Annotated in this window: 110 protein-coding genes, 1 tRNA gene and 1 pseudogene (1 of these 112 cut by a window edge); 53 read left to right on the top strand and 59 right to left on the bottom strand. The window is 66.9% G+C overall.

What is annotated here, in order from left to right:
• Positions 1 to 55: the beginning of a hypothetical protein gene (locus BMZ21_RS18365; protein ID WP_091837410.1), read on the bottom strand. The gene continues 410 nt to the left of window position 1, outside the view; only the first 55 of its 465 coding nucleotides appear in the window; it begins with the start codon at positions 53 to 55; its stop codon lies off the left edge, out of view.
• Between the two features lie 220 nt (positions 56 to 275).
• Between BMZ21_RS18365 and BMZ21_RS18360 the strand changes: the two genes are divergently transcribed.
• From BMZ21_RS18360 to ccoS, 9 genes are all read left to right on the top strand, one after another.
• Entirely contained in the window at positions 276 to 932 is a 657-nt protein-coding gene (locus tag BMZ21_RS18360; protein WP_091837407.1) for a helix-turn-helix domain-containing protein, read from the top strand.
• A gap of 157 nt (positions 933 to 1089) precedes the next feature.
• On the top strand, positions 1090 to 2727 hold the full coding sequence (gene ccoN, locus BMZ21_RS18355) for a cytochrome-c oxidase, cbb3-type subunit I (protein ID WP_091837405.1): 1638 nt from the start codon (positions 1090 to 1092) through the stop codon (positions 2725 to 2727).
• Between the two features lie 9 nt (positions 2728 to 2736).
• A complete protein-coding gene (gene ccoO, locus BMZ21_RS18350) occupies positions 2737 to 3501 on the top strand; it encodes a cytochrome-c oxidase, cbb3-type subunit II (RefSeq protein WP_091837403.1) in 765 nt (254 codons plus the stop codon).
• An 8-nt stretch (positions 3502 to 3509) separates the two neighbouring features.
• Positions 3510 to 3665 (top strand): cbb3-type cytochrome c oxidase subunit 3, encoded by a 156-nt coding sequence (locus BMZ21_RS18345; protein WP_091837401.1) that lies wholly within the window; start codon positions 3510 to 3512, stop codon positions 3663 to 3665.
• Positions 3666 to 3668: 3 nt separating this feature from the next.
• A complete protein-coding gene (gene ccoP / locus BMZ21_RS18340; protein ID WP_091837398.1) occupies positions 3669 to 4553 on the top strand; it encodes a cytochrome-c oxidase, cbb3-type subunit III in 885 nt (294 codons plus the stop codon).
• Position 4554: 1 nt separating this feature from the next.
• Positions 4555 to 6009 carry a cytochrome c oxidase accessory protein CcoG gene (gene ccoG, locus BMZ21_RS18335; protein ID WP_244543900.1) on the top strand — a complete coding sequence of 485 codons (1455 nt, stop codon included), beginning with the start codon at positions 4555 to 4557 and terminating at the stop codon, positions 6007 to 6009.
• Entirely contained in the window at positions 6006 to 6548 is a 543-nt protein-coding gene (locus tag BMZ21_RS18330) for a FixH family protein (protein WP_091837394.1), read from the top strand. The genes ccoG and BMZ21_RS18330 overlap by 4 nt, the downstream gene beginning before the upstream one ends.
• Position 6549: 1 nt before the next feature.
• Positions 6550 to 8739, top strand: coding sequence for a heavy metal translocating P-type ATPase (locus tag BMZ21_RS18325; protein WP_091837391.1), 2190 nt, complete (start codon positions 6550 to 6552; stop codon positions 8737 to 8739).
• Positions 8736 to 8930 carry a cbb3-type cytochrome oxidase assembly protein CcoS gene (ccoS, locus tag BMZ21_RS18320; protein ID WP_091837389.1) on the top strand — a complete coding sequence of 65 codons (195 nt, stop codon included), beginning with the start codon at positions 8736 to 8738 and terminating at the stop codon, positions 8928 to 8930. The genes BMZ21_RS18325 and ccoS overlap by 4 nt, the downstream gene beginning before the upstream one ends.
• Here the strand turns inward: ccoS and BMZ21_RS18315 are convergent.
• From BMZ21_RS18315 to katG, 3 genes are all read right to left on the bottom strand, one after another.
• Entirely contained in the window at positions 8899 to 9243 is a 345-nt protein-coding gene (locus BMZ21_RS18315; RefSeq protein ID WP_091837386.1) for a hypothetical protein, read from the bottom strand. The genes ccoS and BMZ21_RS18315 overlap by 32 nt on opposite strands.
• A gap of 127 nt (positions 9244 to 9370) precedes the next feature.
• Positions 9371 to 9616 carry a hypothetical protein gene (locus BMZ21_RS29970; protein ID WP_100961654.1) on the bottom strand — a complete coding sequence of 82 codons (246 nt, stop codon included), beginning with the start codon at positions 9614 to 9616 and terminating at the stop codon, positions 9371 to 9373.
• A gap of 293 nt (positions 9617 to 9909) precedes the next feature.
• Positions 9910 to 12174 carry a catalase/peroxidase HPI gene (gene katG / locus BMZ21_RS18310; protein WP_091837384.1) on the bottom strand — a complete coding sequence of 755 codons (2265 nt, stop codon included), beginning with the start codon at positions 12172 to 12174 and terminating at the stop codon, positions 9910 to 9912.
• Positions 12175 to 12273: 99 nt separating this feature from the next.
• Between katG and BMZ21_RS18305 the strand changes: the two genes are divergently transcribed.
• The gene (locus tag BMZ21_RS18305) at positions 12274 to 13209 is read left to right on the top strand and encodes a hydrogen peroxide-inducible genes activator (RefSeq protein WP_091837381.1); all 936 of its coding nucleotides are present in this window, start codon (positions 12274 to 12276) and stop codon (positions 13207 to 13209) included.
• Between the two features lie 40 nt (positions 13210 to 13249).
• On the opposite strand, the gene BMZ21_RS18300 is transcribed toward BMZ21_RS18305, so the two are convergent.
• From BMZ21_RS18300 to mnmA, 4 genes are all read right to left on the bottom strand, one after another.
• Positions 13250 to 14197, bottom strand: a complete 948-nt coding sequence (locus BMZ21_RS18300; RefSeq protein ID WP_091837379.1) for a lipid kinase — start codon at positions 14195 to 14197, stop codon at positions 13250 to 13252.
• 122 nt (positions 14198 to 14319) lie between these two features.
• Positions 14320 to 14396, bottom strand: a tRNA-Met gene (locus BMZ21_RS18295).
• Positions 14397 to 14486: 90 nt separating this feature from the next.
• Complete coding sequence (locus BMZ21_RS18290) at positions 14487 to 15116, bottom strand: class I SAM-dependent methyltransferase (RefSeq protein WP_091837377.1); 630 nt, start codon at positions 15114 to 15116, stop codon at positions 14487 to 14489.
• Complete coding sequence (gene mnmA, locus BMZ21_RS18285) at positions 15113 to 16297, bottom strand: tRNA 2-thiouridine(34) synthase MnmA (protein ID WP_091838282.1); 1185 nt, start codon at positions 16295 to 16297, stop codon at positions 15113 to 15115. The genes BMZ21_RS18290 and mnmA overlap by 4 nt, the downstream gene beginning before the upstream one ends.
• 250 nt (positions 16298 to 16547) lie before the next feature.
• Between mnmA and BMZ21_RS18280 the strand changes: the two genes are divergently transcribed.
• From BMZ21_RS18280 to flbD, 8 genes are all read left to right on the top strand, one after another.
• The gene (locus tag BMZ21_RS18280; RefSeq protein WP_091837374.1) at positions 16548 to 18209 is read left to right on the top strand and encodes a flagellar hook-length control protein FliK; all 1662 of its coding nucleotides are present in this window, start codon (positions 16548 to 16550) and stop codon (positions 18207 to 18209) included.
• Between the two features lie 14 nt (positions 18210 to 18223).
• Positions 18224 to 18901 carry a flagellar hook assembly protein FlgD gene (locus BMZ21_RS18275; protein WP_091837372.1) on the top strand — a complete coding sequence of 226 codons (678 nt, stop codon included), beginning with the start codon at positions 18224 to 18226 and terminating at the stop codon, positions 18899 to 18901.
• 111 nt (positions 18902 to 19012) lie between these two features.
• On the top strand, positions 19013 to 19288 hold the full coding sequence (gene sciP, locus BMZ21_RS18270) for a CtrA inhibitor SciP (RefSeq protein WP_038359348.1): 276 nt from the start codon (positions 19013 to 19015) through the stop codon (positions 19286 to 19288).
• A gap of 200 nt (positions 19289 to 19488) precedes the next feature.
• Positions 19489 to 21174: a flagellar basal-body MS-ring/collar protein FliF gene (gene fliF, locus BMZ21_RS18265; RefSeq protein WP_091837370.1), complete on the top strand. Its 1686-nt coding sequence runs from the start codon at positions 19489 to 19491 to the stop codon at positions 21172 to 21174.
• Positions 21175 to 21245: 71 nt separating this feature from the next.
• Entirely contained in the window at positions 21246 to 22274 is a 1029-nt protein-coding gene (gene fliG / locus BMZ21_RS18260; protein ID WP_244543925.1) for a flagellar motor switch protein FliG, read from the top strand.
• A gap of 1 nt (position 22275) precedes the next feature.
• Entirely contained in the window at positions 22276 to 22860 is a 585-nt protein-coding gene (locus BMZ21_RS18255; RefSeq protein WP_091837365.1) for a FliH/SctL family protein, read from the top strand.
• Positions 22861 to 22866: 6 nt separating this feature from the next.
• The gene (gene fliN / locus BMZ21_RS18250) at positions 22867 to 23223 is read left to right on the top strand and encodes a flagellar motor switch protein FliN (RefSeq protein WP_091837363.1); all 357 of its coding nucleotides are present in this window, start codon (positions 22867 to 22869) and stop codon (positions 23221 to 23223) included.
• 44 nt (positions 23224 to 23267) lie between these two features.
• A complete protein-coding gene (flbD, locus tag BMZ21_RS18245; protein WP_091837360.1) occupies positions 23268 to 24632 on the top strand; it encodes a sigma-54-dependent transcriptional regulator FlbD in 1365 nt (454 codons plus the stop codon).
• Positions 24633 to 24687: 55 nt separating this feature from the next.
• Here flbD and BMZ21_RS18240 read toward each other — a convergent pair whose 3' ends face one another.
• From BMZ21_RS18240 to BMZ21_RS18230, 3 genes are all read right to left on the bottom strand, one after another.
• Positions 24688 to 24972, bottom strand: coding sequence for a hypothetical protein (locus BMZ21_RS18240; protein WP_199777416.1), 285 nt, complete (start codon positions 24970 to 24972; stop codon positions 24688 to 24690).
• A gap of 186 nt (positions 24973 to 25158) precedes the next feature.
• On the bottom strand, positions 25159 to 26592 hold the full coding sequence (locus tag BMZ21_RS18235; RefSeq protein WP_244543899.1) for an MFS transporter: 1434 nt from the start codon (positions 26590 to 26592) through the stop codon (positions 25159 to 25161).
• 85 nt (positions 26593 to 26677) lie between these two features.
• Positions 26678 to 26986, bottom strand: a complete 309-nt coding sequence (locus BMZ21_RS18230) for a hypothetical protein (RefSeq protein WP_143079733.1) — start codon at positions 26984 to 26986, stop codon at positions 26678 to 26680.
• Between the two features lie 228 nt (positions 26987 to 27214).
• Here BMZ21_RS18230 and flhA point away from each other — a divergent pair, with 228 nt between their 5' ends.
• The gene (gene flhA / locus BMZ21_RS18225; protein ID WP_091837350.1) at positions 27215 to 29338 is read left to right on the top strand and encodes a flagellar biosynthesis protein FlhA; all 2124 of its coding nucleotides are present in this window, start codon (positions 27215 to 27217) and stop codon (positions 29336 to 29338) included.
• Between the two features lie 6 nt (positions 29339 to 29344).
• Here flhA and BMZ21_RS18220 read toward each other — a convergent pair whose 3' ends face one another.
• Positions 29345 to 30040 (bottom strand): helix-turn-helix domain-containing protein, encoded by a 696-nt coding sequence (locus BMZ21_RS18220; RefSeq protein WP_342029038.1) that lies wholly within the window; start codon positions 30038 to 30040, stop codon positions 29345 to 29347.
• Here BMZ21_RS18220 and BMZ21_RS18215 point away from each other — a divergent pair.
• The gene (locus BMZ21_RS18215) at positions 30039 to 30926 is read left to right on the top strand and encodes a DMT family transporter (protein WP_091837347.1); all 888 of its coding nucleotides are present in this window, start codon (positions 30039 to 30041) and stop codon (positions 30924 to 30926) included. The two genes, BMZ21_RS18220 and BMZ21_RS18215, sit on opposite strands and share 2 nt — an antisense overlap.
• Before the next feature lie 4 nt (positions 30927 to 30930).
• On the opposite strand, the gene BMZ21_RS18210 is transcribed toward BMZ21_RS18215, so the two are convergent.
• From BMZ21_RS18210 to BMZ21_RS18200, 3 genes are all read right to left on the bottom strand, one after another.
• Positions 30931 to 32025 (bottom strand): lysylphosphatidylglycerol synthase transmembrane domain-containing protein, encoded by a 1095-nt coding sequence (locus BMZ21_RS18210; protein ID WP_091837345.1) that lies wholly within the window; start codon positions 32023 to 32025, stop codon positions 30931 to 30933.
• Between the two features lie 281 nt (positions 32026 to 32306).
• A complete protein-coding gene (gene copM, locus BMZ21_RS18205; protein ID WP_091838279.1) occupies positions 32307 to 32690 on the bottom strand; it encodes a CopM family metallochaperone in 384 nt (127 codons plus the stop codon).
• 103 nt (positions 32691 to 32793) lie between these two features.
• Positions 32794 to 33411: a TetR/AcrR family transcriptional regulator gene (locus BMZ21_RS18200; protein WP_091837343.1), complete on the bottom strand. Its 618-nt coding sequence runs from the start codon at positions 33409 to 33411 to the stop codon at positions 32794 to 32796.
• Between the two features lie 108 nt (positions 33412 to 33519).
• On the opposite strand from BMZ21_RS18200, the gene BMZ21_RS18195 reads away from it, so the two are divergent.
• From BMZ21_RS18195 to BMZ21_RS18155, 9 genes are all read left to right on the top strand, one after another.
• Entirely contained in the window at positions 33520 to 34212 is a 693-nt protein-coding gene (locus BMZ21_RS18195; RefSeq protein WP_091837340.1) for a PspA/IM30 family protein, read from the top strand.
• Between the two features lie 38 nt (positions 34213 to 34250).
• Entirely contained in the window at positions 34251 to 34529 is a 279-nt protein-coding gene (locus BMZ21_RS18190; RefSeq protein ID WP_091837337.1) for a YiaA/YiaB family inner membrane protein, read from the top strand.
• A gap of 213 nt (positions 34530 to 34742) precedes the next feature.
• Positions 34743 to 38150: an acyl-[ACP]--phospholipid O-acyltransferase gene (locus tag BMZ21_RS18185; protein ID WP_091837335.1), complete on the top strand. Its 3408-nt coding sequence runs from the start codon at positions 34743 to 34745 to the stop codon at positions 38148 to 38150.
• Positions 38150 to 39112 carry a hypothetical protein gene (locus BMZ21_RS18180; protein ID WP_091837332.1) on the top strand — a complete coding sequence of 321 codons (963 nt, stop codon included), beginning with the start codon at positions 38150 to 38152 and terminating at the stop codon, positions 39110 to 39112. The genes BMZ21_RS18185 and BMZ21_RS18180 overlap by 1 nt, the downstream gene beginning before the upstream one ends.
• Positions 39109 to 39990 (top strand): ThiF family adenylyltransferase, encoded by an 882-nt coding sequence (locus BMZ21_RS18175; RefSeq protein WP_091837330.1) that lies wholly within the window; start codon positions 39109 to 39111, stop codon positions 39988 to 39990. Before BMZ21_RS18180 ends, BMZ21_RS18175 begins: the two co-directional genes overlap by 4 nt.
• Positions 39987 to 41207 (top strand): hypothetical protein, encoded by a 1221-nt coding sequence (locus BMZ21_RS18170; RefSeq protein ID WP_091837327.1) that lies wholly within the window; start codon positions 39987 to 39989, stop codon positions 41205 to 41207. Before BMZ21_RS18175 ends, BMZ21_RS18170 begins: the two co-directional genes overlap by 4 nt.
• The gene (locus BMZ21_RS18165) at positions 41204 to 42334 is read left to right on the top strand and encodes a GNAT family N-acetyltransferase (RefSeq protein WP_091837325.1); all 1131 of its coding nucleotides are present in this window, start codon (positions 41204 to 41206) and stop codon (positions 42332 to 42334) included. Before BMZ21_RS18170 ends, BMZ21_RS18165 begins: the two co-directional genes overlap by 4 nt.
• 145 nt (positions 42335 to 42479) lie before the next feature.
• Entirely contained in the window at positions 42480 to 43472 is a 993-nt protein-coding gene (locus BMZ21_RS18160) for a hypothetical protein (protein WP_244543898.1), read from the top strand.
• A 76-nt stretch (positions 43473 to 43548) separates the two neighbouring features.
• Complete coding sequence (locus tag BMZ21_RS18155; RefSeq protein ID WP_342029037.1) at positions 43549 to 44445, top strand: polyphosphate kinase 2 family protein; 897 nt, start codon at positions 43549 to 43551, stop codon at positions 44443 to 44445.
• Positions 44446 to 44451: 6 nt separating this feature from the next.
• Here the strand turns inward: BMZ21_RS18155 and BMZ21_RS18150 are convergent, their stop codons facing one another.
• Positions 44452 to 45147: a TetR/AcrR family transcriptional regulator gene (locus BMZ21_RS18150; RefSeq protein ID WP_091837320.1), complete on the bottom strand. Its 696-nt coding sequence runs from the start codon at positions 45145 to 45147 to the stop codon at positions 44452 to 44454.
• A gap of 154 nt (positions 45148 to 45301) precedes the next feature.
• Between BMZ21_RS18150 and BMZ21_RS18145 the strand changes: the two genes are divergently transcribed.
• Positions 45302 to 46357 carry a Gfo/Idh/MocA family protein gene (locus tag BMZ21_RS18145; protein ID WP_091837318.1) on the top strand — a complete coding sequence of 352 codons (1056 nt, stop codon included), beginning with the start codon at positions 45302 to 45304 and terminating at the stop codon, positions 46355 to 46357.
• A gap of 18 nt (positions 46358 to 46375) precedes the next feature.
• On the opposite strand, the gene BMZ21_RS18140 is transcribed toward BMZ21_RS18145, so the two are convergent.
• Together BMZ21_RS18140 and BMZ21_RS18135 are read right to left on the bottom strand one after the other, a co-directional pair.
• Positions 46376 to 47122: an IclR family transcriptional regulator gene (locus BMZ21_RS18140; protein WP_208862316.1), complete on the bottom strand. Its 747-nt coding sequence runs from the start codon at positions 47120 to 47122 to the stop codon at positions 46376 to 46378.
• 103 nt (positions 47123 to 47225) lie between these two features.
• Complete coding sequence (locus BMZ21_RS18135; RefSeq protein ID WP_091837312.1) at positions 47226 to 48041, bottom strand: sugar phosphate isomerase/epimerase family protein; 816 nt, start codon at positions 48039 to 48041, stop codon at positions 47226 to 47228.
• Between the two features lie 79 nt (positions 48042 to 48120).
• Here BMZ21_RS18135 and BMZ21_RS18130 point away from each other — a divergent pair, with 79 nt between their 5' ends.
• Complete coding sequence (locus BMZ21_RS18130; protein WP_091837310.1) at positions 48121 to 48750, top strand: nuclear transport factor 2 family protein; 630 nt, start codon at positions 48121 to 48123, stop codon at positions 48748 to 48750.
• Between the two features lie 143 nt (positions 48751 to 48893).
• The gene (locus BMZ21_RS18125) at positions 48894 to 49769 is read left to right on the top strand and encodes a dioxygenase family protein (protein ID WP_091837308.1); all 876 of its coding nucleotides are present in this window, start codon (positions 48894 to 48896) and stop codon (positions 49767 to 49769) included.
• Positions 49770 to 49798: 29 nt separating this feature from the next.
• Here the strand turns inward: BMZ21_RS18125 and BMZ21_RS18120 are convergent, their stop codons facing one another.
• A complete protein-coding gene (locus BMZ21_RS18120; protein WP_143079732.1) occupies positions 49799 to 50011 on the bottom strand; it encodes a hypothetical protein in 213 nt (70 codons plus the stop codon).
• A gap of 305 nt (positions 50012 to 50316) precedes the next feature.
• Here BMZ21_RS18120 and BMZ21_RS18115 point away from each other — a divergent pair, with 305 nt between their 5' ends.
• Positions 50317 to 50979: an FMN-dependent NADH-azoreductase gene (locus BMZ21_RS18115; RefSeq protein ID WP_091837304.1), complete on the top strand. Its 663-nt coding sequence runs from the start codon at positions 50317 to 50319 to the stop codon at positions 50977 to 50979.
• A gap of 19 nt (positions 50980 to 50998) precedes the next feature.
• On the top strand, positions 50999 to 51886 hold the full coding sequence (locus BMZ21_RS18110; protein WP_091837301.1) for a polysaccharide deacetylase family protein: 888 nt from the start codon (positions 50999 to 51001) through the stop codon (positions 51884 to 51886).
• On the opposite strand, the gene BMZ21_RS18105 is transcribed toward BMZ21_RS18110, so the two are convergent.
• Entirely contained in the window at positions 51864 to 52796 is a 933-nt protein-coding gene (locus BMZ21_RS18105) for a LysR substrate-binding domain-containing protein (RefSeq protein ID WP_091837298.1), read from the bottom strand. The genes BMZ21_RS18110 and BMZ21_RS18105 overlap by 23 nt on opposite strands.
• Before the next feature lie 13 nt (positions 52797 to 52809).
• A complete protein-coding gene (locus BMZ21_RS18100; protein ID WP_091837296.1) occupies positions 52810 to 53424 on the bottom strand; it encodes a DUF1989 domain-containing protein in 615 nt (204 codons plus the stop codon).
• A 110-nt stretch (positions 53425 to 53534) separates the two neighbouring features.
• Here BMZ21_RS18100 and BMZ21_RS18095 point away from each other — a divergent pair, with 110 nt between their 5' ends.
• Complete coding sequence (locus BMZ21_RS18095) at positions 53535 to 54410, top strand: LysR substrate-binding domain-containing protein (protein WP_091837293.1); 876 nt, start codon at positions 53535 to 53537, stop codon at positions 54408 to 54410.
• 17 nt (positions 54411 to 54427) lie between these two features.
• On the opposite strand, the gene BMZ21_RS18090 is transcribed toward BMZ21_RS18095, so the two are convergent.
• Genes BMZ21_RS18090 through BMZ21_RS18055 form a run of 8 tightly spaced genes read right to left on the bottom strand, consistent with a single transcriptional unit; the run spans position 54428 to position 62114 of the window.
• A complete protein-coding gene (locus BMZ21_RS18090; protein ID WP_091837290.1) occupies positions 54428 to 55120 on the bottom strand; it encodes an RraA family protein in 693 nt (230 codons plus the stop codon).
• Between the two features lie 14 nt (positions 55121 to 55134).
• Positions 55135 to 55920 (bottom strand): SDR family oxidoreductase, encoded by a 786-nt coding sequence (locus tag BMZ21_RS18085; protein WP_091837288.1) that lies wholly within the window; start codon positions 55918 to 55920, stop codon positions 55135 to 55137.
• 22 nt (positions 55921 to 55942) lie between these two features.
• Positions 55943 to 56776 (bottom strand): aspartate dehydrogenase, encoded by an 834-nt coding sequence (locus BMZ21_RS18080; protein ID WP_091837286.1) that lies wholly within the window; start codon positions 56774 to 56776, stop codon positions 55943 to 55945.
• 21 nt (positions 56777 to 56797) lie between these two features.
• Entirely contained in the window at positions 56798 to 57685 is an 888-nt protein-coding gene (locus BMZ21_RS18075; RefSeq protein WP_091837283.1) for a polysaccharide deacetylase family protein, read from the bottom strand.
• A gap of 13 nt (positions 57686 to 57698) precedes the next feature.
• Complete coding sequence (locus tag BMZ21_RS18070; RefSeq protein ID WP_244543897.1) at positions 57699 to 58655, bottom strand: substrate-binding domain-containing protein; 957 nt, start codon at positions 58653 to 58655, stop codon at positions 57699 to 57701.
• Positions 58652 to 59617: an ABC transporter permease gene (locus BMZ21_RS18065; protein ID WP_091837281.1), complete on the bottom strand. Its 966-nt coding sequence runs from the start codon at positions 59615 to 59617 to the stop codon at positions 58652 to 58654. Before BMZ21_RS18065 ends, BMZ21_RS18070 begins: the two co-directional genes overlap by 4 nt.
• Positions 59614 to 60615: an ABC transporter permease gene (locus tag BMZ21_RS18060; protein ID WP_091837279.1), complete on the bottom strand. Its 1002-nt coding sequence runs from the start codon at positions 60613 to 60615 to the stop codon at positions 59614 to 59616. Before BMZ21_RS18060 ends, BMZ21_RS18065 begins: the two co-directional genes overlap by 4 nt.
• Positions 60612 to 62114, bottom strand: a complete 1503-nt coding sequence (locus tag BMZ21_RS18055; protein WP_091837274.1) for a sugar ABC transporter ATP-binding protein — start codon at positions 62112 to 62114, stop codon at positions 60612 to 60614. The genes BMZ21_RS18060 and BMZ21_RS18055 overlap by 4 nt, the downstream gene beginning before the upstream one ends.
• Positions 62115 to 62252: 138 nt before the next feature.
• Here BMZ21_RS18055 and BMZ21_RS18050 point away from each other — a divergent pair, with 138 nt between their 5' ends.
• Complete coding sequence (locus BMZ21_RS18050) at positions 62253 to 63227, top strand: LysR substrate-binding domain-containing protein (RefSeq protein WP_091837272.1); 975 nt, start codon at positions 62253 to 62255, stop codon at positions 63225 to 63227.
• Between the two features lie 249 nt (positions 63228 to 63476).
• Here BMZ21_RS18050 and BMZ21_RS18045 read toward each other — a convergent pair whose 3' ends face one another.
• Positions 63477 to 65237 (bottom strand): ShlB/FhaC/HecB family hemolysin secretion/activation protein, encoded by a 1761-nt coding sequence (locus BMZ21_RS18045; RefSeq protein WP_091837270.1) that lies wholly within the window; start codon positions 65235 to 65237, stop codon positions 63477 to 63479.
• A gap of 188 nt (positions 65238 to 65425) precedes the next feature.
• On the opposite strand from BMZ21_RS18045, the gene BMZ21_RS18040 reads away from it, so the two are divergent.
• The 4 genes from BMZ21_RS18040 to BMZ21_RS18025 all read left to right on the top strand — a co-directional run bounded on the left by BMZ21_RS18040 (position 65426) and on the right by BMZ21_RS18025 (position 72666).
• Entirely contained in the window at positions 65426 to 66973 is a 1548-nt protein-coding gene (locus tag BMZ21_RS18040; RefSeq protein ID WP_091837268.1) for a FecR domain-containing protein, read from the top strand.
• Between the two features lie 79 nt (positions 66974 to 67052).
• On the top strand, positions 67053 to 69743 hold the full coding sequence (locus BMZ21_RS18035) for an EAL domain-containing protein (protein ID WP_091837265.1): 2691 nt from the start codon (positions 67053 to 67055) through the stop codon (positions 69741 to 69743).
• Between the two features lie 227 nt (positions 69744 to 69970).
• On the top strand, positions 69971 to 71218 hold the full coding sequence (locus BMZ21_RS18030; protein ID WP_091837262.1) for a putative DNA modification/repair radical SAM protein: 1248 nt from the start codon (positions 69971 to 69973) through the stop codon (positions 71216 to 71218).
• Positions 71218 to 72666 (top strand): UdgX family uracil-DNA binding protein, encoded by a 1449-nt coding sequence (locus BMZ21_RS18025; RefSeq protein ID WP_091837260.1) that lies wholly within the window; start codon positions 71218 to 71220, stop codon positions 72664 to 72666. The genes BMZ21_RS18030 and BMZ21_RS18025 overlap by 1 nt, the downstream gene beginning before the upstream one ends.
• Positions 72667 to 72703: 37 nt before the next feature.
• On the opposite strand, the gene BMZ21_RS18020 is transcribed toward BMZ21_RS18025, so the two are convergent.
• From BMZ21_RS18020 to BMZ21_RS18005, 4 genes are read right to left on the bottom strand one after another with little or no spacing between them, the layout of a single operon-like run.
• Complete coding sequence (locus BMZ21_RS18020) at positions 72704 to 73915, bottom strand: CaiB/BaiF CoA transferase family protein (RefSeq protein WP_091837257.1); 1212 nt, start codon at positions 73913 to 73915, stop codon at positions 72704 to 72706.
• A gap of 1 nt (position 73916) precedes the next feature.
• On the bottom strand, positions 73917 to 74390 hold the full coding sequence (locus BMZ21_RS18015) for a MaoC family dehydratase (protein WP_091837254.1): 474 nt from the start codon (positions 74388 to 74390) through the stop codon (positions 73917 to 73919).
• 8 nt (positions 74391 to 74398) lie between these two features.
• Positions 74399 to 74767 carry a VOC family protein gene (locus BMZ21_RS18010; protein ID WP_091837252.1) on the bottom strand — a complete coding sequence of 123 codons (369 nt, stop codon included), beginning with the start codon at positions 74765 to 74767 and terminating at the stop codon, positions 74399 to 74401.
• Positions 74764 to 75711 carry a ketopantoate reductase family protein gene (locus BMZ21_RS18005; protein ID WP_091837249.1) on the bottom strand — a complete coding sequence of 316 codons (948 nt, stop codon included), beginning with the start codon at positions 75709 to 75711 and terminating at the stop codon, positions 74764 to 74766. The genes BMZ21_RS18010 and BMZ21_RS18005 overlap by 4 nt, the downstream gene beginning before the upstream one ends.
• A 96-nt stretch (positions 75712 to 75807) precedes the next feature.
• Here BMZ21_RS18005 and BMZ21_RS18000 point away from each other — a divergent pair, with 96 nt between their 5' ends.
• The 7 genes from BMZ21_RS18000 (at position 75808) to BMZ21_RS17970 (ending at position 82217) form a co-directional block, all read left to right on the top strand.
• Positions 75808 to 76728, top strand: coding sequence for a LysR family transcriptional regulator (locus tag BMZ21_RS18000; protein WP_091837247.1), 921 nt, complete (start codon positions 75808 to 75810; stop codon positions 76726 to 76728).
• A 146-nt stretch (positions 76729 to 76874) separates the two neighbouring features.
• Complete coding sequence (locus BMZ21_RS17995; RefSeq protein WP_244543924.1) at positions 76875 to 78011, top strand: ABC transporter substrate-binding protein; 1137 nt, start codon at positions 76875 to 76877, stop codon at positions 78009 to 78011.
• A gap of 57 nt (positions 78012 to 78068) precedes the next feature.
• Positions 78069 to 78944 carry a branched-chain amino acid ABC transporter permease gene (locus tag BMZ21_RS17990; protein ID WP_091837242.1) on the top strand — a complete coding sequence of 292 codons (876 nt, stop codon included), beginning with the start codon at positions 78069 to 78071 and terminating at the stop codon, positions 78942 to 78944.
• Positions 78941 to 79954: a branched-chain amino acid ABC transporter permease gene (locus BMZ21_RS17985; RefSeq protein ID WP_091837240.1), complete on the top strand. Its 1014-nt coding sequence runs from the start codon at positions 78941 to 78943 to the stop codon at positions 79952 to 79954. The genes BMZ21_RS17990 and BMZ21_RS17985 overlap by 4 nt, the downstream gene beginning before the upstream one ends.
• Positions 79951 to 80694, top strand: a complete 744-nt coding sequence (locus BMZ21_RS17980; RefSeq protein ID WP_091837237.1) for an ABC transporter ATP-binding protein — start codon at positions 79951 to 79953, stop codon at positions 80692 to 80694. Before BMZ21_RS17985 ends, BMZ21_RS17980 begins: the two co-directional genes overlap by 4 nt.
• Before the next feature lie 7 nt (positions 80695 to 80701).
• Positions 80702 to 81433 carry an ABC transporter ATP-binding protein gene (locus BMZ21_RS17975; protein WP_091837235.1) on the top strand — a complete coding sequence of 244 codons (732 nt, stop codon included), beginning with the start codon at positions 80702 to 80704 and terminating at the stop codon, positions 81431 to 81433.
• Positions 81426 to 82217: an enoyl-CoA hydratase-related protein gene (locus BMZ21_RS17970; RefSeq protein ID WP_091837233.1), complete on the top strand. Its 792-nt coding sequence runs from the start codon at positions 81426 to 81428 to the stop codon at positions 82215 to 82217. Before BMZ21_RS17975 ends, BMZ21_RS17970 begins: the two co-directional genes overlap by 8 nt.
• A gap of 24 nt (positions 82218 to 82241) precedes the next feature.
• Here BMZ21_RS17970 and BMZ21_RS17965 read toward each other — a convergent pair whose 3' ends face one another.
• From BMZ21_RS17965 to BMZ21_RS17930, 8 genes are all read right to left on the bottom strand, one after another.
• Positions 82242 to 83276: a Gfo/Idh/MocA family protein gene (locus BMZ21_RS17965; protein WP_091838273.1), complete on the bottom strand. Its 1035-nt coding sequence runs from the start codon at positions 83274 to 83276 to the stop codon at positions 82242 to 82244.
• 11 nt (positions 83277 to 83287) lie between these two features.
• Entirely contained in the window at positions 83288 to 83737 is a 450-nt protein-coding gene (gene aroQ, locus BMZ21_RS17960) for a type II 3-dehydroquinate dehydratase (RefSeq protein ID WP_091837231.1), read from the bottom strand.
• 24 nt (positions 83738 to 83761) lie between these two features.
• Positions 83762 to 84493 carry an amino acid ABC transporter ATP-binding protein gene (locus BMZ21_RS17955; protein ID WP_091838270.1) on the bottom strand — a complete coding sequence of 244 codons (732 nt, stop codon included), beginning with the start codon at positions 84491 to 84493 and terminating at the stop codon, positions 83762 to 83764.
• Positions 84494 to 84564: 71 nt separating this feature from the next.
• Complete coding sequence (locus tag BMZ21_RS17950; protein WP_199777430.1) at positions 84565 to 85392, bottom strand: transporter substrate-binding domain-containing protein; 828 nt, start codon at positions 85390 to 85392, stop codon at positions 84565 to 84567.
• A 56-nt stretch (positions 85393 to 85448) separates the two neighbouring features.
• Complete coding sequence (locus BMZ21_RS17945; RefSeq protein WP_091837227.1) at positions 85449 to 86090, bottom strand: amino acid ABC transporter permease; 642 nt, start codon at positions 86088 to 86090, stop codon at positions 85449 to 85451.
• 7 nt (positions 86091 to 86097) lie between these two features.
• A complete protein-coding gene (locus BMZ21_RS17940) occupies positions 86098 to 86766 on the bottom strand; it encodes an amino acid ABC transporter permease (RefSeq protein WP_091837225.1) in 669 nt (222 codons plus the stop codon).
• Between the two features lie 75 nt (positions 86767 to 86841).
• Complete coding sequence (locus BMZ21_RS17935) at positions 86842 to 87609, bottom strand: sugar phosphate isomerase/epimerase family protein (protein ID WP_091838268.1); 768 nt, start codon at positions 87607 to 87609, stop codon at positions 86842 to 86844.
• 47 nt (positions 87610 to 87656) lie between these two features.
• Positions 87657 to 88334 (bottom strand): GntR family transcriptional regulator, encoded by a 678-nt coding sequence (locus BMZ21_RS17930; RefSeq protein ID WP_244543896.1) that lies wholly within the window; start codon positions 88332 to 88334, stop codon positions 87657 to 87659.
• A gap of 325 nt (positions 88335 to 88659) precedes the next feature.
• On the opposite strand from BMZ21_RS17930, the gene BMZ21_RS17925 reads away from it, so the two are divergent.
• The 3 genes from BMZ21_RS17925 to hpaI are packed head-to-tail and all read left to right on the top strand — an operon-like array spanning position 88660 to position 91148.
• Positions 88660 to 89553 carry a dioxygenase family protein gene (locus tag BMZ21_RS17925; protein ID WP_091837221.1) on the top strand — a complete coding sequence of 298 codons (894 nt, stop codon included), beginning with the start codon at positions 88660 to 88662 and terminating at the stop codon, positions 89551 to 89553.
• A gap of 35 nt (positions 89554 to 89588) precedes the next feature.
• Positions 89589 to 90371: a 2-oxo-hept-4-ene-1,7-dioate hydratase gene (gene hpaH / locus BMZ21_RS17920; protein WP_091837219.1), complete on the top strand. Its 783-nt coding sequence runs from the start codon at positions 89589 to 89591 to the stop codon at positions 90369 to 90371.
• A 9-nt stretch (positions 90372 to 90380) separates the two neighbouring features.
• On the top strand, positions 90381 to 91148 hold the full coding sequence (gene hpaI / locus BMZ21_RS17915; RefSeq protein WP_091837216.1) for a 4-hydroxy-2-oxoheptanedioate aldolase: 768 nt from the start codon (positions 90381 to 90383) through the stop codon (positions 91146 to 91148).
• Positions 91149 to 91268: 120 nt separating this feature from the next.
• Here hpaI and BMZ21_RS17910 read toward each other — a convergent pair whose 3' ends face one another.
• The 11 genes and pseudogenes from BMZ21_RS17910 to BMZ21_RS17860 all read right to left on the bottom strand — a co-directional run bounded on the left by BMZ21_RS17910 (position 91269) and on the right by BMZ21_RS17860 (position 102301).
• Positions 91269 to 93059, bottom strand: a complete 1791-nt coding sequence (locus BMZ21_RS17910) for a thiamine pyrophosphate-binding protein (protein ID WP_091837214.1) — start codon at positions 93057 to 93059, stop codon at positions 91269 to 91271.
• A 157-nt stretch (positions 93060 to 93216) separates the two neighbouring features.
• Entirely contained in the window at positions 93217 to 93801 is a 585-nt protein-coding gene (locus BMZ21_RS17905; protein ID WP_091837212.1) for a hypothetical protein, read from the bottom strand.
• 2 nt (positions 93802 to 93803) lie between these two features.
• Positions 93804 to 94403, bottom strand: coding sequence for a glutathione S-transferase N-terminal domain-containing protein (locus tag BMZ21_RS17900; RefSeq protein ID WP_091837210.1), 600 nt, complete (start codon positions 94401 to 94403; stop codon positions 93804 to 93806).
• 7 nt (positions 94404 to 94410) lie between these two features.
• Positions 94411 to 95181 carry a creatininase family protein gene (locus BMZ21_RS17895; protein WP_091837207.1) on the bottom strand — a complete coding sequence of 257 codons (771 nt, stop codon included), beginning with the start codon at positions 95179 to 95181 and terminating at the stop codon, positions 94411 to 94413.
• Positions 95182 to 95191: 10 nt separating this feature from the next.
• Positions 95192 to 96247: an ABC transporter substrate-binding protein gene (locus BMZ21_RS17890; RefSeq protein WP_158673385.1), complete on the bottom strand. Its 1056-nt coding sequence runs from the start codon at positions 96245 to 96247 to the stop codon at positions 95192 to 95194.
• Positions 96248 to 96322: 75 nt separating this feature from the next.
• Complete coding sequence (locus BMZ21_RS17885; RefSeq protein ID WP_091838266.1) at positions 96323 to 97393, bottom strand: ABC transporter ATP-binding protein; 1071 nt, start codon at positions 97391 to 97393, stop codon at positions 96323 to 96325.
• Positions 97394 to 97415: 22 nt separating this feature from the next.
• Complete coding sequence (locus BMZ21_RS17880; RefSeq protein ID WP_091837202.1) at positions 97416 to 98210, bottom strand: ABC transporter permease; 795 nt, start codon at positions 98208 to 98210, stop codon at positions 97416 to 97418.
• Positions 98210 to 99064 carry an ABC transporter permease gene (locus tag BMZ21_RS17875; RefSeq protein WP_208862315.1) on the bottom strand — a complete coding sequence of 285 codons (855 nt, stop codon included), beginning with the start codon at positions 99062 to 99064 and terminating at the stop codon, positions 98210 to 98212. Before BMZ21_RS17875 ends, BMZ21_RS17880 begins: the two co-directional genes overlap by 1 nt.
• Before the next feature lie 104 nt (positions 99065 to 99168).
• Positions 99169 to 100218, bottom strand: a complete 1050-nt coding sequence (locus BMZ21_RS17870) for an ABC transporter substrate-binding protein (protein WP_091837199.1) — start codon at positions 100216 to 100218, stop codon at positions 99169 to 99171.
• A gap of 147 nt (positions 100219 to 100365) precedes the next feature.
• Positions 100366 to 101692, bottom strand: a pseudogene (locus BMZ21_RS17865) (amidase).
• A gap of 105 nt (positions 101693 to 101797) precedes the next feature.
• Positions 101798 to 102301: an Lrp/AsnC family transcriptional regulator gene (locus BMZ21_RS17860; protein WP_091837196.1), complete on the bottom strand. Its 504-nt coding sequence runs from the start codon at positions 102299 to 102301 to the stop codon at positions 101798 to 101800.
• A 133-nt stretch (positions 102302 to 102434) separates the two neighbouring features.
• Here BMZ21_RS17860 and BMZ21_RS17855 point away from each other — a divergent pair, with 133 nt between their 5' ends.
• Genes BMZ21_RS17855 through BMZ21_RS17845 form a run of 3 tightly spaced genes read left to right on the top strand, consistent with a single transcriptional unit; the run spans position 102435 to position 105898 of the window.
• A complete protein-coding gene (locus BMZ21_RS17855; protein WP_091837193.1) occupies positions 102435 to 103631 on the top strand; it encodes a M14 family metallopeptidase in 1197 nt (398 codons plus the stop codon).
• A 4-nt stretch (positions 103632 to 103635) separates the two neighbouring features.
• The gene (locus tag BMZ21_RS17850) at positions 103636 to 104844 is read left to right on the top strand and encodes an aminotransferase-like domain-containing protein (RefSeq protein WP_091837191.1); all 1209 of its coding nucleotides are present in this window, start codon (positions 103636 to 103638) and stop codon (positions 104842 to 104844) included.
• Between the two features lie 4 nt (positions 104845 to 104848).
• Positions 104849 to 105898: a threonine aldolase family protein gene (locus BMZ21_RS17845; RefSeq protein WP_091837189.1), complete on the top strand. Its 1050-nt coding sequence runs from the start codon at positions 104849 to 104851 to the stop codon at positions 105896 to 105898.
• Positions 105899 to 105927: 29 nt separating this feature from the next.
• Here BMZ21_RS17845 and BMZ21_RS17840 read toward each other — a convergent pair whose 3' ends face one another.
• The 6 genes from BMZ21_RS17840 to BMZ21_RS17815 all read right to left on the bottom strand — a co-directional run.
• Positions 105928 to 106983 (bottom strand): threonine aldolase family protein, encoded by a 1056-nt coding sequence (locus tag BMZ21_RS17840; RefSeq protein ID WP_091837187.1) that lies wholly within the window; start codon positions 106981 to 106983, stop codon positions 105928 to 105930.
• The gene (gene dapB, locus BMZ21_RS17835; protein ID WP_091837184.1) at positions 106980 to 107771 is read right to left on the bottom strand and encodes a 4-hydroxy-tetrahydrodipicolinate reductase; all 792 of its coding nucleotides are present in this window, start codon (positions 107769 to 107771) and stop codon (positions 106980 to 106982) included. The genes BMZ21_RS17840 and dapB overlap by 4 nt, the downstream gene beginning before the upstream one ends.
• Positions 107772 to 107781: 10 nt before the next feature.
• Positions 107782 to 109101 carry an NAD(P)/FAD-dependent oxidoreductase gene (locus tag BMZ21_RS17830; protein ID WP_091837182.1) on the bottom strand — a complete coding sequence of 440 codons (1320 nt, stop codon included), beginning with the start codon at positions 109099 to 109101 and terminating at the stop codon, positions 107782 to 107784.
• On the bottom strand, positions 109098 to 110021 hold the full coding sequence (locus tag BMZ21_RS17825) for a 2-hydroxyacid dehydrogenase (protein WP_091837179.1): 924 nt from the start codon (positions 110019 to 110021) through the stop codon (positions 109098 to 109100). The genes BMZ21_RS17830 and BMZ21_RS17825 overlap by 4 nt, the downstream gene beginning before the upstream one ends.
• Positions 110022 to 110062: 41 nt before the next feature.
• Positions 110063 to 110833 carry an SDR family NAD(P)-dependent oxidoreductase gene (locus BMZ21_RS17820; protein WP_091837177.1) on the bottom strand — a complete coding sequence of 257 codons (771 nt, stop codon included), beginning with the start codon at positions 110831 to 110833 and terminating at the stop codon, positions 110063 to 110065.
• A 378-nt stretch (positions 110834 to 111211) separates the two neighbouring features.
• On the bottom strand, positions 111212 to 111631 hold a 420-nt coding region (locus BMZ21_RS17815), incomplete at its 5' end, for an alpha/beta fold hydrolase (RefSeq protein ID WP_143079731.1).

Here is a 111631-nt window from a genome sequence, read left to right as displayed (position 1 = left end):
CCGTGTCGGCGCTATCAGGCTGGATGCGCGCGACTTCGAAGATGTCATCGCCCATCACGTGCGGCTCTCCCGAGTTTCCAGGCAGCAACCTCGTTGCGCAGGGCCTGTTGCCGCATTGATCTGGATCAAATCCGAAGCCCTGCGGCGGCGCGCGCGCTTTGTCGGCTTTCGCGCATGCGGTAAGCTCCGCGCATGAGCAGGAAGGTGCGATCGTGAACTGTCAGCCCTCGGCGTGCAGCGCCGCCGCCCATGGCGAGAGCGGATGCCGCAATTGCATGGTCCGCCTGGTCAGCGTCTGCGCCTCGCTGACGGATGACGAGCTCGCCTTGCTGGAGCAGCTGGCGATGCCGACGCATTTTGCCTCCGGCGACACGCTGTTCTCGCAAGGGGCCGACGCGCACTGTGTCTACAACGTCACGGGCGGCGTCGTCCGGCTCTACAAGCTTTTGTCCGACGGCCGCCGTCAGGTCGTCGGCTTCGCGCTGCCGGGTGATTTCCTCGGACTTGCCATGCGCGACGCCTATGGCTTCTCCGCCGATGCGATCGGCGACGTCGCGGTCTGCTCCTTCTCGCGCGGCGCCTATACGGCGCTGGTCGACGCCAAGCCGCATCTGCTCAAGCGTCTGCACGAGTTCGCGACGCATGAGCTGACGCTCGCCCATGAGCAGATGATGCTGCTCGGCCGCCGTACCGCAGAGGAGAAGCTGATCTGCTTCCTGCTCGGCATGCAGCAGCGCTGGGCAAGGCTCGGCAAGCCCTCGGTGACGGTGCCGCTGCCGATGACGCGGCAGGACATCGCCGATTTTCTCGGCCTGACGATCGAGACGGTCAGCCGCACCTTCACCCGCCTGGCCAAGGAGAAGACGATCCTGATCGTGCCCGGCGGCGTGCGCGTGATGAACCCCGAACGGATGCTCGCCGTCGCGGCGTGAGCTGCGCCTTCGCGCCGCAGTCCGTCCCGTCCTGCCCTTGACCTGGATCAAAGCCCCCCGCCCAGCCGGCCGCTAAGCCTCACGCGGAGGGCGCATCCCAGCGCCCGCGACGAAGCGGGAGTCAGCGGTGACGGCGACGACGAGCCCTGTCCGGGCAATGACGGTCGGCGAGATGATCGGGATGCTGATCGCGGGCGCCAGCGTGCTGCCGCTGATCCTGATCGCCGCACTGACCGAAAACTCCGGCTACGCCTTCCACGCCATGCTCGGTGCGGCTGCGGCCGCGGCCAGCATGATCTTGATCGGCAATCGCTGCTTCGACGGCTCGCCGGCGATCGCGCCCCAGGAGATCGACGGCAAGCCCAACTACAATATGGGGCCGGTCAAGTTCGCGACCGTCGCGGCGATGGTCTGGGGCATCGCCGGATTTGCCATCGGGCTGATCATCGCGCTGCAGCTTGCCTTCCCGGTGCTGAATTTCGACCTGCCCTGGACCAATTTCGGCCGGCTGCGGCCGCTGCACACCTCGGCGGTGATCTTCGCCTTCGGCGGCAACGTCCTGATCGGCACCTCGTTCTATGTCGTCCAGCGCACCTGCCGGGCCCGGCTCGCGGGCGATCTCTCGCCCTGGTTCGTCGTGCTCGGCTACAACCTCTTCATCGTCATCGCCGGCACCGGCTACCTGCTCGGGATCACCCAGGGCAAGGAATACGGCGAGCCGGAATGGTATGCCGATCTCTGGCTGACCCTGGTCTGGGTCGCCTATCTCCTGGTCTTCCTGTTCACGCTGAAGAAGCGCACCGAGCCACACATCTATGTGGCGAACTGGTTCTATCTCGGCTTCATCGTGACCATCGCGGTCCTGCATATCGGCAACAATGTCGCGGTTCCGGTCTCGATCCTGTCGCCGAAATCCTACGGGCTGTGGTCGGGCGTGCAGGATGCGATGTTCCAGTGGTGGTACGGCCACAACGCGGTCGGCTTCTTCCTGACCGCCGGCTTTCTCGCGATCATGTATTATTTCGTGCCCAAGCGGGCCGAGCGGCCGATCTATAGCTACCGGCTCTCGATCATCCACTTCTGGGCCCTGATCTTCATCTACATCTGGGCCGGCCCGCACCATCTCCACTACACCGCGCTGCCCGACTGGGCGCAGACGCTCGGCATGACCTTCTCGATCATGCTGTGGATGCCCTCCTGGGGCGGCATGATCAACGGCATCATGACCCTGTCTGGCGCCTGGGACCGGCTGCGCACCGATCCCGTGCTGCGGATGATGGTGGTCTCGCTCGCCTTCTACGGCATGTCGACCTTCGAGGGGCCGCTGATGTCGATCAAGGCGGTGAACGGGCTCTCGCACTATACCGACTGGACCATCGGCCACGTCCATTCCGGCGCGCTCGGCTGGGTCGCCTACATCTCCTTCGGCGCGATCTACTGCCTCGTGCCCTGGCTGTGGAACCGCAAGGGGCTCTACTCGCTCAGGCTGGTGAGCTGGCACTTCTGGGTCTCGACCCTCGGCATCGTCTTCTACATCACGGCAATGTGGGTCTCCGGGATCCTGCAGGGCCTGATGTGGCGGGCCTACACCTCGCTCGGCTTCCTCGAATATTCGTTCATCGAGACCGTCGCGGCCATGCACCCGTTCTACGTGATCCGGGCGCTGGGCGGCGCGCTCTTCCTGAGCGGCGCACTGATCATGGCCTTCAATCTCTGGATGACCGTGCGCTCGGAGGAAGCCTCCGAGATGCCGGAAGCCTTGGCGCTGCCGCCGCGCCAGCTCGCCACCGCCTGAGGAGTCGTCATGACGAGCATCGACCACAAGGCGCCGCGGCGTTCGCTCTGGGCCAAGCACAAGATCTTCGAGACGAATTCGATCATCCTGGTCATCGGCGTCCTGCTGGTGATCTCGATCGGCGGACTCGTCGAGATCGCGCCGCTCTTCTACCTCCGCAACACGATCGAGACGGTGCAGGGCGTGCGGCCCTATACGCCGCTCGAACTCGCCGGCCGCGGCATCTATGTGCGCGAGGGCTGCTACAACTGCCACAGCCAGATGATCCGGCCGCTGCGCGACGAGGTCGAGCGCTACGGGCATTATTCGCTCGCGGCCGAGAGCCTATACGACAAGCCGTTCCAATGGGGCTCGAAGCGGACCGGGCCGGACCTCGCCCGCGTCGGCGGCAAGTATTCCGACGAATGGCAACGGGCGCATCTTTCGGAGCCGCGCGCGATCGTGCCGCAGTCGATCATGCCGGGCTATCCCTTCCTGGAGAAGACCGAGCTGAACGTCGGAGACATCGCCGACGAATTGCGCGCCAATCGCGCCGGCGGCGTGCCCTATAGCGACGAGATGATCGCACAGGCGCAGAACGACCTGAAGGCGCAGGCGACGCCCGACCATCCCGGCCAGGCCGATCTGGAGAAGCGCTATCCCAAGGCGCAGTCGCGCGATTTCGACGGCAATCCGCAGCGCATTACCGAAGCCGACGCCCTGATCGCCTATCTGCAGGCGCTCGGCACGATGGTCGACTTCAAGCTCTACGACGACAAAGCCAACATCCGCTGAGCCAACCCATGCAAACCACCTATCACTGGCTCGCCGGCTTCGCCCAATCCGCCGGGCTCCTCTACTTCGTCGCCGTCTTTCTCGGGGTCTGTGTCTACGCCTTCTGGCCGAAGAACCGCGCCCGTTTCGAAGAAGCCGCGCTCAACCCGCTGCGCGAGGACTGACCGATGGACCAGAAGCACGAGGATCCGCATGTCGATGCCGCCACAGGCATGCCGACGACCGGCCATGAATGGGACGGCATCCGCGAGCTCAACACGCCGCTGCCGCGCTGGTGGCTCGGCATCTTCTACGCCACCATCGTCTGGTCCATCGGCTACTGGATCGTCTATCCGGCCTGGCCGCTTTTGACCGACACGACCAAAGGCGTGATCGGCTACGCCAGCCGTATCGACATCGGCGCGGACATGGCCAGGCTCAAGGCGCAGCGCGCGGCGCAGGCCGCCGGCATGACGGACGCCACGCCTGCGCAGATCAAGGCCGATCCGACACTGTTCCAGATCGCGATGGCGCAGGGCAAGGCCGCCTTCGGCGACAATTGCGCGGCGTGCCATGGTGTCGGCGGCGCCGGCGCCAGGGGCTATCCCAACCTCAACGACGACGACTGGCTCTGGGGCGGCTCGCTCCCGGCGATCCAGCAGACGATTCGCCATGGCATTCGCGTTGCCGGCGACAACGACACCCGCGTCAGCCAGATGCCCGCCTTCGGGCGCGACGGCGTGCTGAAGCGCGAGGAGATTCTTGCCGTCGCCAGCCATGTCCGCGAGCTTGCCGGCCTGTCGACCGAGCCGAAGGCGGACCTCAAGCTCGGGCGCAAGGTCTTCGCCGACAATTGCGCTGCCTGCCATGGCGCTACGGGCAAAGGCAATCAGGAGCTGGGTGCGCCCAACCTCACCGACGCGATCAGCCTCTACGGCATGGACATGGCCTCGCTGACCGAGACCATCGCCAACAGCCGAAACGGGGTGATGCCGGCCTGGGCCGGACGTCTCGACGAGACCACGATCAAGGCGCTGACCGTCTATGTCCACTCGCTGGGGGGAGGGCAGTAGCGTGAGCACCGCCGAGGCCGACCAGGACGACATTCCGCTCTTTGCGGCGTCGCGGAAGGTCTATCCGCAGAGCGTGGCGGGCCCGTTCCGGCGCGCGAAGTGGCTGATCCTCTTCCTGTGCCTGGGCATCTACTACCTGCTGCCCTTCCTGCGCTGGGATCGCGGCCCGTATCTCCCCAACCAGGCGGTCCTGGCCGACATCGCCAACAACCGCTTCTACTTCTTCTTCATCGAGATCTGGCCGCAGGAGGTCTACTATTTCACCGGCCTCCTGATCCTGGCCGCCTTCGTCCTCTTCCTGATGAATGCGGTCGCCGGACGGGTCTGGTGCGGCTATCTCTGCCCGCAGACGGTCTGGACGGACCTCTTCCTTTCGGTGGAGCGCTTTTTCGAGGGCGACCGGCGCGAGCGCATGCGCCGCGACGCCGAGCCCTGGGGCTTCGACACACTCTGGCGCAAGGGCGCCAAGCACGCGGTCTGGTTGGTCATCGCCTGGTGGACCGGCGGCGCCTGGGTGCTCTACTTCGCGGATGCGCCGACTTTGGTGCGCGAGCTTGCGACCTTCACCGCGCCGCTTTCGGCCTATGTCTGGATCGCGATCCTGACCTTCACCACCTACACGCTCGCCGGGATCATGCGCGAGCAGGTCTGCAAGTATATGTGCCCGTGGCCGCGCATCCAGGCGGCCCTGACCGACGACGAAGCGCTCAACGTCACCTATCGCTACGACCGCGGCGAGCCGCGTGTCTCGGTGAAGCAGGCGGCAAGGCTCAGGGCGCAGGGCGCGCCTGCCGGCGACTGCGTCGATTGCTTCCAATGCGTCGCGGTCTGCCCGACCGGGATCGACATTCGCGACGGCGCCCAGGTCGACTGCATCCAGTGCGGCCTGTGCATCGACGCCTGCGACACCGTGATGACCAAGATCGGCCGACCGACCCGGCTGATCGCCTATGATACCGACGGCAATGTCCAGCGCCGCCTGGCCGGGCTTGCCGCGATTTACCGACCGGTGCGCCTGCGCACCCTGATCTATCTGGCGCTGATCGCGATCGTCGGCGGTGCCATGCTCTGGCAGCTTGCGACCCGCAGCACCGCCGGCATCTCGGTGCTGCATGAGCGCACGCCGCTGTTCGTCACCCTGAGCGACGGGGCGATCCGCAACGCCTATGCGGTGCGCCTGCTCAACAAGCGTCCGGAGCATCGGCCCTTCGCCCTGACCGTCTCCGGCCTGCCCGGCGTCAGGATCGAGGCGGTCGGAGCCTCGCCGAGTGCCGATCTTCGGCCAGTCGTCACCGTCGATCCCGATTCCTCGCGCGAGGTGCGCGTGCTCGTCACCGTCCCGGCCGGCGTGCCGCTCGCGGCCTCGCAGGTGATCACCATCACCGCTTCCGATCTCTTTGCCGGCGAGACGGTGCGAGCCGACGACCATTTCATGGCGCCGGAGACCCATCGATGAGCTGCTGCGGAGTCATCATCATGCCCTATGAGAATCCGGCTCCGGCTGCACCGCGCCAACCTTTCCAGCTGACCGGCGGCATGGTCGCTGCCATGCTGATCCTGTTCTTCGGCGTTATCGTCTCGGTCAATGCGACCATCCTGACGATGGCGCTGCGGACCATGCCGGGCGTCGAGACCCGCAGCGCCTATGAGGCGAGCCAGCGCTTCAACGAGGAGATCGCCCGCCAGCACGAGCGCGATGCGCGCGGCTGGTCCGCCTCCACGACGCTGGCCCGGCAGGCCGACGGCGCGACGCTCGCCGTCACCCTGGCCGATCGCAGCGGCGGGCCGCTCGCCGGGCTCGCCACCAGCGCTCGTCTGCGTCACCCAGCGACCTCAGCTCGCGACCATGACCTTTCGCTGAGCGAGAGCCGGCCGGGGCGCTACGAGGCCCGCTTCGAGACGATCGAGGCCGGCTCCTGGATCCTCGAGCTACAGGTCAGGCGCGGCGAGGAGGTCGTCTTCGTCTCGCGCAGCCGCGTCACTCTGGAGCGCTGAGATGGCGGCGCAGGACCTCTCCGTCTTCGTGCGCCATCGCGACGATGGTATCGCCAGCATGGAGCTGGCGGTCGACGGGATACGCTGCGCCGGCTGCATGCAGGCGATCGAGGGCGGGCTCGCCCGCGAGCCCGCCATTTTGGGCGCACGCGTCAACCTGGCGCTGAAGCGCGTCTCGGTTGAATGGCGCGAGGCGCTGCTGCGTCCGGAGGCGGTGGTCGAGAAGCTCGCCGCGCTCGGCTTCAAGGCCTATCCCTTCACGCCGGAGCGCCAGGAGGCGGGAGCCGCGAGCGAGGAGCGCTATCTCCTACGCGCGCTCGGCGTCGCCGGCTTCGCCTCGATGAACATCATGCTGCTCTCGGTCGCGGTCTGGTCTGGCAATGCGGGCGATATCGACCCGACGACGCGCGACTTCTTCCACTGGCTCTCCGCCCTGATCGCGCTACCGACCGCGGCCTATGCCGGCCGGCCCTTTTTCGAGAGCGCGCTGAGGGCGCTGAAGGCCGGCGCCGTCAACATGGACGTGCCGATCACCATCGGCGTCGTCCTCGCGCTGGTCATGTCGGTCGCCGAGACCTGGAACCATGGCCGCCACGCCTATTTCGACGGCGTGGTGATGCTACTCTTCTTCCTTTTGATCGGGCGTTATCTCGACCAATTGATGCGGCGGCGCACCCGCGATCTCGCCGGAAATCTCGCCGCGCTCAAGGCCGAGACCGCGACGAGGCTCGCCGCCGACGGCAGCACGACGGTGATGCCGATCGCCGCGATCGCACCGGGCGATCTCGTGCTGGTGCGGCCGGGCGAGCGGGTCTCCGTAGACGGCATCGTCGAGACCGGCTGGTCCGAACTCGACCAGAGCCTCGTCACCGGCGAGACCGCACCGGTCGCCATCGGGCAGGGCGAGCGCGTCCATGCCGGCACGCTGAACCTCACCGGCACTCTGACCGTGCGGGTCAAGGCGGCCGGGCAGGGCACTCTGCTCGACGAGATCGACCGGCTGATGGAGCAGGCGGTCGGCAACCGCTCGCGCTATGTCCGCCTCTCCGACCGCGCCGCGCGGCTCTATGCCCCGGTGGTGCACACGCTGGCGGCCTCGACCTTCCTCGGCTGGCTGGCCTTCGGCCTGTCCTGGCCGGAAGCGCTGATGATCGCCGTCACCGTGCTGATCATCACCTGCCCCTGCGCGCTCGGCCTTGCCATCCCGGCCGTGCAGGTCGTCGCGGCCTCCGCCCTGTTCAGGCGCAAGATCATGCTGAAGCAGGGCGATGCGCTGGAGCGCCTGGCCGAGGCCGATATCGCCGTCTTCGACAAGACCGGCACGCTGACCCTGCCGGAGCCGGAGATCCTCAATCCCGAGGCGCTGCCGGCCGAGCGGCGAGCCGAGATCGGCGCGCTCGCGGCGGCGAGCGGGCATCCGCTGGCGCAGGCACTCGCAAGGGCGCTCGGTGTTTCGCGTGCGGCGGAGGATGTGCACGAGGAAAAGGGGCAAGGTCTTTGCGTGGGGCAGGGCGGCAATGAGCGGCGTCTCGGCAGCGTCGCCTTCTGCGGCGCGCAGGCAGAGGCGGCCATGGTCGCGGCGCTGCATCCCGGCGCCTCGCTGATCGCCTATCGCCGTGGCACCTTCCGCACCGTGCTGGCGCTCGGGCAGGCGCTGCGCCCGCAGGCGCGCGAGACCATCGCGGCTCTGCGCAAGGCCGGGCTTCAGGTCGCGATCCTCTCCGGCGACCGCTTCGAGGCGGTGGCGCCGATCGCCGCCGAACTCTGCGTCACCGAGCTGCATGCCGGCTTGCTGCCGGGCGACAAGCTCGCTTTGCTCGAAAAGATGGCGGCTGATGGCCATAAGGTGCTGATGGTCGGCGACGGGCTCAACGACGCGCCGGCGCTGGCGGGCGCGCATGTCTCGCTCTCGCCGGTCAGCGCCACGCATCTGGCGCAGGCGGCCGCCGCCATCGTCTTCCTCGGCGAGAGCCTGGCGCCGGTCGCTGCGGCGCTGGGAATCGCCCGCAAGGCGCGCGGGTTGATGCTGCAGAACCTCTGGTTCGCCGTGCTCTACAATGCGGTCGCGGTGCCGATTGCCATCGCCGGGCTGGCGACGCCGCTGGTCGCCGCCGTCGCCATGTCCGGCTCCTCGCTGGTGGTGACGCTGAATGCGTTGCGCGCCCGTGCAGCGGGGGAGGCGCAGTCATGAACATCATCGTGATTCTGTTCCCGCTGGCGCTCGGCCTCGGGCTTCTAGGCCTCGGTGCCTTCTTCTGGTGCATGCGCAGCGGCCAGTACGCCGATCTCGACGGCGCGGCCTGGCGGGTGCTGCAGGATGACGATGCGCAGGCAGGGCCGCGAGGTGGTGTCAGCGGCAGCGCCGGAAACGCTTCGGGCTGAAATCGAAGCCGCGCTGGCGGATGAAGGAGAGCGTGTCGCCATCGACACGGACGGTGAAGAAGACCCGCATGGGCCGGCCTTCGCCATGACATTCCCCGGCGATTTCGTAGACGTCCCGCCGGCGCTCGGCGCGCAGCGTTCGGCAACTCGCCTCGAATGTCGAGAAGTCAAGCTCCTTGGCGTCGAGGCCGATCACCGTGTCGTCGGCGCTGCAGCCCGGCGCGCCCCAGCGCCCGATCCATTCGGTCGCCTGCGCCGGCAGTACGGTGATCGCAAATCCGGCGAAGGCGGCAATCCCTGCGATATGGTTCATGCTCGCGACTCCTATCATGACCCATGGTCATGATAGGGCGGATGCCGCCGCCGCGACATAGACCCTGCCCTGGTGCGGTTGGGTCACACGGGGGAGCGCCCCGGCCCTTATGGCCGGGGCGATGTCGTCAGTAATAGACGGTCCGGCAAACGCGCACGCGACGGCCGTAGCGGTTGCGTCGGACCGAGCAGACCGTCCGGCGACGGCGCGGACGGCGCCAGTACTGGCTGAACTCGGCGGGAGCCGCGTCGAGCCGGGCCGCGTTCTCCGGTGCAAGCGAGGCGGCGGCGACCGGCGCGCTCGCTAGGCTCACACCCGCGGCGCTCGCGGCGAGTCCACCACACAGCGTGGCGATGAATGAACGTCGGTTCATGGTTTCTCTCCTTGGTGTCGCCCTTCGTAGAGCTGACCACAGGAAACATGAACGAATTGTGAAGCTATGGCTCGCTCGCTATAACAGGCGACTGCGCTGTATTCGGTGATGAAGAGCGAGCTTATCGATACTGGCAGGCGTCTGGGTCGATCTACTGTTTCGAGAGATCTTATGAATTCTGTTCTTGAATCTCTTCTCCACTTACATTGAGGAACGTGCCGCGCACTTTGCGGGCGCGGCCACCTTTTTGCGCCCGGCGTGGCGATCACGCCGGGCGGCCGGTTTCCTCGGCGTCAGGCGACGTCGAAACGGTCGAGGTTCATCACCTTGGTCCAGGCGGCGACGAAGTCCTTGACGAACTTCTCCTTGGCGTCGGCGCTGGCATAGACCTCGGCGAGGGCGCGCAGGATCGAGTTCGAGCCGAAGACGAGATCGGCGCGGGTGCCGGTCCATTTGACGGCGCCGGTCTTGCGATCGGTGCCCTCGAACACGTCCTTGGCCTCGGAGGTCGCCTGCCACTGCGTGCCCATGTCGAGCAGGTTGACGAAGAAGTCGTTCGTCAGCACGCCCGGCCGCTCGGTCAGGATGCCGTGCTTGGAACCGTCCGCGTTGATGTCGATGGCGCGCAGGCCGCCGATCAGCACGGTCAGCTCGGGGGCGGTCAGCGTCAGCAGCTGGGCCCGGTCGATCAGCGCCGCCTCGGCCGGTACCCTGACGCCCGGCTTCCGGTAGTTGCGGAAGCCGTCCAGCGCCGGCTCCATCACCGCGAAGGAGTGGACGTCGGTCTGCTCCTGCCTGGCGTCGGTGCGGCCCGGGGTGAACGGCACGCTCACGTCATGGCCGGCGGCCTTGGCCGCCTGCTCGACGCCGACATTGCCGGCCAGCACGATCAGGTCCGCCAGCGAGACCTTCTGGTCGCCGTCAGCTTCCTTGTTGAACTGGCGGCGGATGCCGTCGAGAACATCGATCACCCTGGCGAGCTGGGCCGGGCGGTTGACCTCCCAGTCCTTCTGGGGGGCGAGGCGGACGCGCGCACCATTGGCGCCGCCGCGCTTGTCGCCGCCACGGAAGGTCGCGGCCGAGGCCCAGGCGGTGCCGACCAGCTCGGAGACGGTAAGGCCCGACGCCTTGATCTTGTCCTTGAGCGCGGTGACGTCGGCCTCGCTGACAAGCGGGTGGTCGGCCGCCGGCACCACGTCCTGCCAGATCAACTCTTCCTTCGGCACTTCCGGGCCGAGATAGCGCGAGCGCGGGCCGAGATCGCGATGGGTCAGCTTGAACCAGGCGCGGGCGAAGGCCTCGGCGAAGGCCTGCGGATTCTCGAGGAAGCGGCGCGAGATCTTCTCATAGGCCGGGTCGACCCGCAGCGAGATGTCGGTCGTCAGCATGGTCGGCTTGCGCTTCTTCGAGCGGTCATGCGCGTCCGGAATGATCGCCTCGGCGTTCTTGGCGACCCATTGATGCGCGCCGGCCGGCGACTTCTCCAGCTCCCATTCGAAGCCGAAGAGGTTCTCGAAGAAGAAGTTGCTCCACTGTGCCGGCGTCTGGGTCCAGGTGACCTCGAGACCGCTGGTGATGGTGTCGCCGCCCTTGCCGGAGCCGAAGCCGTTGTGCCAGCCGAGGCCCTGCGCTTCGAGGCCGTTGGCCTCGGGATCGACGCCGACATTGTCGGTGGGGCCGGCGCCGTGGGTCTTGCCGAAGGTGTGGCCGCCGGCGATCAGCGCGACGGTCTCCTCGTCGTCCATCGCCATGCGGGCGAAGGTGTCGCGGATGTCCCTGGCGGCGAGCAGCGGGTCGGGATTGCCGTCGGGCCCTTCGGGATTGACGTAGATCAGGCCCATCTGTGTCGCGGCGAGCGGGCTTTCGAGATTGCGCGAATGCACTTTGCCGTCGGCGTCGTCATCGGCGACGAGGACGGCCTCGCCGGCAGGCTTCTCGACGCCTTCCGAACCATGGGCGTAGCGCAGGTCGCCGCCGAGCCAGGTGGTCTCGCGGCCCCAGTAGACATCCTGGTCCGGCTCCCAGGTGTCGGCGCGGCCGGCAGCGAAGCCAAAGGTGCGGAAGCCCATCGTCTCCAGCGCGACATTGCCGGTCAGGATCATCAGGTCGGCCCAGGAGATCGCCTGGCCGTATTTCTGCTTGATCGGCCAGAGCAGGCGGCGCGCCTTGTCGAGGCTGACATTGTCCGGCCAGCTGTTGAGCGGCGCGAAGCGCTGCTGGCCGCGACCACCGCCGCCACGCCCGTCGGCGAGGCGATAGGTGCCGGCGCTATGCCAGGCCATGCGGATGAACAGCGGGCCGTAATGGCCGAAATCGGCGGGCCACCAATCCTGCGAGTCGGTCATCAGCTTGCGCAGGTCGTTCTTCAGCGCTGCGTAGTCGAGCTTGGCGAAAGCTTCGCGATAGTCGAAGGCCTGGCCGAGCGGATCCGACTTGGCCGAATGCTGGCTCAGCAGCTCGACGGGCAGCCGGTTCGGCCACCAGTCGCGGTTCTGCCGGGCGCCCCCGCCATGGGCGACGGGGCATTTTCCCGTGCTGTCCTCAGTCTTCGCGTTCATGTCTCTCTCCGAAGCTCGGCTGGGTTCCGGGGTGGGTCTTAGCAGGGCCATTTCATTATTTTAATTCCGATTTTCTGATCGCGACGATAAGCTGGGATTATGACAAACCTGACCTTCAAGCAGCTGCGCTATTTCGAGGCGCTGGCGCGGCACGGCCATTTCGGCCGCGCGGCCGAGGCCTGCGCGATCTCGCAGCCGGCCTTGTCACAGCAGATCAAGGCGTTGGAGGAGGAACTGGGCGGCGGGCTGTTCGAACGCGACAGGCGCCAGGTCCGGCTGACGCGCTTCGGCGAGGAGATCGCGGCGCGGGCCAGGGACGTGCTGCGCTCGCTCGACGAGCTCGAAGGCTATGCGCACACCTCGCGAGACGGGCAAGTCACGCGCCTGCGCATCGGCGTGATCCCGACGGTTGCGCCCTATCTACTGCCCGGCCTGATCAGCGATCTCACCCGCCTGCATGGCGAGCTCGACCTCAATGTGCGCGAGACGCTGACGCCGAAGCTGGTGCAGGAGCTGAGCGAGGGGCGGCTGGACATGGCGATCGTCGCCCTGCCGGTGTCGGAGCCGTCGCTGACCGAGGTCGCGCTGTTCACCGAGCGCTTCGTCTTGGTGCGGCCGCGTTCGGACGAGGGCAAGCCGGCCCCGGACCGCGAGGCGCTGCGCGAGATGCGGCTGCTGCTGCTGGAGGAGGGGCATTGCTTCCGCGACCAGGCGCTGTCGTTCTGCAGCACCAAGCCGCGGACGGTGCAGTCGCGCGACCTGCTCGACGCCAGCTCCCTCTCGACGCTGGTGCAGATGGTCGATGCCGGGCTCGGCGTCACGCTGATCCCGGAAATGGCGGTGGCGGTCGAGACGCGCTCGGCCTGCGTCGCGATCACGCATTTCAGGGCGCCGGAGCCGTCCAGGACGATCGGCATGGTCTGGCGCAAGACCAGCCCGCTGGCGAAGCAGCTGTCGCAGATCGCGGAGGTGGTGCGGCAATCGGCCGGCGCGCTGCGGCAAGCCGATGGGACACGCGCCACAGAGGCTGGCTGACGCCGGCCTCGATCGTGGCCATGCCTGTTTTACCGTGGGGTCAGCGGTGATACAGCGCCGGCCGAGCGATGTCCGAACGCTCATGCGCGCCTGGCGCAAAGATCGAAACGGCCTTCGGATGAACTTTGAAACGCGCTGGCGTGGCGGTGACGATTTCGCCATCGGTGTTCACCGGCATCGGCTTCCTCGTCTCGATATCGAACTCGACGCATTTCGCCGTGCGGACCTCGCGCCATGCACCGTGAGTTCCCGACCGGAACGAACGCAGCATCAGCGCCAGTTTCCAGAGATTCGTCATCTCCAGGCTGTAGAGATCGAGATGCCCGTCATCGATCTCGGCATTCTCCTCGACCACGTTGCCGCCGCCATAGTGCCGGCCGTTGCCCACGGCGATCTGGTAGGTCTCGACGTCGGTCGTCTGCCCCTTCTCCGTGATCTTGGCCTTGAAACGCGATGCGCCTGTCATGACCTTCATGGCGGCCACGGCGTAGCCCAGTCTCCCGAACCGCTTCTTCAGCACCGGGTCGAGGCTTTGCGCCAGCTCGCTGCTCAACCCGATGCTGGCGACGTTGAAGAAGGCGTAGCCGTTGACCGTACCGACGTCGACCTGGCGTATCTCGCCGCGAGCGATGATGTCTGCCGCGCCGACGAGATCCATCGGTATGTCGAGCGTGCGCGCCAGGTCATTTGCCGTTCCCATCGGGATGATGCCGAGCGGCAGGCCGCTTTCCATCGCTGCGAGCGCAGCCGACGACACGGAGCCGTCGCCGCCGCAAACGATGACGAGATCCGCCCTGTGGCGCAGGCGCACGATGTCGCGCGCGATTTCCGGTAGGGCTTCGAAGGTTTCGACGGTGACGTCGAGCCCGCCATCCTTCAGGCGATCGAGAAGGGGGTCGATCGACTCCTGGCCGCGGCGCGCCTTTGGATTGCGCAGCAGCAGGGCCCGTTTCGGTCGGCTCGTGAGATTGTCTGATATCGGGGACATCCCGACGCAGTTGGGGACGGCAACCTCGATTTCAACCGGGCAGAGTGTCGAGCTGGTGCACTCGTCGAACGAACCTGATCGGAGGCGACCACTTCCCGACCAGAAAGCCTCGGGGGGCAAGATGGTAGCGGGAGAGGGACTCGAACCCCCGACACGCGGATTATGATTCCGCTGCTCTAACCAGCTGAGCTACCCCGCCCCGATGGCGACGCGCCGTGAACGGCGGTCAATCGCGACGGCGCGGATATAGGGGGCGGGGGGCGCCGGCGTCAAGCCTTGATGACGTGGCTCAGCTCAGCTTCCTCAGCCGGACCACCTTGAAATAGCCCTGGCCGACATGGACGGTCTCGTAGCGGCCGGTTCGCGCGGCCCAGTCGGTCAGGCGCGAGACCTTGAAATCGCTGCTCCAGCCGATCGCTCTGGCCAATGGCGCGACCGCCTTCCAGAACGGGGCGGCGAAGCCGCCATCATCGACGAGGCGGCTTGAGATGACGATCTCGCCGCCCGGGCGCAGCACCCGGTCCATCTCGCCGAGGGCCTGCTCGGGATCGGGGACGAGGGTGATGACGAACTGCGCGGTGACTGCGTCGAAGGAGTTGTCGGCGAAGCCGAGCCGGCAGGCGTCCATCACCATCAGGCCGCGGACATGAGCGAGATTCTGGCTCAGCACCTTGGCGCGGGCGACGCGCAGCATGTCGAGCGAGAGGTCGGCGCCGACAACCTGCCTGTCGGGCTCGAAATAGGGCAGGGTGAGGCCCGTGCCGACGCCGATCTCGAGGATGTCGCGGCCGCTGGCGCAGGCCGCCGCAACCGCCTCGCGCTGGGCGCGGGCAAGCAGGCCCTGATAGATCCGGTCGTAGAATTTCGCCCAGACCGCATAGACACGCCTTTGCGCGTCGAGACCGTTCGTCGTCGTCATGAGATGGCGTAGGCGGGCTCGGGCTGCGGCGCCGGGCGGGGCGCCCGGTTGGCCATGATGACGCCGCCGCCGAGCACGCGGGCTCCGCTGCCGGCATGGTCGTAGATCACGCAGGCCTGGCCGGGCGAGACGCCCTCCTCGCCCTGCGCCAGGAGGACATGCACGCCCTTGTCGTCGGCAAGCAGGCGGGCCTCTCGCGGCGCGCGGGTCGAGCGGACGCGGACCGCGACCTCGATGCCCTCGGGCGGCAGGTCGGCGAGCGCGATGTCGCCGATCCAGTTGAGGTCACGCAGGTCGACGCGGCTGACGCTGAGCGCCTCGCGCGGGCCGACGATGACGCGGGCGTTCTCGGCGTCGAGCGCGACGACATAGAGCGGTTCGGCGCCGCTGATGCCGAGGCCCTTGCGCTGGCCGACGGTGTAGCGGAGCACACCCTCGTGCTCGCCGAGCACGCGCCCGTCGAGATGGACGATGGCGCCGGGACGGGCGGCGCCCGGCTTCAGCCGCTCGATCACCTCGGCATAGCGGCCGTTCGGAACGAAGCAGATGTCCTGGCTGTCGGGCTTGTCGGCGATGGCGAGGCCGAACTCGGCGGCGAGCGCCCGGGTCTGGACCTTGTCGAGGCCGCCGAGCGGGAAGCGCAACAGGTCGAGCTGCTCCTGCGTCGTGGCATAGAGGAAATAGCTCTGGTCCCGGCTCTCGTCGGCGGCACGGAAGAGGCCGCGATGGCCGGTGCCGAGATCGCGGCTGGCGACATAATGGCCGGTGGCGAGCGCATCGGCCCCGAGCTCGCGGGCGAGGCCGAGCAGGTCGCGGAACTTCACGGTGCGATTGCACTCGACGCAAGGGATCGGCGTCTCGCCGGCGAGATAGCTCTCGGCAAAGCGCTCGATCACCGCATCGCGGAAGCGGCTCTCATAGTCGAGCACGTAATGCGGAATGCCGATCGCCTCGGCGACGCGGCGGGCGTCGTGAATATCCTGGCCGGCGCAGCAGGCGCCGGCGCGGTGCACGGCTTCGCCATGGTCGTAGAGCTGCAGCGTGACGCCGACGACGTCATAGCCCTGGCGCTTCAGCAGCGCCGCCACCACCGAGGAGTCGACGCCGCCCGACATGGCCGCGACGACGCGTGTGGCCGCAGGCGGCTTGGCGATGTCGAGCGAGTTGAGCGAAACGGTCATCAGGGGTCCAGGCGGGTTCGGGCGCGAAGCGTCCGAGGATTTGGGCGCTCTATAGCGGTTTTGATAGATGCGGGCCAGCATCCGGCCGGCAATTCCTGCCGAGTGGCGTCGTCCGATGACGTCATTCCTGCCGGGTCCGGGATCAAGTCGATTCACTCAAGGTATTGAATCATAAAGATTTTCTGGTTGGCTCGCCTCTTGCTGGGAGAGCGGCGGCCATATCGTCACGGTTCCGTTCCGGAGAGTACCCATGTCAGCTGCGCCGGTCTCGCGTTCCTCTGCGCTGCCTGAGATCACGTTTCCGAGCCGCCGCGGCCCCGAACGGGACGCCTCGGAACAGGCTTTCACCTTGCCGCCCGAGCCGGCGGATCGGCCGCGCCCGCGCCTGGATGACGACCGGTCCCGCGGGCGTCTCGACGACGACCGCAATGCCCGCGATGACGCCGGCATGCGCGACCAGGCGAAGCCGGACGACGGCGCCCGCAAGACGAGCGCGGCCGATGCCAGATCGTCGACCCGCGCCGACGATACCGGCAAGGACAGGAAGACCGCGGACGCCAGCGAGACATCCGACACGACGAAGGCGGAGGTCCGCGCGGACGCGACGAAGGACACCTCGGCGAGCCAGACCAGGACGAGCGAGACGGCTGCCGACGACAAGCCTGTCGGGGGCAAGACGATCGAGGAGCGCAAGGCCGCGTTGGCCGCTGCCCTCGATGGAGCGCCGGTGATCGGCAAGGGCAGCCCGGACGAGCAGGCCGCCGCTGGCGCGGTGATTCAGCCCGTGCCGCCGACACCGATCGCCGCGGAATTCCTCGCCCTCGCGGCCGCCGCGCTCCAGGGCGGCGAGCCGGCGAAGCCGGAAGGCACGACCACCGAGGAGGGCAAGGCCGTGACGGCGACCGGGGCTACGGCGCAGGCGACCGGCGAGGCTATCGCCGTGCCGGTCCCGCCAGCGCTGCCGGCGAAGGCAGACGGCCAGGCGAGCGCGGGCGGCGAGGCCGCCGCTGCCGATATCAAGGCAGGGCTGCAGCCGCAGCTTCCGGTTGCCGGCACCGAATCCAAGACGGACGGCAAATCGGGCGAAGCCAAGTCCGGCGGCGCGGACCAAAGCGCTGCGAGGACGGCTGAGACCAAGCCGGGCGAGGCGCAGGCCACCGCCAAGGACGATAGCGAGGCCGGCAAGGTCGCCGCGAGCGCCGCCGGCAGCGATGCGAAGGCGACGGGCGATACCAAGGCCGCCGATGCCGCCACTGCGCCCGCAGCCACCGCCCAGACGACGCAGGCCGCGTCGACGGAAGCCACCAGCGGCGTGCAGCAGGCAAGCGCGCCCCTGAGCCCGCAGGCCATTCTCGCGGCCGGCCCGCAGAGCCTGACCGCGCCGCAAGCGCCGTTGACGGAGCTCGACGCTGCCGCCCAGGCGACGGCCCGTGCCCAGGCCGAAGCAGCCCACAAGGCTGTTTCCGCAGATGCCGGGCGGCCGACGCCGCTGCATGTCGTGCCGATCGAGATCGGCGCGAAGGCACTCGCCGGCAACAGGCGCTTCGACATCAGGCTCGATCCGGCCGAGCTCGGGCGCATCGACGTCAGCCTCGAAATCTCCGACAAGGGCGACGTCAGCGCCAAGCTGACCGTCGACCGGGTCGAGACACTCCACATGCTGCAGCGCGACGCACGCACGCTGGAGCGCGCCTTCGAGCAGGCTGGACTGAAGCCCTCCGAGGGCGGAATCGATCTCAGCCTGCGCGATCCGGGCGGCCAGCAGGCCGGTGGACGCCAGCAGCAGGGTGACGAGGCGTCGCGCGGCCGCCGCACCTGGGTTCAGGCCAGCGAAGACAGCGCACTCGTCACCGATGTCGCAACCCTGCCGCGAACCGGCGGCCGCCTCGGCGGCGTCGACCTCAGCATCTGAAGGAGGGACGTGTCATGGCCGTCTCCAATACCAGCAAGCTCACCGCCCAGCAGATCGCGGCGGCACAGAACAACACCGCGAGCGGCAAAGGCACCTCGATCGCCAATAACTTCGACCAGTTCCTGACGCTGCTGACGACACAGCTCAGGAACCAGAACCCGCTCGATCCGCTCGACACCAACCAGTTCACCCAGCAACTAGTGCAGTTCGCCGGCGTCGAGCAGCAGCTCAAGCAGAACGAGACGCTGACCGCCCTGCTCGGCGTCAGCAAGGCGACGACGGGCGCGAGCGCGATCGGGTTCGTCGGCCAGACCGTCACGGCCGATGGCGCCGCGACGCCGCTCAAAGAGGGCAAGGCCGAGTGGACGCTCAATGCCTCCAAGGGCGGCACCGGCACGATCACCATCAAGGATTCGAGCGGCAAGGTGGTCTATACCGGCACGAAGACGCTGACGGCGGGCGACCAGACCTATAGCTGGGACGGCAAGACCTCGACGGGGTCCACTGCGCCCGACGGCGAATATACCATCACTGTCGACGGCACCGACGTCTCGGGCGCGGCGATCACGGTCAAGACCGAGATCACCGGCAAGGTCGACGGCATCGACTTCTCGACCACCGTGCCGACGCTGCTGATCGGCGCGATCAAGGTCCCGCTCGACAGGGTCAAATCGGTGAAGAGCACGTCCTGACAAACCCGTCATGAGCCATGCCGAAAGCCTGCGTGATTGCTTTAGGCAAAATTTAAGCCCGTCGGGGCTAGGCTCTCTGGCAGTAGGTCTGTTGAGTTGTGTGAGAGTACAATGACCGAGCCGCTGCGACCGCGCGTCAAATATGTGATCGGGCCCGATGGCAGCCCGTTGACGATCGCCGATCTGCCGCCGATGAACACGCGCCGCTGGGTGATCCGGCGCAAGGCCGAAGTCGTCGCTGCCGTGCGCGGCGGCCTGCTCAGCCTGGAGGAAGCCTGCCAGCGCTACACGCTGACGGTCGACGAATTCCTGAGCTGGCAGATGTCGATCGACCAGCATGGCCTCGCTGGCCTGCGCACCACCCGCATCCAGCACTACCGCCAGTAATTTCTTCTGGCGACCGCAGACATTCGGGAGGCGCCGGCCGAGAGGCCGGCGCTTTTCGCGTTTCTGCCATGTGGCATTTCAGCCGAACTCCGCCGTTTCCTAACCGCCGTTAACCGGGCGCTAACCATGCACCGGGAAAAACTTGCCTAGTGGTGTGTCTGTGCGTTGGTCTCGCAGGCACCGGGCGACGGAAGAACGGCGTGAACGGGCTAGTCGAACAGTTCCGGAGATTCGGCGCGGCGCGGCTGGCGGCTATGCTGGCGGTGACTCTGGCGCTGATCGGCTTCTTCGCCTTCGTCATGGTGCGCATGTCGCAGCCGGCGATGGGCGTGCTCTTCGCCGACCTGTCGAGCCAGGACGTCAGCGCCATCACCAAGGACCTCGATACGCGCGGGGTCAAATATGAACTGCGCGGCGATGGGCAGACCATTCTAGCACCGCGCGCCGACGTGCCGAAGCTCAGGCTCGAGCTCGCCGGCAAAGGCATCCCGTCCGGCGGTGGCGTCGGCTACGAGATCTTCGACAAGGGCGACGCCTTCTCCTCGACCAGCTTCGTCCAGAACATCAACCATCTGCGGGCGCTGGAGGGCGAGCTGTCGCGCACCATCCGCTCGATCAGCCGCGTCCAGGCGGCGCGCGTCCATCTCGTCATCCCCGAGCGGCGCCTGTTCGAGCGCGACCGCGAGCCGCCGCGCGCCTCGATCGCGCTCAAGCTCGCCGGCGACCTCGACAATGCCCAGGTCAGGGCGATCCGCCATCTCGTCTCCTCGGCCGTCGATGGCCTGAAGCCGGAGCGGGTCTCGATCGTCGACGAGCGCGGCCGGCTCCTCGCCGACGGCGCCCAGGGCGAGCAGGGCATGGTCGGCGTGGCGCTGGACGAGCGCCAGAATGCGATCGAGCGGCGGATCAAGTCGCAGGTCGACGACATCGTCGCCAGCATCGTCGGCCCGGGCCGCGCCCGCGTGCAGGTCTCGGCCATGCTAGATTCGAACCGGATCGAGAGCCGCTCCGAGACCTTCGATCCCGAAAGCAAGGTCATCCGCTCCAGCCAGAACCGCAACGAGGCCTCTGCCTCGAACGAGCAGCGCGAGGGCGTCACCGTCGGCAACGAATTGCCGGGCGCGCAGCAGAACCAGGGCCAGCAGCAGGGCGCGCAGCGCGACACCAGCTCGAAGAACGAGGAAGTCGTCAACTACGAGATCTCGCGCACGACCCGGACCGAGGTGCAGGAGGGCGGGCGCATCCGCAAGCTCTCCGTCGCCGTGCTGGTCGACGGGCTCTACAGCAGGCAGGGCAATGATGTCGCCTACCAGCCGCGGCCGCCCGAGGAGCTGGAGCGCATCTCGCAGCTCGTGCGCACCGCGGTCGGCTTCGACCGCCAGCGCGGCGACCAGGTCGAGGTCGTCAACCTGCGCTTCGCCGAGGCGCCGCAGGCGCCGACGGACCTCGTCGAGCAGACGCTGATGCAGCAGCTCGCGTCGTTCACCCGGGAGGACGTCGTCCGCTTCGCCGAAATGGGCGTGATCGCGCTGCTGATACTGATGGTCCTGATGGTGGTGGTGCGCCCGCTGCTCAAGCAGGTGCTGGCGCCCGATCGCGAGCTCCGGGCGATTCCGAGCTTCATGCGCAACGGCATGGTCGTCGTCGACCAGGGCACGGGCGATCCGTCGGCGTTCCCGTCCGTCTCAGGGGGCGCGGCGACGGGTTCCGGCGGAGAGGGTGGCATCGACGTCGAGGCACCGTCAGAGCGCATGCTCGCGATCGCGCAGATCAAGGGCCAGCTCAAGGCCCAGTCGGTCGAGAAGATCGGCGCCATGGTCGCGCAGAATCCGGCGGATTCCGTCGCGGTGCTGCGCAGCTGGATCCACGAGAAAGCACCAGCGTGACGGGAGCCTGAACCATGGCCGCGACACGCGCCATCGCAACCCGCAGCGGAAACAGCGACTCCGACAGCGAGATGACGAACTATTCCGACGGCCCGATGATGCTCGACAGCATGACCGGGCCACAGCGCGCCGCAGTCATTCTGCTCATCCTCGGTGAAGACCATGGCCGGGTGATCTGGCAGGAATTCGACGACGAAGAGATCCGGATCATCACCCGCGCCATGGCCGAGCTCGGTACGGTCGATGCCGACCAGGTCGAGAAGCTGATGCTCGACTTCGTCGGCCGTCTGTCCAGCGCGGGGGCGATCACCGGCTCCTTCGATCGCACGATCTCGTTGCTGGAGAAGATCCTGCCGACCGACCAGGTCGCTCTGATCATGGAGGAGATCCGTGGTCCTGCCGGCCGCAACATGTGGCAGAAGCTCGGCAATATCGACGCCGTCGTGCTCGCGAACTTCCTGAAGAACGAATATCCGCAGACGATCGCCGTGATCCTCTCGCGCATCCGGCCCGATCATTCGGCCAATGTGCTGCGCAATCTGCCGAACGAATTGTCGATCGAGGTGGTCGGCCGGATGCTGCGCATGGAAGCGGTGCAGAAGGAGGCGCTCGACCATATCGAGAACACGCTGCGCACCGAATTCGTCTCGACGCTGACGCAGACGCGCCGGCGCGATCCGCACGAGATGATGGCCGAGATCTTCAACGGCTTCGATCGCCAGACCGAAATGCGCTTCCTCGCCGCGCTCGACGCCACCAACCAGGAATCGGCCGAACGCATCCGCGCGCTGATGTTCACCTTCGAGGACCTCGGCAAGCTCGATTCCGCCGGCCTGCAGACCATGATGCGCCAGGTCGACAAGGACACGCTGGCCCGCGCCCTCAAGGGTGCGAACGAGGAGATGCGGGCCTTCTTCCTCGGGGCGATGTCGCAGCGCGCCGCCAAGGTGCTGCAGGACGACATGCAGGGCCTCGGGCCCTTGCGTCTCAAGGAGGTCGACGAAGCGCAGATGAAGATGGTGACCCTGGCCAAGGACCTCGCCGAAAAGGGCGAGATCATCATCTCCAAGGGCAACGCCGAAGACGAGCTGGTCTACTGACATGGCAGCAGCCAAGAAATTCATGTTCGCCACCGACTTTCGCGGCAATGGCAGCAAGGCGGTCGACGAAGCCGCGCTCGAGGCCGCCCGGGCGGACGGCTTCCACAGCGGGCTCGACCATGCGCGGCGCGAGGCCGACCAGCAATTGGGCGCGCTGCTGTCGCAACTGGTACGCCAGAGCGAGCGACTGCTGGCACACCAGGATGAGCAGCTGGCGCAGATCGAGGCGCAGGCCGCGCAGCTTGCGATCAAGACCGCGCGCAGCCTTGCCGGTGCGGCTCTTGCCGACAAGCCGCTGGCGCAATTGCTCGATGCGGCGCGCGAATGCCTCGCCCATGCCCGGCACGCGCCGCATCTGGCGATCCGAGTGCATGAGAGCCTGGTCGAGACCGTCGAGGCCAAGCTCTCGGCGCTGGCGCGCGAGACCGGATTCGCCGGCCGGATCGTCGTGCTGGGCGAACCCGACATCGCCCTCGGCGATGGCCGGCTGGAATGGGCCGATGGCGGCATCGCGATCGAAAGCGCAACGCTCAACGAGGCGGTCGACAAGGCCGTCAGGGCCGTCTTCGGCCCGGCAGCAGGGTAAGAGACAATGGCAAGCGAAAACGACCTCAACCTGCCGCCGCTCAATCCGGCCGACCTCTCCTTCGATCACGATGCCGGAGGTGACTCGGTCGCGCGCTCCGGGCCTGTGCCGGTCAAGACGGCGGAGGATCTCGAGCAGGTCTTCGACGTGCCGGTCACCGTCTCGGCCGTGCTCGGCTCCTCGCGGATCGCAGTCGGCGACCTCCTGCGCGTCACGCCCGGCACGGTGCTGGAGCTCGACCGGCGCGTCGGCGAAGCGATCGACATCTTCGTCAATGAGCGCCTGGTGGCGCGCGGCGAGGTCGTGGTGGTCGAGGAGCGTCTCGGCGTGACCATGACGGAAATCATCAAGACCGACCGGTGACGAACCGGCCGGAACGACTGCATTCTTCAAGGAAGGCCTGAGCCATGCGCCTCATCATCGTCGGCAGCCTCAAGGGCCAGCTCATCACCGCCGCCAAGATCGCGGTGTCGCAGGGCGCCGCCGTCACCCATGCCGAGAGCGTCGAGCAGGCGCTGGCGGTGCTGCGCACCAAGGGCGGCGACCTCTTGATGGTCGATGTCGAGCAGCCGATCGCCAAACTCGTCGCGGCGCTCGAGGCCGAGCGCATCCGCACACCGCTCGTCGCCTGCGGCACCTCGACCGATGCCCGCGCCGCCGTCGCCGCGATCCAGGCCGGGGCGCGCGAATACGTGCCGCTGCCGCCCGATCCCGAATTGATCGCGGCCGTGCTCGCCGCCGTCGCCGGCGACAAGGCGAGCCTGATCTGGCGCGATCCGGCAATGGAGCGGGTCGTCCAGCTCGCCAACCAGATCGCGCGCTCGGATGCGCCAGTTCTGGTCACCGGCGAGAGCGGCACCGGCAAGGAGATGATCGCGCAGCATCTGCACCAGAAGTCGCTGCGCAAGGACAAGCCCTTCGTCGCGGTGAACTGCGCCGCGATCCCCGACAACCTGCTCGAATCCGAACTGTTCGGCCATGAGAAGGGTGCCTTCACCGGCGCGATCGCCCGGCGGATCGGCAAGTTCGAGGAGGCCAATGGCGGCACGCTCCTGCTCGACGAGATCTCGGAGATGGATGTGCGCCTGCAGGCCAAGCTGCTGCGCGCGCTGCAGGAGCGGACGATCGATCGGGTCGGTGGCACCCAGCCGGTCAAGGTGGACCTGCGCATCATCGCGACCTCGAACCGCAATCTCGGCGATGCGGTGCGCGAGGGCTCCTTCCGCGAGGACCTGTTCTACCGGCTCAACGTCGTGCATCTGCGCCTGCCGGCGCTGCGCGAGCGGCCGGGCGACATCCTGGCGCTGGCCGACCATTTCGCCAGGAAATACGCCGAGCTGAACGGCATGCCGCTGCGGCCTATCGCAGCCGAGGCGCGCAAGCTCCTGCTCGGCAACAGCTGGCGCGGCAATGTCCGCGAACTGGAGAACACCGTGCATCGTGCCGTGCTGCTGGCGCAGGGCGTCGAGATCGGCACCGAGGCGATGCTGACGCCGGAAGGCGAGACGCTCGGCCCGGCCAGCGGACGCGACGTGGCCTCTCGGGCGGCGCAGACGGCCGAGGCGGTGACGCGCGGCCTGGTCGGGCGCACCGTCGCCGATGTCGAGCGCGACCTGATCCTCGACACGCTCGACCATTGCCTGGGCAACCGGACGCATGCCGCCAAGATCCTCGGCATCTCGATCCGGACGCTGCGCAACAAGCTGAGCGAGTATGTCTCTGCGGGCGTTCCCGTCGCCGAACCGGGCCAGGCACGGACGACGTCGCTCTGACAAGCCCTGAAATGCAGATGGGCCGGAGCGATAACTCCGGCCCACCCACGGTCACTCAATAATAGTAGCGGCGACGATAATAGTAGCGCCGCGGACGGTAATAGTAGCGCGGGCGGTAGTAGTAGCGCCGGACATAGCGCGGGCGGCGATAATAATAGTACTGGCTGAAGTCGGCGTCGGTCTTGTCGAGGCCTTCCTTCAGCTCTTCAGACAGCTCCTCAGGCTTCCTGGTCGGGAGCGGGGCGATCTTGGGCTGTGCGGCTTCCGAAGCGGCGATGCCGCCGACGCTGGCTACGGCGAGACCGCCGAAGAGCGCCATCACAAATGAACGTCGATCCATGTCATGCCTCCAGTTGGTTCGATCCGGGCGCCGCGTTCCCACGAGGCCACTCTATTCCCCTTTCTGACCGAGCGTCACGCTGGTGTTGCGACGATGGTTCACAAAGGGCCGACGGCGCGGGAGACCGGCCGTTAGCTTGTTGTGACGGTCTGAGGCGCAATCGCGCCGCCGATGTCCGCCTCATTCTCAGACCGCTCCCAGCGGCTTGCTGATGTCTTCGAGCGAGCGGCGCTCGGCCTTGACCGCAAAGCGCCAGGCGATCAGCCCGGCCGCGATCATCAGCGCTGCGCCGAACAGATAGCCGCCGAACACACTCATGCGCGAGCCGGTGTCGATCAGGGCGCCGAACAGCCAGGGGCCGGCGATGCCGCCGAGGCCGGTGCCGAGCGAATAGAACACCGCGATCGCCAGCGCCCTGATCTCGAGCGGATAGGTCTCGCTGACTGTGAGATAGGCGGAGCTCGCTGCGGCCGAGGCGAAGAAGAAGACGATGCTCCAGCAGATGGTGAGCTGGCTGGCGCTGACGATCTCGCGTGCGAAGAGAAAGCCGGTGCCGGCGAGGAGCAGGCCAGACAGGATATAGGTGGCGGCGATCATCGGACGCCGGCCGAGCGTGTCGAAGAGCCGGCCCAGCAGGAGCGGGCCGAGGAAGTTGCCGGCGGCGAAGGGCAGGATGAACCAGCCGATCGCCTGCGATGGAACGCCGTAGAAGTCGGTCAGGATCAGCGCATAGGTGAAGAAGATCGCGTTGTAGAAAAAGGCTTGCGAGGTCATCAGCGCCAGCGCCACCAGGGTGCGCGGCCGGTGCGTGACGAAAAGGGTATCGGCGACCTCGCTCATCGGCGTGCCCGGGCGAGGGCGTAGAGTGAGTGTCGGCAGCGTCGCGGTGGGCTGTGGCGGCGAGAAGGACTCGATATGGGCGACGATCGCCTCCGCCTCGGCAATGCGGCCATGGCTCATCAGCCAGCGCGGACTTTCGGGGATCCATCGCCGCAGGATCATGACGACGAGCCCAAGCGCGGCGCCGATGAAGAAGGCGAGCCGCCAGCCGGTGTCGGGCGGCACCAGCGCGGGGTCGAGCAGGACGATAGCGGCGACGCCGCCGATCGCGGCGCCGACCCAGAAAGAGCCGTTGATGACGAGATCGGTCCAGCCGCGCACGCGCGCCGGCACAAGTTCCTGAATGGCCGAGTTGATCGCGGTGTATTCGCCGCCGATGCCCATGCCGGTGAGGAAACGGAAGAGCAGGAAGCTCCACAGGTTCCAGGAGAAGGCGGTCGCGGCTGTCGCCGAGAGATACACCAGCACGGTGATTGTGAAGAGCTTCTTGCGGCCGAGACGGTCGGTGAGCCAGCCGAAGAGGATCGCGCCGATGACCGCACCGGCAATGTAGGCAGCGCCGGCGAGACCGATATCGGTGTTGGTGAACTTGAGCGCCGGGCTTTCCTTCAGCGCACCGGACACGGATCCGGCCAGCGTGACCTCGAGACCGTCGAGGATCCAGGTGACGCCGAGCGCGACGACGACGAGCGTGTGAAAGCGCGACCACGGCAGGCGATCGAGCCTGGCCGGGATGTCCGTGACGATCTCGTCGCGTAGGCTTTCGCGTCCTTCGCTCAAACGGCTTATTCCTCCGACAGACGGTCTTGGCGCCGCTTCAAAGGTGACAGACGGCCCGAAGGCCGCCTGCCGATCGGATTTGCTCTCAGCGGTAGATCACGCGGCGGCGAACGACGACGCGGCGCGGACGGCGCACAACGACGCGGCGACGCACGACGACCGGACGACGATAGGGCCGTGGCCGGCGAACGACGACGCGATCACGGACTACCACCTGGCTGAAGTCGGCATCGGTCTTGTCGAGACCGGCCTTCAGCTCGGGAGCGAGATCTTCCGGATTCGGCAGCGGGGCAGCGGCGGGCACAGCGGTCGCGGCCTGCGCGATGCCCATGCCGCCGACGCTGGCGACGGCGAGACCACCGAACAGGCTCAGCATGAATGAACGTCTATCCAAAATTTCCTCCAGAAGGCTTTGGCCAGGTGGCCTTGTGTCGTCGGCCCGCCTCGAAGTTGGACGGCTGAATGCGGCCGGAAGGCGGCCATCCGATAACAGTCCGTTCAGAGAAAGGTTCCAGATGGGATTTTTTGAGGGGTCTTAACCACTCGTTCACCATGAGCCCGGCAAGAATTGCCGGGTACGGCTGCTCTTCGCGGAGGGGTGGCGCGTGGGAGCGGTTCTTCGATGAGCGATGTGACGGCAGGCAGCGGCAACGGCATGGCGATGCCGACGCGCGGCCAGATGGGCGCGCTGCTCAACCGGCCGGACCTGTTCCTCGCCATCGGCGTGATGGGCATCCTCGTGGTGCTGATCTTCCCGCTGCCGGCGATGCTGCTCGACATGCTGCTGGCGCTATCGATCATCCTCTCGGTGCTCGTGCTGATGACGGCGCTCTTCATCGAGGAGCCGCTGGAGTTCTCGGCCTTCCCGACCGTGCTGCTGATCGTGACGATGCTGCGCCTCGCGCTCAACCTCGCCTCGACGCGCCTCATCCTCGCCCATGGCCATGAGGGCACTGCTGCTGCAGGCCACGTCATCGAAGCCTTCGGCAACTTCGTGATGAGCGGCAACTTCGTGATCGGGGTGATCGTCTTCACCATCCTGATCATCGTCAACTTCGTCGTCATCACCAAGGGCTCGGGCCGTATCGCCGAGGTTGCGGCGCGCTTTGCCCTCGATGCCTTGCCTGGCAAGCAGATGGCGATCGACGCCGACCTCTCGGCCGGGCTGATCGACCAGGACGTCGCCAAGGTCAGGCGCAAGGCGCTGGAGGACGAGGCGAATTTCTTCGGCTCGATGGACGGTGCCTCCAAGTTCGTGCGCGGCGACGCGATCGCGGGCCTCCTGATCACCTTCATCAACGTGATCGGCGGCATCATCATCGGCGTCGCGCAGCAGGGCATGAGCTTCGGCGCCGCGGCGCACAGCTATACCCTGCTGACGGTCGGCGACGGCCTGGTCAGCCAGATTCCGGCGCTGATCGTCTCGACCGCAGCCGGCCTGCTCGTCTCGAAGTCGGGCGTGCGCGGCGCCGCCGACAAGGCGCTCGGCAAGCAGCTCTCGGGCTACCCCAAGGCGCTCGGCATGTCGGCGGCGGTGATGCTGCTGATCGCGGTCCTGCCGGGCATCCCGATGCTGCCCTTCCTTGTGCTCGCTGGCGGTTCGGGCTGGCTGGCGCGGCATTTCGGCAAGCTCGCCAAGGCGCGGGAGTCGGAGGCTGCCGTGCAGGCGCAGGCGGCCTCGCCGCTCGCGCCCGACGGCACGCCGAAGGAAGAGACGCTCAACGACCTGCTCAAGCTGGACGAACTCAAGATCGAGATCGGCTACGGCCTCTTGCCGCTCGTCAACGCGCCGGGTGGTGCCGACCGCTTGACCGATCAGGTCCGGGCGCTGCGGCGCCAGCTCGCCGCCGAGCTCGGCTTCGTCATGCCGGCTGTGCGCATCGTCGACAACGTCCAGCTCGAGGCGAACCACTACTTCATCAAGATCAAGGAGATCGATGCCGGCCACGGCATGGTCTATCCCGGACAGTACATGGCGATGGATCCGATGGGCGGCAGCGTGACGCTGCCCGGCCACAATGTGCTGGAGCCGACCTTCGGCCTGCCGGCGACCTGGATCGACGGGGCGCTGCAGGACGAGGCGCAACTGCGCGGCTACACCGTGGTCGACGCCGCGACGGTGATCTCGACCCATCTCACCGAGGTACTGAAGTCGCACATGCCGGAGCTGCTCTCGCATGGCGAGGTGCAGAAGCTGCTGCGCGAACTGCCGAAGGACCACGCCGACCTGGTCAAGGAGATCGTGCCGAACCAGATCTCGACCACCGGCATCCAGCGCGTCCTCCAGCTCCTGCTGTCCGAGCGCATCTCCATCCGCGACCTCGCCACCATCGTCGAGGGCATCGCCGAGGTCGCCGGCAGCGTCAGGAGCCCGCGCGACATCGCCGAACATGTCCGCGTCCGCCTCGCCCGCCAGATCTGCGCGCAGTTCTCCAACCAGCACGGGCAATTGCCGATCATCACCATGTCGCCGGCCTGGGAGAGCGTCTTCGCCGAATCGATCGTCGGCCAGGGCGAGGACCGGCACCTGGCCATGCAGCCCTCGCGGCTGCAGGACTTCGTTCATCAGGTCCGCGAGAAGTTCGAGGACGCGGCCCGGCTCGGCGAGATGCCGGCCCTGGTCACCTCGGGCATGGCGCGGCCCTTCGTGCGCCAGATCATCGAGCGCTTCCGCCGCGAGACACCGGTGCTCTCGCAGAGCGAGATCCACCCGCGGGCGAAGCTCCGGACGGTCGGGAGCGTGTGACGGCGCTCAGCGCCTGCTCACCACCACGAGATAGCGCGCCGGCTCGGTGCCGGGGTTGCTGAAGCGGCAATCACTGGGCGGGCCGAGCTCCATGCAGTCGCCGGCTTCGAGCCGTGTGACGATGCCGCCCTCGTCGAAATCGAGCAGGCCCGACTGCATCCAGATCTGCTGGCGGATGAAGGCGTAGGAGCTGGCGGGATAGGCGATCGCCGCGCCCGGCGGCAATTCGCCGGCGACGAGCTCGAGATCGCCATTGCCGGCCGGCGAAATGGCGCGGCGGACGAAACCGGTCTCGGGGTCGCGCCAGAGCGGCTGGTCCTTGGCGCGGCGGACCCGCTCGCCGGCATTCTCGATCCGCGCCAGCAGGTTCGACAGGGTCAAGCCGAAGGCGCCGGAAAGCCGGCCGAGCAGCACCGCGGTCGGGCTCGCCTCGCCGCGCTCGATCCGGCTGATCATGGCGCGCGAGACGCCCGAGCGCTCGGCGAGATCATTCAGGCTCCAGCCGCGCGCCTCGCGCTCTCCACGCAGCCGTTCAGCCAATCTTGACGCGAGATCGTCCATCATCATACCTTCGATTCTCTTATAATAGAGCGTGGCACGGGCGTTGGCCAGAGGACGGCGCAGGCGCTCCTTCATCAACGCCATGGCCGCATGCCGGACCGGCAATGGTCCTTCCGTCTCCCCATCGTTAAGCGCAGCCATGTCCCGCAACGCCGTCCTCTTCGCGCTGATGTGCCTCGTCTGGGGCCTGACCTGGCTGCCGATCAAGGTCGGCGCCCAGCATGTTCCGCCGGTCTTCCTGGCGGCATCGCGCTTCGTCATCGCCGGCACGCTGATGCTGGCCTGGGCCGGGCGGGACGTGCTGAAGGTGCCGGCTGCAGCCTGGCCGCGCGTCGTCATGACCGCGCTGCTGCTCAACACCGGCAACTACACCCTGCTGTTCTGGGGCACGGCGCAGGCGCCGACCGGGCTCGCGGCGATCGTCAACTTCGCGACCATCCCGATCTTCACCATCATCGCCAGCTACCTGATCGAAGGCCATGCGATCGGGGGGCGCAAGCTCGCGGCGATCGGGCTTGGCGCGGTCGGCCTCGGCTTCCTGTTCTCGACGCGGGCGCTGGGCGGCCTCGCCGCGGCCAAAGGCGGGCCGCTCGAGCTGTGGGGCCTGGCTGCGGTCGCGGCCGGCACGCTGCTCTATTGCTTCGGCGCCGTCTGGTCCCGGCCGGTGATGGGCCGCATACCGACGCTGACGCTGGCCGGCTGGCAGACGCTGATCGGCGGCTTCGGGCTCTGCCTGATGTCGGCGCTGCTGGAGGACGTGAAGCCGGCTCACTTCGCCGCGCTGGTCTCGTGGCCGGTGCTGCCGGCGGTCGCGGTGCTGGTAATCGGTGGCTCGCTGATCGGCTTCACCATCTATCTCAGGCTGGTGCGCGACTGGGGTGCCTTCCGGGCCGGGCTCTACGCTTTCATCAGTCCGGCGGTCGCGGTCGGAGCAGGCGTCTTCGCGCTCGGCGAGCCGTTCGGCCCCGCCGAAGCGATCGGCAGCCTCCTGATGTTCGGCGCGGCGGCGATCGCGCTGAAGCGCTGAGGGCTTACTCCGGCTTGTCGATGTGCAGGGCCGCGGCCTTGGCCGCTGCCTGCTCCTGTGCCTTCACCTGCGTCTCGTGCGCCAGGGCCTTGCGTAGCTGGGTCCGCTCGAATGCGAGCACGATCGGCAGGGAGATCACCAGCGGAATGATCAGGTAGAACATCCGCCAGACCAGCAATGCCGCAAAAACGGCCGGGGCCGGCACCCCCGGCATCACCGCCAGGAACACCGCCTCCATAACGCCGACCCCGCCCGGCACCTGGCTGAGCAGGCCGGCCGAGAACGAGATCAGGAAGGCGCCGAGCACGATGAAGAAGCCGGGATTGCCCTGCTCCGGCAGGGCGAAATAGATGATGCCGGCGGCGCCCATCAGTTCCAGCGGGGCGGCGAAGTACTGCCTGGCGACGATCGGCAGACGCGGATAGACCAGCTCGAACGAACCGATCCTGAGCGGCTTGAAGCGCAGCCAGGCACCGACCGTGTAAAGCGCGCAGAAGGCGAGCAGGCCAAAGCCGATCAGGCGCGCCTGCTTGTCGCCGATGCCGAACCAGTCGGAAAGCCGGTGCAGCGGCCGCAGGATCTGCGGTTCGCCGATCAGCACGCACCCCATCAGGAGGATCGTGCCGAAAGCGAAGGTGAAGGAGCAGAGCGCCACCAGCACCGCGATCTCGGGCGCGCTCAGGCCCTTCGCGTGATAGGCGCGGTAGCGCACCATGCCGCCGGAGAAGACCGAGGCGCCGATATTGTGCGAAAGCGCGTAGGTGACGAAGGAGCAGAGCGAGATATAGGCCCAGGAGATGCCCTTCTCGCGGTGCAGATGCAGCAGCGCGATCCGGTCGTACCAGGCAAGCGCGGCATAGGCGACGAGCGTCGCGAGCCCGGCATGGAAGAAGGCGGTCGGCGGGATTAGCGCGATTTTCTGGCCGATCCCGGTGGCGACGATCCGGACCGACTCCCAGAGGCCGGCCTGCTCGAGCTGGGCCGCGACGGCCTCATTGGTCAGGGCCTCGGCCTTGAGCTTGTCCCAGAGGAGGTCGACCGACCAGATGACAGCAACGAGGCCGATCAGGGGCCAGAGATAGTCGAGGTATTTTTTCATCGAACCCGCGAGCAGCCGGAGACGAGAAAGACCGTTCGCCAAGTCTCCTGAGCCCTTATCCTGAGGAGCCATGCGGCAGGCATGGCGTCTCGAAGGATGCTTCAGGAGGCTCCGGAACCATCTGGAGCATCCTTCGAGACGCCGCTGCGCGGCTCCTCAGGATGAGGGCGGAGGTGTCAAACAGACTCTGAAGCGCCTCTCTGCCAGTGCCGGCCTTGCAGGGCAAGCGGCGGCGGGAAACCTACCCTCGATCGTCACCAACCCAAGGTAGGCGACAGGCACTACTTGCCGCGCTGCTTCAGCCACGCGCGCATGAAGGCGATCTCCTTCTCCTGCTCGGTGATCACGCCCTCGGCGAGCTTGCGCAGCTCCGGGTCCTTGCCATGGGCGAGCACGACCTTGGCCATGTCGACGGCGCCCTGGTGATGCGGGATCATGCCGCGGACGAAATCGACATCGGCGTCGCCGCTGAAGGCGATGTCCATCTCCTTGTGCATCCTGTCGTTGGCGGCCTTGTAGCCTTGCGTCGCGGCCGTATTAGCGGCGGCAGGCGTCGTCGCGCCATGGCTGCCATGGCCCTGATGGCCCTGCGCGACCGCGAAGCCGGCGAGGCCGAGCGTGGCGGAGAGGGCGGCGCCCGCCAGGAGGCTGCGGGTAGTGGTCATGCTGATGTCCTTTCGGGAGGCCGGATCCGATATGCCCGAACCTTCAGTGCCGATCATGTCATCAGCGCGGCGGGCTTGGCGATCCGGCTGTCGCTCGCCGGCCTCAGGCCGGGGCAGTGAGCCCCCTGCAGATGAGGCGGACCAAACCTTCGATCTGGCGATCGAGATCGCGATGCGGGACGGCGATCAGCTTCTGCTCCAGCCCGATCGCGACGACGCCGTGCACGGCCGAGAACAGGGTCCGGCTCATCAGCATGCGCTCCGCCTCGGCGCGATCCGGCAGCAGCACGCTGAGCGGCTCGAGGATGTGGCGGAACAGCGTCATCTGCTCGCTCACCGCCCAGTCCGGCACCACCGCGCCTTCCGCCATGCGGTGCTCGAACAGGATGCGCCAGAGCTGCAGGTTCTCGCGGGCGAAGGCGCAATAGGCGAGGGCGACCGCGACCAGCCTGTCGGCTGCGGTATCCGCGCAGGCCGGCGCATCCTCGCCCTCGGCCGCGCTCAGCGCCGCATCGAGCCGTGCCAGCGTGCGCGAGCCGACGCGCAGGACGAGCTCGTCCATATCCGCGACGAGGTTGTAGATCGCACCGAGCGCGCAGCCGATCTCCTGCGCCAGTTCGCGGGCCTTCAGGCCGGCCAGCCCCCTCTCGGCGATGGCCTTCTCAGCTGCGTCGATCAACTGGGTGCGTTGCCGCTCGCGGCGCGCTGCCGTCGTGGTCATTCCGTCAATCTCGAATTTTGTGAACGTCGTTCAAGATAGTCCTTGAACGACGTTCATGGTTGGGCTATGCCTTGTTGCGTGAACAACGTTCATAGCAAGGAAGCGTCAATGTTCAAGATGTTTCTCACCTTCGTCCGCGGCAGCGCCGCCATTGCCGAGGAGCGCTTCGCCGATCGCAACGCGCTCCTCATCCTCGACCAGCAGATGCGCGATGCCGCCGGCGCTTTCGAGCGCGCCAAGAAGGCACTTGCGGTCGCGATCGCACAGGACCGGCAGGAGAGCGAGCGGCTCGCCGCGAGCCATGCCCGCATCGCCGATCTGGAGAACCGGGTCGCCGCTGCGCTCACGGCCGGCGACGAGGTTCTCGCCCGCGAGGGCGCCGAGGCGATCGCGGCCCTCGAGGCCGATCGCGATGCGGCGGCGGGCGCGCAGGCGCTGTTCGCCGCCGAGATCGTCCGCTTGCGCCGCCATGTCGGCCAGGCCCAGGCGCGCATCGCCGAACTCGACCGCGGCCGGCGCCTCGCCCGCGCCTCGGAGGCCGTGCGCCAGATGCGGCAAGGCCGGATCGAGATCAGCCCTGCCCATGAATCGACGCTGGCCGAGGCCGAGCAGACGCTGAAGCGCCTGCGCGAGCGCCAGGTCGAGGCGGAGGCGGCCGAGACCGCGCTCGACGAACTCGACGGCGCGGCCGCGGCCTCGGTCACCGAGAAGCTCGCCGCCAAGGGTTTCGGCCCCAGGCTGCGGACCACCGCCGATGACGTGCTGGAGCGGCTGCGCGGCCGGCAACTCCAGGCGAATTGATCTCTTTCCTTTGCAAGCGCACCCGACGGGAGCAAACGATGAACCAGAACGTACAGCCCCATAGCGGCGCCTGGGTCAGTTTCACCTACGCCTCCTTCTTCGCCGCGGCGGCCATGGTCGGCGCCGGAATCCTGTTCCTGCCGCTCGACTGGTGGGCCAAGGGCTATCTCGCCATGGGCTGCGTGATGCTGGTCCAGTCCTGCATCACCATGACCAAGACGGTGCGCGACATGCACGAGGCGTCCAAGCTGGTGAACCGGATCGAGGATGCCCGTACCGAGCGCCTGCTGATGGACGTCGGCAAGCCGGCTCTGTGAGTGTCGCTACGGTGCCGATCGTCGTTGCGAGCGGAGCTTAGCAATCCAAAAGGTCTCGCTCTGCCATCCCTGGATTGCGTCGTCGCAATACTCCTCGCAATGACGGTTCTGTCGGTCACCTTCACTTAACCGCTTCGCCACATCGGCCGGCGCAGGCAAGAGTTGCTAAAGCCCGGCCGATGCAACCTCTCTGTCCCTTCCCGTGAGATCGCCATGATCGACACATTGATGCTGAAGCGGCGCTTCGCCCCGCTGTTCTGGGCGCAGTTCTTCTCCGCCTTCAACGACAACTTTCTCAAGAACGCGCTGGTCTTCATCATTCTCTACAAGCTCGCCGGCTCGCATGGCGAAGCGCTGGTGACCCTGGCGGGCGGGCTCTTCATCGCGCCGTTCTTCCTGCTCTCGGGCGTCGGCGGCCAGATGGCCGACCGGTTCGACAAGGCGGTGATGGCGCAGCGGCTCAAGCTCGCCGAGATTGGCGCGGCGGCGGTCGCGGTCCTCGGCTTCACCTTGCATTCCGTGCCGGTGCTGTTCGTCGCGCTCGGCCTGTTCGGGGTGATCGCGGCGCTGTTCGGGCCGATCAAATACGGCATCCTGCCCGACCATCTGAAGCCTGAGGAGTTGCCTGCCGGCAACGCCCTGATCGAGGGCGCGACCTTCATCGCGATCCTGCTCGGCACCATTGCCGGCGGCCTTACGGCGCGTGAAGGGGGCGATGCCGCCCAGCTCAGCCTGCTGATCCTGGTCTTCGCGCTGGCCTGCTGGGTCGCGACGCTGTTCATCCCGAAGACCGGGCCGGCGGCACCCGATCTCGTTGTCGACCGCAACATCCTGCGCTCGACCCGCGACCTGCTCAGGGATCTGTGGGGCGATGCAAGGCTGTGGCGCACCGGCGTCATGGTCTCGCTGTTCTGGCTGATCGGCGCGGTGGTGATGTCGCTCCTGCCGTCGCTGGTGAAGAACGCCATGGGCGGCACCGAGCTGGTCGTCTCGACCTATCTCGGCATCTTCGCCATCGCGATCGCGGTCGGCTCCGGCATCGGCTCCTTCCTGTCGAGCGGGCGCATCGTGCTCTTGCCGGTGCCGGTCGCCGGCGTGGTGATGGGCCTGTTCGCGCTCGATCTCGGCTGGGCGGTCTCGGGCATCGTCGCGCATCAGCCAGCGCAGGATATCGGCGCCTTCTTCGCGGGTCCCGCCGCCTGGCGCGTCGGCATCGATCTCGCCGGCCTCGCCATCGCCGGCGGCGTCTTCGTCGTGCCGTCCTTCGCCGCGGCGCAAGCCTGGGCCCCGGCCGACAAGCGCGCCCGCATCGTCGCCGCCGTCAACGTGCTCTCGGCCGCCTTCATGGTTGCCGGCGCCGTCGTCGTCGCGCTGCTGCAGGCGGCGGGCCTGACGCTCGGCCAGCTCTTCCTGCTGATCGGCGTGCTGACCATCGCGGCGTCCGTCTGGATCCTGCGGACGCTGCCGACCAATCCGCTCAGCGACTTCCTGTCGATCCTGTTCCGCGCCTTCTACCGGGTCGAGGTCACCGGCCGCGAGAACATCGCCAAGGCCGGCGACAACGCGATCATCGCGCTGAACCACGTCTCCTTCCTCGATGCGGCGCTGGCGCTCTCGATCCTCGACAAGGAGCCGGTCTTCGCCATCGACCACGGCATCGCCCAGCGCTGGTGGGTGAAGCCCTTCCTGAAGCTGACGCGCGCCATGCCGCTCGATCCGTCGCGCCCATTGGCGACGCGCTCGCTGATCAATGCCGTCAAGAACGGCGAGAGCCTGGTGATCTTCCCCGAGGGGCGCCTCACCGTCACCGGCAGCCTGATGAAGGTCTATGACGGCGTCGGCATGATCGCCGAGAAGTCCGGTGCGCAGGTCGTGCCGGTGCGGATCGAGGGTCTGGAAGCGACGATCTTCTCGCGGCTGACCCGCGAGCAGGTGCGCCGGCGCTGGTTCCCCAAGGTGCGCGTCACCGTGCTGGAGCCGGTCTCGCTGATCGTGCCCGAGGAGCTGAAGGGCAAGCCGCGGCGCCAGGCGGCAGGTGCGGCGCTCTACCAGATCATGTCCGACCTGATCTTCAAGACCACCGACATCGACCGCAGCGTCTTTTCGGCGGTGGCGGAAGCGGCTGTGGTCAACGGCAAGGGCCGCGTCGCGGTCGAGGACCCGATCACCGGAAGCCTCACCTACAAGCGCCTGCTGATCGGCGCCGAGGTACTCGGCCGCAAGCTGATGCCGCTCGCGGCCAAGGGTGAGGCGATCGGCGTGATGCTGCCCAACGCCAATGGTGCGGCTGTGACGCTGCTCGGCCTGATGTCGGCGGCGCGCGTGCCGGCGATGATCAACTTCACCGCCGGCGCGAGCAATATCGCCGCGGCCTGCAAGGCGGCTGAAGTGAAGACCATCGTCACCTCGCGCGCCTTCGTCGAGAAGGGCCGGATGGGGCCATTGATCGAGGCGCTGCAGGCCGAGGTTCGCATCGTCTATCTGGAAGACGTGCGCGCCACCGTCTCGACTGGAGACAAGCTCAAGGCGCTCTGGCGCCATGGCACGCGGATCGAAGAGGCCAAGGGTTCGGATCGCGCCGCGATCCTGTTCACCTCGGGCTCGGAAGGGGCGCCCAAGGGCGTGGTGCTCTCGCACCGAAACATGCTGGCCAATGCGGCGCAGGCCGCGGCCCGGATCGATTTCGGCCGGCGTGACAAGGTCTTCAACGTGCTGCCGGTCTTCCATTCCTTCGGCCTGACGGCGGGGCTCGTCCTGCCGCTGGTCTCGGGCGTGCCGGTCTATCTCTACCCGTCGCCGCTGCACTACCGGATGGTGCCGGAGCTGGTCTATGGCTGCAACGCCACCATCCTGTTCGGCACCGACACCTTCCTCACCGGCTATGCCCGCGCCGCGCACCCCTACGATCTGCGCTCGCTGCGCTACATCGTCGCCGGCGCCGAGCCGGTGAAGGACACGACGCGGCGGACCTATATGGAGAAGTTCGGCCTGCGCATCCTCGAAGGCTACGGCGTGACCGAGACCGCGCCGGTGCTGGCGCTGAACACGCCGATGTTCAACCGCTTCGGCACGGTCGGCCGGATCATGCCCGGCATGGAGGCCCGGCTCGAGCCGATGCCCGGCGTCGAGGAGGGCGGCCGCCTGCATGTGAGCGGCCCGAACATCATGCTGGGCTATCTCAAGTCGGAGAATCCCGGCGTGCTCGAGCCGCCGCCCGAGGGCTGGCACGACACCGGCGACATCGTCGTGATCGACAAGGACGGCTTCGTCACGATCAAGGGCCGCGCCAAGCGCTTCGCCAAGATCGCCGGCGAGATGGTCTCGCTCGCCGCGGTCGAGGCGCTGGCCGCCGAATGCTGGCCGGGCGTGCTCTCCGGCGTTGCCAGCCTGCCCGATGCCCGCAAGGGCGAGCGGCTGGTGCTGGTGACGCAGCAGAAGGACGCAACGCGCGCCGCCTTCCAGGCTTTCGCCAAGAGCAAGGGTGCCGCCGACCTGATGATCCCGGCCGAGGTGATGGTGGTGCCCGCCGTGCCGGTGCTCGGCTCCGGCAAGCTCGACTTCGCCGGCATCTTCAGGCTGGTAAAGGAGCGTAGCCAGGCCCCCGCCCCGGCGGTGGCTTGATGCTCGGCTTCTGGCTGAAGGCGCTGCGGCGGCCGACGCTCGACCTTACGCTCGCGACCGCGCCGGGCCTGACGACGCGGATCATCGAGCGGCCGGGCGTGGTGCTGGACGATGCCGAGCTCGCGGCGCTGGTCGAGCAGCTGCGCACCGTGGCGGGGCGAACGCTGGCGCAGGGCGCGCTGACCTATGGCGTCTTCTCCGGCGAGCGCGAGCGCCTGAGCCAGAGCATCGTCACCCTGATCAGCGAGACGGCGACAGGGCGCCCGGTCGCCTTCAACGCCCTGGCGCAGATGCAGCTCCAGCTCAACGGCGAGCCGGAGCAGGTCACGCATCTCGGCCTCGTCATGGTCGATCCCGAGGTGCGCGGGCGCGGGCTCTCCTGGGTGCTCTATGGCCTGACCGTGCTGGTGCTGTTCGTGCGCGGGGGCCTCAGGCCGCGCTGGATCTCGAACGTGACGCAGGTCCCGAGCGTGGTCGGCATGGTCTGCGAGACCTTCTCCGACGTCTATCCCTCGCCGGATGCCGGCAGCCGCCAAAGCTTCGCGCATCTGACCCTTGCCCGGCAGATCATGCGCGGGCACCGCCACGTCTTCGGCGTGGGCGAGGAAGCCGGCTTCGAGGAGGCCCGTTCGGTGATCACCGACGCCTATACCGGCGGCTCCGACGATCTGAAGAAGAGTTTCGAGCAGGCCGCCCAGCATCGTGATGCCAGCTACAACGCGTTCTGCCGGGAGACGCTGGATTACGAGCGCGGCGACGACGTGCTCCAGCTCGGCCGCATGGATCTGGCGGCGGCGCGGCGCTACCTGCTCGGGCAGGTCCCCCGCTCGTCCTTGCCTGGTCTCATCGGGGCCTCGGCTTTTCTGCTGCTGCAGAGGCTGGTGCTGCCCTTGCTGCATTGGCTCGACGATGGCAGGCGTTGCGGCACATTGCGTCCACGCGCCGCCAGGACGAAGCCATGATTCCCGGATTCAGCTACGAGCTCTTCACCACCCGCAATATCGGCTTCGTCACCGAGGCCGAGCAGGCAAGGCTGCGGCAGGCGACGGTCTTCGTCTGCGGCGTCGGCGGCATGGGCGGGGCCGCCTTCATGGCGCTGGTCAGGGCCGGGGTCGGCCGTTTCGTCATCGCCGATATCGACGTCTTCGAGATCTCGAACCTGAACCGGCAGGTCTTCGCCAATGCCGGCACGGTCGGCCAGCCCAAGGCGGAAGCTGCCGCTGAAGCCGCGCGCGCGATCAATCCGGAGATCGAGATCGAGGTGCTCGGTGCGCAATGGGCGGAGCGCCTGCCGGAGATCGCCGGGCGCTGCAAGGTGATCGTCAACGGCATGGACGACATCGCCGCGGGCCTGCATCTCTACCGCACGGCGAAAGCCGCCGGCGCCAGCGTGATCGACGCCTATATGGCTCCGCTCCCCTCGGTGATCGTGGTCCGGCCGCAGGATCCGCGCCCGGAGGAGCGGCTTGGCTTCCCGACGCTCGGGAAGGATTGGCGCACGCTGAGCGAGGACGACAAGCGTGCGGCGCTGCTGTGCGAGGTGACGCATGTGATGCTGCATTCGCGCTCGCGCCATCATGTCGACCTTGCGATTGCCGGCGAGGTCGCGGCTGGCCGGCGCAGCCGCATGTCCTTCGCGCCGATGGTGATCACCACCGGCATGATGATGGCCTATGAGGCGATCGCGCTCGTGCTGGGCAGGCGCACCGGCACCGATTGCCGCGGCTGGTTCTTCAATCCCCATCGGCCGGCGGTCGAACGGCCTCTGCCGGCGCCGATTGCGGCGCTGCTGAAGCCGTTCGTGGTGCGGGCGCTGGCCAAGATGGTGGCCGGGCCATGAATGGCGGCTTCGCCAATCCCGCTTTGGTCGCCGATTCCATCGTCGATATCTGCGGCGCGCTGGGGCTCGCCGTCGCCATGCTGACCTTGCGCCGGCGCGATCCGCGCGGGGCGCTGACGACGCGCTTCCTCGTGGCGATGGGGCTCGTCGCCGCGCTCTTCCTGCTGCGTGGCCTGAGCTGGTGGAGCGGCAGCGTGCTGCTCGAGCGGCTGGCGCTGGCCTGCGCCGCTTTGTTCCCGCTGGGGGCGCTGATCGTCACCGAGGGCATGCTGCGCCGGCATGCGCCGCGCGCAGGCAAGATCGCCGTGCTCGCTGGCTCTGGCCTGCTCGTGCTCGGCAGCCTCGTCGGCCTCGCCGATCATCACTGGGCCTATGATCTGGCGCTGGCCGGTTTTCAGTTCTTGACGGTCGCCTTCTGTGGCGTGCTGCTGTTCCGGCGCGACCCGGCCTCGCTGACCGAGGCGGAGAACACCAGCGTCTGGCGGCTGGGGCTCTGCGCCTTCCTGATCCTGCCCTTCGCGCTCAGCGATTTCCGGGGGCTGATGCCCGACATGCCGGTCCGGCTCGGCGGTGTCGGCGCACTGCTGCTGGTTTCGATCGTGCTGGTCACGGGTGGAGCGGCGCCCACGCGCCGGCAAGGCTTCTACCTGCTCGGCGTGCGCGTCGCGGCGGCCTTGCTGCTCGGGGCGGCCGCCGCGCATGTCACACCCGGTGCCGACCTCGCCCACGGCGTGAGACTCTGCGCCGTGACGCTCGCCGGCGTGCTCGCCATTGCGCTCGCAGTCGATGCGCTGTCGAGCCTCTTCGATGCGACGGCGCCCGGCGTCCTCGGCTCGCTCGCCCATTCGCGGGCGGAGACGCAGGAGGCGTTGATCGCCCTGCTCGCCGGGCATCCGCTGTTCAGCCATGCCCGCCGCCTCGGCGAGACGGAGCTGCGCGACTACGATCCTGCCATCCTGAAGCCGGCGCTGCGCGAGATCGGGGTGCTCCATGCCTCCGGCCGAAGCTGGCCCTGGCCGCCGACCGATCCGGTCGCGGAGCGGCTCGCGGCCTTGATGGCGGCCCATTCCGCCAGCCATCTGCTCGTGCTCGGCGAAGAACCGCTCGACCTGTTGCTGCTGACCGTGCCGGTGGTCTCTGACGATCCGGCGACCGAGACCGCGCTGGCGCTGGTGCGCCGGCTCCTGGCGAGCGCACCGAGCAAGGTCCCGGCATGATCGAGATCACCAGCAGCGACCGCAAGGCCGCCTTTGCCGTCACGACAGAGGTCTATCCCGCCGACAGCCCCTATGTGCCGCCGATGTGGTCAGATTTCGATCGCATGCTCGATCCCAAGCGCAATCCGCTGGTCAAGGACGGGCACGGTCGCTTCGAACTGTTCACGGCGCTGAAGGACGGGCGACCGCTCGGACGCATCGTCGCTGCGATCCACGACGCCTCGAATGCGCGCCACGGCACGGCTCGGGCCCAGTTCGGCTATTTCGACTGCGCCGATGACCCCGAGATCGCCTCGGCCTTGCTCGGTGCCGCCGAGAGCTGGGCGCGCGAGCGCGGCATGGCGGAGCTCGTCGGCAACTTCAACCTGACCGCGATGCAGCAGGCCGGCGTCGTCACCGGCGGCTTCGAGAACGCGCCCTTCACCGACATGCTCTTCAGCCCGCCGCATATCGCGCAGCTGCTCGAAGCAAACGGCTACGCCCCCACCTTCCCAATGACGACATTCCGGATCGCGCTGGGCGATGTAGACCCTTCCGGGCTGCTCGGCGACAAGCAAAAAGCGATCCTCGCCGATCCCGATTATCGCTGGATGCCGATCGACCGCCGGCATTTCGCCGAGCGGCTGGAAGAGTCGCGCCTCATCCTGAATGACGGCTTCGACGCCAATCCGATGTTCGTGCCGCCGACCGCTGAGGAATACCGCTTCCAGGCCGGCGATATGATGTGGGTGATCGACAAGCGCATCTCGACCGTCGTCCACCACAGGGGCGAGCCGGTCGGTGCGATCATCGCGATCCCCGATCTCAATCCGCTGGTGAAGGCGGCCGGCGGGCGGATCGGCCCGAGCTTTCCTTTTCGGTTCCTCTGGCATCGCTGGACCAACCGGCGCGCCGTCATCGTCTACCAGTCCGTCAGCCGCGCCTTCCATAATCGCGGGCTCAACGGCGCCATGCTCTACAAGGTGACGAGCGCCCTCAAGGCAGCCGGCTATGACGAGCTCGGCGGCACCTGGATCGCTGACGTCAACGGGCCGAGCCTCAGGCAGGCGCAGAAAGCGGGCGCCAAGCCGCTGCATCGGCTACACCTCTTCGCCAAGAGCCTGATCGACCACAATGCTGTCTCATGATGACGCCTTGATTCCTGATCTGGTCGTCCCGGGCGGAGCGAAGCGTAGACCCGGGACCCATTCCGGAGCGGTTCAGGCATGGAGCCAGGATCGGCGCCGCCTGCGGCGGCTTGTCCGGGATGACATCTATGGGTGACGCAGGCTGATGCTCGACCCTTCTCTTCTCAAAGACCTGCTCGCCGAAGTCCGGCTGGCCCCGAGCGTCCACAATATCCAGCCGACGCGCTGGCGGCTTGTCGGCGGCGATGCGCTACTCCTACTGGAGGACATCGCGCGACGCCTGCCGGCCGCCGATCCCACGGGGCACGACGTCAGGCTCTCGCACGGTGCCGCGGTCGAAGGGCTGTCGCTGGCGCTGGGCCGGCATGGGCTGAGGATTGCGGAGGTTGAGCCGGCGGCAGACGCATCTACCTCCGGCGGGCTGATGCCGGTGGCGCGTATTCTCATTAGGGCTGGTGGCGCTCTCGATAAGCTGGCCGATCTGGTCGCCAGCCGCATCAGTTGGCGCGGTGGTTTCCGTGCCTTCGGTCCAGCCGGCGAAGCAGCTTTGGATGGGCTGGCGGCCTCGTCGACCGATCTGCTGCTTGTTCGCGATCCGCCGGCGGTGGGGGAGATCGCGCGGCTCGCCGACGAGGCCGGCTTCCACTTCCTCTGCAATGACGCCCATCGTGCCGAATTGCTGCGCTGGATGCGCCTGTCTCGATCGGATCCGGCCTATCTGCGCGACGGGCTCAGCGCCGAGGCGATGGCGATGCCGGGCGTGGTCGCGTTCGGGACCAGGCTGGTGCTCGGGCCGCTGTTCCCGCCGCTGCGTCGGCTGGGTCTTGCAGCGACGCTGGTGAGCGAGCGCGGCACGTTCGCGAACGGCGCCGTCGCGCTCTTCCATCGCCCCGAAGGCGAGGATCCGCTCGTGACCGGGCGCGCCTTCTACCGGGCCTGGCTCGCGATGACGGCGCAGGGGCTCGCCGCCTGTCCGGTCTCGGTGCTGGCCGATCGGCCGGCGAGCAATAGGCAACTTATCGAGCGACACGGCGTTCCCAAAGGTCGCCGCCTCGTCAACGTCTTCAGGCTCGGCCTCGCCGCGGGGGCACCCGCGGCAGTGCGAGCCCGGCTGCCGGTAGCGGAGCTGATTGTCTGAACGCAGCCGCAAGGCTGGACAATAGGCGACGGGGCGACAGATTGAACAGAGGTCTTTCTGCGAGAGGATGCCAGGCATGCTGCCGGACGAGATGGTCAAGCGCTTCAGGGTCACGGACGGCGATGACTTCAAGCTGAAGCATTTCGACCCTGGCGAGACCTGCGGCCTCGCGATCGACAAGGACGAGGCGCGCGAACTGTTGCAGACCGGCGTCAAGCGCCTGCGCGAGCTGCAGGAACGGCTCTTTGCGGAGAAGCGCTGGTCGATTCTGATCGTGCTGCAGGCGATCGACACCGCGGGCAAGGACGGGACGATCGAGCACGTCATGTCTGGGGTCAATCCGCAGGGCTGCGAGGTCACCTCCTTCAAGGCGCCAAGCTCGCTGGAGCTGCGCCATGATTTCCTTTGGCGCACCGCCTGCGCGCTGCCGGAGCGCGGCGAGATCGGCATTTTCAACCGCTCCTATTACGAGGAGGTGCTGGTCGTGCGCGTGCACGAAGAGTTGCTGCGCAAGCAGGGACTGCCGCCCAAGCTCATCGGCAAGCATGTCTGGCGCGATCGCTTCGAGAGCATCCGCGATTTCGAGAAGCATCTGGCTCGCAACGGTACCGTCGTCCTGAAATTCTTCCTCAACCTGTCGAAGGACGAGCAGCGCCGGCGCCTGCTGGCGCGGATCGACGAGCCCGATAAGCACTGGAAGTTCGATGCGGGCGATCTCGCCGAGCGCAAGCATTGGGACGACTATCAGGGCGCCTACCAGGACGCGATCGCCGAGACGGCGAGCAAGCACGCGCCCTGGCATGTCGTTCCCGCCGACAACAAATGGTTCACCCGGCTGATCGTCGCGGCGACGATCGTCAATCGGCTTGAAAAGCTCGATCCGCAGTTCCCGGTGGTTGACGACGAGGCCCGAAAGGTCATGGCCAGGGCCCGAAAGGAACTGTTGGCCGAGGACGGCAAGCGCAAGCGCTGAGGCCGGTCAGCCGGCTTCGTTGGAGGGTGAGGCGTCGTCGCTGCGGACATAGCGCCAGAGCACCTCGGCGATCTCAGCCCGCTGGCGGAGCTTCGCCTTCGACGATGACATGTCCCAGCGGAATTGCGCCTCGAAGGTGTGCCGGTTCGCGACCGAGAAGATCGAGAGGGCATTCAGCGTGGCATGGAGCGCATGGGCATCGATCTCCGGCCTGATCGCGCCGAGGCTCTTGCCCTTGGCGAGCACGCGCTCGATCTGGCCGATGATCGGTCTTGTCATTTTCTGGAGCGTCTCGCTGCTGGCGACATGCCGGCCGCGATGGATGTTCTCGATCGCGACCAGCCGCACGAATTCCGGATTGGCCTGGTGGAAGTCGAAGGTGAACTCGGCGAGCCGGCGGATTGCCGCCTCCGGTGCGAGTGTCTCGAGATGCAGGCTCTCCTCCGCCTGGCGCATCCTGCCATAAGCCATCTCCAGCACGGCGACGAAGAGCTCTTCCTTCGAGTTGAAATAGTAGAAGATCAATCGCTTTGTGATCCCCGCCCGCGCGGCGATCGCGTCGGCATTGGCGCCGAGCAGCCCGCTCTCGGCGAACTCCTCGAAGGCGATCTGCAGGATCTCGGCCTTCGTCTTCTCGCGATCCCGGCGGCGGACCTTGGCCGGTTCGTTGCGGGCCGGCCTGCGCGTGGTCACTGCTGTCATCCCGCGATCCCGATTGCCCGTTCCGATTGGGAGGCTTGCCCGATCAGCTCATCCTACCGCGCTTGACAGTAATTATCCACCAGGTTAATCGGATCACAATTATCCTGCAAGTTAATTGCAGCGGCGCATGGCGGTCATAGGGAGCCGTGGAACCATGAAGACCATCGCAATCGGCGTGATCGGCGCGGGGCTGATCGGGCGCAAGCATCTGGCCAAGATCGCCGCGCATCCCGACTTCGAGCTGGCGGGAATCGCCGACGTCAATGCCGAGCAGGTCGCAGCCCAGAACCCCGACGCGCGCGTTTTCGCCGACTATCGCGCGATGCTCGACGAGGCCCGGCCGGAGGCCGTCATCATCGCCTCGCCCAACCAGCTCCATGCGCAGAACGGCATTGAATGCGCCCGCCGCGGCATTCATATCCTGATCGAGAAGCCGGTCACCGACACGCTGGAAACGGCGACTGCGCTGATCGAGGCGACGAAGGCCGCTGGCATCCGCTCGCTGGTCGGCCATCATCGCCGCCATCATCGCCAGGTCGCGACCCTGCGCTCCCTGCTGAACGAGGGCCGGATCGGCGATCTCGTCGGCGTCTCGGCGATCTGGGCGGTGCACAAGCCGGACGCCTATTTCAGTGCGGCGCCCTGGCGGACGCAGGCCGGCGGCGGGCCGGTGCTGATCAACCTGATCCACGAGATCGACTTCCTGCGCTTTTCCGTCGGCGAGATCGTCGCGGTCGGCGCCGTCCTCTCCAACCGCCGGCGCGGCTTTGCCGTCGAGGACACGGCCGGGGTCCTGATCGAGTTCGAGAACGGCGCGATCGGCAGCTTCTTCGTCAGCGACAGCGCCGTCTCGCCCTGGACCACTGAACAGGGCGTCGGCGAGTCGCCGGAGTTCCCGTTCAGCGGCGAGAGCAGCTATCGCTTCATGGGCAGCCGCGGCGCGCTGGAATTCCCCAATCTGGTGCAGTGGACGCAAGCAAGTGAGGCTCCGAACTGGAACCTGCCGATCCAGGCGCAGCGCATCCATGCGCCGACGCTCGACCCCTATATCGCCCAGCTCGACCATTTCCGCGACCTGGTCAGGGGCGAGGCTGCCTCGCTGCAGCCGGTCGAGGACGGCGCGCGCACGCTGATCGCGACGCTCGCGGTAGCCGAGGCTGCCGCGAGCGGGCAGCGGATCGACCTGCGCGAGCGCTACGGGGCGTGCTGAACCTGCCGCGGTCGCGCGTCAGGCGCTGGCGAGCCGGCGATGGAGCTCCGCCACCGCTTCGTCGAGCGCATCCGCGATCAGCGCTTCCGCCCGCGGGGTGTAGCGGATCGCTGGGAGGGCGACGTTGAGTGAGCCGAGCGCCTGTCCGTCCTCGGCCAGCACCGCCTTCGCCAGTCCTATGATGCCCGGGGTGAATTCCTCGTGCGAATAGGCGATGCCGTCGCGCCGGATCTTGTCGAGCTGCCGGCGGAGTTCCGCCGCTGAGGACAGCGTGTTGGCCGTGATCGGCTCGAACCTTACGCGCGCCAGGTACTCGTCCCGCCGATCCTGCAGCATATGCGCCAGGATGATCTTGCCGCCGGAGGTCGCATAGAGCGGCGCGAGATCGCCGAGCCGCATATGGGAGACCAGCCGCTGCGAGGAGCTAACGGTCGCCACCACCTCCGCGTCGTCGCCCTTGAGTATGTTCAGCGCCGCGGATTCGCCGGTCTGCGCGGTGATCCGCTCCAGCACCGGCTGGGCCAGCCCGACGAGGTCCTGCCGGCGTGAGGTCAGGCGCGCCATGCTGGTGAAGCGCTCGCCCAGGCGATAGCTCTTGCCGGCAGCCGAATAGGCGACGTAGCCGCGCCCCGTCGCGGTCTTGAGAAGCTGCGTCAGGCTGCTCTTGGGGATGCCGAGCGCCGCGGTGATCGCGCTGTGCGAGAGGCCGCCATTGACGCGCGCCAGCAATTCGAACAGGTCGAGCAGCCGATCGGCCGATTTCACGGCGCTGCGCGTGTCTTCGCTCGGCTCTACCCTCAACCTGGATCCCTCAGTTCATCAGTATGAACAAACTTAGCAAGCTCTTCCCAGGGAGAAAAGCGGGAGATCAGGGGCGGGCGGCCGCGTTTCGGGCAAGCAGCTGCCTTGTGGCGTCGCCCGCGCGCCGGGCGCGCTCCATGGGCGAGCAGGACGCGAAAGCGGTCGATGGCGCCTCGACGCCGACCGGCGTATCGGGCGCGAACGCGTCGAGAAATGCGTCCAGCCGCAATTCGCCGAGCCCCGGATAGAGCCGCTCCGCTCGCGCTTCGGCACGGAAGCCCGAGGCAGGAGGGCGCGCGGCGGGGGCGTCGCAGAGATGGATGTAGGAGAACAGGCCGGGGTCGTAACCGGCGATGTCGGCTGGGCTGCCGCCCGAGCGGCTGAGGTGCAGCGCATCGACCAGGAGACCGGCATCCCTGGGCGCCGCCTGCCGCAAGAGTTCATGCGCGCTGCCGAGATCGGCGATCGTCGCATACGGGATGAACTCCAGCATCGGCCGCAGCCCGCGTGCGTTCGCCAGCGTGCACAGGCGCCCGAAATTGTCGAGGAGGCGAGCGGATTCGACATCGAAGCCGACGGTCAGCACATGGCGCGCGCCGAGCTCGGCCCCGACGTCCAAAGCTGGTTCCAGATCGTCGACAGCGGTCTGCGGCGACAACCAGATGGCTTCGATGTCGAGGATGCGCATGCCGGTCGCGGCGAGCCGCTCCTTGATGCGGCGCTGCAGGGGGATGTCGCCGACCACGGGCACGATCGTATCGCCCGGCAGTGGCGGCACGATGCGCAGGCCGATCGCGTCGAAGCCGCCTGCCGCGCCGGCATCGATCAGATCCAGCGGGCCCGCATCGAGCACGGTGAGATGCGCGAGCGAGATCGATCTCATCGTCTGCTCTCCGGTTGACTCGAGTTGGCCATTATACAAAACTAGTTCCTGTAGATGAACAAATTGTGGGGAGGCAGCGATGACCGCAGCGAGCGATCAGGCCGACCGGCGCGCCATCCGCGACCTCCTGGAGAATTGGGTGGTCTGGCGCGATGCCGGCGACTGGGAGCGCTTCCGGGGCGTCTGGCATCCCGAGGGACGGATGATGGCTACCTGGTTCCAGGGGACGGGCGACGAATTCATCCGCGTCAGCCGCGAGGGCTTCGAACGCGGCGTTCGCATCCTGCACTTCCTCGGCGGCATCGCGATCGACGTCGCGGGCGCAAGAGCGATCTCCCAGACGAAGATGACGATCAACCAGCGCGCCGAGGTCGAGGGTGTCGTCTGCGACGTCGTCTGCACCGGCCGCTTCTACGATTTCCTCGAGAAGCGCGACGAGCGCTGGGGCATCGTGCTGCGGCAGCCGATCTACGAGAAGGACCGGATCGATCCGGTTGATCCTTCCGCCCCGCTCGCGCTCGATCGCGAGGTGCTGATGCGCTTTCCGGAGGGCTATCGCCATCTCGCCTATCTGCAGACCCGCATCGGCTACAAGGTCAAGCCCGACATGCCCGGGCTCACCGGCCGCGAGGTCGAGGCGCTCTATGCCCGCGGCGCCGGCTGGCTGAAGGGCGCACCGGCCGACGAGCCTGCGGCGCCGGCGAGCTGAGGCCGACATGGCGAGCGTGGTCGTCCAGCCCTTCGTCTACCAGGCCGATCCGGCAGGGTGAGGCGTTCTGCGTGGCCGATGGCGTCGCCGCTGCGAGGGACATGCCCCAAGTCTGACTGGCGACGAGGCAACGGGAGAACAGCGTGAGAAATTTCGACGAGCGCTCGATCACCGCCGCCGTCCGCGAGCGGGTGGGGCAGGCCAGCGATCCGCGCCTCCGTCAGGTCAGCGACGCTCTGATCCGCCATCTCCACGACTTCGTGCGCGAGATCGAGCCGACCCAGGAGGAGTGGTCGCGGGCGATCGCCTTCCTGACCCGTACCGGGCACATGTGCACCGCCAACCGTCAGGAGTTCATCCTGCTCTCGGACGCGCTCGGCGTCTCCATGCTGGTCGACGCGATCAATCACCACCTCCCGGGCGGCGCCACGGAGACCACGGTGCTCGGCCCGTTCTATGTGCAGGAGCCGCCGGAACTGCCGCTCGGAGCCAATATCTCGCCAGGGCTCGCCGGCGTGCCGCTGCTGGTCACCGGTTCGGTCAGCTCAGCCGGCGGTCCGGGGCTGGCCGGCGCGGCGGTCGATGTTTGGCATTCCGACGGCGACGGCTATTACGACGTCCAGCAGCTCGACGAGGATCACGGTCTTGCCATGCGGGCAAGGCTGCGGACCGCGCCGGATGGCGCCTTCCATTTCTGGACGATCATGCCGGCCGCCTACCCGATCCCGAATGACGGGCCGGTTGGCGAGATGCTGGCGGCGCAGGGGCGCCATCCCTACCGGCCGGCCCATGTGCATTTCATGATCGCTGCGCCGGCGCATGAGCAGCTCGTCACCCATGTCTTCGTCGAGGGCGATGCCTATCTCGACTCCGACGTCGTCTTCGGCGTCAAGGATTCGCTGATCCGTCCTTTCGCCGAAATGCCGGCGGGCATGGCTCCCGATGGCACGCGGGTCGACCGGCCCTATCGCCACCTGCATTACGACTTCGCGCTGGCGCCGCAACGGCGCGTGGCCTGAGCCTCTTCCCGTCGTCGATGGAACGGGCTCTAGCGGGGCAATTTGCCGCGATGCGCCTTCGCAAGCACATCGGCCACGCGCTCTTCGCCCGAGCCGCAATCCCGGCCGGCGACCTCGGGAGAAATAGCCGAGAGCCGGATCGCGCTCGATGCTGCTCCGACCGCGCTCGCCCGGCGCGGCAGGGCTGTGATTCCGACGCTCGCCGCGAGCGCCGCGGCCATATCTCGCGTGGTCAGGGTCATGCTGATCTCCCGTGCTGGAATGAGGATTGGGCTCCCTCGGATCGTTTTTCTGCCCATCCCGCACGATGGCAGCAGCACGCCCCGGCTTGCGAAAGTGAGATTTGCTCAACCCTGCTTGAGAGATTCTTGGAACGGCGGGCAAAGCCGTAAAACAAGCCTTCGCCAAGCCTTTGGCGTCGCGGGGACGCGTGATGAAAATCTCTTCAGAGCCCTGAAGAAAAACTCGTTGGTGCGACCACGGGCGGCGACCCATCTTGGCCGCAACCGGCGAGCCTGGTGGCCTGCCGCCTCAGTGAGGACCTTCCATGACCACGCTTCTTCATCTCGACGCCAGCGCCCGCGGCGACCGCTCGCTCAGCCGCGCCTTGTCCAGGGCCTTCGTCGAGGCCTGGCTCGCTCGCGAGCCCGACGCGAACGTGATCGCCCGCGATGTCGGGCGTGATCCGCCGCCCTTCCTCAATGAAGCCTGGGTCGCGGCCGCGTTCACGCCGGAGGAGGCCCGCACGCCGCAGCACAAGGCGGAACTCTCTCTGTCCGACGAATTGATCGCCGAGCTCGCCGCGGCCGATGTCATCGTGATGGGCACGCCGATGTACAATTACGGCATGCCGGCGCAGCTCAAGTCGTGGTTCGACAAGATCATCCGGATCGGCAAGACCTTCAGCTTCGACCTGGCGCGCGGCGATTTTCCGCTGGAGCCGATCCTCAGCGGCAAGACGCTCGTGGTGCTGAGCTCGCGCGGCGAGTTCGGCTTCGGGCCGGGCGGCGTGCGTGCGGACATGAACCAGCTCGACCCGCATATCCGGACCTGCTCGCATTATCTCGGCGTCGAATCGATCCATACGATCGCGATCGACTATCAGGAATTCGGCGATGCCCGGCACAAGCGCTCGATCGCCGAGGCGCATGCCGCGGTGCCGGGGCTGGTCGACGAGCTCATCGCCGGCCGCCGCGCCGAAGCGGCCTAGGTGAGGGAGTCGGAAGGCCTTGATCCAGAATCCGATCCCGTGGCCGAACGGGGCGCGCTGCGCCTGCGCCATCACCTTCGACGTCGATGCCGACAGCCTGATCCATATCGCCAGGCCGAAGGACAGCTGGAACCGGCTTTATCCGATCACCATGGGGCGCTACGGGCCGACCGTCGGCGTGCCGCGCATCCTCGAGACCTATCGCCGGCTCGGCCTGAAGCAGTCCTTCTTCATCCCGGGCTGGACGATGGAGCGCTATCCAGAGGCCGTCGAGGCGATCCTGACGGGAGGCCACGAGATCGGCCATCACGGCTATCTCCATGAGGACCCGACCGAGATCTCGCCGGAGGCGCAGCGCAGCGCCTTCGAGAAGGCGCTCGCCATCCACCGGCGGATGACGGGTCTCACGCCGCGCGGCTATCGCGCGCCGGTCTACAACGCGACGCAGGCGACGATCGACCTCCTGATCGAGCACGGCTTTTCCTATGATTCCTCGCTGATGGCAGACGACATCCCCTACCGGATGCGGTCGGGCGGCAAGCATCTCTACGAGGTGCCGCCGCATTGGGGCTCGGACGACTGGCCGCCCTTCGCCCATTATGCCGAGATCGGCTACATGATGCCGGTGCAGCCGCCGGAGCAGGGCCTCGCAGCCTCCTTCGCCGAGTTCGAGGCGCAATACGAAGCAGGCGGCTTCTGGATGGGGATCTGGCACCCGTTCCTGACCGGGCGCCTGGCACGCTGGGCCGTGGTCGAGCGCTGGCTCGAGCAGGTGCTGGCGACGCGCAAGGTCTGGTTCGCGCCGCTGGAGGAGATCGTCGCTCATGTCGAGCGACTGGTCGCGGCCGGCGAATACCAGGTCCGGACCGAGGAACTGCCCTATTTCACGCAGCCTGTGGCAGGGTGAGCTCGGGCGCCTCGCGCCGGCGGAAGGCGGCGGCCTCGGCGCGCAGCCAGTCGCGGAACAGCACGGTCGAGCGCTTGCGCGGCGTCGCGCCCTCGACCAGCCGGAAGGCGAAGCCCGGCAGGCTGCCGCCGTCGAGGCGGACCAGGCTGCCGTCGCGCAAGGCGTCGTCGACGAGGACATCGCTGCACAGCAGCGGGCCCAGCCCGCGACCGGCGGCGTGCAAGGCCAAAGTCTCCTCGCTGAACCAGGACTGGCGGAAGTCCGGAACCTTTCCCGGCAGCGCCTGCGCCAGCCAGGCCGACCAGTCCGGGGTTTCGAGCGCGCGGTTCTTCCAGCGGTAGCCGATCAGCGGGCGACCGAGCATGTCGGCGATGCCTGCGCGGCGTCCGGCCGGGCAGAGATCGCCGGAAGCGACGGCGATGTAGCTGTCCTCCAGCAGCACGGTCTGACGCTGATCGGCCGGGACCGGGCCATAGCGGATGGCGAGGTCGATGCCCTCGGCGCGCAGGTCCATCACCTCCTCGGAGGCGTCGATATGGACGGTGATCGCTGGATGGGCTGCGTGGAAAGCCGGGAGGCGCGGCATCAGCCAGCGCTCGGCGAAGGCGCGGGTGGTCGAGACGGTGACGGAGTCGGCCGAGCGGGTATCGTCGAGCAAAGCGAAGGCATCGGCGAGCCGATCGAAGCCGTCGCGCAGAAGCGGGAACAACGTCTCGCCGGCGGCGGTCAGCGCGAGCGCCCGCGCCTGGCGCTCGAACAGCTTCAGGCCGAGCACGGCTTCGAGATGGCGCACCTGATGGCTCACCGCCGTTACCGTGACGCAGAGCTCGTTGGCGGCCTGGGTGAAGCTGAGATGGCGCGCCGTCGCCTCGAAGGCGCGTACCGCATTGAGCGAAGGCAGCTTGCGCATGATGAGCCTCCCGTCAGGCGATCTGGTAGTGCGCGTCGGTCGGATGCATGGCGTTGACCGGCACCATGTCCTGCGGGCAGGCCGAGAAGACGATGATCAGGTCCATCTCGGCGCGCAGCGCGATATGCTGGCCGGGCTCGCTGACCGGCGCCTCGAAGGCGAGGCTGCCGTCGGCGCGGACCGGCACGTTCATGAACAGGTTGAGCGGGCTCGGCGTCAGCGGCACGGCGATGCCGAGCGCGGCGAGCGCGGCCTTGAGGTTGTCGGTGCAGCTGTCGTGATGGCCGTGCGCGCCGAGCTGGCGATAGCGATGTTCGTCGCAGGCGGCGATCAGCATGTCGTGGATGCCGGGGGTGGTGTCGTCGACCACGGTCAGCATCGGATTGCGGCGATTGCTGACCAGCGTGTCGCCGACCGCCGGCATCAGCTTCAGGATCGCGGCCCGGCTGTGCTCCATCGAGAGGTGCTCGTCGATATCGGCGGCGCTGAAGGCCCAGGTGTCGACGACCTGCTTGCCATGGGTGTTGACGACCCGGACGCTCTGGCCGCGCTTGACCCTTGCGGCGACGCCGCTGCGGGCCGGGATCAGTTCGAGCGCCGGCTGGAGCGCTCCGACCTGCTTGTTCATGGCGATCTCCTCGCTGGCTCATTCGCTATGCCGGCAAGGAAACCCTCAATCTTTATGCAAATCCAATAATTTGATTTGGCTTCATTATCAAAAAATCATATGAAGCTAGCATGCGCCTGCGCCAGCTCGAATGCTTCCGCGCCTTGATGATCCACGGCACGATGACGCGCGTCGCCGAACTTCTCGGGATATCGCAGCCCGGCGTCAGCACGATGATCGCCGCGTTGGAGCATGATTTCGGCGTGCCGCTGTTCGTGCGACGCGGCACGCGGCTGCAGCCGACGCCGGAGGCGCATCTGATCTATGCGGAGGCGAGCCGGGCGCTGGAGGCGGTCGAGAACACTGTGCGGGTGGCGGGAGAGATCCGGGCCGGCAAGCGCGGGCATCTCGCGATCACTGCCTATCCCAGCATCTCGATCGCCCTGCTGCCTCGGCTGCTCTCGGTCTTCGCCGCCGAGCGGCCGGGCCTGCAAATGAAGATCATCACGCGGGCATCGCAGAGCGTGAAGGAGCTGATGTCGACGCGGACCTTCGACTTCGCCATCGCCGAATTGCCGCTCGACTATCCGACGGCGCAGATGGAGGTCTTCAGCTATCAGTGCCAGTGCATGCTGCCGCTCGGCCATCCCCTGGCGGAACGCGAGGAGATCACCCCGGCCGATCTCGACGGGGTGCCCTTCGTCACCCTGTTCCGCGGCGATCCCGTCTACCAGAAGCTCGCCGCTGCCTTCTCCGAATATGGCGCGCGCTGGAATGTGGTTGCCGAGACGGAGTTCTTCTCGTCGGCCTGCGAGCTCGTCGCCGCCGGCATCGGGGTCGGGATCGTCGATCCCGTGGTCAGCGCGCCGTTCACGGCCGACGTCGTGCGCCGGCCGTTCCGGCCGGCGATCTCCTACGAGATCGCCATCCTGCATCCGCTGCACGAGGAGCTGTCGCAGCTCGCGCGCGAGTTCATGGTCCCGCTGCGCGAGGCTTTGACGGCCTGACCTCCCGCGATAGTCGGTCAGACGTGGCCGTATTTCGCCAGAGCATCGGCGAGCGAGAGCCCGCGCGAGAGATCGCGCCGGATGTTGACCTCGACGGCGGTCAGCCGCTCGGCTTCGGCCAGCACCTCCTCGATCCGCTCGGCCGGGATGACGATGGCGCCGTCATCGTCGGCGAGGATGAAGTCGCCCGGCTTGATCTCGACATAGCGGCTGGTCGCGCCGCGCATCAGCACCGGGACCTGGCTGGCGTTGACCTTCCAGCGGCCGATCGACTGCACCGGCGTGCGGTAGCGCGCATAGACCGGGAAGGCCTGCTCGCCGATCCAACGGATGTCGCGGATGCCGCCGTCGACGAGCGCGCCGACGCAGCCCTTCTCCTTCATGCCGATCGCGATCAATTCGCCGAAATAGCAGATGCCCTCGCCGTCGCCGCTCCAGACCGTGACCTCGCCGGGCGAGACGCCCTGGCAGGCTTTCATCTTCTCGGCGTCGCCGCCGAGCGGGAACGGCGTCATCTGGCCGCGGATGGTATAGGCGAAGCCGGCGAGCTGTCCGGTGGTCGCGGGGTAGGGAGCAAATTGCGGTGCGAGGCCCTGGTCCGGCAGGCCGAGCGTGTCGAGCACGTCGGCGACGTTGGAGGTGTCGACCGCAAGGAAGCGGCGGCGGATGTCCTCGCGCCAGACGGCGCCGCGTTGGGGCAGTTCGGTCATGATCTCAGATCCTTTCAGATGCTCTGGAGATAGCCGCCATCGACCCGGATGACCGAGCCGGTGATGTAGGCGGCGCGGGCGCTGGCGAGGAAGGCGACGGCGTCGGCGTATTCCTCGGGCGTGCCGTAGCGGCCGAGCGGGATTGCGCCCGTGCTCTCGGCGACGATGTCGGCGAGCGGCCGGCCTTCGCGCCTGGCTTTCTGCTCGTCGAGAAAGAGGATGCGGTCGGTAGCGATCCGCCCCGGCAGGATGACGTTGCAGGTGATGCCGGACGCCGCGACCTCGCGCGCCAGCGTCTTCGACCAGCCGACCAGTGACAGGCGCAAGGCGTTCGAGATGGCGAGGTTCGGGATCGGCGCGACCACGCCTGAGGAGGTCGAGGTGACGATCCGTCCGAAGCCGCGCTCGCGCATGCCCGGCAGCACCTTGTCGGTGAGCGCGATGACGGAGAGCACCATCGCCTGGAACTGTGCCGTCCAGGTCTCGGATGGCACGCCGGCGGCGAGGCTGGGCGGCGGACCGCCGGTGTTGTTGACGAGGATGTCGACCGGTCCGAGCGCCTCGGCGATCGCGGCAAGATGTCCGTCGGCCTCGTCGAGGCGGCCGATGTCCCAGCGCCGCGCCAGATGCGGTGCGCCCAGGGCGGAGAGGTCAGCGGCCGTGGCGGCGAGCGCCGTCTCGTCGATATCGGCGAGCGCGACCCTGGCGCCTTCCCGTGCGAGTGCCCTGGCGATGGCGCGGCCGAGCCCGCCGCCGGCACCCAGTACGAGCGCCGTGCGTCCAGCAATTCCCAGATCCATGATGGTTCCTCGTGAGTCCGGCTTACGAGCCGATGCGCAGCGGAGCGTCGAGCTTGCGCAGATAGGAGATGACCGAGAGCGCGGTGATGCGGCCGGTCTTCGGGTTGTCGCTCGGCACGTTCTCGATCGTCATCGAGAAGCTGGCTGAGTCGGCGTCGACCTCGATCGTATGGGTGTTGCGAGTCAGCGCCGGATCGGCCCAGATCTCGAGCGTCGTCCGGTCGGGCCCGATGCCGGCGAGCGATAGCGCGACGGCGACGTTGAGATTGGCCGGGAAGCCGATCGCGGCCTCGCGCGGCGTGCCACTGAAGACCCGGGTCGGTTCGGTCACGTCGTCGAGGGTAATGTTGTTCTCGATGAGATAGGGCGCGCCGACGAGGCCGCGCACCGGCTTGCGCGTGATCATCCGGACCGAGCGGATCACGCCCTCGGCCGCTGCGGTGACGGCGTCGAGGCCGAGCAGCGCGCCGGTCGGCACGACGATCTGGCCGCCATGCGCGCGGGCGATCTCGATGAGGCCCTCATGCGAGAGGATGGCGCCGGAGCTCAGCACGATCACCGTCTTGCCGGCACGCAGGAAGGGCTCGGCGATGGCCGGCAGCAGCGCGGCCGGGGCGCATTCGACGACGATGTCGGCGAGCGCTTCGAGTTCCTCGATCGCGACGACGGGGACAGCGCGGAAGAGATTGGCGAGACGCTCACGCGCCTTGTCGCGGTCATGCGCGGAGACGGCGACGAGTTCGCAGCCGGGCACGCCCTGGTCGAGCACGCTGGCGATCTTGAGGCCGACGGCGCCGAGACCGGCGATGGCGACCCGCCGGCGCGGATGCGCGCCGGGTGCGGAAGGGGACGTCATGGGCGTTTCCTTGTCTTGTCGTCAGCCGGCCTGAGGAGCCGGGAACAGGCTGGCGTAATGGCGCGCGCAGGCGCCGGCCGTGGTGAACCAGATGCGGTCCTGATGCTTGTTGAGATGGTCGAGCACCCGGCGGAACTGCCGGATGCGGAAAGGCTGGCCGACGATGAAGGTGTGGATCGTCATGCCGTAGACCAGCGCCTGCTGCTCGGACTGGACCAGCATCTCGTCGAGATTGTCGATCGCCATATCAGCGAAGGCCTGCGCCGTGCCGTCATGCAGCACAACCATCGGCACGTCGTTGACCTCGTGCGGATAGGGCATCGCCAGCAGCGGGCCGCCCTTGGTCTTCAGCCAGACCGGTTGGTCGTCCATCGGCCAGTCCATGGTGTAGGCGTAGCCGGCTTCAGCCAGCAGGTCCTCGGTGCTGGCGCTGGGATGGGCGCCCGGGCTCATCCAGCCTGAGGGCGCAGCGCCCTCATGGCTCGCGATCGCCTGCGTCGCCTCGGCGATCAGCCGCCGCTCCGCGTCGATGTCCATGCCGTTCTGATGCTCGGAATTGGTGCGGCCATGGGCGACGATCTCGTCGCCGCGGCGGCGGTGGGCCGCGACCAGCTCCGGGCAATGCGCGTAGCATTCGGTGTTGAGCAGCACCGAGAGCGGCAGGCGGTACTCGTCGAAGAGCTCGATCAGCCGCCAGCCGCCGACGCGGTTGCCGTATTCGCGCCAGGCCCAGTTGTAGGTGTTGGGGTGCTGGAGCCCTGGCGAATAGGGCAGGCCGAGCCCCGAGCCATAGGCGAAGTGCTCGACGCAGAGCGCGACATAGACGGCGAGCCGCTTGCCGCCCGGCCAGGTGAAGTCCGGCCGGTCGACGATGGGCGAGTAGGGGAAGCGTCCGGGGCTGGGCAGCATGAGCGTGCGTCCGTCAGGGGCGATAATCGGCCGGGGCCACGACCGAGGAGAGGTCGACGGTGGCGATGGTCTCGCGCGTCACCAGCAGCGCCGGCATCACGACACGGGCTTCGACCGGCTGCTTCGCCGCGGCTTTCAGCGCCTGCGCCATCGCGGCCTTGCCCTGGGCGACCACCTGCTGGATCGAGGTGCAGGCGATGTCGCCGTCCTTCAGCATCTGCTGGGCGGTCGGGCTGAAATTCGAGGCCGAGACCTTCACCGGCTTGCTCGCCGACTTGAAGGCCGAGACGACGCCGGCGGCCATGTCGTCGGTCGCGGCATAGATGCCGGCGAGGTCGGGGAAACGCTGCGTCCAGTCCTCGGCAGTGCCGAGCGCAGCGTTGCGGTTGTCGGCGAGACGGGATTCGGCGACGATCTTGACGTCGGGCGCCGCCTTGGCCAGCGCCTCGCGGAAGCCCTTGGCGCGCAGGTCCGACCAGGCCTGGCCGGCAGGGCCCGCCATCATCGCGACCGTGCCCTTGCCGCCGACCGCCTTGGCGAGACATTCGGCCTGGAGCTTGCCCATGTCGGCATGGTCGGCGCTGACCAGGGAGGCGAGCTTCGGCGTGTTCGGCGGCGAGGAGATGCCGACGACCGGGATGCCGGCCTCGATCGCGCGCTCGACGATCGGCTTCACCGCGTCGCCATTGGTGGCGCCGATCACGATCGCCGCAACCTTGCGCTGGATCAGGTCCTGCACCTGGGCGATCTGCTGCGAAGCGTTGGCGTCGCCGCCGGCATTGAGCTTCAGAACCGTGGCGCCGCTCGCCTTCGCCTCGCTCTCCATGCCGTAGACGGCCGAGATCCAGAAGGAGGAGGCGAGGTTCGGCACGGCGATGCCGATCGTCTTCTCCTGGGCGAGGGCCGGCGACGCCAGCGCGGCGACGGCGATGGAGGCAAGCAGGAGGCTGCGACGGGTCAGGGACGTCATGGCGATATCTCCTTGGTCTGGCGGTTGCGGGAAAAGAGCGAACGGAGTGCGGTGTCCATCAGGCCGGAGCCGAGGATGACGAGGCCGACGGTGACCTGCGCCAGGAAGGGCGAGACGCCGCTGAGGTTGAGCCCGGTCAGCACGACCTGGACGAAGAAGGCACCGGCAGCGACGGCGAGGGCGTTGGCGACGCCGCCGGACAGAGCGGTCCCGCCAATGATCGCGGCGGCGATCGCCTGCAGTTCCATCCCGGCGCCTTCGGTCGGCAGGCCGGCGCCGGCCCGGGCCGTCATCAGCGCCCCGGCGAGCCCGGCGAAGAGTCCGCAGAGCTGGTAGGCGCGGATCTGGAGCGCGCCGGCATCGGCGCCGACCAGGCCGACGGCTTCGGGATTGGCGCCGAGCATCAGGATGCGCTTGCCGAGCGTGGCGTGGCTCAGGAGAAACTGGGCACCGAGGACGCAGACGAGGGCGAGCCAGGCGAGCGGCGGCAGGCCGAGCACGGGATCGAAGGCGAGGCTGGTGGCCTGGCCTGCCTCGGTGAGCGGCACGGCCTGGCCGTCGTCGCTGATCAGCAAAGCGAGCCCTTTCAACGCGACCAGCGAACCGAGCGTCGCGACGATCGGCTGCAAGGCGAGACGGCCGATCAGCCAGCCGTTCAGCGTTCCGCAGGCGAGGCCGACGAGGGGGGCGACCAGCAGGCCCATCAGCCCGAAGCTGTTGGCGGCCATTGCGGCGAGGGTTCCGGCGAGCGCGGCGATGGCGCCCACTGAGATGTCGAAGCCGCGGGCCGCCAGGGCGAACATCTGGCCGGTCGCGAGCAGGACGAGAACCCAGGCCTGGCCGGCGATGCTGGCGGCATTGCCGAGCGAGAGGAAGCCGGGCGCGACCGCGGCGAAGATCAGGCCGGCGGCGAGAATGCCGGCGGGCGCGACCAGCAGGCGTGGGGCGATGGCGGCGCTCATCCGCGCCTCCCGCCGATCAGAATGCGGGCGGCGTTGCCGAGGAAGGCCCAGTCGCGCTGCAGCAGCACGGCAGCGACGACGAGCGCGCCGAGCAGGATGAGCTGGTAGGCGGTCGGCAGGTTGAGCAGCACCACGATGTTGTTGAGCATGGCGACGATCAGCACGCCGCAGGCGACCTGCAGGACATTGCCGCGCCCGCCGCCGAGCGGCAGGCCGCCAACGGCACAGGCGGCGATGGTCTCGAAGGGCAGGTTCGGCGCGAGCATGGGCTGGCCCGAGGCGACGCGGCTGGTCAGGATGACGGCGCCGAGCGCGCAGAACAGGCCGGCCACGGCATAGCCGGCAAAGACCAGGCGGGGCACGGAAAGCCCTGCGAGCCTGGCGGCCGTCGCATTGGCGCCGACCAGATACCAGCCGCGTCCGAGCCGGGTCTTGGCGAGCAGGACATGCAACAGAGCGAAGGCGACGGCGGCGCAGAGGATCGGGACGGGGATGCCAAGAATGCGGCCGCGGGCCGGGAAGGAAAAGGCGTCCGAGGGCGGCGCGTCGATCGGCAGACCGCCGGCGAGCCAGGCCGCGAGACCCGAGGCGATCATCAGCATGCCGAGCGTCGCGATCACCGGCGGCACGGCAAAGCGCGCGACGAACAGGCCGTTGACCATGCCGATACCCACGATCAGCAACGCGCCGAGGAGGAAGGCGCCGACGACACCGGCCGTCGGGAGAGCCATGACGATGACGACGCTCGCCAGCGCCGCCGAGGCACCGAAGGAGAACTCGATGCCCGCGAGGATGACGACGATGGCCTGGCCGCAGGCGACGATGCCGAGGATGGCGGCGATGCGCAGCACGTTCTCGATATTGCCGAGCGTGCCGAAGCGAGGCACCGCCAGGGCGGCCAGCCCGAAGAGCAGCGCCGTGACGATCAGGATGGCTGGCGGGCGCAGGATGGCAGGCATGCTGGGCGGGCCCCGGTCGCCGAGAGGAAAGCTGCTCATGCCGCGGCCTTTCCGGCGAGCGCGGCCATGATCGTTTCGGTCGAGGAATCGCTCGGCAGGTCCTGCGCGATCGAGCCGTCCCGGACCACGAGGTAGCGGTCGCAGAGCGCGGTGAGCTCATCGAGGTCGCTCGATGCGACCAGAACGGCAACGCCGGTGCGGGCCATGTCGATGACGGCGCGGTGGATCATGGCGCGGGCCGCGACATCGACCCCGCGCGTCGGCTCGAGCAGGACGAGAGCGCGCAGGTTCGGCAAGGCGAGGCAGCGCGCGATCAGGAGCTTCTGCTGGTTGCCGCCGCTGAAGCTCGCGGCCTCGGCATCGGGGCGGGCCGGGTGCAGGTGCAGGCGGCGCAGCAGCGGCTCGATCGCATTGCGCTCGCGTGCCTTGCCGAGGAGGCCGCGGGCGGAGAAGCGCCCGAGCGCGCTGGCCGAGGCGTTGCCGATGGCGCTGACCGGCGGAAACAGCCCCTCGGCATGGCGGTCGGCCGGAACATAGGCGACGCCGAGGCGGACGGCCGCGCGCCGGTCGCCGAGGGCGAAACTCTGCTCGCCGACGGCGATCTCGCCCTGCCCGGGAGCGGCTCCGGCCAGGGTCGCGGCGATGGCGAGCGCGCCGGAGCCGACCAGGCCGGCGAGGCCGACGATTTCGCCGGCGCTTACCGAGAGGTCGAGACTATGGCCAGTCGCCATGCGGACATTGGCTGTCGTCAGGACGGGTTCCGTCCGGGCGCTGCCGGAACGGTGCTCGTGCTCGACCTGCATGCCCAGCATCGCCTTGACCAGCGTGGCGCGGTCGTGCCGGCCGATCGTGGCTGCGTCGATCACGGTGGCGCCGTCGCGCAGCACGGTGACCTCGTCGGCGAGGCGCTCGATCTCGTCGAATTTGTGCGAAATGAAGAGCACAGCCGTCCCGCCTGCGCAGAGATCGCGGACCACGGCGAAGAGCCGGTCGGCCTCGGCCCCGTTCAGCGCTGCAGTAGGCTCGTCGAGGACGAGGATGCGGCAATTGCGGCCGACGCCGCGGGCGATCTCGAGCAACTGGCGCTCGCCGAGCGAGAGCGACGAGACCGCGCGGTCGAGATCGAGGTCGAGCCCGACGCGGGCAAGCCAGGTCTTGGCCTCGCCCCGCGGCACCAGCGCCTTGCGGCTGAGGCCGGCCCGGCCGGCGACGAGCTGGAAGGCGGAGAGGTTGTCGAGGACGGAGAGCTCGGGAAACAGGCTCAGATGCTGGTAGATCGGCACGATCCCGGCGGCGATCGCCTCGGCCACCGAGCGGAAGGCGACGGGCTTCCCGGACAGAGCGACGCTGCCGCTGTCGGGCTTCACCGCGCCGACGATGATCTTCACCAGGGTCGACTTGCCGGCGCCGTTCTCGCCGAGCAGAGCGTGGACGCGGCCGGCGCGCAAGGTCAGCTCGGCGCTGCGCAGTGCGCAGGTCGCGCCATAGCGCTTGGCGATGTCGCGCATGGCGAGCGCGATCGCTGGCTCGATCGTCATCGGCAGTTCCCCGTTCACCGGTGCCTTGCCCAGGGCAGGTCCGGCGTTGACGAGACGATGAAGCCGTCGCCCGGTCGTCACAAACGAATTGTTCGGCGCTCATGCATGATCTAGTCTCATGCATGAGGGAGGTGCTGCATGCGAAAGAGGCGTCTGCCGCCATTGAATGCGCTGCGCGGTTTCGACGCTGCTGCGCGCCATCTGTCGTTCACCAAGGCGGCCGAGGAGCTGAGCCTGACGCAGGGCGCCGTCAGCCGGCAGGTCAAGGAGCTCGAGCTCCATCTCGGGCAGGAGCTGTTCCGCCGCTTCACCCGCAGGATCGAGCTCACCGCCGAGGGCGAGCAGTTCTTCCGGAGCGTCGAGAGCATGCTCGACGAGCTCGAGCGCGCCGCCGGCCGCTTCAGTCGGCGCAAGGACAGGGCGACGTTGACGGTGTCGGTGTTGCCGACGATCGCCTCGGTCTGGCTGATGCCGCGGCTTCACCTCTTCACCAGCCTGCACCCGCAGATCGAGCTGCGCGTCGTCTCGTCGATCGAGCCGGCGGATCTGCTCGCACATGAGGCCGATGTCGCGATCCGCGTCGGCCGCCTGCCGGGCCGGCATTACGAGCGCAACCAGCCACGGATCGAGCTGTCCATGCTGACGCGCTGGGACGGGGTCCATGCCGACGAACTCTTTCCCGATCGGCTGGTCCCGGTCTGCTCACCGGGTCTGTTGGGTGAGACGGACGTCACTCCGGCCGATCTGGTGCGCTGGCCGCTGATCCATACCTCGACGCGCCGCCATGCCTGGCCCGACTGGCTCAAGGCTCATGGCGTGCGCGCGGCGGTCGAGATCGAGCAAACGCTGCAGTTCGGGCATTTCTTCATGTCGCTCGATGCGGCGCGCCAGGGCCGTGGCATTGCCCTGGTGCCGGACATCATCCTGGCGCATGAGGAGGGCATGCGCGGCTTGACCGTTCCGCTGACCAGCGAGCTCGACAGCGCCGGAGAATATTACCTCCTGATCCACGAAAGCCGTTTCGACGATCCGCGCGTGCAAGGTTTCAGGAACTGGGCTTTGAAGGAGTCTTTCAAAGTTCGCGGCAATCCACCGAAGCTCGTCCCGGCCTGACAGGGCGAAGGGTGGCGGCAGGCGATGTTGTGATCAGGCGGGACCAAAAAAAAGCAAAAAGCGCGGGAATATCCAGCGCTTGCGTGCGTCTCAAATCCAGTCACCCTTTTTGGAACGGATATTCCGAGTGACGCCGCGCTGCCGCTGCCATGCCGCAGGGACTGCCTGCCGCACAGGCCGTGAACCATGAAGAGGCGGCGACGACGCATGTTCCGCCATCGCAAGATGGTCAGGGCAGGTGGGGACTGCTTATCCGCAGCGCCATTCGCTTCGCTCGGGACAAGCCTTCAGAACCGTCGAGAGTGAGAACAGGACGGTTGCGCCGCGGCCGCCTCGGCTGGGCGAATTGTAGCTCAGTGGTGCAGCAACGGTGAGGCCGGCCTCGACGGAATCGTTGAACCGCAGGCGCACGCCGCCACCCACGGCGGAGAGGGACTGGACGATGTCTTTCGGCACCGCATAGCTGCGAACGGCTCCCCCCTCGACGAAGCCGAAAAGCTGGACGTTCTTCAGGAAAGACAGAGCCGGCCGGTAGTCGTAGCGCAGCTCGGCCGAACCGGCGATGCCGTTGTCGCCGGCGAGCCAGCCGCTCTGGAAAGCGCGGCCGAAGGCGGCGCCGCCAAGATAGAATTGCTGCGAGATCAGCAGCGCCTCGGAGCTGACCTGACCGGAGGCCGCAAGCCTCATCGACCAGTTGCCGCCAAGGCCCTGATAGCGCGTCAGCGCGCCCTGCAGGGCGTAGAAGTTGCCCGAGCCGTCGAAGCGCGAGAGCAGCGGGTCGTAGCGGCGTGAGGCGCCGTCGATGCCGAGGCCCTTGCGCAGGCCGAGCGTGGCATAGGTCGTCCCTTGCCAATCATCGCGAAGGCGATAGTCGGCGGTCAGGCTCGCGATCCGCAGGCGGTCGCGGTAGGTGACGCCGAAGGCGCTCTCCTCGGTTACGTTGCTCAGCCCAAACCCTGCGGTGAGCGAGAGCGACTGCCGCTGTGTCTGCAATGCGACGATGGTCGCTCTGGCTTCCAGGTTCTCGGCATCGGACCGAACACGGTCGAGGCGACGCAGGTCGCCGGGCCAGACCACGCTGCGCGAGGCCGAGACGCCGACCCGCAGCCAATCGCCGCCGAGCGGTGCGTCATAGGAGATGCGGCCATAGCGGAGCTCCCGCGTCGAGCCCGGTACCGATGAGAGATTGACCGCCAGCGTATCGCCGGGGATGAGCAGCGAATTCAGCGCCGCGCCGAAATAGGCCTGCCAGGGGCCGACGGCATTCGAAGCCGCATTGTCGAAGCCCGCGGAGACGAACACGCTCCAGCTGTCGAGCATCACGGTCAGGCGAAAGCGCCCGGTACCAGTGCCGATCTCCTCCAGCGTGGTGTCCTTGACGCGCACGCCCGGCAGATCGTTGACGAGCAGGAGCCGGCGTTCGAGCGTCTCCAGCCTGGCCGGCGTCTCCTCGCTGATCGGCGCCAGCATGCGGCGCGTGCCGAAACGGTTAGCCTCGTCGCCCTGCACCACGAGCTCGGTGATGGTACCGGCGATGATCCGGATCGTGACGATGCCGCCCTTGATGTCCTGGGGCGGGACGATCGCGCGTGTCAGATGATAGCCGGCGTCGCGATGGAGCTGGCCGATCTGGTTCGCGAGGGCGGCGAGGCCCGTTTGTGAGATCGGCCTGCCGAGCCTGTCCCGATAGACGGCAGCGATATCGCCGGAATCGAGTGGACTGTCGCCTTCGATCCTCACCGCGGCAAGCGTGAATAGCGCCCGGTCTTCGCCGGCCGGTTGGTCGGGCGCGGATCTGGCAGTCGGGACCGAGATCCCGGTTTGGGTTTCCTGCAGCCGCTCGGCCCGCCGCTGCTCGAGACCCTGGTCACTGGGCTGGATTGGCGGAACCGGACGGAGGCTACTCTGGGCATGCGCCGGCGCGATCAAGACCGGCGAACACAGAGAGAGCAGAAGTATCGCTGCCCGCAAGCTGTCGCTGCACAGCTTGTCCGCCCGCCGCCGTGCCATGCCCAGTACGCATCCGCTTTTTTGGGCTCAGCCAGCCTGCACCCCACCAAAATCGGTAAATAGACATGGTTAATCAAAGCTTAATACGGCCTTCGATTATAGACGACTACGCTAAGTCAGAATTCAGAACTGGCTGTTAGCAAAGGGGCATAGCTGGCTTTCACCTCCAGGATGGAGACCGCCTACCCATGCCGCGAGCGATCCGCATACTCTTCGCTGCGGGCCTTCTGGCCCTCTTGGAAGCGTTGAGCCCGAGGCCGGCTTTGGCGGAGGACAATATCTGGCAGGTCAGCAAGGTCTCGGGCGAAGCCTGGATCGCCGGGGCCGGCGTGCAGCCGGTCTCGCTCGGCCAGGCCACGACGCTGAAGCCCGGCGATACCATCCGCACCGGACGCAATGGCCGCGTCCTCCTGGTCCGCGGCGCCGAGAGCATGCTGATCTCGGCGAACGCGCAGGTCGCCGTGCCGACGACGAGTGGCTCGGGTCGCTCGACCATCCTCCAGCAGGCGGGCTCGATCCTGCTCGACGTGGAGAAGAAGAACGTCCAGCATTTCGAGGTCGAGACCCCCTTCCTCGCCGCCGTGGTCAAGGGCACGCAGTTCCGCGTCACCGTGACCTCGGGCAGCGCCAAGGTCGACGTTCAGCGCGGCCAGGTGCAGGTCTCGGATTTCCGCTCCGGTCAGTTCGCGCTGGTCCAGCCCGGCCAGGCCGCCAGCGTGGCCGGAACCGGGGCCGCCGGCCTCAGGTTCTCCGGCAGCGGGCAGTTCAATCCGATCCAGCAGGGAGCGCCGCGCACCCCCTCGATCCGCGCGATTTCCGTCCCGCGTGACGGCCTGTCGCGGCCGCCAGCGGCAGGCAAGGAGGAGCGCCGGGCCAGCGCCGGCGAGCCTTCGCACCGCGCTGTTTCCAGCAGCGGCGGGACCGTGCGCATCGGCACGGCGCTGGGCGAGGTCAATGTCAACGTCCAGGCGGTGACCAAGGGCTTGGCGCGCAATGCCGATGCGACAGCCAATGCCTCCGGGCGCAGGCAGGGCACGACCTGGTCGACCGAGGACCTGTCGCCCGCAGGCAGCACCTCGAACAATGTCCAGCGCGTCGGCAGTTCGGAGCTCGGTCGCTCCGAGGCTGCGCAGACTCTGGCCAGCGTCAACGGCCAGGCGAACGCCAAGTCCAGCGGCCCAGGCAGCATCGGCAATGGCAGCGGTAACAACGGCAATGGCAATGTCGGCGGGAACGGCCGCGGCAACAGCGGCGACGGCCATGCCTCAGGCAACGCCGGCAACGGCAATGCCTCGGGGAACAATCGCGGCAATGGCCGCGACGGGCATGCCGATGGCAAGAACGGCAACGGAAACGGCTGGGGGAACAGCGGCGGCAAGCCCGGAAATGCCGGAAACAACGGAAACGGTGTTGGAAACGGAAACGGTAATGGCAATGCTGGCGGCAACAACAGCAATGGCAACAACAATGCCGGCGGCAACGGCGGTGGCAACGGAAATGGTAATGGCAACGCTGGCGGCAACAGCGGCAATGGCAACAACAATGCCGGCGGCAACGGAAACGGCGGTGGCAACGGAAACGGTAATGGCAACGCTGGCGGCAACAGCGGCAATGGCAGCAACAATGCCGGCGGCAACGGGAACGGCGGTGGAAACGGCAATGGCAATGGTGCCGGTGGCGTGAGTATCGGGCTGAACCTCGGCGGCCTCAGCGTCAGGGTGAATCTCGGGCGCTGATGTCTTGACGAAATCGTCAGCTTTTCCGCGCTAGGGTCGGGATGACTGAACTCGATACCCGGCAGGGTGGCAGACGGACGTGACGCTGTATCGGCCACACCTGATTGCCTGCGGGCTGCTTGCGCTGGCCTGGCTGGTCGGCCTGCCCGCAGCATTCGCGGATCTCATCAGCGACAAGCGTTTCCTCTGGCCGAAGCGTCCGGCCAGCGAAACCATAGCGCTGGTCGAGATTGACGCCCCCTCGCTGGCGCGTATCGGCGTCTGGCCATGGCCGCGCCGCCATCATGCCAAGCTGATCGAGCAGCTCGAGACGGCAGGCGCCACCGAGATCCTTTTCGACGTCGACTTCAGCGCCCGCTCCAATCCCGTCGACGACGCGGCTTTCGCGGAGGCGCTGGCGAAGGCCGGTGGCTCCGTCGTGCTGCCGACCTTCCAGCAGAGAGCCGGCGACCTCAATCGCGGGCTCACATTGCATGTGAACCGGCCCTTGCCGGAGTTCGCGGCTCAAAGCTGGTCGGCCGTGGTGAATGTTCTGCCCGAGACGGACGGGCTGGTTCGCCGCTATGGTCTCGGCGCACGCATCGGCGAGTTCCTGCCGTCGTTCGGCGCGCTGCTGGTCGGCCGCCATGACGAGCAGGGCGCACCGTTCCGCATCGATTTCAGCATCGGCACCGATACGGTACCGGCCGTGTCCTACATCGCGGTGCTCGACGGCGAGCCACAGGCATTGGCGCGCCTCAAGGGGCGCAAGGTCATCGTCGCCGGAACGGCCGTCGAACTCGGCGACCGCTTCAACGTCCCCAATGGCCGCGTCATCCCGGGCTCCATGCTGCAACTGCTGGCTGCCGAATCGCTGCTGCAGGGTCGCGCCCTGCAGAGCACCGGCCTGCCGCTGTCGCTCGTCGGCATAGTCGCCATTCTCGTGGGGATGGTCGTGCTCTGGCGGCGCACCAGCGCAAGGGCGCGCGTCGCCATCGTGTTGTGGGCGGCGGCTTCACTGGAGGTCGGGGCGTTCCTCATCCAGACGACCTGGCCGATCATCGTGGACACGAGCAGTTGGCTCCTTCTGCTCGGCGCCTATCTGATCGCCATCGCGCTTCACGAAATCGACTTGCGCGGGCTGTTGCGCGGGATCGCCGAACGACGCTTCCAGCGTATCGCGATGTCGCTGGGCGATGGGCTCGTCTGCCTCGACGATCAAGGTCGCATCGTCTTCTGGAACCCCGGCGCGGCCAAGATATTCGGCTATCCGGAGGCGGATGCGCTCGACAAGCCTTTCACCGCCTGCCTTGCCGACCCGGAGCAGCTCGCCCGCCTGCAGCATGCCGCGGCGGTGGACGACCACATCCTCGATCTCGTCGGGCTCAGGCGCAACGGCGAGCGCTTTGCCCTCGAGGCGAGCGCCTCCAGCTGGCAGGGCACTGACGGGCGTCAGTTCGGCCTCGTCCTGCGCGACATCACCATCAAGCAGCGCGAGCGCGAACGGATTCGTTATCTGGCCGAGCATGACGACCTGACCGGGCTGCTCAACCGGCACACGCTCGGGGAGCGTCTGGCAGCAGAGTTCGATAAGGGCGGCGCGCCCGTATCGGCCTTGATCCTGATCGGCATCGACCGCTTCCATCACTTCAGCGACATCCATGGCCGGGAATTCGCTGATCAGGTGCTTGTCGCGTTCGCCGCACGGCTGCGCGCGCTGATGCCTGCCGATGCCGAGGCTGCTCGTTTCGCCGATGACGAGTTCGCTCTGATTGCGCCCAAGGAGTTCGCAGCAGCGGTGGCGAATGACGTTGCGCGTGATTTTGGGTCTGCCGCTCTTGTCTTCGGCGAATGGCGCCAGCGGGTGGCGGTACGCATCGGCTATGCCGTGGCAGAACCAGGCTGGAGTGCTGACCACCTGATCGGAAACGCCCATCTGGCACTCGAGGCAGCCATACTGGCCCGCGACGAGCAACCGATCGGTTTCGCAGCTGCCATGCGCGACAGGATCGCGTCGCAACTGGCGCTTGAAGCCGAGCTCCGCCTTGCCCTCGAGAAAAATCAGTTCGAGCTGTTCTACCAGCCGCAAGTGCTCCTTTCGGATCGGAGTGTGATCGGGGCGGAAGCACTGATCCGTTGGCGCCATCCCGTGCGCGGGCTGATCCCGCCGGGGCAGTTCATTCCGGTGCTGAACAATTCTCCTCTATCCGATGCGGTTGCGAACTGGGTTCTGGCCACGGCTTGCCAGCAGTCCCGGCAATGGCAGCTGGCGGGCACGCCGGTCCGGGTGGGCGTCAACCTGTCGCCCTCGCAATTGCAGGGCAGCGAGCTGCAGGACACGGTCGCCGCGCTTCTCGACGAAACCGGCCTCGCGCCGGAGCTGCTTGAACTGGAAGTCACCGAAGACATCCTGATCGAGGATGCCGAAAAGGCGCAGAAGACGTTCCGCGAAATCCGTGCGCGCGGCGTCAAGATCGCCTTCGACGATTTCGGGACCGGCTATGGCAGCCTGAGCTATCTCAAGGCGTTCCCGCTCGACACGTTGAAGATCGACCAGACCTTCGTGCGTCAGCTGCTGAATGACAGCGGCGACGCCGCCATCGTCCGCGCCACGATCGATCTCGGCCGCTCACTCGGCCTCTCGATCATCGCCGAAGGTATCGAGGACCTCGAAACGGCCAATCGCCTCAAGGGCATGGGCTGCGACGAAGGGCAAGGCTATCACTTCGGTCGGCCACTTTCCGCGCCTGAATTCGAACAGCTGTTCCTGGCGCGTCGGTCCGTCGCGTGACTTGAGCTGGCGGCCTGACTTGGCCTGACGAAAGCTCGCTCTTGGTCTACCGCGGAGGAACGTCCGGTTGCCGGCAGTTCGTCAACGAAAGCTCCTGGCGCATCGCTGATGCGATGGCGATTAGCGCGGAACATCCAACCACCTGAGAGCGAGGCTGCGACGATCGTGCGCTTTGGAACCTCTGGCGGACGGGATGGGTTTGCGTCATGATAGAACATATAGTGAACATGGAGGCTTGCTTGGCGCAGCTCACCACGCTTCAGAAGCTGGAAGTCCTCAGCGATGCCGCGAAGTACGACGCCTCCTGCGCGTCGAGCGGGACGGCGAAGCGCCATTCGGTCGGTGGGAAGGGCATCGGCTCGACCACGGGCTCGGGCATCTGCCATTCCTATGCGCCGGACGGGCGCTGCATCTCGCTGCTGAAGATCCTGCTGACCAATTTCTGCTCCTATGACTGCGTCTTCTGCATCAACCGCAGTTCGAGCAACGTCCAGCGGGCGCGCTTCTCGGTCGAGGAGGTCGTGGCGCTGACGCTGAATTTCTACAAGCGCAACTATATCGAGGGTCTGTTCCTCTCCTCCGGCATCATCCGCTCGCCGGACTACACCATGGGCGAACTGGTGCGTGTTGCCGAGAGCTTGCGGCTCGATCACGATTTCCGCGGCTACATCCATCTCAAGCTGATCCCGAGCGCGAGCCAGGAGCTGATCGACCGAGCGGCCCTGTTCGCAGACCGGGTCTCGATCAATGTGGAGCTGCCGAGCGAAACCTCGCTCAAGCGCTTTGCGCCGGAGAAGCAGCCGCTCGACATCCGCAGCGCCATGGGCGGGCTCAAGCTCAGGATCGACGAGGCCGCCGCCGAGCGCGAGCGCTCGAAACGGGCGCCGGCCTTCTCGCCGGCGGGGCAGAGCACGCAGATGATCGTCGGCGCCGACGATGCCACCGACGCGACCATCCTGCAGCGCAGCGCCAATCTCTATGGTGCCTATGGCCTGCGCCGGGTCTATTACTCCGCCTTCAGCCCGATCCCCGACTCGTCGAAGCAATTGCCGCTGTCGGAACCGCCGCTGATGCGCGAGCATCGCCTCTACCAGGCCGACTGGCTGACGCGCTTCTACGGCTTCGAGGTCGACGAGATCATGGACGCAGCGCCGGGCGGCATGCTCGACCTTGCCGTCGATCCCAAGCTCGCCTGGGCCTTGCGCCATCGCGGCCGCTTTCCCGTCGACGTCAACCGCGCCGAGCGCGAGATGCTGCTGCGCATTCCCGGGCTCGGCACGCGCAGCGTCGATCGCATCCTCGCCATGCGCCGCTTCCGGAGCTTGAGGCTGGAGGATGTCGGGCGGCTGGTGCGCTCCTTGCGCGTGCTCCGGCAGTTCATCGTCACCAGCGACTGGCGGCCGGGCGCTGCGCTTGACGGCGAGCGGCTGAAGGCGCAGCTGGCGCCGAAGCCGCAGCAACTGGCGCTGCTCTGATGTACGTCGCGCGTCTGTCCCATCCAGCCGATTTCGAGGGCTGGCGCGGCTTCGCCCGGCGCTTCGCGCAAGCGCTGGTCGCACCCTCGGCGATCGACTGGCGCGTCGGCGATAACGACACCGGCCTGTTCGGCGAGGATGTGGTCGAGGGCGGCGAGGGTAGGGCGCTCAGCGTGCCGCGCGCTTTCGTCGGGCTGGCGCAGCAGGTGATCTGCCATAGCGATCCCGCGCGCTTCGACCTGCTCTACCGCCTGCTTTGGCGCCTGCAGGAGGAGCGCGAGCTGCTCCAGATCGCCTCCGATCACGACGTCCATCGCGCCGAGGCGCTGGCGCGCTCGGTCCGGCGCGACATGCACAAGATGACCGCCTTCGTGCGCTTCCGCGAGGTCGATGACGGGGAGGGCGGCGAGGCCTTCGTCGCCTGGTTCGAGCCCGAGCATCACATCCTGGAGAAGGTCGCGCCCTTCTTCGTCGAGCGTTTCACGACGATGCGCTGGACGATCCTGACGCCACGCGGGACGCTGCTCTGGGACGGGCGCGAACTCAAGCTCGGCGAGGCGGCGACGCGGGCGCAGGCGCCGACCAGTGATGCGATGGAGGAGTGGTGGCGAACCTATTACGCCAGCATCTTCAACCCGGCCCGGCTGAAGCCGAAGGCGATGAGGGCCGAGATGCCCATGAAATACTGGCGGAACCTGCCGGAGGCCGAACTGATTGCTCCCCTGATTGCCGATGCCGCCAGGCGAACGCAGGAGATGATCATGAGCGCGCCGACATCACCCCAGAAGCGACGGCCTGCTCCGGCGCCGGACCTGGCCGCTGCCGACCTTTCGGCAATCGAGAGCTGGGAGGATGCGGCGTTCGCGGCGCGCTCCTGCCGGCGCTGCGATCTCTGGTGCGATGCGACACAGACGGTTTTCGGCGAAGGCCCGCGCAATGCGCCGGTGATCTTCGTCGGCGAGCAGCCAGGCGATCATGAGGATCTCGCCGGCAAGCCCTTTATCGGCCCGGCCGGCAAGGTCTTCGATCGCGCCATGGCGGATGCAGGGCTCGATCGCACCCGAGCCTATGTCACCAATGCGGTGAAGCATTTCAAATTCCAGCTGCGCGGCAAGCGGCGCATCCACGAGAAGCCGAATGCCGGCGAGGTCAAAGCCTGCCGCTTCTGGCTCGATCTCGAGCTCGGCTTCGTCAAGCCGCAGCTGGTGGTGGCGCTGGGCGCGACCGCGCTCAAGGCGTTGACCGGCCATGCCGGCCCGCTGGCGGCAGCACGCGGGCGCGAGCTTGCGCTGCCGGATGGGACGCCGCTGCTGGCGACCGTCCACCCGTCCTATCTGCTGCGCCTGCCGGACGAGGAGGCGAAAGAAAACGAGACCCGGCGCTTCCTCGACGATCTCAAGCATGTCGGCCGCCTCGCGCCGGGCTTGCGCCTGCCGAGAGCGGCTTGACCGGGGCCAACGCCGCCGACACGACCGGAGCGGTGTGTCAGCCGGCCGCCGGCTCGCTCGCCAGGACGTTCGCCCTCTGCATATCGGCGATCTCCTCTTCCCTGATGCCGAGCTCGCGAGCGATTTCGACATTGTGCTGACCGAGCAAGGGTGCGACCCGCTGGGGTGTCGTGTCACAGTCCGAGAACCGGAACGGCAGATTGGGAAGCCTGACTTTGCCGAGCACCGGATGGGTTTGCTCGAGCACCATGTTCCGCGCCGCGACCTGCGGATCCGCGAGCACCTGGTCGATCGTCTGCACGGGCGCAGACGGAACGGACGACGCGTCGAGAGCCGCAAGGCATTCGCGCGTCGTGCGTGCCGAGCTCCAGGCCTTCACCAGCGCGGTCGCCTCCCGGTAATGCGTTGCACGGCCGGTCGGCGTCGCAAATTTCGGGTCTAGCGCAGCGCCGCCGATCAGGCTCGCCAGTCGGGCCCAGGCGTCGTCAACCTGGGCGGCGATCACAATATAAGCGTCCGAGCTCGGGAAGACGCCATAGATCGGCGTTTCCGGCGAATCCGAGCCGGTGCGCTTCGGGAGTTCCTCTCCATCGGAGAAGGTGTAGCGCTGCACGGCATAATCATGGATCGAGATCATGCAGTCGTAGAGCGCCAGGTCGATATGCTGTCCCTTGCCGGTCGCGACGCGGCCCAGCAGGGCGGCGCAGATTGCGGCGACGCCGTGCATGCCGGCATACATGTCGGCGATCGGAATGCGCAGCAGCGGCGGCGCCTCCCCGTCCGTGCCGAGCTGCGCCATGGCGCCCGATTTCGCCTCGGCGATCAGGCCGAAGCCGGGCCTTGCGGCATCCGGCCCGGTGTGCCCGTAAGCGGATACCGAGCAATAGACCAGCCGGGGATTGCGCGCCGAGAGAGCCGCATAGCCGAGGCCGAGCTTTTCCAGCGCGCCGGGGCGGTAGTTCTCGACGAACACGTCCGCCGTCTCGACCAGCTTCATCATCAGGTCGAAGCCGCGCCGGTCCTTCATGTCGACGCAGATGCCGCGCTTGCCCATGTTCTGCTGAAGGAAATATCCGGATTGCCCGTCCTTGAAATAGCCGTGCGCGCGGCCGGCGTCGCCGCCGCCCGGGCGCTCGACCTTGATGACGTCGGCGCCCATCGCCGCCAGGCAACGCGACATGTGCGGCCCCGCCAGGAAGTGGCTGTAGTCGATCACGCGGATTCCGCTGAGGGGCAGGGTCTGTGGCATCTCAGGCCTCCGGCCGCTTCAGGATCATCAGCTTGTGCTCGCCGGTCTGCACGATCTCGCCCTTCTGGTTGATGAGGTCGGAGGCGATCGACACGATTCCCCAGCCCGGCTTGCGGGTTTCGCGCATGGAGGCAACGCGATACTTCACATGGATCGTGTCGTCGGCGCGGATGGGCAGTTTGAAATCCCAGTTCCAGCCGAGCGACGCGCCTGGCGGAAACTGCAGCGAGCCGCGCGTCTTCAGGCCGTCCGCGAGCGAGAGGCCGAAAAGGCCATGAGCGACGATGCCGCCGAAATGCGAAGCCTTGGCGAAGTCTTCGTCGACATGCACGGGCGTATGGTCGCCGCTCAGGTCGGCATACGCCTTGATCATCTCCTTGGTCACGGTGACTTCGGGCGTGATGCCTTCGTCGCCCACCTCGACCTCGTCGAAGTAGCGTTCATGCGCCTTTTTGGGCGGGCTCTTGGCGTCCATGGCAGACCTCAAAGCGTGGAGTAGACAGCGGGCGCCTCTGGGCCTGCCGGGAGGAGCTCGACGACGAAGCCATCGGGCAGCTTGAGCCAATGGCTTCCGCGCGGATCTGTGGTCACTTCGGAAAAGGCATGGGCGGCCGCAATGGCCGCCGCGACGTCGCCGCACCGGATCCCGACATGATCGGCATGGCCTCGCGCACCGTCGAAATCCGCAGCCGCGATCAGTTGCATGCCGCCGATCCAGACCTGCTTCGGATCCGCGCCGTCGCCGTCGACCTGCCGGACCCTCCATCCGAAGACGGCCTCGAAGAAGCGGATATGCCAGGCAAGATCGCGAACGCGAATCGCGACATGTTCGAGATAGGCCTGTGTCGTCATGCGGCGACCGCCCGTGCCGAGATGCCCGTTCTCGTCTCGACGCCCTTGACCAGCGCGACCAGCGTTGCGTTCACCGGGGTGGGAACACCCATCCGGCGTCCTTCCCGGACGACGGCACCGTTGATGAAATCGATCTCGGTCCGCCGGCCGTTTTCGAGGCTTTGCAGCATCGAGGTCTTGAACTCCGGCGGCAGGCCCGACGAGGCTTTTCTCCAGGGCGCGCGAGGGTCGCTCGTCGCCAGCCGGATTCCACAGGCCTGTGCCACCGCCATCGCCTCTGCGACCGCCGCGACGGCGGTCTCCTCGATCTCGGGCAATTGGTAGAGCTGGCCATAGGTCAGGCCGGTCACCGCCGCGAGCGCCCCTGTCGCAACATTGACGAGCAGCTTGTCCCAGATCACGGCGCGGATCTCGGCGCTGACGCGCGTGTCCAGGCCGGCCTCGGTCAATGCCTGCGCAAGAGCGGCGGCGCGTGGCGTTACCGCGCCGTCCATCTCGCCGATGATGGTTTCCTTGCCAGCGACGCCGCAGAGCACATGGCCTGGCCCGAGCATGACGCCGCCGGTATAGGTCCTGCCGGCGAGGACATGCCGCCGGCCCAGGATCGACGTCAGCAGTTCTTCCTGGCCGACGCCGTTCTGGAGAGAGATCACCAGCGTATCCGGCCCGACGATGCTGCGGGCGGCCGAGACCGCCGCCTCGGTATCGGGAGATTTGACGAGCACGAGGACGAGGTCGACGGGCGCCATCCCGGCGGTGTCGGTGGCGGCAGCCAGATGCACGATCCGATCATGGCCATCGCCCCTCAAGACGAGCCCGCGCTCGCGAATGGCATCGACATGTCCACGATTGCGGTTGACGAGCGTGACCTCGTGCCCAGCCTCGGCGAGCGTCCCTCCGATAGCGGAGCCAAGAGCTCCCGCGCCAAGGATGCAGATCCGCACTGTCGACCTTCCCAACCGATCCGATCGCGAAAGGGCTATGACCGCGCGAGTGAGCTGTCTATGTAATGAAGGAAATCACCATCATAGCTTTTTTCAATGAGCCAGAACGATATCGACGTCCTCGACCTGCGGCTTCTGCGCCTGTTCGATGCGATCCACGCCACCAGAAGCATTACCAAGGCCGCGGACGCGCTCGACCTGTCGCAGCCGACCGTTAGCATTGGTCTCGGCAAGCTCCGGCGCCATTTCGGCGATCCGCTCTTCGTGCGGACGCCGGACGGCATGCTGGCGACACCGCTCGCCGACGGCCTTATCGTCGCGGTTCGCGACGCGCTCCAGGCGCTGCGCCAGGTCTCGGAATGGCGGAACGCGTTCGACGCCGGGACCTCGTCCCGCTCATTCGTCATCGCGATGACCGACGCGAGTCACATCACCCTGCTTCCCGAGCTCCTGTCGGCAGCCTGGGAGATCGCGCCGAGCATTCGGCTGGACGTCACGCGGATCGACGACCGGTTGTCGGCCGCCCTGCAATCCGGCGATGTCGACCTGGCGCTGGGATTGATCCCGAGCCTCGAGAACGGCTTCTATCAGCAGAAGCTGTTCGAGCAGGACTGGATCTGTCTCGCGCGCCAAGGGCATCCGCAGCTGACGCAGGGGCTGTCGCTGCGCACATATCAGGCTGCGGCTCATATCGGCATCATCTACGGAACCGGACAGTTGCTGCTCGAGAAGGCACTGGCGAGCCACGGCATCGATCGCCGGATCGTCCTGCGTCTTCCCGGATTTCTGGGGCTCTCGTCGATCCTCGCGGATAGCGACCTCATCGCGACCCTGCCCCGCCATATCGGCACGACGCTCGCCAGGCTCGGCGGCCTTGCCGTTCACGAATGCCCGTTCGCCATCGACGGCTTCTTCGTCAAGCAGCATTGGCACGCCCGCTATCATCGGGATCCGGCGAACCAATGGCTCAGGTCGCTGTGCGCGCGGGTGTTCACCAGGCAGGCCGAGCGGAAGTGACATTGACTATCTCAATGACGATCATTGTCTTCATTGCATAGACATGGCGGCGACGCGCCCCGCTATTACCCTGAGAACGTCCAGTCGACAGATGCGGCATCGCCCGGCTCCTGTCGGCAAGAGACCAAGGGGAGGGTTCCATGACTCTGCGCAACCTGTTGCTGCCGTCGCTGTCAATCGTCGCCGTCGCGGCCTTCGCCGACCTGGCGCAGGCGCAGGTGAAGATCGCCTGTGTCAGCGAGCTTTCCGGGCCGGGAGCGACAGTCGGGATCAATTTCCGCAATGGGGCGAACCTCGCGATTGACGAGATCAACGCAGCCGGCGGGCTGCTCGGCCAGAAGATCGAGATGAACTGCGCCGACAGCCAGACCAATCCCGGCGTCGCGCGCGGCCTTGTGCAGAAGGCATTGGACGCAAATCCCTATGCGGTGCTCGGGCCGGTCTATTCGGGCTCCATCAAGGTCACCGCTCAGCTCACCTCGGAGTCGGGCGTCACCAACGTCATCGGCGGCGAAGCGGCCGAGCTGACGCAGATGGGGCTGAAGACGCTGATCAGGACATCGTTCGGCCAGCAGATCTCCATGCCGAAACTCGCAGCCTATATGGCCGACGATCTCAAGGCGAAGAATGTCGCGGTCATCTGGGTGAACAACGATTTCGGCAAGGGCGGCCGCGACGGCATCACCAAGGAGCTCAAGGCGCGCGGCGTGACGATCAGCGCCGACATTTCCACGGAGGCGGCGCAGGTCGATTTCGCGGCGGACGTCGCCAAGCTCAAGCAGGCCGAGGTCGACGCCGTCTTCATCTACCTCCACGAGGAGGAAAGCGCGCGCATCCTCAAGGAGATCCAGAAGCAGGGGATCAAGAAGCCGCTGATCGGTGAAACGACGCTGCTCAACCAGAAGGTGATCGAGCTCGCCGGCGACGCTGCCAACGGCGTCCGCGGCCATGTGGGTCTGACGGCTGACGCGCCGATCCCCTCGATCGAAGCCTATCGGCACAAATTCATGGCGAAGTACAACTACGTGCCGGACCACAATTCGATGAAGGGCTATCTCGGCATCTACACGATCAAGGCCGGCACGCAGAAAATGGGCAAGCTCGACCCCAAGGGTCTGACCGCAGCGCTCAAGGGCCTGTCGGTCAAGGCTGCCGACGAGCCCGGCATGCTGATGGACGTCAGCATCGACCAGAACGGCGATCTCGACCGGATCGGCTTCCTCGCCGAGGTCCAGAACGGCACCACCGTCATCACCAAGACCCTTCCCGCGCTGAAGCCGTAGCCCGGCCGGCGCCGCTCCGGGGGCGTCTCGGAAACCCCTCGCGTCTCGAACGAGCCCATGTCGACATTTTCAACCCTGATCGTCGGTGGGCTTGCCACCGGCGCGATCTACGCCGTCGTCGCGATCGGCTTCGCATTGCTCTGGCAGGCGTCACAAACCATCAATTTTGCCCAGGGCGAGTTCGTCATGCTGCCGGCGTTTTTCGCGTTGATCGCGATGGGCATGGGCGCGCCCTATTGGCTGGCCGCCCTGGTGACGATCGGCATGTCCGTCGTGATCCTCGGCGCGATGTTCAAGCAGATGCTCGTCGATCCCATGATCAAGCACGGCGTCCTGCCCATGGCGATCGCGACGATGGCGCTGGCGATCTTCATGAAGGAAAGCGTCAAGGATCTCTACAGCGCCGAAGCCTACCCGTTTCCCTCGCTGGTCCCCGACAGGAACCTCGCCATTCTCGGCGCCAACATCTCGCTGCAGCACATCGGCATCATCGTCACCGCGATCGGCGCGATCATCGGCCTGACCCTGCTGCTCGAGCGCACCTCCATCGGGCGCCAGATGCAGGCGACGGCGCAGAACCCGACCGTGGCGCGGCTGCTCGGCATTCCGGTCGAGCGCATGATCCTGCTGACCTTCGTCATCAACGCGGTGCTCGTCTCGATCGCCTCGCTGCTCGTCACGCCGATCTATCTGGCGAAATTCTCCAGCGGCGAGACCCTTGGTCTTGCGGCGTTCATCGCCGCCATCATCGGCGGGTTCAACCAGCTCCGCGGCGCCATCATCGGCGGTTTCCTGCTCGGCGTCGTCGACAATCTGGCCGCCGCCTACATCTCCACCCAGTACCGCAGCGCGGTGCCGCTCTTCATCCTGATCGCCGTGATCCTGTTCCGCCCGCACGGGATCGCAGGACGCAAGGAGGAGCGGACGGTATGATCGCCTTGCTGCGCTCCCGCCCCGCCGCTTGCGCCCTTGCGATCGGGGTGGCCTGTATCCTGCTTTTCCTGCCGCTGACGCTCTCGCGGTTCGGCAACTACATGCTCGCCATGTGGGCGGTCATGACCATCGCGGCGATGGGGCTCAACCTGACGCTCGGCTATGCCGGCCAGGTGTCGCTCGCGCAGGGCGCCTTCGTCGGCATCGGCGCCTACGCCACGGCGATCATGACGGTGAATGGCTGGCCGCTCTATGCGCCCCTGCTGCTGACCGTCGCGCTGTGCTTCGCGATCGGCTGGCTGCTCGGCTATCCGGCCTTACGTGTCCAGCATCATTACCTCGCCTTCGTCACCCTGTCCTTCGCGACGCTGGCCTACCTCGTCTTCCGCAACGAGGAGTGGCTGACCAAGGGCACTTACGGGATCTTCGGCATTCCGCGTCCGACCCTCTTCGGGGTCTCGCTCAAGCACCACCTGAACTTCTATTATTTCTCGCTCGCCTGGCTCGTGATCTGCGCCGGCCTGATGCTGTGGCTGGTCAATTCCCCCTGGGGACGCGCCTTCACTGCTCTGCGTGAAAACCCTGCGCGGGCGCAGTCCCTCGGCGTTGACACCCGCCGCTACACGCTGATGGCCTTCGCGATCGGCTCGACGATGGGCGGGGTGGCGGGCGTGCTCTACGCGCCGCTGGTCGAGTTCATCGATCCCAACCCGTTCGGCCTGCCGCTATCCTTCAGCCTGCTTCTGATGGTGATCGTCGGCGGCTCCGGCTATTTCCTCGGGCCGGCGCTCGGAGCCCTGATCGCCGTCCTCCTGCCCGAATGGCTGCGCGACTACACGCAAGGGTACTATCTCATCGCCTATGCGCTGCTGGTCATGGTCCTGCTGATCTACTCGCCTTCGGGCATCCTCGGCTGGGTCGAGCGCCGGACGGCGGACGCACGCACCCGCCGCGCTTCGCTCGCCCGTCAGGCGGCCGTTCCGACCTATGATGCAGGCAGCGCCTCATGACCAAGGTTCTGGAGATCCACGGCATCAAGAAGCATTTCGGCGGCATACGCGCCGTGGATGGCGTCAGCTTCGATGTCAACAAGGGCGAGATCCTCGGCCTGATCGGCCCGAATGGCTGCGGCAAGTCGACCTTGTTCAACGCGGTCCTCGGTCAGCTCGAGCCGACCGCCGGCCGCGTGATGCTGGATGGACACGACATCACCGGCATGAGGCCGGCCAGGCTGAGCCGGCTTGGCGTCAGCCGGACGTTCCAGCTTCTCCAGGTCTTCCCGGAGATGTCGGTGCGCGAGAATCTGATCCTGGCCGGACAGGAGCATCGCGGCACGATGGTCAGCCGGCTGTTCGGGCCGCGCGATGCCGGCCTCGGCGAGGCGGCGGACCGGATGATCGCATTCTTCAAGATGTCGCATCTGGCCGGCGAGAAGGCCGGCGGCCTGTCCTACGGCCAGCAGAAGCTCCTGGACGCGGCGATGGCCTTCATGGCGGGCCCGCGCCTCGTCCTCCTCGACGAGCCGGCCGGCGGCGTCAACCTCACCATGCTGGGCGCGCTGAAAGAGCGGTTGCGGGCGATCAACAGCGAGCTCGGCGCCACCTTCGTCGTCATCGAGCACAATATGGAGTTCGTCATGAGCCTCTGTCAGCGCGTCGTGGTGATGGCGGAGGGACGCGTTCTGGCCATCGGCACTCCGGCCGAGATCAGGGCGAACCCGGCCGTGATCGATGCCTATCTCGGACATTGATCCTTCGATGAGCGAACCCGTCCTGGCCCTCGAGAACGTCACCGCCGGATACGGCAGGATGACCATTCTCAACGGCACGACATTCTCGGTCCCGCGCGGCGGAATCACGACGGTGATCGGACCGAACGGGGCCGGCAAGTCGACCGTCTTCAAGACGATCTTCGGCATGCTGCCCGCGCGCGCCGGCAGGATCGGCTTCGAGGGGAGGGATATCACCAACCTGCCGCCCCGCGACCTGCTGGCGGCGGGGATCTGCTATATCCCCCAGGGGCGCAACATCTTCCCGCAGCTCTCCGTGCGCCATAACATCGAGCTCGGCGCCGTGACGGCGGCGCGACGCCTCGACGATCTGCCGCGACGGATCGAGCGCGCGTTCGAGCGGTTTCCGGCACTGCGCGAAAAGGCGTCCGTCCAGGCATCCACCCTCTCCGGCGGGCAGCAGAAGCAGCTCGAGATCGCGCGCGGCCTCCTGCTCGATCCCAAGCTGATCCTGATCGACGAGCCGTCGATCGGCCTGTCTCCGAAACTCGTCCAGGAAACCTTCGCCGCCTTGCAGGAATTGCGCGCCGCCGGCGTCACGATCCTGCTGATCGAGCAGAATGCGCGTTCGGCTCTGGAGATATCCGATCACGCGCTGGTGCTGGAGCTCGGGCAGGCACGGATCTTCGGGCCGGCGAAGGAGATCCTGCACGATCCTCGCGTCGCCGAACTGTTCCTGGGCGGCCTGGCGCATGACTGACCTGACCAGCCTCGAACACATCCTCGTCGAGGTCGAGGGGCCGCTGCTGTGGATCACCCTCAACCGCCCCGAGGTTCGCAATGCGCTCCATCCGTCGGCGCACCGCGAACTCCACCGCATTTTCGACGCCTATGCCGCCGACCCCACCTTACGCGTCGCGATCCTGACGGGCGCAGGCGAGCGCGCCTTCTGCGCCGGCAGCGACATCAAGGCCCGGGCCCGGACCAATGCCGACGACTATCCGCCGACCGGCTATGCAGGACTGACCGCTCGCTTCGATCTCGACAAGCCCGTCATCGCTGCGGTGAACGGGTTCGCCCTGGGCGGCGGGGCCGAAATCGTGCTCGCCTGCGACATGGCCTATGCGGCCGACCATGCCGAGTTCGGGTTCCCGGAGCCTCGCGTCGGATTGGCCGCGCTCGGCGGCGGCGGCCTGCAGCGCCTCGCGCGCAGCCTGCCGACCAAGTTCGCCATGGATCTCGCCCTGACGGGCCGGCGGGTTTCGGCCGCGGAAGCGAAGGTCCTCGGCCTGATCAACGATCACGTCCCTGCAGCGGAACTGCGCAGCAAGGTGCGCGACGTCGCCCACATGATCGTCGCCAATGGCCCGCTGGCGATCGAAGCGTCCAAGGCCATCATCCGCGACAGCCTCGCCAGCCCCGATCTCGCGGCCTCGATGAGCCGTTCCTACCCGGCGGCGATCCGGATGCTTGAAAGCCGTGACGCGATCGAGGGCCAGAGCGCCTTCCTGGAGCGCCGGGAGCCGAACTGGCTGTACGAGTAGCCGCGCGGGGCACACCGAGAGGCATCAACCGAGCGAGACGGTCGTCCCGGTTGCCGCCGAGCGCTTGACGGCGTCGATGACGGCGAGCGTCGCCAGGCCTTCACGCCCGGAGGCGATCGGTGCGGCGCCATTGCGAATGACATCGCAGAAGTGCCGGATCTGGAGCTTGAGCGGGTCCTCGGGGACGAACGGCACCCGCTCGCGCTGCAATGGCTCCCACCAGCTGCGCTTGTCGCGGTTCGACCAGACCTCGAGCTGTGGCACCGTCAGGGCTCCATGGGTGCCGCCGATCTGATAGCAGCCCTGGTCCTGCTGCGGATAGACGGGGTTCTCCCCGGTGGTGAGCTCCCAGTTCCACGGCGCCACGATCGAATCCGAGACGTTAACCGTGCCCAGCGCGCCGCTGGCGAAGCGGAGCAGGATGACGGCCGTCTCCTCGACGGCATGCCCTCGGACGGCGTTCGAGCTTTGCGCCTGCACGGAGACGACTTCGCCGCAGAGGTAGCGGAACAGATCGACATCATGGATCAGGTTGAGGAGCACGGGACCCGCGCCTTCCTCCCGCCGCCAGCCGACATCGAAATAGTCATCCGGCTTCATCAGCCAGAAATGTCCGTGCAGGGACAGGACGCGGCCGAGCCTGCCGCTGTTGATGATTTCCTTGGCCTTGGCGATCATGGGGTTGTAGCGACGGTGATGGCCGACCAGGAGCGGAACCGAAGCCCGCTCCGCAGCCTCCACCAGCCTGGCGCCGCCGGCCAGATCGTCGGCGATCGGCTTTTCGACGATGGCGGGGATGCCGGCCTCGATCGCTTCCAGCCCGTTCGCGACGTGGAGCTGGTTCGGGGTCGCGATGATCACGCCTTCCGGCCGATCCTCGGCGATCATATCGCCAAAGCTGCGATACCAGCGCGCGCCCAGCCGCTCGGCCAATGTCCTGCCGATCTCGGACGGATCGACGATGGCGCAGAGCGTGGCGCCGGCTTCGCTGGCGACGTGCTCGGCGTGACGCTTGCCGATCAGCCCGGCTCCCATCACCGCGATCTTCACGGGCGTCATCGGATCGATCCTCACGCGGCCTTCTCGTCGATGAGCCTGGCGACGCGCCGCAAAGCGAGCTGGTAGCCCTGCGTGCCGAAGCCGGCGATGACGCCGTCGGCGCGCAGCGAGACATAGGAATGGTGCCGGAAGGCCTCGCGCTTGTGCACGTTCGAGATGTGGCACTCGATGACGGGCGCCTCGAAGGTGTTCAACGCGTCGAGGATCGCGACCGAGGTATGGGTGAAGGCAGCCGGGTTGATGACGATGCCGCCGGCGGTCTCACGCGCCTCGTGGATCCAGTCGATGATCTCGTATTCGCGATTGGACTGGTGAAAGCGCAGCTCGAGCTTCAGTTCCTCGGCAAGCTTGCGGCAGTCGCGCTCGACATCGGCCAGCGTCTCATGGCCATAGATGTGCGGCTGGCGCTTGCCGAGCAGGTTGAGGTTCGGTCCGTTCAGGACATAGACGAGGCGTGACATCTGCGATCCGTTCAGTTGGGGTTGTCAGTGCTTGTGCAGGATTTCGCCGAGAAACCGCCGGGTCCGTTCGTGACGCGGATTGCCGAAGAACTCTTCCGGCGGCGCCTCCTCGACGATCGCGCCCGAGGCCATGAAGATGACGCGGTTCGCCACCTGCCGGGCAAAACCCATCTCATGAGTGACGCAGATCATGGTCATGCCCTCCTCGGCAAGCGCGATCATGGTGTCTAGCACCTCCTTGACCATCTCCGGGTCGAGCGCCGAGGTCGGTTCGTCGAACAGCATCACCTTGGGTCTCATGCAGAGCGCCCGCGCGATGGCGACGCGCTGCTGCTGGCCGCCGGAGAGTTGCGCCGGATATTTCTCCGCCTGTTCGAGGATCTTCACGCGGCCGAGCAGTTGCCGGGCGGTCGCCTCGGCCTCCGCCTTGCTCACCCCGAGCGAGCGCATCGGCGCCAGCATGCAGTTCTGCAGCACGCTCAGATGCGGGAACAGGTTGAAATGCTGGAAGACCATGCCGACCTCGCGGCGCACCGCGTCGATCGTCTTCGCATCGTCTCCGAGCTTGGTGCCGCCGACCCGGATCTCGCCCTTCTGGTAGCCTTCCAGATGGTTGATGCAGCGGATCAGCGTCGATTTGCCGGACCCTGACGGCCCGCAAAGCACAATGCGCTCGCCTTTGCGGACCGCGAGATTGATGTCGGTCAGGGCCTTGAACTCGCCATACCATTTCTCGACATGGTTCATCGCGATCATGGCGTCCGCCCCGCCCAAGGGCGCTTCGGCATTCGGCTGGTTCATGGCCCCGGTTCCGATCGGTCGCTCGCTCAGCTCACGACGAAGGGCACGCCTTCGACGCTGGCCGGGAATTCGGGCAGGGGCACCTTCATCCAGGTGGCATAGGCCTTGGCGAGCTCGCCATTGGCCTTGATCTTGTCGATGAAGCTGTTGAGCGTCGCGTTGATCTCCTTTTCGCCGAGGCGGGTGCAGGCGCCGTTGTAGAGGCGCTGGAATTCGAGCTTGTCCTCGAAGGTATCGGGCTTTTGCGCGTTGAGCCGCTGGACATAGAACATGTTGGCACCGACCGCCTGCACCTGGCCGGACAACAGCGCCTGGAGGGTTGCGGCGTCGTCGTCATAGCGGCGGATCGTCGTGCCCTCGGGCGCATTCTTGGTGATCTGCGTGTCCTGCGTGCTGGATCGAGGCACGCCGATCACCAGCTTGCCCATATCCGCATTGGTCTTGACGACGGTGCTCTTCGCCGCGACCAGCGTGATGTAGTTAGCCGCGTAAGGCTTGCTGTACTGAACGGCCTTGGCGCGCTCGGGCAGCATCGCCATGGTGGCGAACAGCACGTCGACGCGGCCCGCGGTCAGTGCCGGAATCCGATTGGCAACTGCGAGCGGCGTGAACTCGACCTGGACGCCGAGCTCCTTGGCGAAGAGCTCGCCCATCGCAGCGTCGAGACCTTCCTGCTTGCCGCTGGTATTCACAAAGCCGAAGGGCGGGTTGTCGCCCTGGATGCCGACGATCACCTTGCCGCGCTTCTTGATCTCATCCGGCGTGGTGGCGAAGGCCGCGCGGGTGAGCACGGCCGGCATCGCGAGGCTGACCGCTCCGGTCACGAGCAGGCTGCGGCGGGTGGGCTTGAAGATCGACATGTTTCTCTCCCTTGGTCGTTGTTGACGGGTAGGCGGTGAAGGAGGTCTGCTCAGCGCGTGGCGATGGCCATGCGCCGCTCCAGATGCGAGCCGTAGAGCGAAAGCGGCCAGCACAGCAGGAAGTAGAGTGCGCCGACGATCCCGAAGACGAGCAGCGGCTGGAAGATCTGGTTGGAGACGATGTTGCCGGCGCGCGTCAGCTCGGTGAAGCCGACGATGGCGGCGAGCGAGGTGCCCTTGATCAGCTGGACCAGGAAGCCGATCGTCGCCGGCAGCGAGATGCGGATCGCCTGCGGCAGGATCACGTCCTTCATCCGCCAGACATAGTGCAGGCTCAGCGCCTTGGCGGCCTCGGTCTGCCCCTTCGGCACGGCCTCGATCGAACCGCGCCAGATCTCGCCGAGATAGGCGCTGGCATGGAGCGTGAAGCCGATCGCGACGGCGACCCAGGCATCGAGCTTCAGCCCCACAAGCGCCAGCCCGTAATAGACGACGAAGAGCTGCATCAGCAGCGGCGTGCCCTGGAACAGGGCGATATAGCCGGCCGTGATCCGCTCGAGCAGCGGCCGGCCGGAGGTCCGTGCCAGCGCGATGGCGAGCCCGAAGACGCCGCCGCCGATGAAGCCGACGATGGACAGCAGCACGGTCCATTTCAGGCCGGTGAGCAGGAAGAGGAACTCGTTCGCACCCATCGCGCCCTCACTTCACCGGATAGCTGAAGTAACGGGTCGAGATCGCCGCGAAGAAGCGCATCATCACCCAGGAGATGACGAGGTAGAACAGCGTGATCGTGCCGTAGACCTCAAAGGAGCGGAAACTGTCGGACTCGATGCGCTGCGCCACCGAAGTCAGCTCATAGGCCGAAATCGCCGAGGCGACAGACGTGGTCAGCGTCAGCAGCACGAACTGGCTGGTCAGCGACGGGAAGATCGCCCTGAGTGCCGGCTTCAGCACGATCAGCCGGAAGACCTGCGCCTTGTGCAGGCCGAGCGCGAGGCCAGCCTCGATCTGGCCCTTGCCGATCGACTGCACGCCGCCGCGGATGATCTCGATCGCATAGGCCCCGCCATTGATGCCGAGCGCGATGATCGCGGTGGGCGTCGGATCGAGCCTCACGCCCGCCAGCGGCAGCGCGAAATAGATGAAGAAGATCTGGACCAGGAAGGGCGTGTTGCGGATCAGCTCTACGAAGGCCTTCACCAGCCAGCGCACCGGAGCGATCTTCGAGTCGCGCAGTATCACGCCGCCGACGCCGATGACGATGGCGAGCGCCATCCCGCCCAAAGCGAGGCCGAAAGTGCCCAGGCACGCCATGAGCAGGGCCGGCATGCCTTCGATCACAGGCGTGAAATCGAGCGTGTAGTTCATAACCTCTCCCGGGACGGCCGATCTTCTGAAGGATCAGTCCGGTGATGTCAGTGAGCGCCGCGCAGGGCGGACGGGTTACGCGGCGGACCTTCTCGTGTGGAGTATCCTCGTTGTCGCGTCGAAGAGCGCCCGCAGATGAACCTCGCCGGGTTCAGCACCTTTCGGCACTTCGACCGAGATCACGGCGTCCTGTGGAATGACGCCGAGGAGGTCGCCGAGCGGCAAAGCTCCGAACCCCGGGAGCAGCCGCCCGCCGCGCGCCTCGGCAATCAGAGCTGCAGTGTCCTCGGGACGCTCGGCCTGTGCATCGCAAAGCTGAACGCTTCGGATCATGCTCGGCGGCAGCCTGATCAAATCGCCCGGGCTGCCGCCCGAACGCGCCAAATGCAGCGCATCGACGAGCACGCCGACATTCGTCATTCTTGTCGCGGCGACAGCCCTGACCGCGGTCTCGAGCGTCCCGATCTGCCGCCACGGCATGATCTCGAGATCGACTGCCATGCCGACAGCGGCCGTCAATTCTGCCAAGGCCGAGAGGTTCGCGACGAAGCGCCCATTGTCCGGATCATCACCGCAGACGCTCAATCGGCGTGCACCGAGCTCCGCCGCAGAATCCAAGACGGCGGAGAGATTCGTCGGAGAGAATGCGCCGTCGACCACGACGAACTCGATGTCATAGACGCCGATCCCGGCCTGCCGAAGGGCGGTCTTGGTTTGACGCATCTCGGCACTGCCCGGGGCCAGCGTATAGAACGGCGCTCCCGAGAAGGCGGGGTGGAGCCGCAGGCCGACGGAGGCGTATCCGACCTGCCCAGCCAAATCGACGAAATCGGCCGGACGCATCTCGATGCAAGAGAAATGCGCGATACCCAGGGGCGGCGAGGTTCGGCTCACGGCGCTATCCTGTCCGAGAGATGTGCGGCCAGATTGCTCCCCGTCCGATGGATATGCTCCCGCAGGCGTTCGCAGGCGAAATCGGCGTCGCGCGCCACCGCGCCCTGCGCAATCTCGCTGTGCTCCACGCTGACATTGCGATCGCCGGATGTGCGAACGAGAAAGCTGCGGCGATAGCGGTCGTTGAGATTGAGAAGGGTTCGGCAGAAGCCGAGCAGGAGCGGCATCTGGCAGCCGGCGAGCAAGGTGAGATGGAATTCCCGATGCAGCGCCTCCCAGCGCTCGAGCGTCGCCGGATCCGCCGGGTTTCGTTCAGCGGTGTTCAGCCTGTGGAGGGCTCTCATCACGTCGCCCTCCCACTCGGGAGGGGCAACCGACGTCGCCTGGCGCAAGGCCAGCGTCTCGAATTCTTCCCGTAGCCTCGTGATCTCGCGAAGATCGGTGACCGACACCGGCGCGACGCGATAGCCGCGATTGTCCTCGAAGATGACCAGACCATCCGGGATGAGACGGGCCAGAGCCTCCCGCAGCGGACTGAGGGATACCGCGAAAATCTCGCGGGCCCGGTCGAGATTGATCTTGGCGCCGGCCTCGAGCTGGCCCGAAACGATCGCTTCGCGCAGGCGCTCGACCAGCTGGCTCGCGATGGTGTTCTTGCCGTCGTCGACAAACACGCTCTGCCAAGCCCCGGCGCCATCCACTCCAGCGTTCAGCACGGCCGCAGCGCGAGCCTCCGACACTGTTCTTTTGGGAGCGCCGTCAGCGGTCACTGCGGGAGCCTCTCGCGTCATGTCACTCGGCAGGTCTTAAATAAACGATTATCCTAAGTCAACTCTACCTCGTTCTGATCTATAATCCTGAACGAGAGTACGGTATTTCAATATGATGGCAAGAATTCTGACGCAGGCCGCCGGCTGCTTGAGCGCCAAGGATTGACAAATCATCGATTATTTTTGATAAGCCGCAGCCGCCTGCAAAAAATGCCAGGGGAGGTGAGGCATGCTTATCGAGCGACAGCAGGACGTCACGCCGGCCGTGCTGGAGGTGATGAAGCGAACGCAGGATCCGCGGGTGCGCGAGATCATGGTTTCGCTGGTGACGCATCTGCACGGCTTCATCCGCGACGTCCGCCTCACCGAGGCCGAATTCCGTGACGCGACGGCGATCCTGAACGAGATCGGCGCGCTCGCATCCGACACCCACAACGAATTCGTCCTGATGTCCGGCTCGCTCGGCGTGTCCTCTCTCGTCTGCCTGCTCAACAATGGCGATGGCGGCAACACGGAGACGTCGCAGTCCCTTCTGGGTCCGTTCTGGCGGCTGAATTCGCCGCGGGTGGCCAATGGCGGCACGATCGTCAGATCGGACACGCCCGGGCACCCCTTGTTCGTCAATGCCCGCGTCGTCGATGGGGCAGGCCGCCCGATCGCGGGCGCCGAGGTCGACGTCTGGCACGCCTCGCCAGTCGGGCTCTACGAGAACCAGGATCCCGAGCAGGCCGAGATGAACCTGCGCGGCAAGTTCACGACCGACGCCGATGGCCGCTTCTGGTTCAGCTCGGTGATGATGGTCGGTTATCCCATTCCGACGGACGGGGTGGTCGGCCGCCTTCTGAAAGCACAGGACCGCCATCCGATGCGGCCGGCGCATCTGCATGCGCTGATCTTCAAGCCGGGCTTCAAGGTGCTGATCTCGCAGGTCTACGACTCCAACGATCCCCACATCGGGTCGGACGTCCAGTTCGGCGTGACCAAGGCGCTGCTCGGCGATTTCGTCCGCCATGACGAGCCCCACCCTGTCGAGCCCGGCGTGAGCGCTCCCTGGTATTCGCTCGACTACACCTACGTCATGGAGCCGGGCGAAGCGGTGCTGCCCCGGCCGCCGATCAAGTAAACCCTATCGTTCGAAGTCCGGAAGGAAGCGCTGCCGTGTTGACCGACGAAGACCACCGCAAGGCCGCCGAAGCCATCCTGAAGGCCGAACGCGAGCGGGTGCCATGCCCCCAGCTTTCAAAGACATTTCCCGGGATGGAGATCGCTGACGCCTATCGCGTGCAGGATCTCTGGGCCGAAGCGCGGATCGCCAATGGCGCCCGGCTCGCCGGCCACAAGATCGGCCTGACCTCGCGCGCCATGCAGATGGCCTCCAAGATCACCGAACCCGATTACGGCCGCATCCTCGACGACGCGCTCTACAATGATGGCGCCCGGATCAAGGCCGACAGCTTCATCAAGCCCCGGCTCGAGGTCGAACTCGCCTTCATCATGGGCGAAGACCTTTCCGGCCCGGCCTGCCGGGTCCACGACGTGATGCGCGCGACCGAATTCGTCGTTCCGGCGCTGGAGATCATCGACTACCGCACCGAGGTTCCGCGAGCCATCGTCGACACCATCGCCGACAACGCCGCCTTCGGCGCCATCGTCCTCGGCGGCCGCACGATCCGCCCCTTCGACGTCGACGTGCGCTGGATCGGCGCGACGCTCTCGCAGAACGGCATCATCGAGGAATCAGGCGTCTCGGCAGCCATCATGGGCCATCCCGCCGCGGGCATCGCCTGGCTGGTCAACAAGCTGCACGACGTCGGAGCAGGATTGAAGAAGGGCCAGATCGTGCTCGGCGGCTCCTTCACCCGGCCGGTCGACATCAAGACGGGCGACGTCATCCATGCCGATTACGGTCCGCTCGGCGCCATCGGCGTGTCGTTCATCTGAGGCGCTGCCGTGAACCTGCCGGAAAACCGCTTCAAGCGCGCCCTGCGCGAAGGCCGCCAGCAGATCGGCCTGTGGTGCAGCCTGCCGGGCAGCTATGCCGCGGAAGCCGTGGCCGGCTCGGGCTATGACTGGCTGCTCTTCGACACAGAGCACTCCCCCGGCGATCCGCTGACGGTCCTAGGCCAACTCCAGGCCGTCACGCCTTATGACGTCTCGGCCGTGGTCAGGCCCGCGAGCAATGACACCGTCCTGATCAAGCGCTTCCTTGACCTTGGCGCACAGACCCTGCTGATCCCCTATGTGCAGAACGCCGACGAAGCGCGCGCCGCCGTCGCGGCGATGCGTTATGCGCCTGACGGTGTTCGCGGCGTCTCCGGCCTGACCCGGGCAACGCGCTTCGGCCGGGTTGCCGGCTATGCCAGAAAGGCCGCGGAGGAGCTCTGCCTGCTCGTGCAGGTCGAGACCGACGAAGCGCTCGATCGGCTCGAGGAGATCGCCTCGGTCGAGGGCGTCGATGGTGTGTTCATCGGGCCGGCGGACCTCGCCGCGAGCCTGGGCCATGTCGGCGAGCCCGGACATCCAAATGTTGTCGCTGCCGTCGAGGACGCGATCCGCCGGATGCACACCATTGGGAAGCCTGCAGGCATCCTGACACCGGACACGGCCTTCGCCCAGCGCTGCATCGAGATCGGCACCCTCTTCACCGCCGTCGCGATCGACGTCGGCATCCTGGCACGCGGCACCGAGGCCGTAGCGCGCCAGTTCAAACCGAGCTGACAGCTCGGATTCCGAAACCAAGCTGGTGAGAATCCCAAGGGTGCAACCGCAAGGTAACCGGCGCACCGAGATGATGGCCGAGAAGACTCGTCTCGATGCCATCCCCCAGATGATGAAGGGTCAGTGTCCAACGAGAGCTTCGGCCTCGATGGCTTCGGGATCCTCGCCAACTTTCTGTAGCCACGAGAACACCGGCGGGAGCCGATCTGCAATCGACTCGACGACGATGTCGATGAAGACCGGCTCCTGCAGGGCAAAGGCTTCCGCGAAAGCCTGCTCGAGCTCATCGGCGGTTTCGACGCGGTAGCCGCGGATTCCATAGACCTGCGCCAGGCGGCTCATGTCGTAGCGACCGAAATCGACCCCGAAGGTCGGATCATTGGTCTGCGCAGTTTGCAGCGCATCTTGCTTTCTCTCGGCCGCGTGGTGTCGGTCCGTCACACGCTGAAGGGCCTTGATCCAGCCGAAGCAGGCATTGTTGAAATGCAGCATGACGACAGGCACCTGAAGACGCGACAGCGTTTCAAGCTCGCCCGCCGACATGCCGAGCGATCCGTCACCGAACAGGGCGACGGGCCTCACGGCGGGAGCCGCGAGCCAGGCGCCGACCGCCGCCGGAATGGCATAGCCGAGGCCGCCGAAGAAGCGCGGGATGACGAGCTTCGACACCGCGTCGCGCTGGCGCAGATAGCGCGTGGCATAGGGCGTGGGCGTACCTGCATCCGAGACGACGTGGGACGGCGTCGGCAGATGCCGGTTCAGGGTCTCGATGATCCGCTCGGGCCGAAGCGGCGTGGCGTTGTCCTGAAGGCGCCCGGAGAGCACGGTCCAGAACTGCTCCCGCCGCTCGTTGATCTGGCCGATCCACCGGGCGGTCCTGCCGGCGCCGGATGTCGGCGCACGTGCCAGGAGCGCTTCGACCACGGCCTTCGCGTCGCCGGCCAACGGAAAATCGATGGGATAGGTGTTGCCCATGATTTCGGGGTCGACATCGATCTGGATGATGCGCGTCTCGCCCGCCGGGTCCGGCCAGCGCCAGTTCATGGTCGCGACCGATCCCATGCGGCAGCCGACATAGATCGCAAGGTCGGCCCGGCCGAGCGCCCAGAGCGCGTGCGGGTGGAAGCCGTTGTCCCCGATGATGCCGATGCCGAGGCGATGATCGTCCCGGATCACGCCCTGACCCGTAATTGTCGTCACGACGGGAATGCCGAGCTTCTCGGCCAGCGCGACGATCGCCTCGCCGGCCTGGGATCGATTGGCGCCGCCGCCGGCGACGATCAGGGGCCGCTCCGCCGCCAGGATTGCATCGAACGCCGCCGCGATCTCCGCATCGGCGGGGCGGGTGCGAAAGGCCGGAGCGCGCGAGCATGAGGCCTCGACATGGAGCGAGACGCCGCTCGCAGGCACGTCCTCGTAGAGAACGTTCTCAGGCAGAGCCAGCACGACGGCGCCGGGGCAGCCGGCCGTCGCCTGCCTGAAAGCCCGCCGCATAAGCTCCGGCAGCTTGCCGACATGACCCAGCGTTTCCGTGTGCTTCGCGATCGGCGCGAACAGCGCCTCGACCGGCAGTTCCGTCAGCGTCCCGCGGCCAACGCCGGGTTGGGGGATGTCGTTGACCAGCAGGATCAGCGGAACCGACGACCTGTTCGCCTCCGCCACACCCGGCAGCCCGTACATTGCGCCCGCACCGCTGGGAACCTCGGCGAGACCGGGCTTGCCCGAGATGCGCGCATAGCAGTCGGCCATGAAGACAGCCGAGCGCTCGTCGCGGCAGACGATGTGGCGCGGCGCGCCGGGCGTGTTGCGGAGTGCTTCGTAGAACGCGACGTTGGTGTCGCCGGGAACGCCGAAGATCACCTCGACTCCGTAGTCACGCAGCATCGAAACCAGGGCGGTGGCACCGTTCATCTGCTTGCTCCTTGCTCTGGCGTGCAAGGTGCGGAAAGCCGGTGACGACGCCTACCGTCACAACGCCGCCAGAACGGCCTTCGTCCGGCGAAATCTCCAAGCAAGTCAACAGAACGACGGGCGCTCCGGACCGTCGCCCTGAGCCACCTGGGGAAGGCTATACCGCGTCATATGAGAAGCGGCCGCCGCGATCGCAGGAGGGGAAGCGATAGAGATAAAGCACCCGCGTCTCTTCTTCAGGGTCGGAGTCGAGCTGGTATGGCGTCCTGTTCGGCACGAAGAACCAGTCGCCCGGGCCGAAGCGGACACCGTTGCAAACCAGCGATCCTGACAGCACGACGCGCAGCGCACCGCCAGACTCTTCCTCCGAGACCAGCGGCTGCATTTTGCGTGCGAGGCGGGATCCGGGAGGGAACGAGATCATGACGGGCCTGAACGGCAGCATGTCGACGGGCAATTGCCATTTCTCGATCTTGCTGGGATGGGGCGACCCCACCGCCAGCGCCTGCCGCGCGCTTTCGCTGGCTGCATCCTTCGAGCTCGCGAAGCCCGGCGTGAAACCCGCTTCTGCCAGCTCGGCGCGGTTGAAGGCCTCCCGGACCAGGCCGGCCGCCACGAGCTGGGCCTTGGTATGGCGGGTGCCGGCCGGTGCGGGCTGGCCGCGCTCGGCGGCGGAACGCCGCAGAACCTCCAGCTCCTCCGCCGACAGCTCGTAGATCTTATCCTCGGCTTCAAGCCACATTCTCAACCCCTGGAAGCTATGGTTGCCGTGAAGGCCGGGGTCGCCTGCGCGAACGCCGCGAACCAGGCGAGCAGCGCCGGATGGTCGCCGCGCCACTCCAGCGGCTGGCGCCGGTCGAGCTGGTTCAGCATGCAGGCGACGGTGATCGTTCCGGCATCGACGAGCAGGTGCGGCGGAGCGCGGTTGAGCGCGGAGAGGCCGCGCCGGATTTTGCCGCGCTGGCGTTCCAGCCAGGCCGGGCTTCGCTCGGCCTCGGGGCGGCGTTCTTCGTAGAGCACGAGCAGCGAGGCATCGAGGATGCCGTCGGCGAGGGCCTGCAAAGTCAGGCAGGCCAGCCGCTCGTCCCAGTCGGCCGGCAGGATGCGTCCGCCACCGGCGAGATGGTCGAGATGTTCGAGGATGACACGGCTATCGTAGATGCGACGGCCATCGTCGAGGATCATGACCGGCATCTTGCCGAGCGGGTTGTCCTGCCGCAGCGGGTCAGCGGGGTCCAGCGTGCCGGCCGCGACGAATTCGATCCGGTCGATAAGACCGAGATGATGCGCCGCGACCTGAACCTTGCGACCGAATGGCGATGTCAGCGAACAGCGCAGCAGCATGGCGGTCTCAGGCGGCCATCGACCACAGGACGGGCTCAGCCAATCGCTCCGCGAGCCGGCGCGGAAGCGCCTCGAGCAGCGCCTCGCCCGTTTCTCGGGTTGCAGCCTCGGGGCGACCGAGCACGCCGGAACCCGTGCTGGCTGCCATGCTGCGCCAGCGATAGAGGCCGGCCGACGCAGCGCTTTCCACGGAATCGGATGCATCGAGGCCCGACACGATGCGGTCATGTGCGACAAGCTCAGGGCGCAGCGCCATCATCAGCGAGGTTTCGGCCTCGCAGGCATGCCCGACATTGGATTGGCTTTTCAGGAGCGGTTTGACGACCTCCGCGGCGGCCAGCCAGTAGGTCAGCTGGACCAGCGCGGCGCCGAGATCGGGAGAAAGGTCGCGCGCGATGGCGCGCAGCGGCGCCTCGTTGCCGCCATGGGCGTTGAACAGCACGATCCGGCGGAAGCCCTGGCGTGTGAGCGATCGGCAGATGTCGCCGACCACCGCGGTCATCGCGGCCTGGGACAGGGTGATCGTGCCGCCAAGGCTCATGTGATGCTCGGAGACGCCGGCCCAGAGCATGGGGAGCACCGTGACAGCTATGCCTTGTTGGTCCAGCAAACGCGCCGTCCGCAGCGCGACCTCCTCACCGAGCAATGCGTCGACCTCGACCGGGAGGTGCGGTCCATGCTGTTCCAGCGCACCGATCGGGACGATCGCGATCGGATCGCGCTTTGCGAGGGCGTTCAGTTCCTCGGCACGCATGCGCCGCCATTCGACTTCAGCCATCGTACCGCTCTCAGGTCAGCAGCCATTCGCGGAAGCGCTGCGTCAGTTCGTCGACGCGCGAGTCCCACCAGGCCGGGTTGATGAAGAGGTTGTTGCGATCGGCGAGGTCGGGAATCCATTTTCGGATCGCCGGATCGACCTTCTGGAGTGCATCGACATAGCAGGGCGCGGTGGTCGCGAGATTGGACAGCCTGACCTGCACGTCCGGGCGGCACATATAGGCGCAGAACTGCATCGCGGCATCCTTGCGCCTGGTGCCCTTCACGATGCCGGCCCAGCCGACGCCCATGATGTTCTGCCGGAAGGAATAGCCCATCGGCACGCCCGCTTCCTGCATCGTCTTGACGCGGATCGTATAGGTATAGGTGAAATCGAGCTCGTTTCGCTGGATCAGCGACACCGTCTGCTCGGTGGCACCGATCCACTGCACGACATGGGGCTTGATCCTGTCGAGGGATTTGAAGGCGCGCTCGACATCGCAGGGATAGACCTCGGAGGCCGGAACGCCATCGGCCATCAGCGCGATCTCGAGGATGTCGCCGACGCGGTTTCGCAAGCCTCGGCGGCCGGGCAGCGCCTTGACATCCCAGAAATCCTTCCAGTCGCGCGGCACCTTGTCTCCGAGCCTGTCGGTCGGAAAGGCGATGCCGCCCGAATAGATGCTGGCGGCCACGGCGTAGTCGTGCCGCGTCTCGGGGATGCTGCCCTCGCGGTTGACGATGCCGTCGTCGATCCGCTCGACGAGCCCGAGCCGGGCGGCAGCGGGAACCCAGCCGTCGAGGAGGTCGGTCACGTCGATCTCGACGTCGCCGGTGCGGACCTGCGCCCTGATCTTCGAGATGTCGGGTGCCGGCGTGGTCAGGATCTCGATGCCGGTTTCCTGGGTGAAGGGGGTGTAGATCGCGCGTTGCTTGGCATCGCCCATCGCGCCGCCGGAATTGCCGACGACGAGTCGCGTGGCGCCGAACGCGCGGCCGGGGATGATGACGGCCGGTGCCGCGAGAGCGGCGGCCGCGCCTTTCAGGAGGGTGCGACGGTCGAGTGCGCTCGATTTGAAGGCTGGCATGTGGGCGGGCCTTTCCAAGCTCGAGGATGGGGCCCGGCATCCCGCAGAGCGCCGGTTTGGGCCAGGCATCGATGATCAGTTTTCGAGGAAGCGCCCCGTCTCCGGAGGCCAGGAAACCTGCACGCGCAGGCCGGGCTCCAGCCGCGTCGTCGAGGGGTCGGTGAGTTCCTGGATGGCCAGCGTCGCGCCGTTGTCGAGGGTGACGAAATGCTTCGAGGTCGCGCCGGTGACGAGCGTATTGTCGAGATGGCCGTGCAGGACGTTGTGCCCCGCCGTCACCTGACCGTTTTGCACGAGACGCAGGGCTTCCGGACGGAGCAGCAGCTTGCCCACGGTTCCGACCGGTGCGGCGCTGTGCAGGCGGACACGGCAGCTCTCGCTTGCGGAAAGGCGCAGGAGGGCCGGCTCGCCGGTCTCGGCAACCGTTGCGTCGAGCAGGGTCGAGGCACCGATGAAGTCCGCCGCGAACTGGGTGCGCGGCGCGAAATAGAGCTGGTCCGGCGTGCCGATCTGCTCGACCCGGCGGGCATTCATCAACATGATCCGGTCGGACATGTTGAGCGCCTCCTCCTGATCGTGCGTCACATAGAGCATGGTGATGCCGAGCTCCTTGTGGATGCGCCGGATCTCGAGCTGCATCTGCTCGCGCAGCTTCTTGTCGAGGGCGCCGAGCGGCTCGTCCATGAGGATGAGATCCGGTTTGTAGACGATGCAGCGCGCGATCGAGATGCGCTGCTGCTGCCCGCCCGACAGCTCCTTCGGCTTGCGATCACCGACATGCGGAAGCCGGACGAGATCCAGCACCTCGGCGACCCGTCGCCGGATCTCGGCCCGTGGCACCTTGCGGATCTCCAGGGGGAACGCGATGTTCTCGGACACCGTCATGTGCGGCATCAGCGCGTAGTTCTGGAAGACCATGCCGAGGCCGCGCTTCTCGGCTGGCACCTCGGTGACGTCGCGACCATTGATCACGATGCGGCCGCGCGTCGGCGACGCCATTCCCGCGATCAGGTTGAGCAGCGTCGTCTTGCCCGAGCCCGATGGCCCGAGCAGCGTCAGGAACTCGCCCGTCGGGACCGACAGCTCGGTGTCGTGCAGGGCGACGACGGAGCCGTAATCCTTGCGCAGGCCGCTGATCTCGATCATCGCGGCTTTGGCTCCGCTGCTGTCAGTCACTGCGCGCTTCCTTCTGAACGGTGGCGACGATCACGCAGACGACGATCGAGAGCGCCGTCAGCATCGTCGAGATCGCGGCCAGGACCGGCGAGACCTCGAACTGGATCGACGAGAACATCTTGATCGGCAGCGTGGTGTCGCCAGCTCTGGCGACGAACCAAGAAATCACCACCTCGTCGAAGGAGATCAGGAAGGCGAACAGGCCGCTCGCGATGATCGAGGGCGTGAGCAGGGGCAGCGTCACGCGTCGCAGCACGGTGAGGCGCGAGGCGCCCATGACGGTCGCCGCGCGTTCCAGCGCCGGGTCGATATGGCGCAAGCCGGCGCTCGCGGTGACGACAACAAAGGGCAGGGTCGCGATGGCGTGGGCGAAGACGAGGCGCAACTCGCCGTTCGTCAGCCTGATCTCGGTGAAATAGATGTAGAGCGCCAGCGCGACGGCGACATGCGGCACCATCACCGGGCTGAGGAGAAACAGCGCGAGGATCTTCCGACCCGGGAAGCTGCCGCGCGTCAGGGCGTAGGCGGCCGGGATGCCGAGGAAGAGTGCGAGCAGCGTCGACCAGATCGCGACGCGGAAGCTCAGCCAGGTCGATGCGACCCAGCCCTCCTCGGCAAAGAAGCGCCTGAACAAATTCAGTGAGAACCCCGTCGGCGGGAAAACGATCTGATTGGACGAGCCGAAGGAAATCACGGCGGTGATGAGGCTCGGCAGGAGCAGAAAGGCCAGGATGACCGTGACCACGGCGCCCAAGGCGATGCGCCAGCCGCTGATGCGCGTTTCCATCAGTGGCCCTCCTCCGAGAGGATCGAGGAGCCGCCCCTGACCTTCGACAGCAGCATGGCGGCGAGCGCGGCGGCGGCGACCAGCAGCACCGCGACCGCGGAGGCCATCGGCCAGTTCAGCGCCTCGCGGGTGTAGAAGTCGACGAGATTGGCGAACATCATGTCCTGCCGCCCGCCGAGCAGGGCCGGGATGATGTAGAAGCCGAGGCTCAGGATGAAGACGAGCAGCGCTCCGGCCATGACGCCGGGCAGGCTCAGCGGCAAGGTGACACGCAGGAAGATCCTGAGCTTTCCCGCGCCCATGATCGCAGCCGCCTTGGCGAGCTCCAGCGGCTGGCTGCGCAGGCTGGTCAGGATCGGGAAGACGAAGAACGGGATGAGGAAATGGCTCATGCCGACCATCACGCCGAAGCGGTTGAACAGCATCTTCACAGGCGCGATGCCGAACGCGCCGAGCATCTGGTTAATGATTCCGGACTGGCCGAGCAGCACCATGAAGGAGAAGCTCTTGACCAGCGAACTCGTCCAGAACGGCACGAGGACGAGTATCATGTAGAGAGCCCGCCGACGCGGCGACTGCTTCGCCAGGAAATAGGCGATCGGATAGGCCAGCAGCAGCGAGAAGACGGTCGCGCTGATGCTGACCTCGAGCGTCGTATAAGCGACGCGGAGGAACAGCGGGGTCGTGAAGATCTTGGCGTAGGCCTGGATCGTCAGCCCGCCGCCGTTCTCCTGCTGCAGGCTCTGATGCAGGACGCTGAAGAGCGGCAGAGCGAAGAGCAGCGCCATGAACAATGCCGCCGGCATCGCATAGGCTGCGTCGCGGACGTGCGCGTTTGTCGTGCGAATTTGCATGTCAGCACCCCGACCTGTCACCTGCCGTGCCGGCAGCGTAAGCGGTTCGCGAGGAGATCCGCTACGCTCCGGACGGCCATCTCAAGGGCATCGGACCCTGTCGGTCAGGTCAGCAGCCATTCCTTGAAGCGGGTGTTGAGCTCCTCGATCCGGCTGTCCCACCAGGCGGCGTTGACGAAGAGATTATCGGGGTCGGCGATGTTCGGGAGCCATTTCCGGGTCGCGGGATCGACCTTGGCAAGGGCGTCGGCATAGGTCGGCGCGTCGCCCGACAGGTTGGAGAGCTCAACCTGCCGGTCCTTGTCCATGGTGAAGGCGAGGAAGCGCATCGCCGCATCGCGGTTCCGTGTGCCCTTCAGCGCGCCGATCCAGCCGATGCCGAGGATATTCTGCTTGAAGGAATAGTCGATCGGAACGTTGACCGCCTGCAGGTCCTTCACGCGCGTTGTGTAGGTGTAGGTGAAGTCCGTCTCGTTGCCCTGGATGAGGGCAACCGTCTGAGCGGTCTGGGCGATCCAGTGGGAGACGGCGGGCTTGATCCGCTCCAGCGCCTTGAAAGCCCGTTCGACGTCGCAGGGATAGACCTGGGAAGCGGGCACCCCGTCGCCCATCAAGGCGATTTCCAGCGTGTCCGTCACCCGGTTACGCAGGCCGCGCCGGCCCGGAAATCCCTTCGCATCCCAGAATTCCGGCCAGGTCTTCGGCGCCTTGCCGCCCAGCCGGTTGGTCGGAAAGGCGATGCCGGCGGCATAGACGGTGCCGCCGACGGCATAGTCGTGCTTGGACTGCGGAATGGCGTCGGCGCGATTGACGATGCTCTCGTCGATCTTTTCGAGCAGGCCGAGCCGCGCGGCGGCCGGCACCCAGGCATCGTTGAGATCGGTGATGTCCCATTCGACATCCTTGCGCTCGACCTGCGCCTTGATCTTTGCGAGATCGGGGCCCGAGGCGGTCACGATCTCGATGCCGGTCGCTTTGGTGAAGGGGTCGTAGAGCGCCTTGCGCTTGGCATCGCCCATGGCGCCACCGGAATTCACGATGACGATGCGTTTGCCCTGCGCCCAGCCCGGGCGGATATAGGCCGGGCTGGCGATGGCGGTCGCAGTGAGGCCGCCGATCACGGAACGGCGGGAGAGCGGCTGCAGGTCCGGCATTTGACGATCCCCTGTTTTTTGTTTGATGCCGCAAGGTCTCGCACCGCAGCATCGAAATCCACGGGCTGAATAGTGGGTTTCGGCACAACTTCCGTTGAATCGACGGCTACGACCGTCATATCAACGGTTGATCTTCCATGCGGAGCGTCAGCCCGGTGCGTCGATCACTGGCGAAAGCAGCTCCGCGATCTGCAGAAGGGCGGTATCGTCGAGCCGTCTTGCGGCGAGCGTGACGCCTACCGGCATTCCATGGCGGCCGCAGCCGGCGGGTATGCCGACACAGGGAGCGTGCAGGATCGACCAGTAGCCGTTGAAAACCGAGCTTCCGGTGTTCTCCAGACCCATGGGCGCCTCGCCGGGGGCGCTCGGCGTCAAGACAACATCGAGCGCCTCCCTGAACAGACCATCGAACGAGAGTCGGCACCGATCAGCCACGGCATAGGCCTCGCGCAGGCGGTCTTTCGTCAGCGCACGCCTGTTTTCCGCCTGATCGCGGAGCGGCTCGGCCAGCAGGGACGGCGCTGCCAGCAACTCGGGCTGAAACGACCGGCCGCCCTCGCTGTAGTAGATGTCGAGATACGCCTCGAACAATCCGTCGCAGACGTCCGGCAGAGCGAGGTCTTCCACGACGACGCCGGCCGCCGCGAGCCGCGAGGCGGCGTTGAGCAAGGCTTCCTCTCCGGCCGGCTCGATCCTGGCCCAGGACGGTGTCCGGCAAAGCCCGACGCGCAAGCCGCGAAGCGTTCGAATCCGGGGCGTGTCGTCGGCCAGGAAGCGGAATGCGCTCGCGACCAGATTCAGGTCGGCGACCGAGCGACCGTACCAGCCGACAGTGTCCATCGAGGCGGCATTCATCTTGAGGCCTTCGCGACTGACGGCCCCCCCAGCTCGGCTTGAAAGCGTAGATTCCGGTGAAGGAAGCCGGTCGCAGATGGGACCCGTTCGTCTGCGATCCGAAGGCCAGCGGCACGTGGAAGTCGGCAACGGCCGCTGCGGAGCCTGACGAGGATCCTCCCGGCGTTCGGGCCAGGTCAAAGGGGTTGCGCGTCAGAGCCTTGCGTCCGTTCGCGGCGAACTCCACGGTATCGGTCTTGCCGAGGATCAAGCCGCCGGAACTTCGGACCGTGGCAACGCAAGCCGCATCTCGGCCGGCCCGTGTCGCCGGGTAGATCGGCGAGTTCTGCGTGGTCGGCAGGTCCGCGGTGTCGAAAACATCCTTCACGCCCCATGGCAGGCCATGCAGCGCGTGGCGGGGGGCTGCCTTGTCGCATTCGCGCGCCGCGCGCAGGGCCCGCTCCGGCTCGATGTGCAGCCAGGCACGAACGTCGCGCTCCCGTTCCTCGATGCGTTCGAGGCACGAGCGGAGCAGTTCCTCGCAGCCGAGCCGGCGGGAGCGGATGCTCGCGGAGGCCTGGCTCGCGGTCAGGAAGCAGGGCTCCGTTCCCACCCCTGGACGCGACAGCGTGTCTGCCATGATTTCACATTTCCTATCCTGGAGTCGGACAACCCGATGCGCGGCCGGGATTGTCCGTTGCCCCCGGGTCAGATCGCCAGCTGCCGCAGTCCGCCTGCCGATTCCTCAGCCCAGCTCGCCGCGGCCGAGCGCGGTTGCCTGCTTGGTGGCCAGGGTCTGCGGCTCCGCGTGGCTATGATCGAACACGGTGGAAAGGACCACGATCGAGCGCACGCGCTCGATACCTGCGATCTCGTCGATGCTGTCCAGGACGGGCTGCACGTCTTCCATGTGCGGGACGCGAATACGACAGATTAGCTCCAGATCACCGCTTGTCATCTGGCAGAGGACAACTTCCGGAAATTCCTGCAGCTTCTCGACGACCAGCTTGGCCTTGCGATGGGCGGTCCCGATGAGCACCACGACTTCGACATATTGGTTGAACGGGTCGCGCCGCAGGACGACGGAGTATCCGGCGATCGTGCCGTTCCGCTCCATGCGGGTGATCCGCTCCTGCACCGTCGTTCGTGCGACGCCGAGCTTGCGTGCGAGCGTAGCGACACTCGCACGCGCATTGGTCTGGAGCAGCGCCAGCAGCCGACGGTCGGTAGCGTCGTTGTCTCGTGCCATGAGTTTCTCGTGAACTCGATGGCTCAAAGTAACCCGCTGCAAGCACGCCGAAAAGCCGGCATGTTAAAAATGCCGGATTATCCCGTCGTATCGCCGGAATTTCGGCGAACCCTGTCGAATTGGAGCCTGTCAAATGAAGCGGCCGCGTGATGGATTTTCGGCATCGAAGCTAGGTATTTCCGCTGTCGTGACGGACATCTCTGCCGATCGCATTTTCGGGCTGACCGAAGACCTTCCGACCACCGGTCGGCATGCGGGCTTCGTGAAGATCCCGCATTCCTCGGACCGTTCCGCCTACGGATTCGTGCCCGTGCCGCTGGCCATTGTCGGCGGCGGAGCAGGGCCGACGATGCTCCTCCTGGGCGGCGTCTTCGGCGATGAGGTCGATACGCAGATCGCCGTCGCCCGGCTGCTGCGATTGCTCGATCCGAAAACGATGAACGGGCGCGTTATCGCGATGACGATGGCGAACCTGCCAGCCGCGATGTCCGGCACACGGAATTCGCCGATCGACGGCCGGAATCTGAACAAGTCGTTCCCGGGCGATGTCTTCGGCAGCCCGACCAGCATGATCGCCGAGTATATCGAACGCCATCTGATGTCGCTGTCCGACCTCGTCATCGATCTTCACAGTGACGGGCGCTCTCTCGGCTACCTGCCTTGCGTCACCCTGGTCGATCATCCGGATCCGGACGTCCAGAGCCGGCGGCTCGCCATGGCCCGGGCCTTCGGGGGCGAGAATCTGTTGCGCTTCCGCAGCTTCGAAGATCGAAGCACGTCGGGGGCGGCGCGCCGGGCTGGGGCGACGCGGATCGGTACCGAGATCGGCGGCGCGCAGCCCGTGACCACGATCATGGACGGCATCATGCGGGTGCTCGCATGGGCGGGCATCATAACGCAGCTCATGCCTGCGTCCGGCGATGCGCGGCTGCTCGTCACCCAGCGCGAGGATGACTTCGTCTACGCTTTGGCCGACGGTGTCTTCGAGCCGGCTGTGCAGCTCGGCGACGAGGTCGCGGCCGGCGATCTCGCGGGACACATCCACGACCTGACCCGGCCCTTCGCGGTGCCGATAGCCGTCACCTTCGCCCTGCCCGGCGTCGTGATCTGCACGCGCGGCCGGGGCCATGCGTCGCGCGGCGACTGCCTCGTTCACCTGGCTGCCGACGCAGATGCGGAAGCCCGGGCAGAGCTGGATGCCGCCGCCGATCTGCGCTGGCTGAGCACGCAGGTTGCGCCGCCGGCCAAGCGATCCCGTGGCGGCGCACGCGCTCAGCCTGCCGCCAAGGCCGGCCGAAAGCCGAACAAGACGACCCATCAAGAGGAATAAGGTCATGACGCAGATGCCGGCCTATCGCTGGGCTGATCGAGCCCAGAACACCGTCGCTTCGGCAGCGCCCGCAACGGCGCACGGGAACATCATCCAGCTCGGCGGCGGCTACGGCTTTCCCGACGAATTGCCGGATATCGTCACCGAAGCGATCGAGGCCGGCAATGCCCGAGAGGAAACCCTGCAATACGGCCCGCTCTATGGGCTCGACGACCTGCGCGACGCAATCGTCGAATATCTGCGCGATGACGGGATCGCGGCCACTCGCGAGAACATCCTGATCGTCAACGGCGCCAAGCACGGGCTCGATCTCGCCTGCCGCGTCTTCCTCGAGCAGGGCGATGCGGTGATCGTGGCGGCTCCCAGCTACCTCACGGCGATCTCGATCCTGAAGGCTGCCGAAGCGACCTTCATCTCCGTGCCGATGGATGACGCGGGAATGCAGACGCAGGTCCTCGAGGAGATCCTGCTGGCTCGCCGCGAGAACGGCCTCGCCATGCCGAAATTCCTCTTCGACATCCCCGATTTCCACAATCCCAGCGGCATCACCATGTCGGCCGATCGCCGCAGGAAGCTGGTGGAGCTGGCCGAGGCGTTCGATTTCATCATCATCGAGGACGACCCCTATCGCCGCATCCGTTTCGAGGGCGAGCCAGTTCCGCCGATCAAGACCTTCGACACCGCTGGCCGCGTCATTGGCCTGGGAACGGTCTCGAAAATCCTGGCGCCGGGCTTGCGTATCGGCTGGGTCAATGCCGATCCGGCGATCGTCCGGCGCATGGCGGCGCACAAATCCGACCACGGCACCAGTCCCTTGCTGCAGCGGATCGTCGCGCAGCTCTTTCGCAACGGAAAGGTCGCGCATCACATCGAGACGCTGTCGCATGTCCTGCGGGAGCATCGCGACGCCATGGTCGAGGCGATCGGCCGCGAGCTGCCCGGCGCGAAGGTTCGCAAGCCCAATGGCGGCTATTTCCTTTGGGTGGAGCTGCCCGAGGGGGTGGATGCGGATGAACTCGTCCGCCGGGCGGGCAAGGAGGGCGTCGCGATCTTCACCGGCAAGCTCTGCTTCGCCGAGGAGCCTCCGGGCCAGTTCCTCCGGCTGGCCTACAGCTTCAGCACGCCCCGGCAGATCACCGAAGGTGTGAAGCGCATCGGGCGTGTCTATGCCGCCATGCGCGCCAGTGCCGAGGAGACGCGCGTTTCAGCGTGAGGCGATGGACATCCGCATCGATCTCGGCAGCGACACGGCGACCAGGCCAAGCAAGGCCATGCTCGCCTTCATGATGGGCTGCCCCGTCGGCGACGATCAGAAGCAGGAAGACCCCACGGTCAACCGGCTGCAGGACCGTGTCGCCACGCTTGTCGGCATGGACGCGGCCCTGTTCCTGCCGTCGGCGACGATGGCCAACGAGATCGCGCTGAAGGTTCATACGCGGCCGGGCGACGAGGTGATCGTCGAAGCGGATGCTCATTTCGTCACTGCGGAAGCTGGCGGCCCGGCTTTTCTCTCCGGCGTGATGATGTCTCGCCTGGGCGGCAAGCGGGGCATCTTCGATGCCGCGCAGGTCGAACAGGCGATCCGTCCCGACGGTCCGCACTATCCGCGGACGAGCCTTGTCTGCGTCGAGCAGACGACCAATCTGGGCGGCGGCGCCGTCTGGCCGCAACAACGGCTTCGCGAGGTCGTCGCCATGGCTCGGCAATACGGGCTCGCGACGCATATGGACGGGGCCCGGCTGATCAACGCCGCGGTCGCCTCGGGGATTCCCGCGCATCGCCATGCGCAGGATTTCGATTCCGTCACGCTCTGCCTGAGCAAGGGGCTAGGCTGCCCGGTCGGCGCCCTGCTGGCGGGTAGCAAGGACTTCATCGGGGAAGCGCGCCGCTACAAGCATCTCTTCGGCGGCGCCATGCGCCAGGCCGGCATCATCGCGGGCGCGGGGCTCTTCGCGCTCGACAACAATGTCGAAAGACTGGCCGAGGATCACGAGAATGCGCGACTGCTGGCGCGCCTGCTGTCGGAGCTTCCCGGCATCGCGATCGATCCCGCCGAGGTCGAGACCAACATCGTCTTCTTCGACGTCGCCGCGACCGGCATGACGGGGCAGGACCTTGCCGATGCGCTATGCCTGCGCGGTACGAGGGTCGGCGCGCGCTGGCGCGGAACGACGATCCGGGCTGTCACCCATTGCGATGTCGGCCGCGCCGACATCGAGACAGCCGCTCGCCAGATCCGCGAGATCGTTGTCGAGCGGGCGGCGTAGCGCGCGTCTGGCCATGGCCGTCGCGGAGTTCAGGCCGAGGCGCGGGCGAAGGCCGGAGCCAGCGCGCCCCTGACCCGCTCGATCGACTGCTCATTGTCGCGGAAGGACATCACCAGGCGATGCCGCGTCGGGTGCCGGTGATCCCAGGCCCGGAACCGGACGCCCGATCTCTCCAGCAGCGCCGTGACGTGCGGGTCGATGTCGGCGAAGATCTGGTTGGTCTCGACCGGATGGCTCAGACGGACTCCCGGAACCCTTGCGAGGAGCGCAGCGACGGCTCTCGCCATATCGTTGGCGTGCCGCGCATTTCGTAGCCAGAGCCCATCTGCGAGAAAGGCGTGCAGCTGGGCAGAGACATAGCGCATCTTGGACGTCAGCAGCCCGGCTCGCTTCTGCCGGTAGGCGAGATCGCGGGCGAGCGCCAGGTCGAAGACGATCACGGCCTCGGCATTCATGGTCCCGTTCTTGGTGGTGCCGAGGCTCAGCACGTCGATGCCGGCCCGCCAGCTCATCGCGGCCGGCCTCGCCCCCAGGGCGACGAGTGCATTGGTGAAACGTGCGCCGTCCATATGCACGCGCAGACCGCGCGCATGGGCGGTTTCCGACAAGGCCTCGAGTTCGGCGAGCGTATAGAGCGTGCCGAACTCCGTCGCCTGGGTCAGCGACAGGGACGAGCAAGCGAGATGGTGACGGCTCGGCCGCATGCGCTCGTCCAGTACGCGGCGCAGGTCATCGGCTGCGATCTTGCCGTTGCTGCCGGGGATTCCGACCAGTCGCGAGCCGCCCGCATAGAATTCCGGCGCGCCGCCTTCGGTCGTGAGGATATGTGCCGCTTCATGGCAGATCGTCTCGCCATAGGGCGGGGTGATGGCCGCGAGGCCGAGCGCGTTGGCGGCGGTCCCCGTCGCAGCGGAAAAGACGAAGGCTTCGTGCTCGAACACCTCCGAGAAGGCGGCATTCAGCCGCCCGCTATGGATGTCGTCGCCATAGGCGACCGCGATCCCGTCGTCCGCACGCCGGATCGCGTCCATGACCTGGGGGCTGACACCGGCCTGATTGTCGGAGCCGAAGAGGATCTCGGTCATTGGCGGTCGTGCTCCCGGGCTGGGCGCAGGTCCAGCATCTCGTCGATGCCGTACAACCCTGGCGGCCTGCCGACCAGCCAGGCCGCGGCGCGCATGGCTCCTGCAGCAAAGATATTGCGATCGAAGGCACGATGCGACAGCGTGATCTGCTCGCCGAGCGCGGTGAAGCTCAACGAATGCTCGCCGACGATCTGGCCACCCCGCAAGGATGCGAAGCCGATGGCGCCGGTCGCACGCGCGCCGCAATGGCCGTCGCGACCGCTCTCCATGACTGCAGCGAGCGTGGTGCCGCGACCCTCCGCGACCGCCTGGCCCAGCAGCAGCGCGCTGCCCGACGGGGCATCGACCTTCTGGCGATGGTGCATCTCGACGATCTCGGCGTCGTAGGTCTCCGCAGGAAGGATCGCCGCGAGCTGGCGTGCCACGGTCATCAGGAGATTGATGCCGAGCCCGAAATGAGCCGCCTGCAGGACGGCGATGCGGTGCGAGGCCGCCTCCACCTGCAGCTGCTGTTCCGGCGAGATTCCGGTCGTTCCCAGAACCCACGCCGCCCGCCCGGTGGACAGGATCCTCGCGTGCTCGGCCACCGCATCGGCATGGGTAAAGTCGATCACGACATCGCTCTGCCCGGCCAGATCGGGCAGGCCCAGAGCCGGAATGTCGTTTCGATAGGCGCGAGCGGACGCCGGATTCAGCGTCCCGCCGATGACGTCGTGACCCGCGGCCCGCGCTTGCGCGACCAGTTCCTGGCCCATCCTGCCGGCGATCCCGAGAATTCCGACGCGCATTTGCGATCCCTTATCGTCTTTCCAGGCTCGCCGCACTCCGCGGCCAGAAGCCGTTGAATCGCCGGGGTGAGTAGGGCTCCAGATTCCATTGGCCAGCCCTGCCCAGAAGCAGGTCGCGAACGATCTGAGCCGTCATCGGCGCGCTGGCCATGCCGACATGCCCGTGACCATAGGCGTGGAGAATATCGGGACTGGCGCTGGACGGGCCGATGACCGGTAGCCCATCCGGCGTCGAGGGGCGGTGCCCCATCCAGCGCTGGAGCCGATCCTCCGCCAGCGTCTCCGGCAGCCCGGGGTATGAGCGTTTCAGATGGGCCTGGACGATGTCTGCGCGGCGCCAGTCCGGCGGCGCGCCTATGCTGCAGAGTTCGACCTGACCGGCCCCGCGGACACCGGCGGCAACCGGTGTCGTGCCGATCCGGCTGTCGCTGGTCTGGACCGGCAGCGTCGGCATCGCCTCGGGCGCAGCGACGACGACATGGTAACCTCTTTCGCTCTCCAGCGAGACGCGGTCGCCGGCCTTCCGTGCGAGGTCGCGGGACTGGATGCCGGTGCAGATCACCGCCCTGTCGGCTGGCACGAGGCCGGAATCGGTCAGAACGGCAGCGAGCCGCCCCTGCCGGAGGTCGAACCCGCTCGCTCGTGCCCGGATGCGCCGGGCGCCGAGACGGATCGCATGGTCCGCCAGGGCGCTGACGTAGGCACCCGGATCCAGGCAATGTCCGGTCGCGCCGACCAGAACACCGAAGGCGTATCGCGGTGAGAGCGCCGGAACGGCCCGCCGCAGCGCATCGCCTTGCAGCTCGGTCCATGACACGCCGTTGTCGCGGCGCAGCCGCCAGGCCAAGGCTTCGGCCTCGAAGTCGGCGCGTGTCGGATAGGCGTAGACGGCACCGCTCCTGCAGACCAGCTCAGGCACGCCGGCGGCGGCGGCGAGCTCGGCATGCATGGCGGGCCCTGGCTCCAGCAGTGGTCGCAAGGCACGCGCCGTCGCCTCGACGCGCGAAGTCGTCGCTCCGGCATAGAGGAAGCGCAACAGCCAGGGCAGCAGGCGAGGCAATGCAGTCCAGCGGATGGTCAGAGGTCCGAGCGGATCGGTCAGCATGCCAGGCACCTTGCGCCATAGCCCCGGCATCGACATGGGCACGACCGATGCAGGACTGAACCAGCCTGCATTGCCATAGCTGGCGGCCTGCTGGCCGCCCGGTTCGGCGGCCTCGATCAGACGAACCTCGAAACCTGCCTGCTGCAAGGCGATCGCCGTGGTGACGCCGATGATGCCGGCCCCGATGACGGCGACGGACGTCTGCGTCTGCGCAGGCAGGCTCATGCCGAGCGCTGCAGCGGCGACTGGATTGCTTCGACGATACCCATGACCAGGCGCACCTGATTGATGGTCGAGGCCTCGGTCCAGAAGCCGCAATGCGCGGTCAGCGTCACATTCGGTGCCGTGCGCAGGGGATGATGCTCCGGCAGGGGCTCGGTCTCGAAGACGTCGAGGGCGGCATGGCCGATCTGGCCGCTTTCCAGCGCGCCGACCAGAGCCGCCTCGTCCAGCAATGCTCCGCGCGCTGTGTTGACCAGCAGGACGCCGCGCTTCATCGCGGCGATCCTGTCGGCATCGAGAAAGCCGCGTGTATCGTCGTTCAACGCCAGATGCAGGCTGATCACGTCGGAGGTGGCGAGAAGTTCGTCCAGCGAGACGCTGGCGGCATGTGCGTCGGCAATGGGCGAGCGGTTCCAGGCAACGACGTCGAGGCCGATGCCGGCGCAGATTCGTGCCATTTCGCGGCCGATGCCGCCGAGCCCGATCAAGCCGATCCGTCGGCCGCGCAGCTCGATGCCCTGCAGCTTTGTCCAGCCACCGCCACGGATGATGTGGTGCTGCGGCGCGATCTGGCGCGCTGCGCCGAGCATGAGCCCGGCGGCGAGCTCGGCCACGGTCGTGTCGCCGTAGTTCCGGATGGTATGGACCTCGATGCCCATCTGGCCGGCGAGCGCCAAATCAAGAATGCTGGCCGCGCCTGTTCCGAAATAGACGAAATGGCGCAGGTCGGTGCAGCGCGAGAGAACCTCTTGCGGAATCTTCGTGTGATCGTCGATGCAGATGTCGTAGCCATCGAGCATCCCAGGCAGGTCCTCGACGGAGAACGGCTCGGTGTTGACGTCGACCTCTATGTCGAAATCGGCGAGCGCGGTGCGCCACAATGCGATCTGGTTGGGCCCGCAATCGATATATTTCGCACGCATGCTTTCGTCCTTCGTGGTTCGGCGCTGATCACGAGGCGTGCTCAACCGAGCGTCAGGCCGCCATCGATAGGCAGCAGCGCGCCGGTGATCTGGCGAGCTTCTGCAGACAGCAGGAACTGGATCGCCGCCGCGACTTCCTCAGTCTCATTGAGCCGGCCGGTCGGGGTCCTGGCCGCTGCTTCGATCCAGCCCTGAGCCGAGAGCGTTCCGGCTTTTCCGGCGTCCTTGCGGGTGAAGCCGGGAACGACCGCGTTGACGGTGATGTCCTGGTTCGCCAGCGACAATGCCAGGCAGCGGACCAGGGTTTCCATCGCTGCCTTGGCGATGGCCGATGCCGGTGCCAGCGTCCGCGGCTCGAATTTGTGAGCGATGAACGAGCTCACGGCGACGATGCGACCGGCCCCGCTTGACGCCAAAGCGGGGAGGGCCGCTGTCGCCAGCTCCAGCAACGCTCCCGGCATCAGAGCGATGCTGCGATCAAGGCCGCCCCGCGTCAGCTCGCCGATCGGCGTCTTGTCGACATGGCCGGCGCAATGGACCAGCTGGTCGAGCCGTCCAAAATGGTCGATGGCCGCCCTGACGGCGAGCTCGCCATGTCCGGCCTCCATCAGGTTGCCGTGCGTGATCAGGCACTGCGCTCCCAGTTCGCGACAGGCTGCGATCACGCCATCGAGGCGCGATCGGCTCTCCGCAGTGCTTCCACCGCTATGCAGGACGATGCCGACCCGAGGAGCAGCAAGGCGCCGCGCCAATGCGGCGCCGATGCCGGAGGCGGCGCCTGTAATCAGTGTGACGCGTGCTATGCCGTCCATGTCGTGACGAGGTGCGCTTGAGATCGGGCCAGGTCTCGGCCCTCAGCGCTAGGTCAGCTCAGTTGCCGTACGGATCACACCCTCAGAATGAGGCGCTCGGCCGGAAAACCCGTCATTCTGGCGGTGGAATCACTCAACTTTGTGCGATCCACCGTCAGCGCCTCCCATTGTCCCGATCCACCTCGGTGCGGCGGTCGCTGCTTTGATGCATAGGTCGCCCAAATGCATGCACACCGACCGCCGAGGGCTCCTGAGTGATTTCGCGGTGCCGCTGCCATGCTGTCGCGTGCCTCCGCGGGTGCGGAGCCGTCAGTCATGGTTCGATCTTGCCAGTTCGACGCTGGGCCGTTTCGAGGACCGCGGCACGTGGCTGGCCGGTTACTTTGCGGCAGACGCCGCCTGCCGAGCGGCCTGGTCGATCACATCGGCCACGACCTTCGGCTGGGTCATGAAGAGTGCATGACTGGCCGAGACCTTCGTGACCTTGGCGCCGATGCGCTTGGCCATGTGGTCGAGCATCGCCTGGTCGAAGGCCTTGTCCTCGCTGGCGATCACAGCCCAGCTCGGCTTGGTCCGCCAGGCGGCGTTCTTCAGCTTGGTGCCGAAGGCGGACAGGTTGATGGGCACCTGCGAGTCCCGCATGAAGGCGACATCCGCATCGGAGACATCGTGAGCGAAGCCGGCCTTGAACTTGGCGCGGTCGACGAAGGCGAAGCCGTCCTGCGTCTTGTCGAGCACGAACTCGGTCGCCGGGGCGAAGCCTTCGTATTGCTGGGCCGTCGTCTCGCCGGCATCCGG

This window comes from Allobosea lupini (assembly GCF_900109525.1).
Lineage (GTDB): Bacteria > Pseudomonadota > Alphaproteobacteria > Rhizobiales > Beijerinckiaceae > Allobosea > Allobosea lupini.
This window is presented reverse-complemented; position numbering and strand designations above follow the sequence as displayed.

Excerpts from the sequence above, each read along its gene's own strand:
- BMZ21_RS18360 (WP_091837407.1), top strand. The coding sequence starts at position 276 with ATGGTCCGCCTGGTCAGCGTCTGCGCCTCGCTGACGGATGACGAGCTC.
- ccoN (WP_091837405.1), top strand. The coding sequence starts at position 1,090 with ATGACGGTCGGCGAGATGATCGGGATGCTGATCGCGGGCGCCAGCGTG.
- ccoO (WP_091837403.1), top strand. The coding sequence starts at position 2,737 with ATGACGAGCATCGACCACAAGGCGCCGCGGCGTTCGCTCTGGGCCAAG.
- BMZ21_RS18345 (WP_091837401.1), top strand. The coding sequence starts at position 3,510 with ATGCAAACCACCTATCACTGGCTCGCCGGCTTCGCCCAATCCGCCGGG.
- ccoP (WP_091837398.1), top strand. The coding sequence starts at position 3,669 with ATGGACCAGAAGCACGAGGATCCGCATGTCGATGCCGCCACAGGCATG.
- BMZ21_RS18330 (WP_091837394.1), top strand. The coding sequence starts at position 6,006 with ATGAGCTGCTGCGGAGTCATCATCATGCCCTATGAGAATCCGGCTCCG.
- BMZ21_RS18325 (WP_091837391.1), top strand. The coding sequence starts at position 6,550 with ATGGCGGCGCAGGACCTCTCCGTCTTCGTGCGCCATCGCGACGATGGT.
- ccoS (WP_091837389.1), top strand. The coding sequence starts at position 8,736 with ATGAACATCATCGTGATTCTGTTCCCGCTGGCGCTCGGCCTCGGGCTT.
- BMZ21_RS18315 (WP_091837386.1), bottom strand. The coding sequence starts at position 9,243 with ATGAACCATATCGCAGGGATTGCCGCCTTCGCCGGATTTGCGATCACC.
- BMZ21_RS29970 (WP_100961654.1), bottom strand. The coding sequence starts at position 9,616 with ATGAACCGACGTTCATTCATCGCCACGCTGTGTGGTGGACTCGCCGCG.
- katG (WP_091837384.1), bottom strand. The coding sequence starts at position 12,174 with ATGAACGCGAAGACTGAGGACAGCACGGGAAAATGCCCCGTCGCCCAT.
- BMZ21_RS18305 (WP_091837381.1), top strand. The coding sequence starts at position 12,274 with ATGACAAACCTGACCTTCAAGCAGCTGCGCTATTTCGAGGCGCTGGCG.
- BMZ21_RS18300 (WP_091837379.1), bottom strand. The coding sequence starts at position 14,197 with ATGTCCCCGATATCAGACAATCTCACGAGCCGACCGAAACGGGCCCTG.
- BMZ21_RS18290 (WP_091837377.1), bottom strand. The coding sequence starts at position 15,116 with ATGACGACGACGAACGGTCTCGACGCGCAAAGGCGTGTCTATGCGGTC.
- mnmA (WP_091838282.1), bottom strand. The coding sequence starts at position 16,297 with ATGACCGTTTCGCTCAACTCGCTCGACATCGCCAAGCCGCCTGCGGCC.
- BMZ21_RS18280 (WP_091837374.1), top strand. The coding sequence starts at position 16,548 with ATGTCAGCTGCGCCGGTCTCGCGTTCCTCTGCGCTGCCTGAGATCACG.
- BMZ21_RS18275 (WP_091837372.1), top strand. The coding sequence starts at position 18,224 with ATGGCCGTCTCCAATACCAGCAAGCTCACCGCCCAGCAGATCGCGGCG.
- sciP (WP_038359348.1), top strand. The coding sequence starts at position 19,013 with ATGACCGAGCCGCTGCGACCGCGCGTCAAATATGTGATCGGGCCCGAT.
- fliG (WP_244543925.1), top strand. The coding sequence starts at position 21,246 with ATGACGAACTATTCCGACGGCCCGATGATGCTCGACAGCATGACCGGG.
- BMZ21_RS18255 (WP_091837365.1), top strand. The coding sequence starts at position 22,276 with ATGGCAGCAGCCAAGAAATTCATGTTCGCCACCGACTTTCGCGGCAAT.
- fliN (WP_091837363.1), top strand. The coding sequence starts at position 22,867 with ATGGCAAGCGAAAACGACCTCAACCTGCCGCCGCTCAATCCGGCCGAC.
- flbD (WP_091837360.1), top strand. The coding sequence starts at position 23,268 with ATGCGCCTCATCATCGTCGGCAGCCTCAAGGGCCAGCTCATCACCGCC.
- BMZ21_RS18240 (WP_199777416.1), bottom strand. The coding sequence starts at position 24,972 with ATGGATCGACGTTCATTTGTGATGGCGCTCTTCGGCGGTCTCGCCGTA.
- flhA (WP_091837350.1), top strand. The coding sequence starts at position 27,215 with ATGAGCGATGTGACGGCAGGCAGCGGCAACGGCATGGCGATGCCGACG.
- BMZ21_RS18215 (WP_091837347.1), top strand. The coding sequence starts at position 30,039 with ATGTCCCGCAACGCCGTCCTCTTCGCGCTGATGTGCCTCGTCTGGGGC.
- BMZ21_RS18220 (WP_342029038.1), bottom strand. The coding sequence starts at position 30,040 with ATGGCTGCGCTTAACGATGGGGAGACGGAAGGACCATTGCCGGTCCGG.
- BMZ21_RS18210 (WP_091837345.1), bottom strand. The coding sequence starts at position 32,025 with ATGAAAAAATACCTCGACTATCTCTGGCCCCTGATCGGCCTCGTTGCT.
- copM (WP_091838279.1), bottom strand. The coding sequence starts at position 32,690 with ATGACCACTACCCGCAGCCTCCTGGCGGGCGCCGCCCTCTCCGCCACG.
- BMZ21_RS18200 (WP_091837343.1), bottom strand. The coding sequence starts at position 33,411 with ATGACCACGACGGCAGCGCGCCGCGAGCGGCAACGCACCCAGTTGATC.
- BMZ21_RS18195 (WP_091837340.1), top strand. The coding sequence starts at position 33,520 with ATGTTCAAGATGTTTCTCACCTTCGTCCGCGGCAGCGCCGCCATTGCC.
- BMZ21_RS18190 (WP_091837337.1), top strand. The coding sequence starts at position 34,251 with ATGAACCAGAACGTACAGCCCCATAGCGGCGCCTGGGTCAGTTTCACC.
- BMZ21_RS18185 (WP_091837335.1), top strand. The coding sequence starts at position 34,743 with ATGATCGACACATTGATGCTGAAGCGGCGCTTCGCCCCGCTGTTCTGG.
- BMZ21_RS18180 (WP_091837332.1), top strand. The coding sequence starts at position 38,150 with ATGCTCGGCTTCTGGCTGAAGGCGCTGCGGCGGCCGACGCTCGACCTT.
- BMZ21_RS18175 (WP_091837330.1), top strand. The coding sequence starts at position 39,109 with ATGATTCCCGGATTCAGCTACGAGCTCTTCACCACCCGCAATATCGGC.
- BMZ21_RS18170 (WP_091837327.1), top strand. The coding sequence starts at position 39,987 with ATGAATGGCGGCTTCGCCAATCCCGCTTTGGTCGCCGATTCCATCGTC.
- BMZ21_RS18165 (WP_091837325.1), top strand. The coding sequence starts at position 41,204 with ATGATCGAGATCACCAGCAGCGACCGCAAGGCCGCCTTTGCCGTCACG.
- BMZ21_RS18160 (WP_244543898.1), top strand. The coding sequence starts at position 42,480 with ATGCTCGACCCTTCTCTTCTCAAAGACCTGCTCGCCGAAGTCCGGCTG.
- BMZ21_RS18155 (WP_342029037.1), top strand. The coding sequence starts at position 43,549 with ATGCTGCCGGACGAGATGGTCAAGCGCTTCAGGGTCACGGACGGCGAT.
- BMZ21_RS18150 (WP_091837320.1), bottom strand. The coding sequence starts at position 45,147 with ATGACAGCAGTGACCACGCGCAGGCCGGCCCGCAACGAACCGGCCAAG.
- BMZ21_RS18145 (WP_091837318.1), top strand. The coding sequence starts at position 45,302 with ATGAAGACCATCGCAATCGGCGTGATCGGCGCGGGGCTGATCGGGCGC.
- BMZ21_RS18135 (WP_091837312.1), bottom strand. The coding sequence starts at position 48,041 with ATGAGATCGATCTCGCTCGCGCATCTCACCGTGCTCGATGCGGGCCCG.
- BMZ21_RS18130 (WP_091837310.1), top strand. The coding sequence starts at position 48,121 with ATGACCGCAGCGAGCGATCAGGCCGACCGGCGCGCCATCCGCGACCTC.
- BMZ21_RS18120 (WP_143079732.1), bottom strand. The coding sequence starts at position 50,011 with ATGACCCTGACCACGCGAGATATGGCCGCGGCGCTCGCGGCGAGCGTC.
- BMZ21_RS18115 (WP_091837304.1), top strand. The coding sequence starts at position 50,317 with ATGACCACGCTTCTTCATCTCGACGCCAGCGCCCGCGGCGACCGCTCG.
- BMZ21_RS18105 (WP_091837298.1), bottom strand. The coding sequence starts at position 52,796 with ATGCGCAAGCTGCCTTCGCTCAATGCGGTACGCGCCTTCGAGGCGACG.
- BMZ21_RS18100 (WP_091837296.1), bottom strand. The coding sequence starts at position 53,424 with ATGAACAAGCAGGTCGGAGCGCTCCAGCCGGCGCTCGAACTGATCCCG.
- BMZ21_RS18095 (WP_091837293.1), top strand. The coding sequence starts at position 53,535 with ATGCGCCTGCGCCAGCTCGAATGCTTCCGCGCCTTGATGATCCACGGC.
- BMZ21_RS18090 (WP_091837290.1), bottom strand. The coding sequence starts at position 55,120 with ATGACCGAACTGCCCCAACGCGGCGCCGTCTGGCGCGAGGACATCCGC.
- BMZ21_RS18085 (WP_091837288.1), bottom strand. The coding sequence starts at position 55,920 with ATGGATCTGGGAATTGCTGGACGCACGGCGCTCGTACTGGGTGCCGGC.
- BMZ21_RS18080 (WP_091837286.1), bottom strand. The coding sequence starts at position 56,776 with ATGACGTCCCCTTCCGCACCCGGCGCGCATCCGCGCCGGCGGGTCGCC.
- BMZ21_RS18075 (WP_091837283.1), bottom strand. The coding sequence starts at position 57,685 with ATGCTGCCCAGCCCCGGACGCTTCCCCTACTCGCCCATCGTCGACCGG.
- BMZ21_RS18070 (WP_244543897.1), bottom strand. The coding sequence starts at position 58,655 with ATGACGTCCCTGACCCGTCGCAGCCTCCTGCTTGCCTCCATCGCCGTC.
- BMZ21_RS18065 (WP_091837281.1), bottom strand. The coding sequence starts at position 59,617 with ATGAGCGCCGCCATCGCCCCACGCCTGCTGGTCGCGCCCGCCGGCATT.
- BMZ21_RS18060 (WP_091837279.1), bottom strand. The coding sequence starts at position 60,615 with ATGAGCAGCTTTCCTCTCGGCGACCGGGGCCCGCCCAGCATGCCTGCC.
- BMZ21_RS18055 (WP_091837274.1), bottom strand. The coding sequence starts at position 62,114 with ATGACGATCGAGCCAGCGATCGCGCTCGCCATGCGCGACATCGCCAAG.
- BMZ21_RS18050 (WP_091837272.1), top strand. The coding sequence starts at position 62,253 with ATGCGAAAGAGGCGTCTGCCGCCATTGAATGCGCTGCGCGGTTTCGAC.
- BMZ21_RS18045 (WP_091837270.1), bottom strand. The coding sequence starts at position 65,237 with ATGGCACGGCGGCGGGCGGACAAGCTGTGCAGCGACAGCTTGCGGGCA.
- BMZ21_RS18040 (WP_091837268.1), top strand. The coding sequence starts at position 65,426 with ATGCCGCGAGCGATCCGCATACTCTTCGCTGCGGGCCTTCTGGCCCTC.
- BMZ21_RS18030 (WP_091837262.1), top strand. The coding sequence starts at position 69,971 with ATGGAGGCTTGCTTGGCGCAGCTCACCACGCTTCAGAAGCTGGAAGTC.
- BMZ21_RS18025 (WP_091837260.1), top strand. The coding sequence starts at position 71,218 with ATGTACGTCGCGCGTCTGTCCCATCCAGCCGATTTCGAGGGCTGGCGC.
- BMZ21_RS18020 (WP_091837257.1), bottom strand. The coding sequence starts at position 73,915 with ATGCCACAGACCCTGCCCCTCAGCGGAATCCGCGTGATCGACTACAGC.
- BMZ21_RS18015 (WP_091837254.1), bottom strand. The coding sequence starts at position 74,390 with ATGGACGCCAAGAGCCCGCCCAAAAAGGCGCATGAACGCTACTTCGAC.
- BMZ21_RS18010 (WP_091837252.1), bottom strand. The coding sequence starts at position 74,767 with ATGACGACACAGGCCTATCTCGAACATGTCGCGATTCGCGTTCGCGAT.
- BMZ21_RS18000 (WP_091837247.1), top strand. The coding sequence starts at position 75,808 with ATGAGCCAGAACGATATCGACGTCCTCGACCTGCGGCTTCTGCGCCTG.
- BMZ21_RS17990 (WP_091837242.1), top strand. The coding sequence starts at position 78,069 with ATGTCGACATTTTCAACCCTGATCGTCGGTGGGCTTGCCACCGGCGCG.
- BMZ21_RS17985 (WP_091837240.1), top strand. The coding sequence starts at position 78,941 with ATGATCGCCTTGCTGCGCTCCCGCCCCGCCGCTTGCGCCCTTGCGATC.
- BMZ21_RS17980 (WP_091837237.1), top strand. The coding sequence starts at position 79,951 with ATGACCAAGGTTCTGGAGATCCACGGCATCAAGAAGCATTTCGGCGGC.
- BMZ21_RS17975 (WP_091837235.1), top strand. The coding sequence starts at position 80,702 with ATGAGCGAACCCGTCCTGGCCCTCGAGAACGTCACCGCCGGATACGGC.
- BMZ21_RS17970 (WP_091837233.1), top strand. The coding sequence starts at position 81,426 with ATGACTGACCTGACCAGCCTCGAACACATCCTCGTCGAGGTCGAGGGG.
- BMZ21_RS17965 (WP_091838273.1), bottom strand. The coding sequence starts at position 83,276 with ATGACGCCCGTGAAGATCGCGGTGATGGGAGCCGGGCTGATCGGCAAG.
- aroQ (WP_091837231.1), bottom strand. The coding sequence starts at position 83,737 with ATGTCACGCCTCGTCTATGTCCTGAACGGACCGAACCTCAACCTGCTC.
- BMZ21_RS17955 (WP_091838270.1), bottom strand. The coding sequence starts at position 84,493 with ATGATCGCGATGAACCATGTCGAGAAATGGTATGGCGAGTTCAAGGCC.
- BMZ21_RS17945 (WP_091837227.1), bottom strand. The coding sequence starts at position 86,090 with ATGGGTGCGAACGAGTTCCTCTTCCTGCTCACCGGCCTGAAATGGACC.
- BMZ21_RS17940 (WP_091837225.1), bottom strand. The coding sequence starts at position 86,766 with ATGAACTACACGCTCGATTTCACGCCTGTGATCGAAGGCATGCCGGCC.
- BMZ21_RS17935 (WP_091838268.1), bottom strand. The coding sequence starts at position 87,609 with ATGCGTCCGGCCGATTTCGTCGATTTGGCTGGGCAGGTCGGATACGCC.
- BMZ21_RS17925 (WP_091837221.1), top strand. The coding sequence starts at position 88,660 with ATGCTTATCGAGCGACAGCAGGACGTCACGCCGGCCGTGCTGGAGGTG.
- BMZ21_RS17910 (WP_091837214.1), bottom strand. The coding sequence starts at position 93,059 with ATGAACGGTGCCACCGCCCTGGTTTCGATGCTGCGTGACTACGGAGTC.
- BMZ21_RS17905 (WP_091837212.1), bottom strand. The coding sequence starts at position 93,801 with ATGTGGCTTGAAGCCGAGGATAAGATCTACGAGCTGTCGGCGGAGGAG.
- BMZ21_RS17900 (WP_091837210.1), bottom strand. The coding sequence starts at position 94,403 with ATGCTGCTGCGCTGTTCGCTGACATCGCCATTCGGTCGCAAGGTTCAG.
- BMZ21_RS17895 (WP_091837207.1), bottom strand. The coding sequence starts at position 95,181 with ATGGCTGAAGTCGAATGGCGGCGCATGCGTGCCGAGGAACTGAACGCC.
- BMZ21_RS17890 (WP_158673385.1), bottom strand. The coding sequence starts at position 96,247 with ATGCCAGCCTTCAAATCGAGCGCACTCGACCGTCGCACCCTCCTGAAA.
- BMZ21_RS17885 (WP_091838266.1), bottom strand. The coding sequence starts at position 97,393 with ATGATCGAGATCAGCGGCCTGCGCAAGGATTACGGCTCCGTCGTCGCC.
- BMZ21_RS17880 (WP_091837202.1), bottom strand. The coding sequence starts at position 98,210 with ATGGAAACGCGCATCAGCGGCTGGCGCATCGCCTTGGGCGCCGTGGTC.
- BMZ21_RS17875 (WP_208862315.1), bottom strand. The coding sequence starts at position 99,064 with ATGCAAATTCGCACGACAAACGCGCACGTCCGCGACGCAGCCTATGCG.
- BMZ21_RS17870 (WP_091837199.1), bottom strand. The coding sequence starts at position 100,218 with ATGCCGGACCTGCAGCCGCTCTCCCGCCGTTCCGTGATCGGCGGCCTC.
- BMZ21_RS17860 (WP_091837196.1), bottom strand. The coding sequence starts at position 102,301 with ATGGCACGAGACAACGACGCTACCGACCGTCGGCTGCTGGCGCTGCTC.
- BMZ21_RS17855 (WP_091837193.1), top strand. The coding sequence starts at position 102,435 with ATGAAGCGGCCGCGTGATGGATTTTCGGCATCGAAGCTAGGTATTTCC.
- BMZ21_RS17850 (WP_091837191.1), top strand. The coding sequence starts at position 103,636 with ATGACGCAGATGCCGGCCTATCGCTGGGCTGATCGAGCCCAGAACACC.
- BMZ21_RS17845 (WP_091837189.1), top strand. The coding sequence starts at position 104,849 with ATGGACATCCGCATCGATCTCGGCAGCGACACGGCGACCAGGCCAAGC.
- BMZ21_RS17840 (WP_091837187.1), bottom strand. The coding sequence starts at position 106,983 with ATGACCGAGATCCTCTTCGGCTCCGACAATCAGGCCGGTGTCAGCCCC.
- dapB (WP_091837184.1), bottom strand. The coding sequence starts at position 107,771 with ATGCGCGTCGGAATTCTCGGGATCGCCGGCAGGATGGGCCAGGAACTG.
- BMZ21_RS17830 (WP_091837182.1), bottom strand. The coding sequence starts at position 109,101 with ATGAGCCTGCCTGCGCAGACGCAGACGTCCGTCGCCGTCATCGGGGCC.
- BMZ21_RS17825 (WP_091837179.1), bottom strand. The coding sequence starts at position 110,021 with ATGCGTGCGAAATATATCGATTGCGGGCCCAACCAGATCGCATTGTGG.
- BMZ21_RS17820 (WP_091837177.1), bottom strand. The coding sequence starts at position 110,833 with ATGGACGGCATAGCACGCGTCACACTGATTACAGGCGCCGCCTCCGGC.